102 protein-coding genes and 1 tRNA gene (1 of these 103 only partly in view) are annotated in these 115,343 nt (G+C 39.6%); 38 read left to right on the top strand and 65 right to left on the bottom strand.

Annotation, left to right across the window (positions count from 1 at the left end; translation table 11 throughout):
- Window positions 1-30: 30 nt before the first annotated feature.
- The 7 genes from ME5_RS00905 to ME5_RS00935 all read right to left on the bottom strand — a co-directional run bounded on the left by ME5_RS00905 (window position 31) and on the right by ME5_RS00935 (window position 8,470).
- Window positions 31-438: a F0F1 ATP synthase subunit epsilon gene (locus tag ME5_RS00905; RefSeq protein ID WP_008037536.1), complete on the bottom strand. Its 408-nt coding sequence runs from the start codon at window positions 436-438 to the stop codon at window positions 31-33.
- Between the two features lie 154 nt (window positions 439-592).
- Complete coding sequence (gene atpD, locus ME5_RS00910; RefSeq protein WP_008037537.1) at window positions 593-2,224, bottom strand: F0F1 ATP synthase subunit beta; 1,632 nt, start codon at window positions 2,222-2,224, stop codon at window positions 593-595.
- 18 nt (window positions 2,225-2,242) lie between these two features.
- The gene (locus tag ME5_RS00915) at window positions 2,243-3,157 is read right to left on the bottom strand and encodes a F0F1 ATP synthase subunit gamma (protein WP_008037539.1); all 915 of its coding nucleotides are present in this window, start codon (window positions 3,155-3,157) and stop codon (window positions 2,243-2,245) included.
- Between the two features lie 20 nt (window positions 3,158-3,177).
- A complete protein-coding gene (atpA, locus tag ME5_RS00920; protein ID WP_008037549.1) occupies window positions 3,178-4,707 on the bottom strand; it encodes a F0F1 ATP synthase subunit alpha in 1,530 nt (509 codons plus the stop codon).
- Window positions 4,707-5,282, bottom strand: a complete 576-nt coding sequence (locus tag ME5_RS00925) for a F0F1 ATP synthase subunit delta (RefSeq protein ID WP_008037550.1) — start codon at window positions 5,280-5,282, stop codon at window positions 4,707-4,709. Before ME5_RS00925 ends, atpA begins: the two co-directional genes overlap by 1 nt.
- Before the next feature lie 197 nt (window positions 5,283-5,479).
- Window positions 5,480-5,869 (bottom strand): DUF4345 family protein, encoded by a 390-nt coding sequence (locus ME5_RS00930; protein ID WP_008037551.1) that lies wholly within the window; start codon window positions 5,867-5,869, stop codon window positions 5,480-5,482.
- A gap of 399 nt (window positions 5,870-6,268) precedes the next feature.
- Entirely contained in the window at window positions 6,269-8,470 is a 2,202-nt protein-coding gene (locus tag ME5_RS00935; protein ID WP_008041077.1) for a primosomal protein N', read from the bottom strand.
- 100 nt (window positions 8,471-8,570) lie between these two features.
- Here ME5_RS00935 and fsa point away from each other — a divergent pair, with 100 nt between their 5' ends.
- Window positions 8,571-9,224 carry a fructose-6-phosphate aldolase gene (fsa, locus tag ME5_RS00940; RefSeq protein WP_008037553.1) on the top strand — a complete coding sequence of 218 codons (654 nt, stop codon included), beginning with the start codon at window positions 8,571-8,573 and terminating at the stop codon, window positions 9,222-9,224.
- 725 nt (window positions 9,225-9,949) lie between these two features.
- Here the strand turns inward: fsa and lptE are convergent.
- Together lptE and leuS are read right to left on the bottom strand one after the other, a co-directional pair.
- Window positions 9,950-10,522 carry an LPS assembly lipoprotein LptE gene (gene lptE, locus ME5_RS00945; protein ID WP_425338836.1) on the bottom strand — a complete coding sequence of 191 codons (573 nt, stop codon included), beginning with the start codon at window positions 10,520-10,522 and terminating at the stop codon, window positions 9,950-9,952.
- Window positions 10,512-13,124, bottom strand: coding sequence for a leucine--tRNA ligase (gene leuS / locus ME5_RS00950; protein WP_008037555.1), 2,613 nt, complete (start codon window positions 13,122-13,124; stop codon window positions 10,512-10,514). The genes lptE and leuS overlap by 11 nt, the downstream gene beginning before the upstream one ends.
- 123 nt (window positions 13,125-13,247) lie before the next feature.
- On the opposite strand from leuS, the gene ME5_RS00955 reads away from it, so the two are divergent.
- The gene (locus tag ME5_RS00955) at window positions 13,248-13,925 is read left to right on the top strand and encodes a YggS family pyridoxal phosphate-dependent enzyme (RefSeq protein WP_008037557.1); all 678 of its coding nucleotides are present in this window, start codon (window positions 13,248-13,250) and stop codon (window positions 13,923-13,925) included.
- 883 nt (window positions 13,926-14,808) lie between these two features.
- On the opposite strand, the gene ME5_RS00960 is transcribed toward ME5_RS00955, so the two are convergent.
- On the bottom strand, window positions 14,809-15,834 hold the full coding sequence (locus ME5_RS00960; protein ID WP_008037558.1) for an SDR family oxidoreductase: 1,026 nt from the start codon (window positions 15,832-15,834) through the stop codon (window positions 14,809-14,811).
- Between the two features lie 448 nt (window positions 15,835-16,282).
- Between ME5_RS00960 and acs the strand changes: the two genes are divergently transcribed.
- The 3 genes from acs (at window position 16,283) to ME5_RS00980 (ending at window position 21,389) form a co-directional block, all read left to right on the top strand.
- Window positions 16,283-18,238, top strand: coding sequence for an acetate--CoA ligase (gene acs / locus ME5_RS00965; protein ID WP_008037559.1), 1,956 nt, complete (start codon window positions 16,283-16,285; stop codon window positions 18,236-18,238).
- 257 nt (window positions 18,239-18,495) lie between these two features.
- The gene (locus tag ME5_RS00970) at window positions 18,496-19,914 is read left to right on the top strand and encodes a sensor histidine kinase (protein WP_008037561.1); all 1,419 of its coding nucleotides are present in this window, start codon (window positions 18,496-18,498) and stop codon (window positions 19,912-19,914) included.
- 842 nt (window positions 19,915-20,756) lie between these two features.
- Window positions 20,757-21,389 carry a TetR/AcrR family transcriptional regulator gene (locus ME5_RS00980; protein ID WP_008037563.1) on the top strand — a complete coding sequence of 211 codons (633 nt, stop codon included), beginning with the start codon at window positions 20,757-20,759 and terminating at the stop codon, window positions 21,387-21,389.
- A gap of 1,649 nt (window positions 21,390-23,038) precedes the next feature.
- Here the strand turns inward: ME5_RS00980 and hpt are convergent.
- The gene (gene hpt / locus ME5_RS00990) at window positions 23,039-23,578 is read right to left on the bottom strand and encodes a hypoxanthine phosphoribosyltransferase (RefSeq protein WP_008037565.1); all 540 of its coding nucleotides are present in this window, start codon (window positions 23,576-23,578) and stop codon (window positions 23,039-23,041) included.
- Between the two features lie 235 nt (window positions 23,579-23,813).
- Here hpt and ftsE point away from each other — a divergent pair, with 235 nt between their 5' ends.
- Genes ftsE through ME5_RS01005 form a run of 3 tightly spaced genes read left to right on the top strand, consistent with a single transcriptional unit; the run spans window position 23,814 to window position 26,129 of the window.
- Window positions 23,814-24,473, top strand: coding sequence for a cell division ATP-binding protein FtsE (gene ftsE / locus ME5_RS00995; RefSeq protein ID WP_008037566.1), 660 nt, complete (start codon window positions 23,814-23,816; stop codon window positions 24,471-24,473).
- A complete protein-coding gene (locus ME5_RS01000) occupies window positions 24,466-25,440 on the top strand; it encodes a cell division protein FtsX (RefSeq protein ID WP_008037568.1) in 975 nt (324 codons plus the stop codon). Before ftsE ends, ME5_RS01000 begins: the two co-directional genes overlap by 8 nt.
- A gap of 2 nt (window positions 25,441-25,442) precedes the next feature.
- Window positions 25,443-26,129, top strand: coding sequence for a YdcF family protein (locus ME5_RS01005; RefSeq protein WP_008037570.1), 687 nt, complete (start codon window positions 25,443-25,445; stop codon window positions 26,127-26,129).
- A gap of 211 nt (window positions 26,130-26,340) precedes the next feature.
- Here the strand turns inward: ME5_RS01005 and ME5_RS01010 are convergent, their stop codons facing one another.
- The 9 genes from ME5_RS01010 to ME5_RS10830 form a co-directional block, all read right to left on the bottom strand.
- Entirely contained in the window at window positions 26,341-28,323 is a 1,983-nt protein-coding gene (locus ME5_RS01010) for a MacB family efflux pump subunit (protein ID WP_008037576.1), read from the bottom strand.
- 4 nt (window positions 28,324-28,327) lie between these two features.
- Window positions 28,328-29,530: an efflux RND transporter periplasmic adaptor subunit gene (locus ME5_RS01015; protein ID WP_008037581.1), complete on the bottom strand. Its 1,203-nt coding sequence runs from the start codon at window positions 29,528-29,530 to the stop codon at window positions 28,328-28,330.
- A complete protein-coding gene (locus tag ME5_RS01020) occupies window positions 29,527-31,011 on the bottom strand; it encodes an efflux transporter outer membrane subunit (RefSeq protein WP_008037582.1) in 1,485 nt (494 codons plus the stop codon). Before ME5_RS01020 ends, ME5_RS01015 begins: the two co-directional genes overlap by 4 nt.
- A gap of 722 nt (window positions 31,012-31,733) precedes the next feature.
- Complete coding sequence (gene xth / locus ME5_RS01025) at window positions 31,734-32,540, bottom strand: exodeoxyribonuclease III (protein ID WP_035000354.1); 807 nt, start codon at window positions 32,538-32,540, stop codon at window positions 31,734-31,736.
- Between the two features lie 594 nt (window positions 32,541-33,134).
- On the bottom strand, window positions 33,135-33,779 hold the full coding sequence (locus ME5_RS01030) for an outer-membrane lipoprotein carrier protein LolA (protein ID WP_008037584.1): 645 nt from the start codon (window positions 33,777-33,779) through the stop codon (window positions 33,135-33,137).
- 101 nt (window positions 33,780-33,880) lie between these two features.
- Window positions 33,881-36,358 (bottom strand): DNA translocase FtsK, encoded by a 2,478-nt coding sequence (locus tag ME5_RS01035; RefSeq protein WP_008037585.1) that lies wholly within the window; start codon window positions 36,356-36,358, stop codon window positions 33,881-33,883.
- 191 nt (window positions 36,359-36,549) lie between these two features.
- Window positions 36,550-36,690 (bottom strand): hypothetical protein, encoded by a 141-nt coding sequence (locus ME5_RS10945; protein WP_081485942.1) that lies wholly within the window; start codon window positions 36,688-36,690, stop codon window positions 36,550-36,552.
- A 255-nt stretch (window positions 36,691-36,945) separates the two neighbouring features.
- Window positions 36,946-37,089, bottom strand: coding sequence for a hypothetical protein (locus tag ME5_RS10595; protein ID WP_155816064.1), 144 nt, complete (start codon window positions 37,087-37,089; stop codon window positions 36,946-36,948).
- 166 nt (window positions 37,090-37,255) lie between these two features.
- Entirely contained in the window at window positions 37,256-37,387 is a 132-nt protein-coding gene (locus tag ME5_RS10830) for a hypothetical protein (protein WP_280641507.1), read from the bottom strand.
- Window positions 37,388-37,579: 192 nt separating this feature from the next.
- Between ME5_RS10830 and ME5_RS01040 the strand changes: the two genes are divergently transcribed.
- Window positions 37,580-38,821: a ubiquinone biosynthesis hydroxylase gene (locus ME5_RS01040; protein WP_008037586.1), complete on the top strand. Its 1,242-nt coding sequence runs from the start codon at window positions 37,580-37,582 to the stop codon at window positions 38,819-38,821.
- A gap of 263 nt (window positions 38,822-39,084) precedes the next feature.
- Here the strand turns inward: ME5_RS01040 and ME5_RS01045 are convergent, their stop codons facing one another.
- The 8 genes from ME5_RS01045 to rimM form a co-directional block, all read right to left on the bottom strand.
- A complete protein-coding gene (locus ME5_RS01045; protein ID WP_008037587.1) occupies window positions 39,085-39,864 on the bottom strand; it encodes a succinate dehydrogenase iron-sulfur subunit in 780 nt (259 codons plus the stop codon).
- A 14-nt stretch (window positions 39,865-39,878) separates the two neighbouring features.
- The gene (gene sdhA / locus ME5_RS01050; RefSeq protein WP_008037588.1) at window positions 39,879-41,723 is read right to left on the bottom strand and encodes a succinate dehydrogenase flavoprotein subunit; all 1,845 of its coding nucleotides are present in this window, start codon (window positions 41,721-41,723) and stop codon (window positions 39,879-39,881) included.
- A 5-nt stretch (window positions 41,724-41,728) separates the two neighbouring features.
- Window positions 41,729-42,115, bottom strand: a complete 387-nt coding sequence (gene sdhD, locus ME5_RS01055) for a succinate dehydrogenase, hydrophobic membrane anchor protein (protein WP_008037589.1) — start codon at window positions 42,113-42,115, stop codon at window positions 41,729-41,731.
- A 16-nt stretch (window positions 42,116-42,131) separates the two neighbouring features.
- Window positions 42,132-42,533, bottom strand: a complete 402-nt coding sequence (gene sdhC, locus ME5_RS01060) for a succinate dehydrogenase, cytochrome b556 subunit (RefSeq protein ID WP_008037590.1) — start codon at window positions 42,531-42,533, stop codon at window positions 42,132-42,134.
- A gap of 1,074 nt (window positions 42,534-43,607) precedes the next feature.
- On the bottom strand, window positions 43,608-45,017 hold the full coding sequence (leuC, locus tag ME5_RS01065) for a 3-isopropylmalate dehydratase large subunit (RefSeq protein WP_008037591.1): 1,410 nt from the start codon (window positions 45,015-45,017) through the stop codon (window positions 43,608-43,610).
- A gap of 220 nt (window positions 45,018-45,237) precedes the next feature.
- Window positions 45,238-45,696, bottom strand: a complete 459-nt coding sequence (gene rplS, locus ME5_RS01070; protein ID WP_008037592.1) for a 50S ribosomal protein L19 — start codon at window positions 45,694-45,696, stop codon at window positions 45,238-45,240.
- 192 nt (window positions 45,697-45,888) lie between these two features.
- Window positions 45,889-46,587 (bottom strand): tRNA (guanosine(37)-N1)-methyltransferase TrmD, encoded by a 699-nt coding sequence (gene trmD, locus ME5_RS01075; RefSeq protein ID WP_008037593.1) that lies wholly within the window; start codon window positions 46,585-46,587, stop codon window positions 45,889-45,891.
- Window positions 46,584-47,156 (bottom strand): ribosome maturation factor RimM, encoded by a 573-nt coding sequence (gene rimM, locus ME5_RS01080; RefSeq protein ID WP_008037594.1) that lies wholly within the window; start codon window positions 47,154-47,156, stop codon window positions 46,584-46,586. Before rimM ends, trmD begins: the two co-directional genes overlap by 4 nt.
- Before the next feature lie 193 nt (window positions 47,157-47,349).
- Between rimM and ME5_RS01085 the strand changes: the two genes are divergently transcribed.
- Together ME5_RS01085 and ME5_RS01090 are read left to right on the top strand one after the other, a co-directional pair.
- Window positions 47,350-48,156 (top strand): SapC family protein, encoded by an 807-nt coding sequence (locus ME5_RS01085; protein WP_008037595.1) that lies wholly within the window; start codon window positions 47,350-47,352, stop codon window positions 48,154-48,156.
- 83 nt (window positions 48,157-48,239) lie between these two features.
- Window positions 48,240-49,196, top strand: a complete 957-nt coding sequence (locus ME5_RS01090) for a tyrosine recombinase XerC (protein ID WP_008037596.1) — start codon at window positions 48,240-48,242, stop codon at window positions 49,194-49,196.
- A 509-nt stretch (window positions 49,197-49,705) separates the two neighbouring features.
- Here the strand turns inward: ME5_RS01090 and ME5_RS01095 are convergent.
- The gene (locus tag ME5_RS01095; RefSeq protein WP_008037597.1) at window positions 49,706-49,987 is read right to left on the bottom strand and encodes a BolA family protein; all 282 of its coding nucleotides are present in this window, start codon (window positions 49,985-49,987) and stop codon (window positions 49,706-49,708) included.
- Between the two features lie 134 nt (window positions 49,988-50,121).
- Here ME5_RS01095 and ME5_RS01100 point away from each other — a divergent pair, with 134 nt between their 5' ends.
- The 3 genes from ME5_RS01100 (at window position 50,122) to cobT (ending at window position 53,801) form a co-directional block, all read left to right on the top strand.
- Window positions 50,122-50,736 (top strand): J domain-containing protein, encoded by a 615-nt coding sequence (locus tag ME5_RS01100; RefSeq protein WP_008037598.1) that lies wholly within the window; start codon window positions 50,122-50,124, stop codon window positions 50,734-50,736.
- Window positions 50,737-50,902: 166 nt separating this feature from the next.
- Window positions 50,903-51,904 (top strand): cobaltochelatase subunit CobS, encoded by a 1,002-nt coding sequence (gene cobS / locus ME5_RS01105; protein WP_008037599.1) that lies wholly within the window; start codon window positions 50,903-50,905, stop codon window positions 51,902-51,904.
- Between the two features lie 19 nt (window positions 51,905-51,923).
- Window positions 51,924-53,801 (top strand): cobaltochelatase subunit CobT, encoded by a 1,878-nt coding sequence (gene cobT / locus ME5_RS01110; protein WP_008037600.1) that lies wholly within the window; start codon window positions 51,924-51,926, stop codon window positions 53,799-53,801.
- A 203-nt stretch (window positions 53,802-54,004) separates the two neighbouring features.
- Here the strand turns inward: cobT and ME5_RS01115 are convergent, their stop codons facing one another.
- A complete protein-coding gene (locus tag ME5_RS01115; protein WP_008037602.1) occupies window positions 54,005-54,631 on the bottom strand; it encodes a queuosine precursor transporter in 627 nt (208 codons plus the stop codon).
- A 112-nt stretch (window positions 54,632-54,743) separates the two neighbouring features.
- Entirely contained in the window at window positions 54,744-55,037 is a 294-nt protein-coding gene (gene rpmB, locus ME5_RS01120; protein WP_008037603.1) for a 50S ribosomal protein L28, read from the bottom strand.
- Between the two features lie 229 nt (window positions 55,038-55,266).
- On the opposite strand from rpmB, the gene ME5_RS01125 reads away from it, so the two are divergent.
- A complete protein-coding gene (locus tag ME5_RS01125) occupies window positions 55,267-56,040 on the top strand; it encodes an SURF1 family protein (protein WP_008037604.1) in 774 nt (257 codons plus the stop codon).
- Window positions 56,033-56,914 carry an aromatic amino acid exporter YddG gene (yddG, locus tag ME5_RS01130; RefSeq protein ID WP_008037605.1) on the top strand — a complete coding sequence of 294 codons (882 nt, stop codon included), beginning with the start codon at window positions 56,033-56,035 and terminating at the stop codon, window positions 56,912-56,914. Before ME5_RS01125 ends, yddG begins: the two co-directional genes overlap by 8 nt.
- Window positions 56,915-57,352: 438 nt before the next feature.
- On the opposite strand, the gene ME5_RS10260 is transcribed toward yddG, so the two are convergent.
- The 4 genes from ME5_RS10260 to htpX form a co-directional block, all read right to left on the bottom strand.
- Complete coding sequence (locus ME5_RS10260; protein ID WP_008037606.1) at window positions 57,353-57,496, bottom strand: DUF1127 domain-containing protein; 144 nt, start codon at window positions 57,494-57,496, stop codon at window positions 57,353-57,355.
- 1,700 nt (window positions 57,497-59,196) lie between these two features.
- Complete coding sequence (gene purH / locus ME5_RS01135; protein WP_008037608.1) at window positions 59,197-60,813, bottom strand: bifunctional phosphoribosylaminoimidazolecarboxamide formyltransferase/IMP cyclohydrolase; 1,617 nt, start codon at window positions 60,811-60,813, stop codon at window positions 59,197-59,199.
- Window positions 60,814-60,927: 114 nt separating this feature from the next.
- The gene (locus tag ME5_RS01140; RefSeq protein WP_008037609.1) at window positions 60,928-62,628 is read right to left on the bottom strand and encodes a heparinase II/III family protein; all 1,701 of its coding nucleotides are present in this window, start codon (window positions 62,626-62,628) and stop codon (window positions 60,928-60,930) included.
- A gap of 414 nt (window positions 62,629-63,042) precedes the next feature.
- Window positions 63,043-63,999, bottom strand: coding sequence for a zinc metalloprotease HtpX (htpX, locus tag ME5_RS01145; RefSeq protein ID WP_008037610.1), 957 nt, complete (start codon window positions 63,997-63,999; stop codon window positions 63,043-63,045).
- Window positions 64,000-64,105: 106 nt separating this feature from the next.
- Here htpX and ME5_RS01150 point away from each other — a divergent pair, with 106 nt between their 5' ends.
- Complete coding sequence (locus ME5_RS01150; protein WP_008037611.1) at window positions 64,106-64,345, top strand: DUF1674 domain-containing protein; 240 nt, start codon at window positions 64,106-64,108, stop codon at window positions 64,343-64,345.
- A gap of 349 nt (window positions 64,346-64,694) precedes the next feature.
- On the opposite strand, the gene rpsP is transcribed toward ME5_RS01150, so the two are convergent.
- From rpsP to ffh, 3 genes are all read right to left on the bottom strand, one after another.
- On the bottom strand, window positions 64,695-65,120 hold the full coding sequence (gene rpsP, locus ME5_RS01155) for a 30S ribosomal protein S16 (protein ID WP_008037618.1): 426 nt from the start codon (window positions 65,118-65,120) through the stop codon (window positions 64,695-64,697).
- A 65-nt stretch (window positions 65,121-65,185) separates the two neighbouring features.
- Complete coding sequence (locus tag ME5_RS01160) at window positions 65,186-65,518, bottom strand: chorismate mutase (protein WP_008037620.1); 333 nt, start codon at window positions 65,516-65,518, stop codon at window positions 65,186-65,188.
- Window positions 65,515-67,056: a signal recognition particle protein gene (gene ffh / locus ME5_RS01165; RefSeq protein WP_008037622.1), complete on the bottom strand. Its 1,542-nt coding sequence runs from the start codon at window positions 67,054-67,056 to the stop codon at window positions 65,515-65,517. The genes ME5_RS01160 and ffh overlap by 4 nt, the downstream gene beginning before the upstream one ends.
- Window positions 67,057-67,394: 338 nt before the next feature.
- Between ffh and ME5_RS01170 the strand changes: the two genes are divergently transcribed.
- The gene (locus ME5_RS01170; protein WP_425338832.1) at window positions 67,395-68,198 is read left to right on the top strand and encodes a lytic murein transglycosylase; all 804 of its coding nucleotides are present in this window, start codon (window positions 67,395-67,397) and stop codon (window positions 68,196-68,198) included.
- A 153-nt stretch (window positions 68,199-68,351) separates the two neighbouring features.
- Here the strand turns inward: ME5_RS01170 and ME5_RS01175 are convergent, their stop codons facing one another.
- Genes ME5_RS01175 through ME5_RS01185 form a run of 3 tightly spaced genes read right to left on the bottom strand, consistent with a single transcriptional unit; the run spans window position 68,352 to window position 69,881 of the window.
- Entirely contained in the window at window positions 68,352-69,023 is a 672-nt protein-coding gene (locus tag ME5_RS01175; protein WP_035000353.1) for a carbonic anhydrase, read from the bottom strand.
- Window positions 69,010-69,348, bottom strand: a complete 339-nt coding sequence (locus ME5_RS01180; protein ID WP_008037627.1) for a carbohydrate kinase family protein — start codon at window positions 69,346-69,348, stop codon at window positions 69,010-69,012. The genes ME5_RS01175 and ME5_RS01180 overlap by 14 nt, the downstream gene beginning before the upstream one ends.
- A complete protein-coding gene (locus tag ME5_RS01185) occupies window positions 69,345-69,881 on the bottom strand; it encodes a bifunctional hydroxymethylpyrimidine kinase/phosphomethylpyrimidine kinase (protein ID WP_008037629.1) in 537 nt (178 codons plus the stop codon). The genes ME5_RS01180 and ME5_RS01185 overlap by 4 nt, the downstream gene beginning before the upstream one ends.
- Window positions 69,882-70,208: 327 nt before the next feature.
- On the opposite strand from ME5_RS01185, the gene ME5_RS01190 reads away from it, so the two are divergent.
- The gene (locus ME5_RS01190; RefSeq protein ID WP_008037631.1) at window positions 70,209-75,002 is read left to right on the top strand and encodes an NAD-glutamate dehydrogenase; all 4,794 of its coding nucleotides are present in this window, start codon (window positions 70,209-70,211) and stop codon (window positions 75,000-75,002) included.
- A gap of 110 nt (window positions 75,003-75,112) precedes the next feature.
- On the opposite strand, the gene ME5_RS01195 is transcribed toward ME5_RS01190, so the two are convergent.
- Window positions 75,113-76,147, bottom strand: coding sequence for a DUF2125 domain-containing protein (locus ME5_RS01195; RefSeq protein ID WP_008037632.1), 1,035 nt, complete (start codon window positions 76,145-76,147; stop codon window positions 75,113-75,115).
- A 600-nt stretch (window positions 76,148-76,747) separates the two neighbouring features.
- On the opposite strand from ME5_RS01195, the gene ME5_RS01200 reads away from it, so the two are divergent.
- Window positions 76,748-77,284, top strand: coding sequence for a gamma-glutamylcyclotransferase (locus ME5_RS01200; RefSeq protein ID WP_008037635.1), 537 nt, complete (start codon window positions 76,748-76,750; stop codon window positions 77,282-77,284).
- 68 nt (window positions 77,285-77,352) lie between these two features.
- Here the strand turns inward: ME5_RS01200 and ME5_RS01205 are convergent, their stop codons facing one another.
- The 5 genes from ME5_RS01205 to ME5_RS01225 all read right to left on the bottom strand — a co-directional run bounded on the left by ME5_RS01205 (window position 77,353) and on the right by ME5_RS01225 (window position 82,545).
- Window positions 77,353-78,105: a glutamine amidotransferase gene (locus tag ME5_RS01205; RefSeq protein ID WP_008037637.1), complete on the bottom strand. Its 753-nt coding sequence runs from the start codon at window positions 78,103-78,105 to the stop codon at window positions 77,353-77,355.
- Window positions 78,106-78,114: 9 nt separating this feature from the next.
- A complete protein-coding gene (locus tag ME5_RS01210; RefSeq protein ID WP_008037638.1) occupies window positions 78,115-78,585 on the bottom strand; it encodes a tellurite resistance TerB family protein in 471 nt (156 codons plus the stop codon).
- Window positions 78,586-78,752: 167 nt separating this feature from the next.
- Complete coding sequence (locus ME5_RS01215) at window positions 78,753-80,318, bottom strand: heme biosynthesis protein HemY (protein ID WP_008037640.1); 1,566 nt, start codon at window positions 80,316-80,318, stop codon at window positions 78,753-78,755.
- Between the two features lie 21 nt (window positions 80,319-80,339).
- Complete coding sequence (locus tag ME5_RS01220) at window positions 80,340-81,698, bottom strand: hypothetical protein (protein WP_008037644.1); 1,359 nt, start codon at window positions 81,696-81,698, stop codon at window positions 80,340-80,342.
- A 106-nt stretch (window positions 81,699-81,804) separates the two neighbouring features.
- Window positions 81,805-82,545 (bottom strand): uroporphyrinogen-III synthase, encoded by a 741-nt coding sequence (locus tag ME5_RS01225; protein WP_245256469.1) that lies wholly within the window; start codon window positions 82,543-82,545, stop codon window positions 81,805-81,807.
- Between the two features lie 149 nt (window positions 82,546-82,694).
- Here ME5_RS01225 and tsaD point away from each other — a divergent pair, with 149 nt between their 5' ends.
- The 6 genes from tsaD (at window position 82,695) to ME5_RS01255 (ending at window position 87,587) form a co-directional block, all read left to right on the top strand.
- Complete coding sequence (gene tsaD, locus ME5_RS01230; protein ID WP_035000399.1) at window positions 82,695-83,771, top strand: tRNA (adenosine(37)-N6)-threonylcarbamoyltransferase complex transferase subunit TsaD; 1,077 nt, start codon at window positions 82,695-82,697, stop codon at window positions 83,769-83,771.
- The gene (locus ME5_RS01235; protein WP_008037649.1) at window positions 83,768-84,760 is read left to right on the top strand and encodes an NAD(P)H-dependent glycerol-3-phosphate dehydrogenase; all 993 of its coding nucleotides are present in this window, start codon (window positions 83,768-83,770) and stop codon (window positions 84,758-84,760) included. The genes tsaD and ME5_RS01235 overlap by 4 nt, the downstream gene beginning before the upstream one ends.
- 4 nt (window positions 84,761-84,764) lie before the next feature.
- Window positions 84,765-85,058, top strand: a complete 294-nt coding sequence (locus tag ME5_RS01240; protein ID WP_008037651.1) for a YciI family protein — start codon at window positions 84,765-84,767, stop codon at window positions 85,056-85,058.
- Window positions 85,059-85,487 (top strand): EVE domain-containing protein, encoded by a 429-nt coding sequence (locus ME5_RS01245; RefSeq protein ID WP_008037652.1) that lies wholly within the window; start codon window positions 85,059-85,061, stop codon window positions 85,485-85,487. It begins immediately after the preceding gene.
- A complete protein-coding gene (locus ME5_RS01250) occupies window positions 85,484-86,146 on the top strand; it encodes a class I SAM-dependent methyltransferase (RefSeq protein ID WP_008037653.1) in 663 nt (220 codons plus the stop codon). The genes ME5_RS01245 and ME5_RS01250 overlap by 4 nt, the downstream gene beginning before the upstream one ends.
- A gap of 262 nt (window positions 86,147-86,408) precedes the next feature.
- Window positions 86,409-87,587 carry a L,D-transpeptidase family protein gene (locus tag ME5_RS01255; protein ID WP_008037654.1) on the top strand — a complete coding sequence of 393 codons (1,179 nt, stop codon included), beginning with the start codon at window positions 86,409-86,411 and terminating at the stop codon, window positions 87,585-87,587.
- Window positions 87,588-87,957: 370 nt separating this feature from the next.
- Here ME5_RS01255 and ME5_RS01260 read toward each other — a convergent pair whose 3' ends face one another.
- Complete coding sequence (locus ME5_RS01260; protein ID WP_008037655.1) at window positions 87,958-89,049, bottom strand: CobW family GTP-binding protein; 1,092 nt, start codon at window positions 89,047-89,049, stop codon at window positions 87,958-87,960.
- Entirely contained in the window at window positions 89,046-90,131 is a 1,086-nt protein-coding gene (locus ME5_RS01265; RefSeq protein ID WP_008037676.1) for a D-alanyl-D-alanine carboxypeptidase family protein, read from the bottom strand. Before ME5_RS01265 ends, ME5_RS01260 begins: the two co-directional genes overlap by 4 nt.
- 366 nt (window positions 90,132-90,497) lie before the next feature.
- Between ME5_RS01265 and ME5_RS01270 the strand changes: the two genes are divergently transcribed.
- A complete protein-coding gene (locus tag ME5_RS01270) occupies window positions 90,498-90,947 on the top strand; it encodes a universal stress protein (RefSeq protein WP_008037678.1) in 450 nt (149 codons plus the stop codon).
- A 117-nt stretch (window positions 90,948-91,064) separates the two neighbouring features.
- Here ME5_RS01270 and ME5_RS01275 read toward each other — a convergent pair whose 3' ends face one another.
- The 7 genes from ME5_RS01275 to ME5_RS01305 form a co-directional block, all read right to left on the bottom strand.
- Window positions 91,065-91,625: a biotin transporter BioY gene (locus ME5_RS01275; RefSeq protein ID WP_008037680.1), complete on the bottom strand. Its 561-nt coding sequence runs from the start codon at window positions 91,623-91,625 to the stop codon at window positions 91,065-91,067.
- A gap of 21 nt (window positions 91,626-91,646) precedes the next feature.
- Window positions 91,647-92,240: an energy-coupling factor transporter transmembrane component T family protein gene (locus ME5_RS01280; RefSeq protein ID WP_008037683.1), complete on the bottom strand. Its 594-nt coding sequence runs from the start codon at window positions 92,238-92,240 to the stop codon at window positions 91,647-91,649.
- Window positions 92,240-92,914 (bottom strand): energy-coupling factor ABC transporter ATP-binding protein, encoded by a 675-nt coding sequence (locus tag ME5_RS01285; protein WP_008037684.1) that lies wholly within the window; start codon window positions 92,912-92,914, stop codon window positions 92,240-92,242. Before ME5_RS01285 ends, ME5_RS01280 begins: the two co-directional genes overlap by 1 nt.
- An 85-nt stretch (window positions 92,915-92,999) precedes the next feature.
- On the bottom strand, window positions 93,000-93,809 hold the full coding sequence (locus ME5_RS01290) for a lysophospholipid acyltransferase family protein (RefSeq protein WP_008037686.1): 810 nt from the start codon (window positions 93,807-93,809) through the stop codon (window positions 93,000-93,002).
- A 121-nt stretch (window positions 93,810-93,930) separates the two neighbouring features.
- Complete coding sequence (locus ME5_RS01295) at window positions 93,931-95,235, bottom strand: c-type cytochrome (protein WP_008037687.1); 1,305 nt, start codon at window positions 95,233-95,235, stop codon at window positions 93,931-93,933.
- A 12-nt stretch (window positions 95,236-95,247) separates the two neighbouring features.
- Entirely contained in the window at window positions 95,248-97,017 is a 1,770-nt protein-coding gene (locus tag ME5_RS01300) for a GMC family oxidoreductase (protein WP_008037689.1), read from the bottom strand.
- 3 nt (window positions 97,018-97,020) lie between these two features.
- Window positions 97,021-97,737 carry a gluconate 2-dehydrogenase subunit 3 family protein gene (locus tag ME5_RS01305; RefSeq protein ID WP_008037690.1) on the bottom strand — a complete coding sequence of 239 codons (717 nt, stop codon included), beginning with the start codon at window positions 97,735-97,737 and terminating at the stop codon, window positions 97,021-97,023.
- A gap of 164 nt (window positions 97,738-97,901) precedes the next feature.
- On the opposite strand from ME5_RS01305, the gene ME5_RS01310 reads away from it, so the two are divergent.
- Both ME5_RS01310 and thiD read left to right on the top strand, forming a co-directional pair.
- Window positions 97,902-98,354, top strand: coding sequence for a hypothetical protein (locus tag ME5_RS01310; protein ID WP_008037691.1), 453 nt, complete (start codon window positions 97,902-97,904; stop codon window positions 98,352-98,354).
- The gene (gene thiD / locus ME5_RS01315) at window positions 98,338-99,219 is read left to right on the top strand and encodes a bifunctional hydroxymethylpyrimidine kinase/phosphomethylpyrimidine kinase (protein WP_008037692.1); all 882 of its coding nucleotides are present in this window, start codon (window positions 98,338-98,340) and stop codon (window positions 99,217-99,219) included. Before ME5_RS01310 ends, thiD begins: the two co-directional genes overlap by 17 nt.
- Before the next feature lie 300 nt (window positions 99,220-99,519).
- On the opposite strand, the gene ME5_RS01320 is transcribed toward thiD, so the two are convergent.
- Together ME5_RS01320 and ME5_RS01325 are read right to left on the bottom strand one after the other, a co-directional pair.
- A complete protein-coding gene (locus ME5_RS01320; protein WP_245256470.1) occupies window positions 99,520-100,215 on the bottom strand; it encodes a GlxA family transcriptional regulator in 696 nt (231 codons plus the stop codon).
- A 14-nt stretch (window positions 100,216-100,229) separates the two neighbouring features.
- Window positions 100,230-100,475 carry a type 1 glutamine amidotransferase family protein gene (locus ME5_RS01325; protein ID WP_008037694.1) on the bottom strand — a complete coding sequence of 82 codons (246 nt, stop codon included), beginning with the start codon at window positions 100,473-100,475 and terminating at the stop codon, window positions 100,230-100,232.
- 106 nt (window positions 100,476-100,581) lie between these two features.
- Here ME5_RS01325 and ME5_RS01330 point away from each other — a divergent pair, with 106 nt between their 5' ends.
- Window positions 100,582-101,241: a DJ-1/PfpI family protein gene (locus ME5_RS01330; protein ID WP_280641517.1), complete on the top strand. Its 660-nt coding sequence runs from the start codon at window positions 100,582-100,584 to the stop codon at window positions 101,239-101,241.
- Window positions 101,242-101,330: 89 nt separating this feature from the next.
- Here the strand turns inward: ME5_RS01330 and ME5_RS01335 are convergent, their stop codons facing one another.
- The 4 genes from ME5_RS01335 to ME5_RS01350 form a co-directional block, all read right to left on the bottom strand.
- A complete protein-coding gene (locus ME5_RS01335; RefSeq protein ID WP_008037705.1) occupies window positions 101,331-102,413 on the bottom strand; it encodes a glycerol dehydrogenase in 1,083 nt (360 codons plus the stop codon).
- A gap of 87 nt (window positions 102,414-102,500) precedes the next feature.
- Window positions 102,501-104,003: a DASS family sodium-coupled anion symporter gene (locus tag ME5_RS01340; protein WP_008037711.1), complete on the bottom strand. Its 1,503-nt coding sequence runs from the start codon at window positions 104,001-104,003 to the stop codon at window positions 102,501-102,503.
- Window positions 104,004-104,211: 208 nt separating this feature from the next.
- Window positions 104,212-104,742, bottom strand: coding sequence for a YagU family protein (locus ME5_RS01345; protein ID WP_008037713.1), 531 nt, complete (start codon window positions 104,740-104,742; stop codon window positions 104,212-104,214).
- Between the two features lie 441 nt (window positions 104,743-105,183).
- Window positions 105,184-105,258 (bottom strand) — tRNA-Gly (locus tag ME5_RS01350).
- A 205-nt stretch (window positions 105,259-105,463) separates the two neighbouring features.
- On the opposite strand from ME5_RS01350, the gene ME5_RS01355 reads away from it, so the two are divergent.
- The 4 genes from ME5_RS01355 (at window position 105,464) to holA (ending at window position 109,273) form a co-directional block, all read left to right on the top strand.
- Entirely contained in the window at window positions 105,464-106,408 is a 945-nt protein-coding gene (locus tag ME5_RS01355) for an ABC transporter substrate-binding protein (RefSeq protein ID WP_425338831.1), read from the top strand.
- Between the two features lie 59 nt (window positions 106,409-106,467).
- Window positions 106,468-107,364 (top strand): ABC transporter permease, encoded by an 897-nt coding sequence (locus ME5_RS01360; protein WP_008037716.1) that lies wholly within the window; start codon window positions 106,468-106,470, stop codon window positions 107,362-107,364.
- Window positions 107,357-108,151 (top strand): ABC transporter ATP-binding protein, encoded by a 795-nt coding sequence (locus tag ME5_RS01365; protein ID WP_008037717.1) that lies wholly within the window; start codon window positions 107,357-107,359, stop codon window positions 108,149-108,151. Before ME5_RS01360 ends, ME5_RS01365 begins: the two co-directional genes overlap by 8 nt.
- Before the next feature lie 84 nt (window positions 108,152-108,235).
- Window positions 108,236-109,273 (top strand): DNA polymerase III subunit delta, encoded by a 1,038-nt coding sequence (gene holA, locus ME5_RS01370; protein WP_008037726.1) that lies wholly within the window; start codon window positions 108,236-108,238, stop codon window positions 109,271-109,273.
- A 12-nt stretch (window positions 109,274-109,285) separates the two neighbouring features.
- Here the strand turns inward: holA and ME5_RS01375 are convergent, their stop codons facing one another.
- Complete coding sequence (locus ME5_RS01375) at window positions 109,286-110,134, bottom strand: aminotransferase class IV (RefSeq protein WP_008037728.1); 849 nt, start codon at window positions 110,132-110,134, stop codon at window positions 109,286-109,288.
- Window positions 110,135-110,454: 320 nt separating this feature from the next.
- On the opposite strand from ME5_RS01375, the gene ME5_RS01380 reads away from it, so the two are divergent.
- Genes ME5_RS01380 through modC form a run of 4 tightly spaced genes read left to right on the top strand, consistent with a single transcriptional unit; the run spans window position 110,455 to window position 113,803 of the window.
- Window positions 110,455-111,267 (top strand): LysR family transcriptional regulator, encoded by an 813-nt coding sequence (locus tag ME5_RS01380; RefSeq protein ID WP_008037731.1) that lies wholly within the window; start codon window positions 110,455-110,457, stop codon window positions 111,265-111,267.
- Window positions 111,268-111,280: 13 nt separating this feature from the next.
- A complete protein-coding gene (gene modA, locus ME5_RS01385; RefSeq protein WP_008037733.1) occupies window positions 111,281-112,054 on the top strand; it encodes a molybdate ABC transporter substrate-binding protein in 774 nt (257 codons plus the stop codon).
- A gap of 2 nt (window positions 112,055-112,056) precedes the next feature.
- Window positions 112,057-112,746 carry a molybdate ABC transporter permease subunit gene (gene modB / locus ME5_RS01390; RefSeq protein WP_008037734.1) on the top strand — a complete coding sequence of 230 codons (690 nt, stop codon included), beginning with the start codon at window positions 112,057-112,059 and terminating at the stop codon, window positions 112,744-112,746.
- The gene (gene modC / locus ME5_RS01395; RefSeq protein WP_245256471.1) at window positions 112,739-113,803 is read left to right on the top strand and encodes a molybdenum ABC transporter ATP-binding protein; all 1,065 of its coding nucleotides are present in this window, start codon (window positions 112,739-112,741) and stop codon (window positions 113,801-113,803) included. The genes modB and modC overlap by 8 nt, the downstream gene beginning before the upstream one ends.
- Before the next feature lie 4 nt (window positions 113,804-113,807).
- Here the strand turns inward: modC and ME5_RS01400 are convergent, their stop codons facing one another.
- Both ME5_RS01400 and metW read right to left on the bottom strand, forming a co-directional pair.
- On the bottom strand, window positions 113,808-114,764 hold the full coding sequence (locus ME5_RS01400; RefSeq protein ID WP_008037737.1) for a phosphotransferase enzyme family protein: 957 nt from the start codon (window positions 114,762-114,764) through the stop codon (window positions 113,808-113,810).
- Window positions 114,765-114,774: 10 nt separating this feature from the next.
- Window positions 114,775-115,343, bottom strand: the 3' portion of a protein-coding gene (gene metW / locus ME5_RS01405; RefSeq protein WP_008037738.1) for a methionine biosynthesis protein MetW. It continues 64 nt past the right edge of the window; only the last 569 of its 633 coding nucleotides appear in the window; the start codon falls outside the window, past its right edge; it ends in the stop codon at window positions 114,775-114,777.

Below are 115,343 nucleotides of genomic sequence, written 5' to 3' on the forward strand. Positions count from 1 at the left end.
AAGCCATCAAGCCATCAAGCCATCAAGCCATCAAGCCATCGTTAAAACACCACGAACTGTTGTCAACTGGTGTAAAAAATCTTCCGCTTTATTGCGTGCTTCATCACCATTGGCATTTTCAAGGCTATGGCGGGCGCGTTCGATTCGATCTTCCAAATCCGCATGATCAAATTGCTCAACTGAAATGGCCGATTCTGCCAATAAGGAACATCCTGTCGGTGTAATATCTGCAAAACCGCCAAAAACAACAAAAGATTTTTCATCACCATCGGTTGGTTTTACTTTAATGATACCGGGAACAATTGATGTCATTGTCGGTGCGTGATTGACCATTACCGTTAAATAGCCTTCACTTGCTGGAAGCACTACTTCTGTCACCTGTTCGGTTAACAAAAGTTCTTCAGGAGAGACCAATTCGAATAAAAAAGTGTCAGCCATCTCGTTCATCACCCTAACTTTAAATTCATATTTGAATCACATTGATCCGAAAAGTCACTCTATCAGCTTACCATAAGATGTCCTGTGTGTTTTCAGTGACACAGAACATCATTCAATTAAAATACGTTGTGTGAACAACGCAATAAAATACACTTTAAGCCGCTTCTGCTGCCAAACGTTGTGCTTTTTCAACCGCTTCCTCAATTGAACCCACTAAATAGAAGGCCACTTCTGGAAGATGATCATATTTGCCATCGCATAAATCTTTAAAGCCTTTAATTGTGTCTTCTAAAGACACAAGCTTACCCGGAGATCCTGTGAAGATTTCAGCAACGTGGAAAGGTTGAGAGAGAAAACGTTCAATTTTACGGGCACGCGCAACCGTTAATTTATCTTCTTCTGACAATTCATCCATACCAAGAATGGCAATAATATCTTGAAGCGATTTATAACGCTGAAGAATTGTTTGCACTTGACGTGCGACCGCATAATGCTCTTCACCAACAATAAGAGGGTCAAGCATACGTGAGGATGAATCAAGCGGGTCAACAGCTGGATAAATCCCTTTTTCTGCGATTGAACGTGAAAGAACGGTTGTTGCATCCAAATGGGCAAATGATGTTGCAGGAGCAGGGTCAGTCAAATCGTCAGCAGGAACATAAATGGCTTGCACAGATGTAATCGACCCTTTTGTTGTCGTTGTAATACGCTCTTGCAAAGCACCCATATCTGTCGCCAAAGTAGGTTGATATCCAACAGCAGATGGAATACGGCCAAGAAGAGCCGAAACTTCAGAACCCGCTTGGGTAAAGCGGAAAATATTATCGACGAAAAATAACACATCTTGCCCATCATCACGAAAACTTTCTGCCACTGTCAATCCAGACAAGGCAACGCGCGCGCGCGCACCGGGCGGTTCATTCATCTGACCATAAACAAGCGCACATTTTGATCCTTCAGCCGAACCGCCATTTTCTTTAGGATCAACATTTACATGACTTTCAATCATCTCATAATAAAGATCATTGCCTTCACGTGTACGTTCACCAACACCGGCAAACACAGAATATCCGCCATGGGCTTTGGCAATATTATTGATTAATTCCATAATCAACACGGTTTTTCCAACACCTGCACCGCCAAAAAGACCAATTTTACCGCCTTTTGCATAAGGTGCAAGAAGATCAACAACCTTAATACCGGTTACAAGAATTTCAGATTCTGTTGATTGTTCAATATACTCTGGTGCTTCCTGATGAATTGCGCGTGCTTTTTTGCTTTTAATTGGTCCAATTTCATCAACGGGCTCACCAATAACATTCATAATGCGTCCCAATGTGGCTTCACCAACAGGAACAACTATGGGTGAGCCTGTATCAACAACAGCTTGACCGCGCACAAGACCTTCGGTCGAATCCATTGCAATGGTGCGGACTGTATTTTCACCCAAGTGTTGGGCAACTTCCAACACAAGCCGATTGCCTAAATTTTCAATTTCTAAAGCATTTAAGATTTTTGGTAATTCACCATCAAATTGAACGTCAACAACCGCACCAATAATCTGCTTAACGCGACCCAATTGACCTTTTTTTGTATCCAATTTAAAATTGGCTGTCTCTTTTGCCACTTTTGTTGTTTTCCCAACAGCAGGTTTAAGTGTATTGGTTTTTGCTGATGCTTTCGTTGCAGCACTTTTTGTATCGGCTGTTTTTGCATCGCTTTTTGCAGGTGTTTTCTTGTCACCTACTTTTGTTGCTGTTTTACTTGGGCTCGCTGCTTTTGCCATCGATCCTTACCTTCCAGATTAAAGCGCTTCCGCGCCCGCAATAATTTCGATCAATTCAGTTGTGATCTGTGCCTGACGCTGACGATTATAAGTGATTGATAATTTATTGATCATATCACCTGCATTTCGCGTGGCATTGTCCATCGCACTCATTTTTGCTCCCATTTCACCAGCGGCATTTTCAAGCAAAGCCCGAAAAATCTGCACACGTAAATTTTGTGGCACCAGTGTTTCAAGAATAGAAGCGGCATCTGGTTCATAATCATAAACCGCCAAATGCTTATCTTTTGCAATATTATTAGAGATGCTTTTTGCATCATTTTCTGTCTCATCTTCATCCTCTGCTTTTGCAGGGATAAGTTGTAAAGCAGTCGGCTGTTGATTAATCACAGACACAAATTCAGAATAAAATAATGTACAAACATCAAAACCACCATCATCAAACATGGAAATGATTTTTTGTCCAATTAAATCCGCATGAGAAAAAGCAATATTTTTTGCTTCACGCAAATCCACGTGGTCGATCATTAAATTTTTAAAATCTCGGCGCAAAATATCTGCACCTTTTTTACCGACCGTGATAATTTTGACTGTCTTACCCAAAGACAGCAAACGACGAATATGATCGCGCGCATGACGGGCAATTTGCGCATTAAAACCACCGCACAACCCACGCTCGGCTGAGCATACAACAAGAAGATGAACATCATCCTTACCCGTGCCAGCCATAAGCCTTGGTGCATCTTGCGCATCCACATTGTCACAAATATTGGACATAACCGCTGCCATGCGCTGTGAATAAGGGCGCGCAGCCTCTGCCGCTTCTTGCGCACGACGCAATTTCGCCGCGGCAACCATTTGCATTGCCTTGGTGATTTTTTGCGTCGCCTTAACCGAGGCGATACGGTCTCTAAGATCCTTTAGCGAAGCCATTAAACCGTCCTGTTAATGAATCAAGAAAAATTCTTAGCGTAAGTTTGCAACACGCTTGTTAATTTTGTTTTGATCTCATCTGTTATTTGTTTTTGATCACGAATACCTTCAAGAATATCTTTGTGATCGGTACGCAAGAGTGTCAAAAGTCCTTGTTCAAATTGCCCCACTTGATGAACGGCCAAGGGATCAAGATAGCCGTTTACACCAGCAAAAATAACCGCGACTTGCTCTTCTGTTTTTAACGGCGAAAATTGTGGTTGTTTGAGCAATTCTGTCAAACGAGCACCACGATTAAGCAAACGTTGTGTCGATGCATCAAGATCAGATCCAAATTGCGCAAAAGCAGCCATTTCACGATATTGCGCAAGTTCACCCTTAATAGACCCTGCCACTTGCTTCATGGCTTTAATTTGTGCCGAAGATCCAACACGCGAAACCGACAAACCAACATTAACCGCAGGACGAATACCTTGATAAAACAAATTGGTTTCAAGGAAGATTTGTCCATCAGTAATGGAAATCACATTGGTGGGAATATAAGCAGAAACATCATTGGCCTGTGTTTCAATAACGGGCAAGGCGGTCAATGACCCTGCGCCATTTTCATCATTTAATTTTGCCGCACGCTCCAACAAACGAGAATGCAGATAAAACACATCACCGGGATAAGCCTCACGACCCGGAGGACGACGAAGCAAAAGCGACATTTGACGATAAGCAACCGCTTGTTTTGACAAGTCATCATACCCAATCAAAGCATGCATGCCATTGTCACGGAAATATTCACCCATTGCACAACCTGCAAAAGGAGCAATATATTGCATGGGCGCAGGATCAGAAGCTGTCGCTGCAATCACAATCGAATAATCAAGAGCGCCACGTTCTTCAAGAACCTTCACAAATTGCGCCACTGTTGAGCGTTTTTGACCAACAGCAACATAGACACAATAAAGCTTATCCTTATCAGGTCCATGATCATGAATCGGCTTTTGATTAAGAAATGTATCCAAAATAATGGCTGTTTTACCCGTTTGACGGTCACCAATCACCAATTCACGTTGCCCACGACCAACAGGAATAAGCGCATCAACCGCTTTCAAACCCGTTGACATAGGCTCATGAACCGATTTACGCGGAATGATACCGGGCGCCTTCACATCAACACGACGACGCTCTTTGGCTTTAATCGGCCCTTTACCATCAATTGGATTGCCAAGACCATCAACAACACGGCCGAGCAATTCAGGACCAACAGGCACATCAACAATGGACTTGGTCCGTTTAACAGGATCACCCTCGCCAATATCACGGTCAGATCCAAAAATCACAACACCAACATTGTCTGCCTCAAGATTAAGCGCCATACCGCGCACACCGCCGGGAAATTCAACCAATTCACCAGCTTGAACATTGTCCAAACCATAAACGCGGGCAATCCCATCACCCACTGATAAAACCTGACCGACCTCTGAAACTTCGGCTTCTTGACCGAAATTTTTGATCTGATCTTTAAGTATTTTAGAAATTTCCGACGGTTTAATATCCATTAGCCGACCTCTTTCAGTGCAAGCTTAAGCGAAGACAATTTGGTAGCAAGCGACGTATCAATTTGACGAGAACCAAGACGAATAATCAATCCGCCTAAAATTTTAGAATCCACGATCATATTAAGACGGACATCTTTGCCCGCCACATTTTTCAAGGTCGCTTTCAGTTCTTTTTCTTGCGCGGCTGTTAGCGCGCGTGCTGAAGTGACTTCAGCAGAGATTTCACCACGCGAAAGCGCGGCAAGTTGATAAAAAGCATCAAAGATGCCGGGTAAATCGAAAAGACGGCGATTGGCCGCAACAACTTTTAAAAAATTTCTAACAAGAGCAGCAGCACCCTTGCCTTTTAAACCAAATTTTTCACAAAGAGCAGACACAGCGTTTACTTGCTCCTTGGTAGAAAAGACAGGGCTGAATATGAAACGTTTTAAATCACTGTTTGATTCGATTAAAGACAAACAAGAAGAGAGCTCTTTTTCCACATCATCAACACATTTGGCTTCATGCGCCAAATCAAAAAGTGCTCCAGCATAACGCTTAGCAACGACTGATATATGTGAAGACGTGTTTGACACTCGATGCCGTCTCTTTCTGTTGAGTGCGGATAGGCTTAATGGCCATATCCTTTATATATATAAGGTTTTAATCTGATTTTAATATGCAAGGAAAACCCTTGAACACTAAAAGGTGATAGGCATCTAGCATACACAAACACGGCTGGCAACACCGCAATGAGGCGGTTTTGAAGACTCTGTGCGTTTTTTTTAAAAGATTAATTAATATAACCGAACACATAAAGAAAACTGACCAATGTAAAAACAAGCTCGACACATAATGCCAACATATTAAAACCTGAAAAACTTTTATCGACAAAAAACGATATCAAGCGCGCAAGTGCGACAAATAAAGCACTTAAAAAAAGCGCATAAGCCAAAAATGGCTGTGTAAAAAGAATATAACTGATCCCCAAACCTAAAGGCACGCCGCCCATATTTGCGCGCACAGCCGCATAAAGTGATGTTGATTCTTGTTGCGGATAGGTCCAAAAAAGACGCAAAGCTGTTTTTGGCCAGATCATATAAAAAAGACCAACAGCAATAAAACCCCACGCCACAAGCCATATAAGCCATTGACCATATGTATCGGGAAAAATATGAAACATCGCTGGAACCTCTCAAAAGTAAACTATGATTGTATTAAAGTGTCATTAGCGCCCTATATGATCGGATGATGTTAAACGAACAAGCTTTATTCTCATCCACAAGCACCTTCATGGTCAAAATCCACCTTTAGAGCTTTTTATGATGAACTTTTGGTCTTCATACACTGTTTTTGTTTTCAAAAACACAAACATTTCCTACCAACCGTCATTCTTGTACGAGGATGATAAAATCTTATCAAAATGAGGTCTGATTCTTTTTAAAAGCGATCGTTTTAAAAACACAATCAAAAATGCAAAACAAATGGCGTGCGATACCACTTCTTATAGCTCAAAACATTTCATGTGGTTCTATAACATTTCATGGAAGGGCATGTTTGGCCAATATAGTGCGTTAAAAGTTTATAAAAAACTTTGAGGATCAATATCAATTTGCACACGCACTTTGCCACGCGGTCTTGGAGTGCGTTTTATCATTGCTTTTATAAAGGCCTGAATATTAACACGCTGCGTCCCATGAATGAGCAAACGAAAGCGGTAACGTCCGCGCACCAAAGCTAAAGGCGCTTCTGCCGGGCCAAGTACAGAAATATCAGTTGCGTAGGGAGCATTTTGCCGTAAAAAGCGCGCATGAGCTTGTGCTTCATCTCTTGTTTCAGCAGAAATGATAATGGCGGCCAAACGTCCATAAGGGGGTAGATTATGGCGCAAACGTTCATCTATTTCACGCGCATAAAAAGCTGTGCGATTGCCAGATACAATGGCTTGCATCACCGCGTGATCGGGTTGATAGGTTTGTATCAATCCCTGACTTTCAAGCCCTGTGCGCCCAGCACGTCCCGTCACTTGTGATAAAAGCTGAAAAGTGCGTTCTGCTGCACGTGGATCACCATTGGCGAGACCTAAATCGGCATCCACCACACCGACCAATGAAATTTTAGGAAAATGATGGCCTTTAGCAACCAATTGCGTTCCAATGATTATATCCACATCCCCTTTGGCAATGGCTTCAAGTTCAAGACGCAATTGTTTCACCCCACCAATCAAATCAGTGGATAAAACCAAAATGCGCGCATCTTCAAACAGATGAACCGTTTCTTCTGCAATACGCTCAACACCGGGACCGCAAGCAACCAGATGATCCAAAGTTCCACATTCAGGACATGCTTCTGGCACCGCTTCATGGTACCCACAATGGTGACACATAAGTTGATTGCGAAAACGATGTTCTACCAGCCAGCTTGAACAATTGGGACATTGAAAGCGGTGGCCACAAACTCGGCATAAAGTAAGCGGGGCATAGCCCCGACGGTTAAGAAAGAGAAGAGATTGCTCACCGCGCTGCAAAGTTTGGCGTATAGCTGCTTCTAACAGTGGTGACAAAAAACGATTTTTTAAAGGGGGATTTTTGCGCATATCAATGGCACACAAATGCGGAAGAGCCGCATTATGATAGCGCGAGGGAAGATGAAGACGTTGATAACGTCCCAAATTCGCATTCACCTGACTTTCTACCGAAGGTGTTGCAGATGATAAAATAACAGGAAAACCACCAAATGAACCACGTGCCACAGCCATATCGCGCGCATTATAAAAAACACGATCTTCCTGTTTAAAGGCGCTATCATGTTCTTCATCGACAATGATGAGCCCAAGATTTTCAAAGGGAAGAAATAAGGCTGAGCGTGCACCAGCGACCACACGCAATCGCCCATCGGCCACCTGACGCCAGACATGTTCGCGTTGACGCGGTGTAATATCTGAGTGCCATTCGGCAGGTGGCGCACCAAAACGGCGGTGAAAACGATCAAGAAATTGTTGTGTTAATGCAATCTCTGGCAAAAGAATCAAAACCTGTTTGCCTCTTTCAAGCGTTTGCGCCACAGCTTCAAAATACACTTCTGTTTTTCCAGATCCTGTCACTCCATCTAACAAAAAAGTTTGAAAATCGTCCACTTTACAGGCTTTTTTTAAAACTTCACTGGCATCAATTTGCGCGCCTTCCAGCAAAGCAGGCGCATAAGTGGGATCAGGAGCTGCAACAAGAGGGCGCAACGCCATTTCCACCTCTTTAAAAAGACCTTGTTTTTTTAAGCCTTCAACCACAGTACTGGATGTGCCTGCTGCATGGGCAAGTCCTGATTTTGTCCACGCCATTTTATTTTCAGCAAGCGCAATCACTCTTTGACGTGCAGGCGTTAACCGTTCAACCACCCCGCCACAATAACAAAGCCCGATTTCGCGTGGTTCAAGGTCAAAAGCGGTTGGTACGCGCAATGCCATACGCGCTACAAGTCCGGGAGGTGACAAGGTATAATCCGCCATAAATTGTAAAAAACGCACCATATCATAAGGCAAAGGAGGACACTCAAAAACATGACGGATCGCACGATATTTTTTGACATCTATTGGGTTGTTTTCACGCTCATCAGAGGCAATATCAATGACAAGCCCCGCCACTTCACGCGGTCCTAAAGGCACACGAACAATAGAGCCAATTTCAACATGCATCGTATCTGGAACAAGATAGCTATAAGCGTTCTCAGCAGGCATTGGCACTAAGACGGAAACAATGTTTAAAGACTGCGGATCTGATTTCATCATGATTCTTGCTATTGTGGGCTTGCTTTTGGATAAAACAATGTCACATAACAAGCAAATCATTGTTCATCATCATTTTTACAACCATTATGGGAGCCTATATATGAAATTTTTTGTCGATACTGCTGATAGTGATGAAATTGGTGAATTAAACGCGCTTGGTCTTATTGACGGTGTTACTACAAACCCAACACTTATCCTAAAATGTGGACGCAATATCATTGAAGTGCTTCAAGATATTTGTGCGCATGTTACAGGCCCTGTTTCAGCTGAAGTTGCGGCCACCGACTTTGATCACATCATGAAAGAGGCCAATATTTTGGCTAAAATTGCAGACAATATTTGCATAAAATTGCCGCTCACATTTGATGGGTTAAAAGCCTGCAAAGCGCTGACCTCACAAGGGCTTAAAACAAATCTCACCTTATGTTTTTCAGCCAATCAAGCGTTACTTGCTGCCAAAGCTGGTGCCACTTATATTTCTCCTTTTATTGGCCGTCTTGATGATATGGGCTTAAATGGTATGGATTTAATCGGCGAAATCAGAACGATTTATGATAATTATAATTTTAATACCGAAATTTTGGCCGCTTCGATTCGCAGTGTCAATCACGTCAAAGAAGCAGCACTGATTGGTGCTGATGTTGCAACCATTCCACCATCCACCTTAAAAGCTTTGGTCAAACATCCCATGACCGACAAAGGACTTGATGCTTTTTTAGCCGATTGGTCCAAATCAGGTCAAACCATCGGATAAATTCTCACACATAATGACTAAAAAAGTGTTTCTATCATGCTTGTGAGCGCTTTCAAATATGATGGTTCAAAACCATCATATTTGAATATTTGTTTAAGGTCATAAACCATCATAGATCCTGTTAAGACGGAGTTTTTTCTGTCTTCTCGCCATTGTTGATCTGTTAAGCAGCTGTTTCATCACCTGATCATGTGTTTTTGTGAAGATATTTTATGAAGTGATTTTCATTTTTAGTTTTTTTGGCTTTTTGATTGAATTGGTTTTTTAAACCAATCCTCGTTTATACGTTTTTTGCCTTATAAAGGCATAAAGATGAAAAAACTTGATTGCCATCACCAATATAATAGGCATTTAATGCTTAAAACATGGGATTAAAAGTATCACATCAAAGTGCAGTTCCCAAGCATCTTTAGTATGAAAATTTTATGGCACTGCAAAACAGTGCGCTTCATGTTTTCAAGCACTGCCGATCACATTTTATGAGGCCTTTTTAATCGTTGTCATCACATATGACAAACATATTATTGATGACTACGCTGCAAAAACTCATGGCTCAAAACCATAAATTTTTGCACAACATGACTTTAGATAAAATAATCAAAGCTCAGGACTTTGAGATAAAAGAAAAGACGCATTGCGTTTATCGATTTTAAACGTTTATCGCCTTTAAAATCGCCATAAACGCCTGCCCTTTTCCTTCTCAATGGCTTTTTGCTCAAATCCCTTTATGGGAGTTTTGACACATCCTGTGCCAATGACAAAAAGATTTGTTCTGCAAGCTCTTCAGCCGCACGCTTTTGCCCGTCTTGTTCTGCCTGCAAATTGGCATATTCTTGCCGTGGACGATCAAAAGACGCACTGACAGAACGCCTCCCTCTTGCCACTGGCTTATTGTCCATATCGCGTAAAACATAAGTTGAATTGCCAACCACGGTTCCTGCTGAAGCGCGCCCTGTGCGATCTGTCGTGTCACCAATATCCAACTGTACGGCAGAACGAATAGAATATGAAGTTCCCAATGTTAATTGATATTTTGGCATCTGCGCTTCACCTGCACCCTGATTTAACAAGAAAATTAAACGATTGCGCACCAATTGATTAAAGCGATTTGTTGGCTCATCAATAATAATTGCGGATAATTTTTCCCGCATAGAAGGTGCAACATTAAATTGTGAAGCCCCTTCTTTGCTGCCCTGATAAAGAGGCTGAACGCTACAAGCAGACAAAGCGGCGCCCAAACAGATCACCATAAGACAAACATATGGTTTGAATTTTTGAAATAGAGAATCAAGCGACAACATTGACAATCCTTTGTGGCACGATAATAATTTTTTTAGGCGTTTTGCCCTCTAAATGTGATTGCACAAAATCAAGCGATAATACAGCTTTTTCAATTGTCACTTGATCTGCATTACGATCAATTGTCAAATCACCGCGTTTTTTACCGTTAATTTGCACAGGCATGACAACATCATTGTCAATTTGAAGCTGTGGATCATCATGGGGCCAAGCACGCTCACTCACAAGCCCTTCCCCGCCTAAAGCGGCATGACATTCTTCTGCCAGATGCGGCATAATTGGCGCAATCATTGAAATGAGAAAGTCTAACGCCTGACGCACAGCTTGCTTCATTTCACTTTCAGCACTTGCAATGGTTTGCGATGCTGTCGTTAATGTGTTGACCAACTCATATAAACGCGCAACAGCACGATTAAAAGCCAGTTTTTCAAAATCATCCGTAACAGCTGCCAATGTTCGATGCGCTGCTTTTGAAATTTCAAGGGCTTTTGACTCTTTACCAGCCAAAGAAGACACATTTTGAAGCGTTGGCGCACATAAAGAAACAAGACGCCATACACGTTGTACAAAACGATGCGCACCTTCAGCACCCGCTTCTGTCCAAATGACATCGCGTTCTGGCGGCGAATCAGACAACATAAACCAACGCGCGGTATCGGCACCATAAGAGGCGATAATGTCATCAGGATCGACAACATTTTTCTTAGACTTTGACATTTTTTCAATGGCACCAATGTCAACCTTGCTGCCATCCGAAAGCAGGGTTGCCACCCGTTTTCCATCTTTTTCTTCAATGGCAATATCAGCAGGTGAAACCCAGCCATTGGCATCGCGATAGGTTTCATGAACAACCATACCTTGTGTGAACAAACCTTTAAAAGGTTCTTCAATATCCAAGTGATTGGTAATCTTCATCGCACGGGTGAAAAAACGCGAATAAAGAAGATGCAAAATCGCATGTTCAATTCCACCAATATATTGGTCAACAGGCAACCAAGCATCGACGGCTTTTTTATCTGTAGGTTCATTTTCCCAAGGTGCCGTAAAGCGCGAATAATACCAAGAAGAATCAACAAATGTATCCATTGTATCCGTTTCACGGCGAGCCTTATTTTTGCACTTTGGACACAAAACATGTTGCCAAGTTTTATGATGGTCAAGAGGATTTCCCGGTTTATCAAAAGAAACATCATCGGGTAATTTTACTGGAAGATCCGCCTTTGGCACAGGCACCACACCGCACGTCTCACAATGGATCATGGGGATGGGACATCCCCAATAGCGCTGACGTGAAATGCCCCAATCGCGCAAGCGAAATTGAACTTTTCGTTCAATCTGCGGATGCCCGTTATGCGATTTTTTTTCCAAATGTTTTATGACTTCTTCAAACGCTTCTGTTGGTTTTAACCCATTTAAAAAACGTGAATTGATCATCACGCCATCTTCTGTATGTGCCGTTTCCGTAACGATGAAACTTGCAGGATCAAAACCTTCTGGCAAAACAACAGGACGAACAGGCAAATGATATTTATTGGCAAAATCAAGATCGCGCTGGTCATGGGCAGGACAGCCGAAAACCGCACCTGTACCATAATCCATCAAAACAAAATTTGCGACATAAACAGGAATTTCCCATTCATTATCAAAGGGGTGCAAAACTTTCAGTCCTGTATCAAATCCCTTTTTTTCTGCTGTTTCAAGTTCTGCGGTTGAGGTGCCCAAACGATGGCATTCATCAATAAAAGCATGCAAATGCGTTTTTTCTTTCGCCATTTCACGCGCAATGGGATGGTCGGGTGCAATGGCGATAAAAGATGCCCCAAACAAAGTATCAGGACGGGTTGAATACACATCAATCGCATGGAAATTTTTTACGGGCGTATGATGTGAAATCTCCCAACGAATAAGCGCACCTTCGGATTTTCCAATCCAATTTTTTTGCATAATGCGCACTTTTTCAGGCCATTTCTCGAGCGTTTCTAAGCCATTTAAAAGATCTTGACTAAAATCAGTAATTTTAAAAAACCATTGCGTCAATTCGCGCTGTTCAACCAACGCACCAGAACGCCACCCTCGCCCATCAACCACTTGTTCATTGGCAAGGACTGTCTGGTCAATAGGATCCCAATTGACTTTAGAAGTTTTGCGATCAACAAGCCCTTTTTCAAACATATCAAGAAAAAGCATTTGCTGGCGGTGATAATAATTGACATCGCAGGTAGCAAATTCACGCGACCAATCCAAGGATAATCCCATTGATTTTAATTGTTTGCGCATGACCGCAATATTTTGATACGTCCATTCTTTCGGATGGACGTTATTTTGCATGGCGGCGTTTTCAGCAGGCATGCCAAAAGCATCCCACCCCATTGGGTGAAGCACATTATAGCCACGCGCACGCTTAAAGCGTGCAACAACATCACCCATGGCATAATTGCGCACATGCCCCATATGAATGCGCCCTGAAGGATAGGGAAACATTTCAAGAACATAATATTTTTCACGCGGATCCTCATTATGGGTTTTAAAAATTTCTTTTTCATCCCAAATGGATTGCCATTTTTTTTCTGTTGCTCTTGGATTATAACGTTCTAATGTCATCACCATTATACTCTTGCAGAATGCGTTAAAAAACTCAATAAATGCTTGACCACGTATTCAGTCTAGCGTCAACCATTTCTATGCGATTTTTATAATTGCACAAGTGGAAGAAGGAAAGTCATTATGAGCGCCGTTACTCAAGAATGGAAAAAAATCAAACACTCCATAGAATTGAGCTGTAAAAAAGCCAAGCGTGATGTCAAAGATGTACATCTTATTGCGGTTTCCAAAACTTTTGGCAAAGACGATATTGTTCCGATTCTTGAAGTGGGGCAACGCGCTTTTGGAGAAAATCGCGTTCAAGAAGCCAAAGAGAAATGGCCGCAATTGCGGGCTGAATATCATGATATTCAATTGCATTGCATTGGTCCTTTACAATCCAATAAAGCCCCAGAGGCGGTTGCTCTTTTTGATGTGATCCAAACAATTGATCGCGAAAAAATTGCCAAAGTTTTAAGTGAAGAAATGCAGCGTCAAAAACGCTTTTTGCCTTGTTATGTGCAAGTCAATACGGGTTTAGAACCACAAAAAGCTGGCATTGATCCCAGAGAAACAAAAAAATTTGTTGAAACATGTCGTACGACATATAGACTTACGATTATCGGGCTTATGTGTATCCCCCCTCTTGATGACAATCCCGGCCCCCATTTTGCCCTTTTGCAAAAGCTTGCCAAAGAAAATGATCTGACAGAATTATCCATGGGCATGTCTGCTGATTTTGAAACCGCCATTGCCTTTGGCGCCACACAAGTGCGGGTTGGATCGGCGATTTTTGGGGGGCGTGCTGTGTCCCACATATAACCAGTACTTTTACCAAGCGCGACACAATCAAATAACTAAAGCGCTATAATTCACTAACAAAGGCGCTTCAGTTTGAAAGGGTTTTACCAAAACTGCGTTGGTTTCTTACTGTGTTATGAGACCACGATAAGCCATAAAAACTCACCGTAACATGAAAACTCAACGTTTTATGGCACTCTCTTGCCATACAAACACCATAACCTCATTGAAAAACCACACTGTCATACCTCATCATAGATGTTTGTTCCTTTATCATCCTTTTTTGACCTGCTGTCACACGACACTCTAAGCTGTCTTATAAGCAGGCTAAGACTTAATCGTTATACTTAGACTATGATCGGGCATCACACATAGACTATAGCCCATCGTCATACATAATAAAGTGATTCTCTTGATGGTTTTGACGAGAGGTCTGTTTGGGATCGATGACATTCTAATTATGCTGCTTCAAAGACGCTTGTTCAAAAGACTTTGAAAACACGAGAAATAGAAAACACTCAAACAATACCGTGACCACAATGATTCACCTCAAACATGTCTTTCACAGAGATTGTTTTGCTTGATCATCAATATCTTTATCAAAGCGCTCATCCTAATCTCACCATGAAATGATGTCTTTATAAAAGCGCTATCATTGTTATCAACATCATTATAAAAGCGATAGTTTTGCAAAATTATAATACCGCAAAGCCATCTCACGACGAAAGTATGGACGTCGTATCTGATTGTCTCATCAGCCTTTTAAACACACTCTCAAAAAGCATTTAAAAGAGCGCGTTAAAGAAGCGTTTGTCAAAAAGCTTATTTTAAGAGAGTGATTTTTTCAATGCTTATGCCCATCATTTGGCATATTCATGATGTCATGGTCGCTATGAAACAGAGATTAACTATCCATACCCATGCCCCCACCAGCGCCAAATACCTGACCTGAGCAATAGCTTGTTTCAGCACTTGCCAATAAAACATAAAGCGGTGCAATTTCAACAGGTTGACCCGCACGCCCAATAGGTGTTTCCCCACCAAATTGAGGAATGGCGTCCATTGGCTGTCCGCCAGAAGGTTGTAATGGTGTCCAAAAAGGTCCGGGTGCGACGGCATTGACCCGAATTCCTTTTGGCCCCAGTTGTTTTGCCAAAGATTTTGCAAAGGCCACATTCGCGGCTTTTGTTTGTGCATAATCAAAAAGATTGGCAGAGGGATCAAAGGCTTGCACAGATGATGTGATGATAATCGAACCGCCAGCAGGAATATGCGATAAAGCGGCTTTTGTTAACCAAAAAGGGGCGTAAACATTCACTTTCATGGTTGCATCAAAGGCATCATCTTCTAAATCTGAAAGCGATTCGACGGCTTGTTGATGCCCAGCATTATTGACAAGAATATCTAAACCACCAAGCTGTTTTGCTGCGTCTTCAACCAGCTTATAACAAAATTTTTTGTCTGATAAATCACCTGCAATCGCCACTGCTTTGCGTCCTGCCTGTTTGATGAGTTGCACGACTTCTTTTGCATCTGTTTCTTCTTGAGGAAGATAATTGATTGTGACATCGGCACCTTCACGTGCAAAGGCAATGGCGGCGGCTCTTCCAATGCCACTATCCCCACCAGTAATAAGTGCTTTGCGGCCCATTAATTTTCCTGATCCTTTATATGTTTTTTCGCCATGGTCTGGCAAAGGATTCATTTTTGAGGCCAACCCAGGTGGATCTTGGCGTGGTGTATCATAGGGAGGCTTAGGATAAGCATTGACGGGGTTTGTTCTGACAGTCAAAGGCGCCATTGCTGCGTTTTTGTGTGATGCGCCTTGCGCAAATGAGTGTCCAACCCCTGAAAAAGTTGCAGCGGCAAGTGTTCCTGCACTTCCTAACATGATTGTGCGACGTGATGCCTTTATTTTTTCATCCGACATAGTACCCTCCTATAATAAATTGAGTATTCATGGGACGTTCACGCAATAAATGACAAAGCCTGAACATCCCATATTTAAATGTGTTCATCTTAACCATAAAGGCATCACTATTGACCACAATTGATCACCATTGATTCTATTGTTTGAAACCAAGTCCATAAGCTTATCTTTAAATAAAACACACGCCTTTATGACTTTTCATTCAATGGTTTGAGATCAGATTTGGTTCCTTTTGCCATCAAAACCACAGTCAAAAATTTTACCGTGCAAATCCTTTCAAATTGGACTAATCTTGAAATAAAGAGCTTTTTTGTAAAGCATCTTTTGGAGGAATTTTGCTTAATGAATTTTATGCATCAAGGAAAACTTTGTAAAAAAACCTTTTAGGGATGCTTTAAAAAGGCGCTTTATAAAGCATACTTTTTTAAAGAAAGCTTTGGAGGAAAGCATGTTCGATAAGATATATCCTGTCGCCAATAGCATTAAAAAACACGCGTTCATCGACCATGAGACATATCAAAGCTGGTATCAAGAAAGTCTTGAAGAGCCTGAATTTTTTTGGGCCAAACATGGGCGGCGTATTGACTGGTTTAAACCCTTTACAAAGGTTAAAAATACCTGTTTTGACGGTCGCGTTTCAATTAAATGGTATGAAGATGGTGTCACCAATGTCACTTATAATTGTATTGATCGGCATTTAAAAAGTCGCGGCAATGATGTCGCCATCATATGGGAGGGTGACAATCCTTATATTGATAAAAAAATTACGTATAATGAGCTTTATGACACGGTTTGCCGTTTTGCCAATGTTTTAAAAAACCGTGGTGTAAAAAAAGGCGATCGGGTGACAATTTATTTGCCTATGATACCAGAAGCTGCTTATGCCATGTTGGCATGTGCACGTATTGGCGCCATTCATTCTGTTGTTTTTGCAGGCTTTTCGCCTAAAGCTTTGGCAGGGCGGCTGGTTGATTGCAAATCCACCTTTATCATCACCGCCGATCAAGGGATACGCGGCGGCAAGCCTATTGCTTTGAAAGAAAATATGGACCACGCGATTGATATTGCAGCACGCCACTATGTTTTTGTCAATCAAGTCATGGTGGTTCGTCGAACAGGGGAAAACATTGATTGGGCGCCGGGGCGTGATTTTTGGTATCATGAAGACATGAGCGAGGCCAAAGCAAAATGCCCCCCCGTAAAAATGAAAGCGGAAGATCCGCTTTTTATCCTTTATACCTCGGGTTCAACAGGAAAGCCCAAAGGGGTTTTACATACAACAGCAGGCTATCTCGTTTATGCCTCGATGACACATGAATATGTTTTTGATTATCACCCGGGTGATATTTATTGGTGTACGGCTGATATTGGCTGGGTGACAGGCCATTCTTATCTGGTTTATGGCCCTTTATGCAATGGCGCAACAACGGTGATGTTTGAAGGGGTTCCAAATTTTCCCGATCAAGCGCGTTTTTGGGAAATTGTTGATAAACATAATGTCAACATTCTTTATACTGCGCCAACGGCCATTCGCGCTTTAATGGGGGCGGGCAATATGTTTTTACAACGTTCCAAACGCTCATCTTTACGCCTTTTAGGAACCGTTGGTGAACCCATAAATCCTGAAGCATGGCACTGGTTTTATAAGGAAGTGGGTCATGCACAATGCCCCATTATGGATACTTGGTGGCAAACAGAAACAGGCGGTCATATGATCACCCCCTTGCCGGGCGCAACACAGTTAAAAGCTGGCTCGGCGAGCTTTCCCTTTTTTGGTGTGAAACCGCAATTGGTTGATGCGGAAGGCAACGTGCTTGAAGGGGAAAATGATGGCTATCTTTGCATAAGTGATTCATGGCCTGGACAAATGCGCACCATTTATGGCGATCATAAACGCTTTGTCGAAACTTATTTTTCAACCTATAAAGGCAAATATTTTACAGGCGATGGGTGCCGACGCGATCAAGATGGATATTATTGGATAACGGGGCGGGTAGACGATGTTTTAAATGTTTCAGGGCATCGTTTAGGAACGGCAGAAGTCGAATCGGCTCTGGTTTGTGATCATGGGGTCTCTGAAGCGGCTGTGGTTGGTTATCCGCATGCCATAAAAGGACAAGGCATCTATTGTTTTGTAACATTGATGGAAGGCATGCAACCCACTGAAGAACGCCGTCAACAGTTGATTAAACATGTGCGCAATGAAATTGGACCGATTGCCACACCAGACCGTATACAATTTGCATCCGCTCTACCCAAAACACGATCAGGCAAAATCATGCGGCGTATTTTGCGCAAAATTGCCGAAAATTCCTTTGACAATTTGGGAGATATTTCGACCCTTGCAGAACCGCAAGTTGTCGAAGATCTCATTCACAATCGCCAAAACAAAGCATCAGCGTAATAAAAGTGTTTTCATCATCGAGGAGTGCTGTCTCAAATTTTAAAAATCTTAAAAATTTAAGCAATGGTTTTAAACAGTCTTCTTTCAAGACATTTCATAATTCATTCATCATTATAGTCAATCCTATGATGATGAGAGACACTCAAACACCTCTCCACTTATATCTATAATACATTTTGAAACGATGTTTTGACTTAAGAGCCAAAGAAAGTGACCCATAGGGTTGAACCAACAGTGTGACAAAGACTTTACAAAATATGACACTTTTAAAAAATGATAATAATTTTATCCAATCGATCTTAGATAATGCCTTAGATTATGCCATTTTGACAACAACAATGGATGGCACAATTGTCAGCTGGAATAAGGGGGCTGAAAAACTATTTGGTTGGAAAGATCATGAAATCATCGGTCAATCCCTTGAACTTTTATTCACCCTTGAAGATCGCGCCAATAATCTTGCTGCAACGCGCCGACAAATGGCGCGCCATCACCGTATTGACCCTGTGGAACGCTTCCATATCCGCAAAGATGGTCGCCAGTTTTGGGCATCGGGTGATTTGCAGCTTCTTTATGGCAAAGATGGCACGCCTGAAGGCTTTTTAAAAATTGTCCGTGATCGTACTGAAGCACAACAACAAGCAGAAGCTTTAAGAATAAGTGAAGAGCGTTTGCGCCTTGCCCAAACAGCAGCAAGCATCGGAGCTTTTGAAATTGATCCGAAACACACTTTATTTAAAACAACCCCGCAATTTTTAAAATTGCTCGGGCTTGAAGAAAATACCGCCTTATCATTTCATGACTTTCTGGCGTTTATCACACAAGGTCAGGACCAGATTTTGGACTATTTTAAAAATGATTTGGCAATGGATCGCCTTTTCCAACATAAAGATTCTGCCCATCATACCAATAAGGTCTTTCATACAGATATTGAAATCAAACGCGCCAATGATAGTCAGTTGCGCTGGCTTGCCTATTGGGCTGAAACCATTGAGGACACGGTCAATAAAAACGTCCCTCCACGTATTATTGGTGTTTTACAAGATATTACTGAACAACGGCTTTACCAAGAAAAACAGACAATGGTATCAAATGAACTTGCGCATCGAGTGAAAAACATTTTGACCATAGTTCAAAGCATTGCCAACCAAACATTTATGCATGCTACATCAACAAAAGACGCGCTCAATGTTTTTTCAAAAAGAATTGCCGCTTTAGCCAAAGCACAAGATCTTCTAACAAAAGGTACAGACAAAGGCGCAGATTTGCGTGTCCTTATTTCTCAAAGTTTAGACATATACGATGAAATGCAAAGCCGTTTTTTCATTGATGGTCCTTCTTTAAAACTTTCTTCACAAGCCGTTTTAACAATGGTGCTTGCATTGCATGAATTATGCACCAATGCCGTAAAATATGGCGCGCTTTCCAATGATAAAGGCATCATCATCATCAAATGGCAGCTTCAAGACAAAGAATTTTTTTTTTATTGGCAAGAAAAAGATGGTCCGAAAATTAAAAACCCACATCATAAAGGCTTTGGTTCAACCTTGATTGAACGTTTGCTTCCAGCAAATTTAAAGGCCATAACTCATCTGACTTATGCAACCGATGGTCTCTTATTTGAGCTTCGCGCACCTTTTGATAAAGACAGTTTTCCTGATCTTAAAGACATATAGTAAACGCCCATTTCTTATATTTTAGACAGCAGTAATTTTTTTATAAAATTTATGTTTTTGGCAGTGCCATCATGGTGTTTAGCAGTGTTGCTATAAAAAATGCTGGAAGAAATTTAAAAAAAACTAAGTGACTGTTTCAAGATAAAACGATAAAAATTTTATTTTATGTAATGTCTTTCGTGACTATCCTATGCTTTTTTTATATGATGTGTCTTGTGGTCAGGTTCTGCACCATTCATGACGTTTAACAAAGATGAAAAAAGAAAGTCACAGCAACTCGCCTTGTGTGAATGTTTCAAACACGATCATCATTGCACCACGTTTTGATAAGGTGCGTTTATGGCGCATTCTTTTGACGTCTTCTGGCTTTTTACTTTTAAAATTTGGCAATGAAGACAAAAATCCAGCCTTTTCAAAGATCCAATCACAGGCTATTTTAAAAACAAAAACAGCTTTTTCATATGTAAAAATTTTATTTTATATGCTGGTCTTATTTTTGAGTGCTGGTTTTGTTTTCAATCGGCATATTCTCTGTTTCTAGCCTGAAAACAAGGTGGCTCAGCAACTCTCAAATGTATCAAAAGAGCATCATAAACAGCAATAATTTTCAAGAAAGCAAGTCGATAAAGGGTTGCGTTGTGCGTTTTCAAAAAGCAGATCAAAGCTTTTTATCCCTTCGAATAGGAAAGGTTTTGTGCTTTACCCTATCCACCATCATGAAAATAATCTCATCTCCTTTCGTTTTCGTTCTTGTCCCTTTTTTTCTCCCATTTTGATAAAATGAATAAGACATCTTCGAAGACTCTGGTCAAAAAACAACACTTATGTTATGAACATTGTTCATGGAAGAACACACCCTCACCAAAAGAGCTTTAAAGCGCGATCAAAAAAAACAAGCCTTGATTGAGGCGGCTGAAACGATGATTGCAAAAAGTGGTCTTGCATCTGTTAAGGTGCGTGATCTGGCCGATCATATTGGTGTTGCGCTCGGCAGTGTATATAATATTATTACTGATCTTGATGCGCTCATTCTTCTTATCAATTCGCGCACCTTAAACCGATTAAACACGGCACTCGATAGCGCCTTAAATGAGGTGAATGAAAATCAGCCACTTGATAAGCTAATTGTTGCGGCGCATACTTATCATCATTTTGCCGTTGACAATTATCATCTTTGGCACGCTTTATTTGATCATAGAATTTCAGAAGAAAAACAAGTTCCAAAATGGGTTTCAGCTGAACGCAAGCAACCCTTTTTACATGTAATAAAACCCTTATCACACCTCATGGCACAAACATCTGAGGCTAAAATTTTCACTTTTTCGCAAACATTATTTTCGGCCATTCATGGCATGGTGCTGATAGGCTTGGAAACACAAGATATTGGTGTGCGTTCGGAAAATCTTGATGATGAAATAACGCAGTTTTTGCACCTTATTGCCAATGGTCTTAGCAGCAAATATGGACAACAATAAAATCTCTTGCTCATTATCTTTGCATAAGATTGTTAAAAGACTTTCAAAAGATGACAAAGGGCATTCGTGGCTTATTAAAAAAAAGTTTAAAAAACGCAACGATCATACAAACGCAGATTCATGACATTTTTTGATCCGTTTTCGTCTTAATTAACATGCACGATAATGCTTAAACGAGTGTGGTAAATCCTCATTCAATTGTGTCAAAGAAATCTTTTTATGCCGCATCATGGTTCGTCTTCTTCTTTAAGATATCCAGCAAGATCCTTCTATTTTATTGCCAATCTTTCTGTTTTTCGTATTTTCATGCCTTTATATGGTTTTTCTGAACCCTTTTTATGCTTGTTGTGCGTAACTTTTTTCCTGTCTTTTAATTTTATAATTTTTGACTTTTGATCGTTTTTTTTAGTTGATTACACACACTTAATCGGCGTTCCTCGGCAAGGGTGAATAAGAATTGATATGGACTGACTAAGATTAACTAAATTTGGTAAGAATTGCTGAGGAATTATGGACATATTTTTTAAATTTTTTTAAAAAAAATTAAAGTGTTTGTTTCATGCTAACACTCTAAAATTCTATTTCGTGTGAAGTCTTTCGTGACTATCCTATGTTTTTAATATGATTTGTCTTGTACCAAGTTTTGCAACGCTGATGACTTTTAACGATTGCGCTTGTTTTTAACTTTTATGATTTTTCTTTTACCATTTTCTTCCTTCTTTTTAATAAGAAGGAAGGATAATCTTTTTCCTTATTGACATGCTTTAAGGGGAAAAAAGCCAAAGATACCCCCTACCCCATAGGAATAATCAAATTCCCATGAGGTAGAGGTATCCACGGCATTGGTTTTTATCAACCGATTGGTCCCAAATAAAAGAAAGAGACAAAGCCAGAGTGCCTCTCGGCGAACCCGTCCTCTGTTTCTGACAGCACCGGAGGACTTTCGATACCCGCGCTTGCAGTTGATGTCAGCAGGGAATTGCACCCTGTCACTGCATTTTTGGCTTTAACGCAATTTACGTATTTTGTCAAGATTTATACGTATTATGCGTAAAAGGCGCATATTTACGTATGATAAGCGGTAGACGCACAAAATTGCACCGTCAATGCAAGACAATTGCGTCAACAAAGGCGACACAACCCGCTCATTATGCACATAATGCACGCAAGAGAAGCACTCTTTGCATTCTATTAAAATATTTTCTAACACGAGACGCTATGATAAAAACAGAGGCTTTCATGTCCATTATCAAAAAAAAGCAAGAAAACGCCAAACACAATCAAAAACATGCCCCCCCCTGGTTATTGCTGACATGTTTTATAAAATTAAACTGTGTGTGACACAATTGGCAACGCATGTCAGCAAAGGCGCTCACGATGAAATTATGAAGAATGGACCAATGGGTCTCTCATTCTCTGACCAGTAGGTCAGTGGCCATTGAGCTCTTAGGCCTATAGTGTGAATCAATATCAGCAAAGTGTCATCTAAACACCTGTGAAGATACAAACCAATCAATCAATACGAAAATAAAAAATTTTAGTCTCAGCGCTTCATTTTTTAAAAAGCAGATCATCGCACAAAACATAATTGAAGATGTTGATGACACAATGACACAAAATGCATCATAAAGTTGATAAAGATCCAAGCATTAAGACATATGTTTGACACCAACAAACGGCAATTGGCGATAAGCATGGGCGTCATCCATACCATAGCCAACCACAAATTGATTTGGGCATGAAAAGCCAACAAAATCAGCTTGGATATTTGCTTTACGGCACATTGTTTTATCAAGCAAGACAGCCGTCATCACACGTTTTGCACCGCGTTGATAAAGCAGATCATGGACAAATTTTAATGTATTTCCCGATTCCAAAATATCATCGACAAGCAGCACATCACGCTCCTTAAAATCAAGATCACTGTCTTGAAGAAGGTGAATAGCACCACTTACTTGGCCTGAGCCATAGCTCGAAATGGTTAAAAATTCGACATCTAAAAGGACAGAATTTTTATAAAGCTCACGAATAAGATCGGCCGCAAAAACAAATGATCCTTTCAAAATAGGCAAAACAAGCAAATTTTTTGTCTTTATTTGCGCAATATCTTTTGCTATTTCAGCATTTCTAAGGGCAATTTCATCTTCAGAAAAAAGTATATCAATCATTTCGTCATGAATAACGGGCATTATAATTTCTCTCATTAAGTCGCAGGACATAAATCATTATAGTCCTTAAAAAAAGAAACTGTCGATAGATCAAAAATTTTAACCGCTGTTTAATCATATTCTTTAAGAATTAAGCGGTGAAAAAGAAGCAATAAGGTATTTTATCGTCTTTAAACAAAAAAACCAATCTAAATGAACAATGATGAACATAAATCAAACGCTTAACAAAGCGCAATAAAGGGAGAGGTGGCAGCCAGTGATTCGTTTTGAAAATGTTGGATTGCGTTATGGCATGGGAGCTGAGGTTCTTCGTGACGTGAGTTTTCATATTCCTCATAACTCTTTTCAGTTTTTAACGGGTCCTTCAGGTGCAGGCAAAACATCTCTTTTGCGCCTGATGTTTCTTGCTATGCAACCCACACGTGGGCTGATTACACTTTTTGGGCAAGACACTGCTTTGTTAAAAAAGCGAAAAATGCCAGCTTTGCGCCAGCGCATTGGTATTGTTTTTCAAGATTTTCGCCTGCTTGATCATATGACAACTTATGAAAATGTCTCTTTGCCATTACGAGTGATAGGACGTGAAGAAGCCACATATCGAGCAGAAGTTGAAGAGCTTTTACAATGGGTAGGACTTGGGGAACGCATGAACGTTTTGCCCCCTGTCTTATCAGGTGGAGAAAAACAACGCGCCGCCATTGCCCGTGCGCTTATTGACCAACCAGAAATCTTGCTGGCGGATGAGCCAACAGGCAATGTTGATCCATCACTGGCGCGCCGTCTCTTGCGCTTATTCATTGAATTAAACCGATCAGGAACCGCTGTCGTTATTGCCACTCATGATATCACTCTTATGGAGCAAATTGATGCCCGCCGCATGATTTTGCAAGATGGAAGGTTGAATGTTTATGACTGAAAGGTTGCATTACGAAAAAAAAAGAAATTTTTTGCGCCATAAGAGTGAGCCAAAGCCAACCTCAATTGTGCCTGAAGGCGACGTCACAGGACAAGCTTTGGTGGTGGTGATCGCCATTATGACATTTTTGGCATCTCTTGCTTTAAGTGGTGTGGATCTTATTGCCCAATCGGCCCGCAATTGGGAAACACAGGTTTCGCAAGAGGCCACCATTCAAGTGCGGCCAAGTGATGGTTTGGATATTGAAAAAACATTAAAATATGCTGTCGAAATTGCGCAAGGTTTTGAAGGGGTCAAAAGTGCAAAAATAGTTGATCGCGCCGCAACACAACGCTTGCTTGAACCTTGGCTTGGTACAGGATTAGAGCTTGATGAATTGCCCATACCGCGTCTTATCGTTGTGACATTTACCAATCCCGAGGCAGTTGATTTTGGTATGATGTCCGATGCTATTTCCACGCAAATACCAGGCGCAAGTTTTGATGATCATCGCAATGCCATAAACCGTCTTGTTTCTATGGCGCATACCACAGTTTTCATTGGTATGGTTGTATTGGTTCTTGTTTTAGCAGCGCTTGTTCTCACTGTTATTTTTGCCACACGCAGTGCCCTTTCTGCCAATAGCCATGTGGTGGAAGTACTCCATTTTATTGGTGCTGAATCCCGCTTTGTCGCCAGACAGTTTGATTTTCATTTTTTAAAAACAGGATTAAAAGGATCACTTTATGGGGGATGTGCAGCTATTCTTATTATTCTTGGTTTTTCCTTTTGGTCGCATCAAAATATGGGCACACCTGAGGCAGATCAAGCCATTGCTCTTTTTGGAAATTTTACCATAAGATGGATAAGTTATAGCCAAATCATCATCCTGATTGGTTTGGTGGCCTTTTTAACAATGATGACAAGCCGATTGACCATTTTAAATCAATTGCATCATATTGATCGACGCGAAAGCGACTTATTTTAAACATGGATGACAAAGATAAAACCGCACAATCTTTACACAATCATGGCGTTCGTTTCGCAAAAACGAGAAAAAAAATCTGTCATTGGCTAAAACGGTTTTTTAAACATTTGCCCCCCATTTATCTCTTTTTGATTTTTTGCATCGTCATGTTTATTGGCGGATTTTTATATTTTAGTGAAAAGATTTCAGCGCTTCAAGCGCCTGATCCGCTTGTTGTTGCCGATAGTATTATTGTTTTAACAGGTGGTGAAAAACGTTTAGACGCAGGTCTTAATTTGCTTGCTGAAGGATTTGGAAAACGCTTATTAATAAGTGGTGTTAATCCTGCGACCAACCGACCAACACTCATCAGAGTAACCCATGCCGACCCTAAATTGTTTGAATGCTGTGTCGATTTGGGGCACGAAGCACTGGATACAATAGGCAATGCGCAAGAAAGTGCAAAATGGCTCAAACGTTATCATTATAAAAGTGCCTATATTGTCACCAATGATTATCACATGCCAAGAGCCTTGGTTGAGCTGAAACGTTTCACACCAGATATTGCGCTTTTTCCTTTTCCTGTCAACGACGTGCAAGAACAAGACAGTATCATTCGCCAATTTACACAATTGCGCTTAACCTCGAGCGAATATATTAAATATATAAGAGTAACTTTGCGGCACTTTCTCACCATGTTCAGTTTTTAACACAGTAATTTTTTGATGAATACTCCTATAGTGAAACGCATATACTATGCTGTCCATCATGCAAAGAAAATGCTCAAGAGCGTTTTGTTTTAAAAGTTTAATAAAGCTGATGCACTTGGACTTTTGCTTTGATTGTCGCATACGCGCATTGATTACTTGCCACAAATTTTGGTCAAAAAGCGCGTGATTGTGAGTTTAATAAATTGCAAACTTAATCGCGCGCCAAAGCCACAACAGGATCAAGCTTTGAAGCGTTACGGGCGGGTAAAAACCCAAAACCCACACCGATCAAACTTGAAAAGACAAAGGCCAATATAATAGAGTTTGTCGAATAGATCAGCTGAAAGGGCGCTTGCAGCAAAGTAAAAATTGCCCCAACGGATAAACCGAAGACAATACCTAAAATACCCCCTATCAGGCATACTAAAATGGCCTCAATCAAAAATTGCTGCAAAATGTCGCTTTGACGTGCACCAACAGCCATACGCACACCAATTTCATTGATCCGTTCTGAAACACTGACCAACATAATATTCATCACACCAATACCGCCAACGATCAAAGAAATCATCGCAATTGAACCAACAAGTAATGTTAAAATATTAGTACTTGCCGTGACTTGACGACGAAACTCTTCAGAATTACGAATAAAAAAATCTTCGGTGCCATGACGAGCAATTAAAAATCTTTTTACCGCTTGTTCAGCCAAATAAGAATCCGCATCATCGGCAATTTTAAGCGTGATTGACTGGACGGTATTATCGCCTAAAAAACGTGTTTGCACAGTTGTATAAGGCAAATAGAATTGTAATGTATCTGATGCTGGTCCCATTTGCGGCACCTCAACCACACCCACAATACGGGCGGGTACAGAACCCATCAATACAACACGACCAAGGGCGCTTTTGTCTGTTTCATTTGGAAAAAGCGTTTTAATTGTTTGTTTTTCAACCACAAGTTCTAAAGAGCGCGTTAGGACACTTTGTGCATCAAACAAACGCCCTTCAATCAGTTTAATATTTTGTGCATCAAAATACTGATCACCAACACCAGAAAGAGACGCATTTGATTCAATATTGCCATATCGGGCGGTTGTATTTGTTGAGACATTAGGAGTAACAGCCGCGGCATAAGGCTGTTTTGAAAGTTCGGTTGCATCTGAATCAACCAGCGTTGTAATTTTGCCAGAGCGCATATCGGCAAAACTTTTTCCAGCAAAAATATTTAAAGTATTGGTACCAAGATTGTTAAAATTTTCTAATATTTTTTGTTGCGTACCATTTCCAAGCGCGACCATGGAAACGACTGCTGAAATCCCAATAATCACACCAAGCATGGTCAAAAAGGTGCGCATACGATGTGCATTCATAGAAAGAAGCGCCATAAGAAACGCTTCAACAAAGCGATCCAAAAGCATATTGAAAAAACCGATTTTTTGATGCCGTGACATTTCAAAGTCAACCTTCGGATTTTTAACACTTAAGTTTTGTGATGATATATTGGGTTGGTCAGAAAAAATTTCACCATCACTAATTTCAATAATGCGTTCGGCTTTTTTGGCAACGTCCATATCATGCGTGACAATAATGATCGTACGCCCTTCTTGATGCAGTTCTTCTAAAATGCGCAAAACCTCTTCACCACTATGGCGGTCAAGAGCCCCTGTAGGCTCATCGGCAAGAATAACTTCAGCATTATTCATCAAAGCCCGCGCAATAGACACGCGTTGTTGTTGCCCCCCAGAGAGTTGTCCTGGACGATGGTGAACACGTTCCCCCATACCCAATCGTTCTAATAAGGCGGTTGCACGTTTTTTGCGCGCTTGTGGTGATGAGCCTGCATAAATGGCAGGAATTTCTACATTGCCAAGGGCAGTTAACTCACTCAAAAGATTGTAACGCTGAAAGATAAATCCAAAATGATCGCGCCTGAGTGCGGACAATTGATCTGGCTCAAGCTGTGCGGTTTCATGTCCTGAGACATGATAGCTGCCACGTGTTGGTCGGTCCAAACAGCCTAAAATATTCATCAAGGTAGATTTACCAGACCCTGAAGCCCCAACTATGGCAACCATTTCCCCACGTTTAATGGTTAAATTAATCCCTTTTAAAACGCGCACATTGGTTTCACCAGCGGGAAATTCGCGCTCAACATTTTTTAAAACAATCACATTATCATCTGGTTTTTTTTTCATGACTTTAAAAAGGTCCTGCACGGCGGCGCCCAGTTGTGAGGCTCATTGTGCCATCGCTTGATCCTGTGATGACAGTTTCCCCCTCTTTTAAACCAGAAAGCACCTCAACCATAACTTTGTCATTCAGTCCAATTTCAATCATGCGCTCTTCTACATCACCAGATGAATTGAGAACAGAAATACGGGCGTTTTTGCCTTGTACAAAATTTAAAGCATCCGATGGAATAAGCAAAGCATTATGTGCCCGTCCCAAGATGATATGCACTTCTGCTGTCATATAGGTGCGCAAAACACCATCATCATTGGGCACATCAAATGTTCCATTGTAGTAAATGGCAGAAGAAGAGGCTGATCCTGAAGCAACGCCAGTTGATGAATTAAAACTAATATCATTGCGGATAGATTCTGGAGCAGGCTCAATTTTTTCCAAGCGACTTTCATAGCGTCGATTTGGATTGCCAACAACACTAAAATAGAGATCTTGTTGCGGTTTGACATTGATAATGTCCGCTTCTGAAATTTCTGCTCTAATTGTCATGACAGAAAGATCCCCAAGAATGACAATTGTTGGCGCAGACTGCACGGCATTGACGTTTTGCCCCTCTTGCACAACAGCAGCAAGCACTGTGCCATCAGAGGGAGCGGTGACACGGGTATAGCCAAGATTGACTTCAGCCGTTTCCACATCCACTTGCGCTTGGACAATTTGCGCTTTCAATTGTTCAATTTGGGCATGTCGCACTTTTACCTGTGCTTGAGCATCGTCAAAATCTGCACGTGAAACAGCATGAGAGGCAATCATCGTTTCCTGACGTTTTAAATTTTGTTGTGCCAAAACCAATTGTGCTTCTTGTTCGGCCAATCGCGCTTGATAATTTGCTAATGATGCTTTAGCGCTTTTCAAATCATTTTCTTGCGTTGTTGGATCAATTTCAGCCAGTAAATCACCTTCTTTTACAACGCTTCCTGGTTGCACCTTCATGGAAATAATACGCCCTGTCGCACGCGCACCTACAGCCACCAAACGATGAGGCTTCACCGTGCCTGTTGCCAAAACGCTAACTTCAATATCTCCCCGCTTGACTTTTGCGGTCATATAATTTGGCATTGCGGAGGAAAAAAACGTCGCCTTTATCCAGAAAAAAAGAAAGATAATAAGAATGATTGCTACGATCCATATGAGCTTTTTCTTTCGTTTCATTGTCATTGACCACCTTTGTACGCGGTTTTTAAATGAGGTCCTGTATACCCATCAACAATTTCTGGTTTTGATGTCTCCACCACACCATCCCAACCACCGCCTAAAGCTTTCATTAAGGCAATATATTGTGTTGTGATGGAAACCCGACTTTCAATCAATGATTGCTGTGAGGAATAGTGGGAACGTTCCGCATTGAGCAATTCTAAAAAGCTTGTATTGCCGCCTTCATAAAGGCTGCGTGACAGATCAAGAGCCTTAGCGTAAGCACTTGATGATTGGGCAAGCTTAACAGAGCGTTGGCGTTGTTTTTGCATCGAAACAATCGCGTTTTCAACCTCTTCTAAGGCGAGCAAAATTGACTTTCTATAAGCAATAAAAGATTGATCTCGTTGAGCTCGAGCAATGTCCACAGCCGCCGCCAATTGGCCACCATTAAAAATAGGCACACTTAAACCTGGACCAAACGACCAGCTAATGGTTGAGTTTTTGCCCAATTGCCCAATTTGTGTGCCCGATGTTGCAATATTGCCTGTTAGAGTAAGCGCAGGATATCGCTCCGCCTCTCTTTGTCCAAGACGCGCTGTTGATTGTGCATAGCGGCGTTCAGCCAAGCCAACATCTGGACGTGTTAATAAAATATCGGCTGGAATTCCAGCAGGAATGGGCCATTTTGGCTGCGGAATTTTGCCTGTTTTTTTCATCAAATCAAAAAGCGCTGTTGGATTTTGACCCGTTAAAACAGATAAACGGTGGATGGTAACGGCTAAGTTGGCTTCCATTTGCGGTATACCCGCTTCTGTACTTGCTGATTGTCCTTGGGCGTTTGAAACATCCAATTGGGAGACTGCGCCTGCGCTAAATTTATCTTTTGTCAATTGCGCGGTGCGTTTTTGAGCTTGGGCGGTATTTTTTGCTAAAGCAATTTGATGTTGCAAACCGCGCGCTTCAACATAATTGGTTGCCACATCGCCAATTAATGTCACCATTGTTGCTCGCATTTCTTCATATGCCCCATCAAGACCATATTTTGCCGCTTCAATAGCTCGACGATTCGCGCCAAAAAGATCAATTTCCCAGCGTGAATCCAATCCACCACGAAATTGACTATTTTCTGATCCACCTGCCGCTTTATTGCGATTGGCGGATGCTGTCCCATCTAAAGTAGGAAAAAGAGTGCCACTTGTTTGCCAAAGACTGGCACGTGCCTCACGCACTTTTGCCTTGGCGCTTGCGACATCATTATTGCCGTAAATGGCTGCTTGAACCAATTGATCCAATAACGGATCATGAAGCGTGTGCCACCACCCGCCAAGGGATACAGATTGGCTCGTGACTTCTTGCCCATTGCTTTTCCATGTATTGGGCATGAAAAACAAAGGTTTTTGATAGTCTGGACCCACCAAACAGCCTGAAAGACATAAAAGCCCAACCAGCGCAAAAAAACGCATTGGCAACAAGCCTGCGCGCATAGACCAAAATTTTTCCATTTTTGCTCCCAAAAGGGCTGATCGGCTCTTCATTGAAATAACACAAAGACTTTTATCTTTGCGCTTTATATTTCACAATTCATAAAAAAAATCTTGTGAAATTTTCGTCATGTTTGATTCCTTTTATGTGTAAGCTTCATTCAATGTGTTAAAAAGCATGTTAAACAGCAAAATATGCAAGAAAAAAGCAATTTTAGGAGAACCGATCTGGTTATGCTTTTTAATACAACAAAGTGAAACTTTTTTGTTCTTTAAAAAAGTCGCGCACGATCTTTTATCTAACATTTTTGATAATCATTCTTTTTTGTGATCTTTTCGCTTCAGCTGTCTGATAGTATTTTGATAAAATAAATGAGGCTTGAGCCACACGCTTATAGGCAGAAAAGGGGGTATTTCATCGGTTCACTTGGTACATATTTTTTCACAAAGTTTTTTATCTATTCAAAAATTCTTCATCTTTGATGATTGAGAAAAAACAGCCTTAAGTGATAGTCAAACGCCATTCACAGTGTTTTCAGAAGAAAGATAAAATCTTTTTAAAAGACTATTCATAGAGCTTTTAAGCGAACAAAATACCATTTTCTAAAAGTATTTTTGTGTTAAATTCGCTTTAAAAGATGGTTTTAAAGTTTTTTAGACGAAAAAGATATCTTTCTTCTGAAAATTATTTAAGACACGATACCCTCTCATAGCCTTTTTAATTTTACTCAAAATTTAATTTTTTAATCAAGATCAAACTGCATTATAACAGGCACGTGGTCAGATGGCTTTTGCCAACCTCTTGCCTTAGTCATAATATCCATTTTTTGCACAAAGTGGCTGAGATCGGCTGATGCCCATATATGATCCAACCGACGCCCACGATTGGAGACCGACCAATCTTTGGCACGATAGCTCCACCACGTGAAAAGTTTTTCAGGTTCAGGCACTTGTTGACGCATTAAATCCACCCAACCGCCTTGGTGTAACAAAGCCTTTAAGGTGTCTGTCTCTATGGGTGTATGACTAACAATTTTTAATAATTGTTTATGCGACCAAACATCATGTTCTAAAGGTGCAATATTTAAATCCCCCACCAAAATTGAGGAAAAACCATCGCCCATATCCGCAACAATAGCTTTCATTTCTTCTAAAAAATTAAGCTTATGGCGAAATTTGATATTCATCTCAGGATCAGGCTCATCCCCCCCTGCAGGAACATAAAAATTATGGATGCGAATGGTTTTTTTGCCCGCTTGCACACAAACACAAATATGGCGGCAATCGCCTTTATCGCAAAAATCTTTCATTTCAATCTGCGTCAAAGGGCGTTTGGATAATGTTGCAACGCCGTGATAGCCCTTTTGTCCATTAATGGCACTATAGTGATAACCTGCTGCGTGAAGTGCTTTGAGTGGAAATTGATCATTGGGGCATTTGGTTTCTTGCAAACAAAGAATATCAGGTTTCACATCTTCCAAAAATTCCAACAAAAGGGGTAAGCGCAAACGAACGGAATTAATATTCCATGTAGCCACTGAAAAACTCATTTAAAAAACTTTCGTTGAAACGCGCTAAAAGGTTCTAAAACAAAAGGTGATCTTTATCGGCAAAAAACAAAAAAATCCAGAGATTCTGACGTTTTTTAAGAAAACTTTTTATAAAACATGCGATAAATCATTAAAAGTGACCATGATATTATTTTTTATCATCAACACACTGGCCGCTCGTAAGCGCATGATTGATCGATAAAATGAACAGTGATAAAAATGGTTAAAAACACTTCAAGTAAGACGTCTCCTTTATGATGTTCTTTGAACGGCATTGGCTACACGCTCTTTGAAAATCAGTGACAATGCGTTTTTTAAGCAATATTAACAGTGCATTTTTTGAACATAAAAGATAAAAAAAATGCCAGCCTTCTCAAACCATAAGACAAGAATTATCGCTTATTTTATCAGACCAAAATAGAGCGGCATAGAAAGAGGACGTTTATAGCGATCAAAAACACTTTCTCTTTTTTTAAATTGTATTGTTTAAATAAAATTGAGTATTAAAAAAAGCCTGATCATTTTTTAAATGATCAAGCCGCGACATTTTCATCATCAAATTTTAGATAGAGATTACCAAATTTTAAATAGGCATTAACGGTGATTGCGTTTCATAGCTATGCGTTGATAAGGAATATCAAACATGCCATTGGCAAAACGAACACCTGTGCGTACATTGGTGATCTGTATCGTTGTTTCTAAATTTTGCTGATCAACAATTGTCCATTGACGCAATTCGTAGGTTTTAGAATCAAAAATCATCCGAATCTGCCCCTTACCCAATGTTTTGTCAGCCAAAATCATAGTGGTTGCACCGGGGTCTTGATTAACCGCCAATAATTTTCCACCTGATAAATCAATACGATTATCCAACAGCATTTTCATGGGTGTTTGTGACAATTGATAAAGATCCCACGTATCAAGTTTGCGATTGTTGATAGCAACAGATTGACCGTCAGTAATCACACGCACAGGCGAATTTTTATATTGGAAGCGAATTTTGCCAGGACGTTCAAGATAAAATGTGCCTTCTGTCATTTCCCCTTTGGGGCTAAATTGAATAAAATCGCCTGTCATTGTTTTGATGGCAGAAAAATGATTGGCAATTGTTTGTGCTTGTGCGCTGGCCGTTTGGGCGTAAGAGCCTTGCGTGGTCGAAAGCGCCACACCACCGCTTAGCATGGCAACTATGGCAGCCATATATAAGGTTTTTAACCTTGATAATCGATTCATTTTCATCATACTTCTCCTGCCCTTTATATTTTATAAAGCTATGGCATTACTATGGCATATTTGGCATAAAATTGGTGCATTATGAAGAAAAAACAAGACACTTTGTTTTAAAACGGTGCCTCTTGTTCAGGAACAAGAATCTCACGCTTACCTGCATGATTGGCTTCACTAATTAAACCTTCTTCTTCCATACGTTCGATGATTGTCGCAGCACGATTATAGCCAATACCCAAACGCCGCTGAATATAAGATGTCGAAACTTTACGATCACGCAAAACAACCGCAACAGCCTGATCATATGGGTCTTCGGACATAGGCTTAGCACCATTTTGATCAGAGTCACTTTCCATCGTGTCTTCACCATCATCTTCTGTAATGGCATCAAGATAATGGGGCACACCTTGTGCTTTAAGGTGATGAACAATTTTTTCCACCTCATCATCCCCCACAAATGGACCATGAACACGCTGAATACGTCCACCGCCCATCATAAAAAGCATATCGCCTTGACCAAGCAATTGTTCTGCTCCTTGTTCGCCCAAAATCGTACGACTATCAATTTTTGATGTTACAGAAAAAGAAATGCGCGTTGGAAAATTGGCTTTAATGGTGCCTGTAATTACATCAACGGACGGACGCTGTGTTGCCATAATGACATGAATGCCTGCAGCACGCGCCATTTGTGCAAGTCTTTGCACCGCCCCTTCAATATCTTTACCAGCAACCATCATCAAATCAGCCATTTCATCAATAATCACCACAATAAACGGCATAGATGTAAGATGAAGCACCTCTGTTTCATAAATCGGCTTACCTGTTTCACGGTCAAATCCCGTTTGCACAGTCCGTGAAAGGCTTTCGCCTTTTTCTTCAGCCTCTTTAATGCGCGCATTAAAGCCTTCAATATTACGAACACCGACTTTGGCCATTTGGCGATAGCGTTCTTCCATTTCACGCACCGCCCATTTTAACGCCACCACAGCTTTTTTAGGATCGGTCACCACAGGCGTGAGCAAATGGGGAATCCCATCATAAACCGAAAGCTCCAACATTTTTGGATCCACCATGATTAAACGACATTGCTCAGGACTCATGCGATAAAGCAGCGATAAAATCATTGTATTTATAGCAACCGATTTTCCCGATCCTGTGGTTCCTGCCACCAACAAATGTGGCATTTTGGTTAAATCAGCAATAACAGCATCGCCATCAATCGTCTTACCAAGCGCCAGACCAAGTTTTGCTTTATTTTCATAAAATTCCTGTGTCTGCATAATTTCACGCAGATAAACAGTTTCACGCATTGGATTGGGCAGTTCAATACCAATAACATTACGTCCCGATACAACCGCCACGCGCGCAGATATCGCACTCATGGAACGCGCAATATCATCTGCCAAGCCAATAATACGCGATGATTTAATGCCCGGTGCAGGCTCAAATTCGTATAGCGTCACAACAGGTCCTGGGCGCACATGAATAATCTGTCCTTTAATCCCAAAATCATCAAGAACATTTTCCAATTGCGCCGCAGTGTCTTTTAATTTTTCTGGTGACAAAGCAGGACTTTTTTGGACCATTTGCGGCTCTGCCAAATAGTCAAGAAGAGGCAATTCAAATCCAGAATGTGATCCGAAATTTGACCCATTTGGGGTCAAAGAATAGCTTGACTCAAATGATTGTTGATCGCGGCGATTATTGTGTATGTTTTCATAATTATTGTCATAACTTTTGGCGTCATTTTGCACCGCTTGCAGCGATTCAAAACCAGGTTCAAGCTTTTCTCTTTGCTGATGATAAGATGTCTTTTTATGCCCCGCATTATAACGTTGAGAAAAAAACACATTTCTAAAAAGCGTTTTTATCCAATAAAGAAGATGAATACTCCCCCCAAAAAGCGTAACAAAAAAACCACCACGATTGTCTTGTGACACCTGATTGTCATCAAAATCTTCTTGTTGGTTGCGACGACTTTTTACTTTTGTAAGTTTTTTGGGTTTTGCTCGACCAATGACACCCCCTGCAACCGCCATTGTAAAAAACGCCAAAGGTGCAAAAATAAGAGCGCTGCAAAAAGTCACAACAAAACCATTGATTGAAGGAATGAAAGCGCTCAGCAAAGCCAAGATTTTATCACCAAAAACACCACCCAATCCAATCGGCATCGGCCAATGGGCAAATGGCGGAATTAAAGCCATAAGAGCGGCAAAGCACAACAAAGAAAAAAACCAAAAAAACATACGACGAAAAGGTCGATCAATATGTTTTTGAGCAATTAAAAGTACTGCCCAAAAAAATGGAGGCAAAAGAGCAGCAACACTTGCCAAACCAAAAAACTGCATCGCAATGTCAGAAAAAACCGCGCCCGGATAGCCCAAAATATTACTAACAGGACGATCATGAGCATAACTTAAAGATGGATCCGCAACATTCCACGTCGCTAACGCCGCGCCAGCAAGACCAATCAACAAAAAAAGTCCAATACCGATAAATGCACCAATCTGTCTTGAAAACACTACAAAAAGACGCGGGCTTTGATACGCTGTGTCTGTGGTGTAATCGTATGAAGATGAACCCTGACGCATAAACTAACCCAAATCATGTAAAAGAATCGACTAAAAAAAATTCTAAACGAAGAGAGTTAATAGCCTATTAACCAAATTCACGATGATGACATCTTATCAAGAAGAATCAAAAATATACTTATCAACGATTATACCCGATAGCGTATTAAGCTTTCTTGGCTGGCTGTACACATTAAATTCCCATCTCCACTCTATATAGAGCGATGGCTTAATCCACGATCCTTTAATAAGTTGGAAGTTTTCATATCGTAAAAAAGCCAATCATCAAGATCAATCTTTCGATGAAACCACAAAGAATGATAAAGGCTCGCCGGTTGAATAAATGGTGAAATAAGTCAAAGATGATAGGGATAAAGCGTTTTATCAAGCAAAGGCAGATCCGAAAAATAGGCGATGATTGCCGCGCTGTACTGTGGTGTAAAAATCGTTTTTAAATCGTCTAATCTCCGATTAGGATCGATCTTAAACCAGCACTGTTGAACATTGACACTTATTTTACGATCACGATAATTTATTGGATCTATCGACCGTATGTGAAAAGAAGAAACAATCTGTGAAGATGTGTGGCCGTTTTTCCTATCATCCGTTTAGTTTGTCACATGTCGTATCACTTCTTTGCCATGCAAATTTTCACGATCAGTTAAACTTTCAGGATCAGGTAAATTTTTTGACATTTCAGTCTGAAAATCACGTCCATTTTCATCAATTTGAAATGATGCTGTTAAAGTCAAATGGCTTTATTATTTTGTTTGACTACCACTTGGTGTAGAAAAAAATTTTGCCACCACTCAAACAAAAAACTCATATTAAAGAGGAAATTTAAGATTGCCCAGTCTTAAAAAATAGGCATGAAGCGAATGCATCAAGCTCTCTTTTGAAAGAGTTTTTGCGCGGCTACTAATGCTTGCGCAATGCTATGGTCGCCAAAACACGCTGCCAATGCGAATTTCCACTTTGACCACAAAACATATTCTGGTCAATTGTTACCAAATCCAGTATATTGCGTAAATGTTGAAATGGATGTGTCATGGGAGAGATTCTTTATGAAAATTACCCTAAAAAAAAATAAAGAAGCATTGTTCTTTTCAAGACACAACACTCTTATCAAAAAACGTTCTCTTTGCCACTATTTCAAAAGAACACTAAAAAATCAATGTCATGTCCGTATGTAAAATTTTATCATAAATCCAATTTTATGGTTTCACAAATAAAGGAAAATCGATGTCAAAGAGCAAACAAACAGCCCCACTTATCTATGATGTGGTTATTACAGGTGGTGCTCATGTTGGCCTTACATTAGCTGTTGCAATAAAACAGGCAGCGCCTTTTTTAAATATTGCAGTCATTGATGCTAATCCTCATAATAGCTGGAAGAATGATCTTCGCGCCTCTGCCATTGCCGCTGCTGCTATTCGAATGCTGAATACATTAAACTGTTGGCAAGAGGTTGAACCTTTATCACAACCCATCACTGAAATGATTATTACAGATTCAGAAAAAAGTGATCCAGTTCGCCCTGTTTTTTTAACCTTTGATGGCGATCTCAGCGCAGGTGAGCCTTTCGCTTATATGGTGGAAAATAAATATTTAAACCAAGCTCTTCACAAACGGGCAGAAGAGTTAAATCTTTCCATTATGGCAGCGTTACGGGTTGAAAATTTTCAAAATGAACATGAAAAAGTCATCATTCATTTAAGCAATGGACAAAACATAATAACACGTCTTCTTGTTGCTGCTGATGGTGTGCGCTCTCAATTGCGCGACATTGCAGGAATTAAAACCGTGCATTGGCCTTATCATCAAAAAGGCATTGTCTGTACGGTTGAGCATGAAAGAGACCATCATGGGCGCGCAGAAGAGCATTTTCTTGCCGCAGGACCCTTTGCCATTTTGCCTTTAAAAGGCAAGCGCTCTTCACTGGTTTGGAATGAGCGCAATGAAGAGGCAGACCGCCTGATTAGCGCTGATAAAATGGTGTTTGAAGCAGAACTTGAAACGCGTTTTGGTCATCATTTAGGCGCTTTAAAACTTGTGAGTGAACGGCGTGCTTTTCCTTTTGGCCTCACCCTTGCGCGTGAATTTGTTAAGCCGCGTTTTGCCCTTGCAGGCGATGCCGCGCATGGTATTCATCCCATTTCAGGCCAAGGGCTCAATCTGGGCTTTCGTGATGCCGCGGCTCTTTCAGAAATTATTGTCGATACCGCAAGGCTTGGGCTAGATATTGGGTCTCTTGCATCATTGGAGCGTTATCAAACATGGCGGCGTTTTGAAACCGTGCGCATGGGAATGACAACAGACATATTAAACCGCATGTTTTCCAATGATATTGCGCCCTTGCGCGCGTTTCGTGATATTGGACTTGGTTTGGTTGATCGTATGCCCAAATTAAAAAATTATTTTATTTCTGAAGCGGCAGGTTTAACCAATGGCTCACCCAAACTATTAATGGGTGAAAATCTTTAATCTTGAGAGACACAATATAGGGTACCAAGTTTAAAGTCGCTTTTGAATTGTCTCGAATTTTTGTTTTAAAACGCTTTGACTCTATCAGTGCCATCGCGCCAATTTTTAAATAATGAACATTTTTAATAAAAAGCAAAAACAGCGCACAAAATCCGATGTTTATAGCTTATTTAAAAACATTACATTGCACATGCAACATGCTTATTCAATGTCTTTATGGGCGCTTCTTAAGTGCGCTTTTTCTATTGGTAAGAACCCCACGTTTAAACGCGGCGTTCAACCATTAATTTTTTAATATCCGCGATTGCTTTTGCAGGGTTTAAACCTTTTGGACACGTTTGCGCACAATTCATAATGGTGTGGCAACGATAAAGACGAAACGGATCTTCAAGATTATCTAAGCGTTCCCCTTTGGCTTCATCGCGAGAATCTGCAATCCAGCGATAGGCTTGTAAAAGAACAGCTGGCCCCAAATAACGATCCCCATTCCACCAATAACTTGGGCAAGATGTCTGACAGCATGCGCATAAAATACATTCATACAAACCATCAAGTTTCAAACGATCGTCATGGCTTTGCAGCCATTCTTTTTGTGGCTCAGGCGAAACTGTTTGCAACCACGGCTCAATAGAGCGATGTTGCGCATAAAACCGATTAAGATCTGGAACAAGATCTTTTACAACAGGCATAGAAGGCAATGGATAAATTTTAATGGGATGTTTCACCTCATCCATACCTTTAATACAGGCAAGCGTATTTGAGCCATCAATATTCATGGCACATGAGCCACAAATTCCTTCTCGACATGACCGACGAAAGGTTAAGGTGGGATCAATATGGTTTTTAATATAAAGCATGCCATCAAGAATCATCGGTCCACAGGCATTACGATCAACATAATATGTATCAAGGCGTGGATTTTGATCATCATCGGGTGACCAACGATAAATATGAAATTCCGTCAGTTTGGACGTATCGGCAGGCTTTGGCCAAACCTTACCTTTTTTAACTGTTGAATTTTTAGGAAGCGTCATTTGTACCATGATTTTATCACCCCTTAGTAAACACGCTTCTTAGGCGCTATTTTCTTCAGTGCAATGCCCCCATCTTTTTCACTGGTGAGCGGTTGAACATGCACATCACGATAAGAAAGCGTGACCTTGCCCTCTGGTGAAAGCCGCGACAATGTGTGTTTTCGCCATTTCTTATCATCGCGTTCAGGATAATCTTCACGCGCATGCGCACCACGACTTTCTTGGCGGGCTTCGGCCGAATAAACCGTGGTGATCGCATTGGCCATTAAATTTTCCAATTCCAAAGTTTCCATTAAATCAGAGTTCCATATGAGTGACCGATCCGTCACTTTAATTTCAGGCAACTCATTCCAAATTTCAGAAATACGTTTGCAGCCTTGTTGCAAAGAGTCTTCCGTACGGAAAACAGCGGCATCTTCTTGCATGGCACGCTGCATTTTTTCACGCAAGTCTGCCGTGGCTATGGAACCATTCGCATAACGGATACGATCAAATCGTTCCATGATCTTTTCAACGGCAGCTTCATTGATTGGTGGAATTTCTGATTTTCTGTCAATCACTTCACCCGCACGAAGAGCGGCTGCACGACCAAAAACAACAAGATCAATCAAAGAATTTGAACCCAAACGGTTCGCACCATGGACCGATGCACAGCCTGCTTCCCCAACGGCCATAAGACCTGGTTGAACACGATCAGGTTGTTTTTCTGTTGGATTTAACACTTCACCATAATAATTGGTGGGAATACCACCCATATTGTAATGCACTGTTGGTAAGACAGGAATAGGGTCTTTTGTCACATCAACACCGGCAAAAATACGGGCAGATTCTGAAATACCTGGCAAACGTTCATGCAAAATTGCTGGATCAATATGGCTTAAGACCAAATAGATATGATCTTTTTTCGGACCAACACCACGGCCTTCGCGAATCTCAATTGTCATGCAGCGTGAGACCACATCACGTGATGCCAAATCTTTAAATGAAGGGGCATAACGTTCCATAAAACGCTCCCCTTCGGAATTAATTAAATAGCCGCCTTCACCCCGCGCACCTTCCGTGATCAAACAGCCAGAGCCATAAATGCCCGTTGGGTGAAACTGCACAAATTCCATATCTTGAAGCGGTAAACCAGCCCTTGCGACCATGCCGCCACCATCACCTGTACAAGTATGAGCGGACGTGGCAGAAAAATATGAACGGCCATATCCCCCCGTTGCAAGCACAACCATTTTTGCAGAAAAACGATGAATGGTGCCATCGTCCAAATTCCATGCAACAACGCCTGTGCAAACACCATCTGTCATAATAAGATCAAGCGCAAAATATTCGATAAAAAATTGCGCATTATGCTTTAAACTTTGCCCATAAAGTGTATGTAAAATTGCATGACCAGTACGATCAGCAGCAGCGCATGTACGCTGCACAGGCGGACCTTCACCAAATTCTGTTGTATGACCACCAAAGGGACGTTGATAAATTTTTCCCTCTTCTGTTCTTGAAAAAGGCACCCCATAATGCTCAAGTTCGTAAACAGCCGCTGGCGCATTGCGCACCAAATATTCTTGCGCATCCATATCCCCCAACCAATCAGAACCTTTGATTGTGTCATACATATGCCATTGCCAATTATCAGGCCCCATATTCGACAATGAAGCGGCAATGCCGCCTTGGGCAGCAACTGTGTGGGAACGGGTAGGAAAGACTTTTGTAATACAAGCTGTTTTTAAACCTTGCTCAGCCATACCAAGTGTTGCCCGCAAACCAGAACCGCCTGCGCCAATAACAACAACATCAAATTTATGATCGACATAACGATAAGCACTTTCCATTTGACGATTCTGGCTCTTTGAATTTTCAGTGGCCATGGCGATCAACCTCCCAATGTAATTTTAAGAAGAGCAAGCAATAATGCGCCGCCCATGACATAACAAAAGAAAATATTGAGCGTGAGCACAAAAATGCGCAAACCTTCATGATGTATATAATCTTCAATAATCACCTGCATGCCAAGTTTCATATGATAAATACCAGACAAAACCATCAAACCCATAATGGCAGCAATGACAGGATTGGACAAAGTTGCATAGACTGTTGCATAATCCTTGCCAACGAGTGAAACAACAAGAATAATAAAGAAAATAAATAAAGGCACATTGGCAAAAGCTGTCAAACGTTGCATCCAAAAATGATGAGTGCCTTCATGTGCGGAACCCAAACCGCGAACCTTTCCAAGTTCGGTTCTAAAATCTTTTTTCATCAAACCTCTCCCACCCTTATCGAACAACATACCCAATGACCCAAATTAATAAGGTCACAATGATGGAAATAAAGACTGTAGCCCAAGCCGTTTTGGTTGCTATATGTTTTTCAAGAAGATGTGTTTTTGTATCCCAAAAAAGATGGCGAATGCCGCCGACAAGGTGATGAACAAGTGCCAATGTGTAAAGAAAAAGAATACAGCGCCCGATAAAGGAATTAAACAATCCGTTGACTGTAGAAAACGCCTCAGAACCACAAGCTGCCGCAATTAACCAAGCGGCTAGAAATAACGTTCCAAAATAAAGCGCACCACCTGAAACACGATGCGCAATTGACATGGCCATCGTAATGGGCCAGCGATAAATGCTGACATGGGGTGAAAGGGGACGGTCTTTCCTCGTTATCATATCTGTCATTGGCTTTCCTGACATTAGTTTGAATGGTGAGCCGCCTGCATTGAGACTTCCCGATTTATTGTTACTAATTCCATGTTTTTAGAAACTTTTCATGGATTTCTCTCCAATAAAAAAGATCCTTTTTTAAACATGACCGACCTGGCTTCAATGACAATTTACGATAGTATCACATCATAAATTTCATTTTTTCTAACCTTTCAAAAGATTAGAAAATGAAGAAAAAAACATGTCACTTTTAATCATATGTGACGATCATCATTTTTCCTACAGTCAAGCCAGCTATTTGAGTTAACGGATTCAAGGTCTCGTACAAAAACAACCAAAAGCAAACAGTCGTCAACTGCATTGCGTGCATTTGTTCTAATGCGGAAATGCCTCCACGTCAAAGCCGTAAGTTAAAATTTCACCATCAAATCATTGAGATCACGCGACTTTTATCAGTGAGCCTATAAATTCAAGTATTTATAAAATATGAGTAATTAAATCAAGATTTTATCAAATGCGCAAGTGATTCGCTTTTTGCGCTAAAACTGACAAAATGAAAAAGCAAAACCGATCATAAAGTGATTCTCTTTCGCACAGCGAAAACGGTTTCGTACTTCACTTAAATAAAGTTGATATTACACACTAAAAAGGCATTTTCTGAAAAATCTGGATTGAAGCCCACCTATAGACATTTCAAATCTATCAGCGTTTGAGGTTCAAGAGCTCAGCAATCTTGACACACAGTTTAAAAATAACATTTTCATAAACTTTAATAGAAACTGTCAATCTTACAATAAAGTGGTGGGGCAATGGTGCTGAAAAGTCCTCATTTTTTTATTTTTGATTTTAGGATCACCGATAAAAGCCGTTTTTCTTTTGTATATAAACACTTAGACTTTTTTTACATCATCCGCATAATTTTTTAAACATATGCTTATACCTTTTAAAGCATATGCTTTTATTCAGCACACAAAATGAAGCGCATTCAACTTTCATAAGAGTAAAAATTAATTGATAAACACCGGTCACGTCTCACTCCGTGTTAAAAACAGCGCTTTAAACAAGCCGCAAAATTGCTTGATATAAGTGTTATTTCCAATCTCTTATATCAACAAAATGCCCAGCAATAGCGGCGGCGGCTGCCATTGCAGGTGAAACCAAATGTGTCCGTCCTTTATAACCTTGCCGACTTTCAAAATTACGATTTGAGGTTGAGGCACATCTTTCTCCTGGTTGCAACCGGTCATCATTCATCGCAAGACACATAGAACATCCCGGTTCACGCCAATCAAACCCTGCATCAATAAAAATTTTATCCAAACCTTCTGCTTCTGCCTGTTCCTTCACGAGCCCAGAACCCGGAACCACCATAGCCGAAACATGAGAAGCTATTTTTTTTCCAATAACCATAGCCGCGGCAGCGCGCATATCTTCAATACGCCCATTGGTGCAAGACCCAATAAACACACGATCAATCTTTATATCCGTGATCTTCATTCCTGCTTTTAAACCCATATAATCCAAAGCACGCTGTTTTGAAGCACGTTTTGTTTCGTCGATAATCTCATTGGGATCAGGGACAAAACCTGTCACAGGAACCACATCTTCTGGCGATGACCCCCATGTCACTGTTGGCGCAAGCTGAGTTGCATCAATGGTAATGATTTTATCAAAATGTGCGCCTTCATCACTTTTCAAGGTTTTCCAATACGCCATTGCTTTTTCAAAAATTTCCGCTTTTGGCGCGCGAGGACGGCTACGAATATAGTCGAATGTCACCTCGTCTGGTGCGATTACACCCGCGCGTGCACCACCTTCAATTGACATATTACAAACAGTCATCCGTCCTTCCATCGACAAATTGCGAATAGCCTCACCGCTAAATTCAATCACATGACCCGTGCCACCAGCCGTTCCAATATTACCAATAATTGACAAAACAAGATCTTTAGCCGTAACGCCTTCAGGCAAACATCCATCAATATGGACAAGCATATTTTTTGACTTTGTTTGGATGAGGGTTTGTGTTGCCAAAACATGCTCTACCTCTGAGGTTCCAATACCATGAGCTAAAGCACCAAAAGCCCCGTGAGTTGATGTGTGGCTATCACCACAGACAATTGTCATACCGGGCAAAGTAAATCCTTGTTCCGGTCCTATAATATGCACAATACCTTGTCGTTTATCATTTTGGTCAAAATATTCTACACCAAATTCAGCAGTATTTTTTGCCAAGGTTTCAACCTGATGACGGCTATCTTCATTTTTAATCAGTGTTGAACGATCTGGCGTTGTTGGAATATTATGATCCACCACAGCCAATGTTTTTTCAGGATGTCTTACTTTACGATGGGCAATACGCAAGCCTTCAAAAGCCTGAGGACTTGTCACTTCATGCACCAAATGACGATCAATATAAAGAAGACATGTGCCATCTTCTTGACGATCGACAATGTGGTCTTCAAAAATTTTGTCATAAAGTGTACGCGGTGTACTCATAATATTTTTTGAACCTTTTTCTCACTGTAATGAAAAGATAACATTTCTTATTATCATGGTTTTTGAATGGTCAATTATGCCCATTATATAAGAATTGTTCAAAAAAAGAACAAAATAATTATAATAATTACTTATTCTCTTAAACGATTAAGGCTTAAATCTATGAAAAAGGCGGCATAAAGCCGCCTTTAAAAAAGAATAAGCATCCGCTAATTTTCGATTAATCAGCGGTTTGCTCAGCCACCGGAGCTGGTGCAACAGTTTCAGCGGTGACTGATTCTGCTTTACCTGTTGAAGGGACATTAATATTTTTCTTACGGTTATCTTTTCTTTCCGCAATACGTGCAGCTTTACCTGTCAATCCACGCAAATAATAAAGCTTTGCACGACGCACTTTACCACGGCGCACAACCTCAACCCCTTCAACAAGAGGTGAATAAATAGGGAAAACACGCTCAACACCTTCACCATAAGAAATTTTACGAACAGTGAATGTTTCATTGATGCCGCCACCAGCGCGCGCAATGCACACACCTTCATAGGCTTGAACACGGGTACGTGTTCCTTCAGTCACACGCACTGATACACGTAATGTATCACCTGCCTGAAAATCAGGAAGTTTGCGCTTTTCTTCGATTTTTGCACATTGTTCAGCATTAAGCTGCGCAATAATATTCATTGTACCAATCCTTCATATTCATTATGCACAGCCAGAGCGCTCATCTCTTACCAAAAAATCTTGTTTGTTTGGCTATGCTTTAAAGCAATGGAATGCTTGTGAGCAGGAGCGGTACACTATCGCTTATTTTTTCGGATGTGGAAGGGAACCTTCCCAAACGTAGCTAGCCCATACACTATCCATAAAAGTGAATCAAGCTTTGTCGTTATTTTTCTGATAAGCTGCGTAAAGATCGGGGCGCCGTTCACGGGTAATATCTTCTGCCTGTTTTTGCCGCCATTTTGCGATTTCTGCATGATTGCCAGAATTTAATATGTCTGGAATAGGTTCTTCTTCAAAATGTTGCGGTTTTGTATAGTGAGGATATTCTAAAAGCGCATTTTCAAAGCTTTCATGTGTGCCTGAGAGACTATTGCCCATCACACCCGGCAATAAACGAATAATGGCATCAAGCATGACCAAAGCTGCTGTTTCGCCCCCAGATAAAATATAATCACCAATCGATATTTCTTCCAAATGGCGTCCATCAATGACGCGTTGATCAACCCCTTCAAACCGCCCACATATAAGAGTTATTCCAGTACCTTCAGCCAATTGGCGCGCCATTTTTTGATCAAAGGGGCGACCACGTGGGCTCAATAAAAAGCGTGGAAATGAAGGATCAACACTATCGATCGCACGCGCCAAGACATCAGGTTTCATAACCATGCCAGCTCCCCCACCTGCAGGGCGATCATCTACACTATGATGACGATCAAAAGCAAAATCACGTATTTGAACTGTTTTAAGCCCCCAAATATTTTTTAAAAGTGCACGTCCAGCAAGTGAATATTCCAAAAAACCGGGAAACATTTCTGGATAAAGTGTCAGCACATGTGCTTTAAAACTCATGATTTTTCTTCTTTATCACTATCATCATCTTCTTCATTGTTTATAAGACCTGCAGCTAAGGGATCAATGATAATCATGCCCTCATCCATAATAATTTCAGGAACAGCAGCTTTCGTAAAAGGAATAAAATGTGTTTTTTGCAGTGTGAGCTTAGGCGCGTTTACATCTAATTCAAGCAGGTCTCCTGCCCCAAAATCAAACACGGCGTTTACCTTGCCAATGACAGTGCCATCAAGATCTTTAACGCCAAGCCCCACAAGATCAGTGTGATAAAACTCATCAGAGTCCAAATTATCTAAAAATTGGTGACGCTTCACATAAAGCGCTTTACCCTTGAGTAATTCCGCTTCATCACGACTGACAATATTATGAAAACGTACAATAAGGATGTTTTTTTGTATCCGCACTGTATCTATCGTATAAATAAGACCCTTATCATCAAAAAAATGTTCATACAGTGTTAAATCCATAGGATCGTTGGTAAAGGATTTCACCCTGACTTCACCTTTTATGCCATGCGCTGCACCAATTCTTGCAATCTGCACAGGATAATCTTTTGTTTTAGGCATTCTATTGAACCATTCTTAATAAAAATAATCGTTTAAAAAGTAAAAAATTGATAAAAATAAGATTGAGATGCTTTATTTGCCACAATCAATAGGATAATAAAAGCACCGAAAGTGAAAAAGAATTGAAATTCATCAACCTGAAAATAAAAACAAGTGAAGTATAAAAAGAAAAAAGATCGAAAGGGTCAAAATTATGTCGACGGTCATGCTTTTTTATAAAAATATTGTTCCATTATCTCGTGAAGAGCATAAAGAGCTTAAATTTTCTCAATCAAAAGACTCAAGTTTTGCTCAACACACACATTGGGTTCCCCTTTCTGGTGAAGAGTTTTATCGTGCAGCATTGTCTTATCCGATTGTCTTTATCGGTTCAGAAAATAAAGACGGTAAGATGAGCTATACTTCGGTCGCGCTTCTTGGCCTGTCCAATAATAAAAATGATTTTATTCGTGAAGATAAAAGCTGGGAGGCAGATCAGTATATTCCTGCTTTTGTTCGTCGTTATCCTTTTGTCCTTGCAGGTGATGCGGATCAAGAAGTGCTTTCAGTATGTATTGATAAAGATTCTGGCATGTTTAATACAGTCAGCGGTATAAACTTATTTAATGAGGATGGCACATCATCAGCATTTTTGGACCAACGGATCACATTTTTAAATCAATTTAAAAGTAGCATGGAGCAAACAAGCAAATTTATTGATCTTTTGACAAAAATGGATCTTTTAACCAAAGAATCCGTCAATATTCAAAATACAACAGGCCAAAATGCGATTTTAAACGATTTTTGGATAGTTGATGAAGAAAAATTTCGTAAGCTTAAAGGCTATGATTTAGAAAAACTTCATAAAAAGGGTGCTCTTGGTTGGATTTTCTCACATTTAATGTCCATCAATAATCTTCCACTTTTATTAAACAGACTTGTAAAAAACCAGCGCAATGACAATTCGGAAAACGCTGATACTAAAGTAGAGAAAAAAAGCTCGTCAAAAAAGACCTCTTAAACTTTACCTACTTAAAGTGAGACGGTTTCGTTCATTTTATCATTTTAAAACACTCTTTTAAGTTTATTATAGTAAAAGAAATCATGAACGAAAAAACCTTTGAAAAAATGTCTTTACTTCCAGCAAGTAAAGACATTTTAAGTGCAAGAAAACACTGGCTTGAAGACCTGTTACACATACGCCGTATGGCGCAGTTAACAGTCGATGCCTATGAACGCGATACGAGACAATTTTTAATATTTTTATGCCAACATCTGGGCAAAGAACCTAATTTTGATGATCTCAACGCATTGCGCGTGTCTGATTTTCGTGCCTATCTTGCCTTTAGGCGCAATGAAAATGTCAGTGCGCGATCCCTTGGTCGTGGATTGGCCGGTATACGCTCTTTCATTGCCTATTTAACACGTCAAGGTTTTGTCAATATTGCTGCAGCACGTGTTGTGAGAACACCCAAACAAGCCAAATTACTACCAAAACCTTTAAGCATTGATAATGCACGCATACTTGTTGAACGCGAAACGCAACCCGATGAAAACCCTTGGATTGGCGCACGAAATGCAGCCGTTTTAACCCTTCTTTACGGATGTGGTTTGCGCATTTCAGAAGCTCTTGCGCTCACCCCAAATGATCTCTGCGATCCATCAGCAAAAAGCCTTTATATAAAGGGTAAAGGTGGTAAGACACGTCTTGTACCGCTTCTTCCAGTTATACATGAAGCCATTGAGGACTATAGAAAACTTTGCCCTTTTATTTTACTGCCCAATCAACCCTTTTTTCGCGGAGCAAGAGGGGGGAGGCTTCATGCAGCCATTGTGCAACGAGCTGTACAACAATTGCGCTCGAGTTTAGGATTGCCTGATACTGTTACCCCTCATGCTTTACGGCATTCATTTGCAACGCATCTCTTATCGCGCGGTGCTGATTTGCGTAGCATTCAAGAATTATTAGGCCATGCAAGTCTTTCAACCACACAAATTTATACTGACGTTGACACCGATCATCTCTTGGATGTTTATGCAAAAGCCCATCCGCGCGCCTAAGCTCATTGTAATTTCATCACCATTGTGCCACATTAAGCGCTATTCTCATATTATGATAGTGTGTCACAGAGCGATATTACGCCCTGCTTATCTACCTTTATTATATCTTCTCTTAATTTTATCCTTCTATGTTAAAAGAATGCATCATTTTAAGGACAAAAAGCTCATCAAATTAAGCAAATTGATTTTTGCACAAAAAATCAGATTTCGATAATATCATACTATAAATTTTCTCACAGCAATCGTGTTATGGTGGCATTGAGATATTGGAACATGAGACCGATATTGGCGCCTTAGACTGATATATCATATTGGTGGCAGGTGTTGGCTTATGAAACGGCTACGTGATGCTGACTTGAAATTTATTGTCAAACGCAACCATGCCATTGCTCAATCATCTATTGATCATCGGTGCCAAGAAAACAATGCATGTGCTTTTTTATCTTAGTCCATAAAGTTAAATTTAAAATTTAAAAAAAATGACAATATAGAGAAATTTTTAAAAGGCGCTATTGTGCTTTTGCTTCGATTGCAAGAGCGTGGACATGATTGGCCAATTCTTCTTTTAAAACATCATGAATAGAACGATGCATCGCCAAACGGTTCATACCAGAAAACTGTTTTGAGATTATTTTTATGCGAAAATGTGTTTCGCCAGTTCCATCAAAAGAAGAGCCATCATCATGATGGTGACCTGCATGTAAAGAGCTTTCATTCAACACTTCAAGCGCTGTAGGTAAGAAATGGTCTTGAAGTTTTTTTTCAATTGCCTGTTTAACTGTGCTGGACATTTGTCGCTTTTCACCCCATATGAGTGTAATAAATATATTTTAAATTTTTTTGATTTTGAATATATGTTAAATGGGAACAAAATTTCTCAAAATCAATTCTTGTCAAACTTTAATGTTTTTCTAAAGTCGGAGCCATGGCGACCACATCAAAATTATTTGACTCTATTCGTATTAGTGCGAACAAAAAAAAGCAAGCTGAACCTCAAGCACAACAGTGCCAATGGGAAGGCTGTGAAAAACCGGGCATTCATCGTGCACCTGCAGGCAGAAACCGTGAAGGGCAATATTTGCATTTTTGCATCAATCATGTGCGTGAATATAATAAAAATTTTAATTATTTTTCTGGTCTTAAAGACGATGATATTGCAAAATTTCAAAAAGATGCCTTAACAGGACATCGCCCGACATGGTCAGCAGGAGTGAACGCGGCTGCGAAAAAAACATCTGCAGATTTTTCCAAAATCCGCTCAGGCTCTGCTGCTTACCAAAACAGAGTGCGCGATCCTTTTAACGTCTTCACACAACGCCGTGCCAATGCAGCACCGAGAAAACTTAAAACACTTGAAGCAAAAGCATTTGTGACCCTTGGCTTGGAAGCAGGGGCAACAAGTGATGATATTAAAGCCAAATATAAAGTTTTGGTCAAACTCCATCATCCTGATGCCAATGGTGGTGATCGCTCTTCAGAAGAACGTTTCCGTGAAGTTTTACAAGCCTATAATCTTCTTAAAACTGCTGGCTTTTGTTGACATATCAGCAAGAGGATTGTGATTTCTTTATAAGAAGGCATTGAATTTTTCCTCAAACAGTTTGATAAATAGAGTCAACTGGTATGAAGACGGACATAAAAGCGCACCTATAAAATGCTTTTAAATATGACGTTTAGATAACGGATTAAATCTGTTTGGAGGATCAATGACGAAAGAAAGTTTAGAAAAAAGTGATTTAAGAATTGCAACCACACCTGATATCATCGTTTCAGCGCGCGATGTTTTTGGGATTGATGTGGATATGCAAGTTCCCGCATTTTCCAAAACAGATCCTTATGTTCCAGAGCTTGATCCCGATTATCTGTTTGACCATCAAACCACATTGGCCATTCTTGCCGGCTTTGCTTTTAATCGTCGTGTTATGGTATCAGGCTATCATGGTACGGGAAAATCAACCCATATTGAACAAGTGGCAGCACGTCTTAATTGGCCGTGTGTGCGCGTGAATCTCGATAGCCATGTCAGCCGAATTGATCTTGTTGGTAAAGATGCAATTGTTGTCAAAGACGGGATGCAAATCACCGAATTTAAAGACGGTATATTGCCTTGGGCCTATCAAAACAATGTTGCATTGGTTTTCGATGAATATGATGCCGGTCGTCCTGATGTTATGTTTGTTATTCAACGTGTTTTGGAAACATCTGGTCGCTTAACATTGCTAGACCAGAGCCGTGTTATTGCTCCACATCCAGCTTTTCGCCTTTTTGCCACTGCAAATACTGTGGGATTAGGCGATACGACAGGTCTTTATCATGGCACCCAACAGATTAACCAAGCGCAAATGGATCGTTGGTCGATTGTCACAACCTTGAATTATTTGCCTCATGATAATGAGGTTAATATTGTTCTTGCCAAATCAAAACAGTATCAAACTCAAGAGGGTCGTGAAATAGTCTCACATATGGTGCGCGTAGCTGATATGACACGCCAAGCATTTATTAATGGCGACCTTTCAACAGTCATGAGCCCTCGCACAGTCATCACATGGGCAGAAAACAGCAACATCTTTAAAGATATTGGTTTTGCTTTTCGCGTCACATTTTTAAACAAATGTGACGAATTGGAACGTCCAATTGTTGCTGAGTTTTTTCAACGCGCTTTTGGTCAAGAACTTCCTGAATCTGTCGTCAATACAGTTTTTGCTTAAGTTAAAGAAAGCTTTCTGAATGAGCAATAAAACGGGAGATAATAAGCGCGAGAGCCCTCATAAAGCTGTGGATAGTGAGCCGTTTAAACGGGCGCTAACGGCGTGTATGCGCGCAATCTCTGGTGCACCAGAATTAGAGGTGGTCTTTAGTAATGACCGCCCTTCAATGGTCGGTGATCATGCCCGCCTGCCTGATCTGCCACGCCGTCCAATCCCTCATGATATTTCTATCACACGCGGTTTAAGTGATTCTATGGCTTTGCGACGTGCATGGCATGACACACAAATCCATGCCCATTTAGCACCGAAAGAGCCAGATGCACGAGCAATTTTTGACGCGGTTGAGCAAGCACGTGTTGAAGCAATTGGCACTTTAGCCATGGATGGCATGGCTGAAAATCTCGATGTCATGTTGGCAGATAAATATAACCGTGCCAATTATCCTTCAATCAGAAGTCAGGATGAAGCGCCATTACAAGAGGCACTGGCACTTATCGTTCGTGAAAAAATAACTGGTCGCAAACCTCCAGTAGAAGCTGGTGCCGTTTTGGATCTATGGCGTGATTGGATTGAAGATAAAATTGGGCGCGAACTGGATGAACTTTCCCATAACCTCAATGATCAAAATCAATTTGCGCGGCTTATACGTTCTATGCTTGTTGCCATGGACATGAGTGAAGAAGCGCCTAACAATCACATTGAAGATAATGGAGAGGATCAAAATCAAGAAAACGACTTTCAAGATGAAGGCGAAAATGAAGCTGAAAATCCTGTTTCCGATGGATCTGACACAACGGATAATGAACCTTCAGATGATACAGGTGATGATGTTGATGAGGGTGAAAGGGAGGCGGCTGAAAGCAGCCAAGAAGATGGTGAGGCATCAGAAGATCTTGATACAGAGCAAACACCCGGTGAGATGAACCAAACACCCCCTCCTTTTTCTGATCTTGAGCATTTATCCAACTATAAAGTTTATACTCATGCTTATGATGAAGAGGTTGAGGCGACAGATCTTTGTGATGAGCAAGAATTGGATCGATTGCGTGCCTTTCTCGATAAACAATTTGTCAATTTACAAGGTGTTGTTGGTAGACTGGCAAATCGGCTGCAACGCCGCCTTATGGCGCAACAAAATCGCTCATGGAACTTTGATCTTGAAGAAGGCTATCTAGATTCAGCTCGTTTAGCGCGTGTGGTCATTGATCCAACGCAAGCTTTGTCCTTTAAAATAGAAGTCGATACTGATTTTCGAGATACAGTTGTCACGCTTGTTGTTGATAATTCGGGTTCCATGCGTGGGCGTCCCATAACGGTTGCAGCAACATGCGGCGATATTTTAGCGCGAACCTTAGAACGTTGTGGTGTCAAGGTTGAAATTTTAGGCTTTACAACAAAAGCTTGGAAAGGAGGAAAATCCCGTGAGGCATGGTTAGAAAACGGAAAACCTGTCAATCCCGGTCGCCTCAATGATTTGCGTCATATAATATATAAAAGTGCTGACATGCCGTGGCGACGGGCGCGCCGTAACCTTGGTTTGATGATGCGCGAAGGACTATTAAAAGAAAATATTGATGGGGAAGCCTTAATCTGGGCGCATAAACGCTTATTGGCGCGCAGAGAAAATCGGCGCATTTTAATGATGATTTCTGATGGCGCCCCTGTTGATGATTCGACACTTTCAGTAAACCCAGGAAATTATTTAGAAAAGCATCTTCGCGCGGTTATTGAAGAAATTGAAACACGCTCACCAGTTGAGCTGATTGCTATTGGCATTGGTCACGATGTCACACGGTTTTATCGTCGTGCTGTGACAATTGTTGATGCGGAGGAATTGGCGGGGGCGATGACAGAACAATTGGCCAAATTATTTGACCAAAAAAAAGAGCGCATATAATCTTTTGACACAGCATGAAAATAGGTTTTAAAATGCTATAAAGCCTCTTATCTTCTCATATGTCTTTTACAAAAAATGTTTTATAAATTGACATGTTTGCGTTAAAAAAAACCAATAACGTACCATTATATTTTATAAAAATAGACCGACCGTAACTTATCATCATCGATAAAGACACCGTCTAAATTTCATGATGAGCTTTATTATTTTTTTTCCTCATAAATTGCTGGCATAAAATAAGCAAGAATGACACCATATGGCAAAAGCATGAAAAGTGCCATAACCAGTTTCACACCAAAATCGCCCAATGCAAGACTTAACCAGACTGGAATCGTAATGCCAAAACTCATCACACTGTCGAAAATTGAACTTTCTTCCATACCTGTTAAATGATCAACAAAGCCAAAATAAGGTGAGAATGCAATCGCAAAAAACAACAGCGTATCGAGAATAGAACCGCATATTGCTGCCGCAAGTGGCGCTTTCCACCATGTTTTTTTGCGCAAAGGTGTAAAAACCGCAATATCTAATAATTGCGCAAAGAGAAATGCCCAACCCGACGCAATCGCCAATCGAGGACTTGCAACAATCCAAGAAACCATCAATGCAGCTATAAATCCAACATAGACAACACGACGCGCAGCTGAAGGTCCATAACGGCGGTTGGTTAGATCATTGATTAAAAAAGCAAAAGGATATGTAAAGGCACCATAAGTGAGCAAATGCTCTAAACCGAAATAAGGAAAGGGATACTGCACCAAAATATTTGACGCAGTGACAGCAATGCACATTGCAATGCTTGCAAAAAAAAGATGAAGCGACTGTGACATTTTTTTACTCTGGGTGATGGAACCAGAAAAATGGTCGGACAAGCCGACCATGTTATCTATAAAAATAAATTTTTATTATTAAATGCATAAGACACAAATAATAAAACGATAATTAGCTAACTTTGTCAGCAATCTTTTTAGCAATTTGACGCTTTAAAAGACGTGCACGCTGTGACAATTCTTTGTCATTAGCTTTTGCAAGAAAAGCATCAAGACCGCCACGATGTTCTACTGAGCGCAACGCATGAGCAGAAATACGCAAACGATAGCTTTGTTCAAGCGTTTCTGAAATAAGCGTCACATTGCAAAGATTGGGCAAAAAACGGCGACGCGTTTTATTATTCGCATGGCTAACATTATTGCCGTACTGCACCGATTTACCGGTCAATTCACAGGCGCGGGTCATAGGTTTCACCTTTAAACTCTAATACAAACCGTTAACAAATCTGGATATTTTTATTTTAAACACACAGCTCATTAACTGGCCAAAAATGGAAAGTTGTGTTTCTATAGGGTGCCAAGGCATAAAGGTCAAGAGTTTTCCTTAAAATGATACTCTTAAATGGCACTGAAATCGCTTTTTTTTTCTACATCATTGTAATAAAAGTAAATCACACTTGTGATAAAAGTACAATATGATGAAAAAAACAAATATGGCTATTCAATCCAAAAGCACACGTTCATTCTTTTTTTTTATTCTATTTGCCGCCTTGTGTGTTGTTTTTCTTTGTACTTTTTTTGCACTGGGCATCTGGCAAGTGCAACGCCTTGGATGGAAAGAAGATCTTATCAAACATGCCAATGAACGCGTGCAACTTTCTCCTGTTGCAGCGCCACCACAAAAGCAATGGGCGGATGTTCATTTTGATACCGATGAATATCGCCCTATCTTCATAACAGGAACATATCTTAATGAGAAAGAAATTCATGTTTCAACTATTTTTCAAGAAAGTTCTGGTTATTGGGTTTTAACGCCTCTTAAAGCTGATGATGGAACCATCACCTTTATCAATCGCGGCTTTGTTCCTATGGATAAAGAAAATATAAAAACTCGTGAAGACGGAAACATTCATGGTGAAACGACAGTGTCTGGTCTGTTAAGAATGAGTGAAGGAAATGGCATATTTCCTCGCAACAATAATCCTGACGCCAATATTTGGTATTCACGACAATTGCCTGAAATGGCCAAAAAACTTGGTCTTACAAATGTCGCCCCTTATTTTATTGATGCCGACAAAACCCCTAATAAAGGTGGATATCCTATTGGTGGATTAACCACTGTGACATTTCGAAACAATCATTTAAGTTATGCCATTACATGGTTTATTTTGACCGCGGGTGTGCTGGCAGCTTTAATTTTTCTGATCATGACTGAGATAAAACACCGTAAAGGAATCACCGATGTATAAAGCGACAGCAATAGGATTTCTCGCAGTTTTAATGTGGGCACTTTTAGCTACTTTAACCACATTTGCTGGAAATGTTCCCTCACTTTTATTAACGGCAATAACTTTATTTATTGGTGCCCTTCCCGGTATTGTCATTTGGATAAAAAACCCGAAAACGCTTAAAGATTTAAAACAACCTTATTATGTCTGGTTGATTGGAATCGGGGGATTATTCGGATATCATTTTTTTTATTTTACCGCCATGCATGCCGCCCCCCCTATTGAAGTCGCCTTGATCAATTATCTATGGCCGCTATTTATTGTTCTTGGTTCAGCGCTCATGCCAGGAGAAAAATTGCGATGGTTTCATCTTACTGGTGCAGCCCTTGGATTTGCAGGAATGATTTTTATCATCACAGGCAAAGGAGGTTTTGCTCTTGATACAAAAAATACTTTTGGCTATTTGAGTGCATTAGCAAGCGCGGTCATATGGGCGAGTTATTCGCTACTTTCACGACGCGTTTCAAAAGTGCCAACAACCGTGGTCACAGCGTTTTGTCTTGGCACATCTCTTCTTGCATTTGCAGCACACGTAATTTTCAAAGAATCTTTCATTCTCCCCTCAACCCACCAACAATGGTTTGCTGTGATTTTAATAGGCTTATTTCCCGCTGGTATGGCATTTTATTGTTGGGATTATGGGGTAAAACATGGCAATATTCAGTTACTTGGAGTTGCCAGTTATAGCGCACCTCTTATTTCAACCCTTATTATGATTTTAACAGGTCTTACAGAAGCGACATGGCGCATATGGGCAGCCTGCATCTTAATCACTTTTGGTGCTGTTCTTGCTTCAAAAAATATTATTCTGAAACCAAAACACAAAAAATTATAGGCTTAAAAAACGCATAAAAATAGCTTATTTTAAAGAATGTAAATTTGAATTTTATGCAATAAGCGATTTTTGAGTCTAAAGACATAAAACACGTGATTCATGACCAATCATTGTGACTTGTCACTATAAATTACTCCTCAGCATGGATGGCAAAATAATCATAAATTTAAGTGTTTTTAAAAAATAACGTTTTCGTTTCCACTTATGATCGTTCGTGTCATTCTGACTCATTGCAACGACTGTGCTTCAAAGTGTGTGCTTTAAAACGCAGATGCAATGAAAACGACAAAACTTTCTTTCTATAAGAAATGAAACACTCTAAGAAAAGAGCAATAAAAATGCCTGTTGCATATTATGCAACAGGCATTATAAACAGGAAAACAAAAGGGAGGATAATCTTCCTGAACTCAGAGAATTTAAAAAATATCTGTTACAAATTTAACGAATTGTACGACGCGCAATTGCGGGAATTTCAGAGCGATTGATTCCAAGATCATTCAACTCATGCGCAGACAAACGGTTAAGCTCATTAACAGTTGTCCGATAACGACGCCAATTATTAAAAGAACGAAGAATATTCACGACACACACCTAAACCATAAAGTTGAATTATGCGCCATATATACTCTTCCACTACAACTTTGAGGAGTCACAAGATTGCATAGCTGATGTGCATGTTTTAACGAATTTGTCCTATTTAAAGTCAATAAAAGGTTAATCTATAACACCAAAATTGACAATAAAACACTAACTAAATAGTACGAGGAGGCGTCATAGCTCATGACGCAGGCTAGGATAAAATTGGTCAACAATGATCAAATATTGTTCACTGATGACGCAACTTATATGCGTTTTAAGACAAATTACGTCAAAATCACTTACCACACAAAACCAAACGATAGATATTGGTTTTAAACTGGTAATGAAGCTCATGTAATATGGGCGATGTTTAATAGAAAATCTCCTAAGCCGCACAATGAATACATATATGAACATCAAGATCTGATAATAATAATACTCTTATTATCAAAAAAGTCGAATATTTTTATGGATTACAGGCGCAGAAACAGTCCAAACGGACTTAAAAGACCTTTCTCATGAAATCGATAAAGATTCGCCAAATTAATCAAACAGAAACGAATAATACATTAATACTAAATGATCGCGTTGTTTAATATGATGCACGAGATGGCATGCGTTATCATGTATTTAGTACAACAGTTATCATGAGCAACGATAATCAATCAGATATTGCCAAACCAAAAATCACAGACAATTACGCTATTTGATTAAAATTGGTGATCTACAATTTTCCCATAATGATATATTTTCTTCAATTCAACCAAGTTTTTCAAATATTAAAACAGGTTTTCTAGAAAAAAAATTTAACTGTATAAATAAGAGCTAATAATGCAATTGAAGATATTTATGTCAAAAAATAAAATGAAAAATTTGCTAATAAATGTATAAAAAAGTATTTATATAAAAAATCATAAAAATTAAATTGAAGAATTATCTAATAAATAAAATATTTTAATATAGTTCATCACATTGACAATAATAATCACAATTTATAAACATTTATAAATTAAAAAAAAGTTTCTGTTCTTTTATTTGAGCTTAAATGCGCTCATAAAAAAAGTGATTTATTGAATAAGTTGATACTACATGTGAACAACTGATCGGCAATTTAAAAACTGATTGTGATGCTTTGCTTCAATATTTAAAGCAAAGAATTTTTGTTTCTAGCGTAAAGCAAGCTCAATAAAAATTATAGCCAATTTAACGATAACCCAATCTAATCATTTTCGTTAAATTTATTTGAGCATCAGTATATCCTTAGTTTGCAGCCAAACGAAACCACTTTATTGGCTTAAGATCACTTTGCTCAACACCTTAGCCTATATTATACATATTACCAAGATCATTATTGAACTAAAGCAAATCCCATATCTTCTTTGAAACGTACTCTTTTATTGTTAGAATAATAAAAATAAATAAAATACATTATAGAATGATTTTACTTTTCATCTCGTGAGTATGAAAAGCATCTTAAGACTTCATTCCAGCTCTAATTCTTCTATGAAAACAGTAAAGCGTATAAATTTTGCGAAACATTATTAAAATAGGTTTAAAATAACAATAGTCATATCCACCTTATGATAACAATAAACGAAGAGAACAATAAAATGACTTTTCACCATTTTAATACTGGTCAAGTATCTCTTGCTCTCTTTTCATGTCAAATTACACTCATTTCGATTATATCCTATCATATGTGTTTAATGACGAAAATGGCGCATTCCTGTAAAGACCATCGCAATATTATGATCATCTGCGGCTTGGATCACTTCTTGATCTCTCATAGAGCCACCAGGTTGAATAACAGCCGTGGCACCCGCTTCAACAGCGGATAAAAGCCCATCTGCAAAAGGGAAAAAGGCATCCGATGCTACAACTGAACCAAGTGTTAGAGGTGTCTCTTGGCCTGCTGCTTTTGCTGCATCCATGGCTTTGCGCGCGGCAATACGGGCTGAGTCGACACGGCTCATTTGTCCTGCCCCCACACCCACTGTTGCAAGATCTTTGACATAAACAATTGCATTTGATTTAACATGTTTTGCAACACGGAAGGCAAATTTTAAATCTTCCATTTCACGCAGACTTGGTTGACGCTTTGTGACAATTTTCAGATCCAAATCATCAATAATGCCATTATCGCGTGATTGAATAAGAAGTCCCCCTGCAACCGTTTTTGCCATAAGACCTGCCGCATGTGGGTCGGGCAAACCACCTGTAACCAATAAACGCAGATTTTTCTTCGCCGCTAGAATTTTTTTTGCCCCCTCACTTGCTTCAGGAGCAATAATCACTTCCGTAAAGATTTTAACCATTTCTTCCGCGCTTTCTTCATCAAGGGGTTGATTAAGCGCAATAATGCCTCCAAAAGCCGAAACAGGATCACATGCAAGAGCTTTTAAATAAGCCTCTCTTATGGTTGCAGCTTCAGCAACACCACAAGGATTTGCATGTTTAATAATAGCAACAGCTGCACTTTTTTGCGGATTAAATTCTCCCACAAGCTCAAAGGCCGCATCTGTGTCATTAATATTATTATAAGACAGTTGTTTTCCTTGCAAAAGTTGCGCCGTTGAGACGCCAAACCGCTTTTCCCCCGTAACATAAAAACCAGCATTTTGATGAGGATTTTCGCCATAGCGCATCACTGTTGCAAGCTTACCTGCCAATGCACGCCATTTTGGTGTTTCAATCGCTAAGTCTTGCTGAAACCAACTTGATATGGCTGCATCATACGCTGCTGTGCGTGCAAATGCCTGAGCAGCAAGTATCTGGCGAAAACGGAAAGGAAGACTGCCATCATATTTATCAAGCTCTGCTAAAACGTGATCATACTCTTCAGGGTCTGTAACAATGGCCGTATAAGCATGATTTTTAGCAGCAGCACGGATCATTGCCGGACCGCCAATATCAATATTTTCAACAATCGTATCCGAATCTGCACCCGATGCGCGCGTTTCTTCAAATGGATAGAGATTCACCACCACCAGATCAATACCAACAATATGATGCGTTTTCATTGCATTTTCATGTTCAGGATCATTACGCACTGCTAATAAAGCACCATGGACACTAGGATGAAGTGTTTTTACACGTCCATCCATAATTTCAGGAAAACCTGTGATTTCCGAAACATCTTTCACAACCATGCCTGCATTTTGTAAAGCTTTGGCTGTGCCACCTGTCGATATAAGCTCTACACCATAGCGATGAAGACTTTTTGCAAAGTCCACAAGACCCGTTTTATCAGAAACAGAAAGAAGTGCGCGACGCACCCGGTGAAGATCGGGAGCGGGTATATGTTTGGAAGTCACAGCCATAAGAAGATTCCTGAATAATCAATCGTGAGGATATTTACGCCAATATCACACACTTATTAAAAATCATACCGTCTTCATGGTATAAACTTGTGCTTATACGAAACAATATAAACTTTATTCTCCAGCAGCGCTTATGCGTGTAAAACGCCAGCGAATTTTTTCTGTCATTGTAGGACGAAAATTCAAAACAATTTGCCGGGTGCGTTTGGGTCCATCAAGAGCAGCAAATTCAATAGAATCTTCAAGCTGAATATCAGCATCAGGCGAGATAAAGCTCCATGCATCCCCACCTAAAACTTCAAGTCGTAAACAATGGCCATCATGGCTCACTTCAACATCAGGATGAAGATGAAAGCGCACCGCAACATGATCGCGTCCATCACGTTTAACGGAATTTTGGGTGGCTGGAAAAAAACGATCAAACCCGTCAATAATCGTTCCATCACTCGATAATGCCAAACCACGTTCATGAATAAGATTAGAAGAACGCGCATAACCATCATGGCTTGCCACAAATCCTAGCCTATGAGGCGTGGATACTTTTTCAACCTTAACATGATAAGGACCATAAAGGAGTGCGGTTTTATGCGATCCTTTTTTTTGTGAAAATTTGGCCGAAGACCGATCATTCAGCGTTGCTGTTGAATGGGCAGCACTTGTACGCCCCATACGTTGATAGTCTTCACGTCCATAGGGATCGATACCGCTATTAATGATAAATCGATGCGTACCCGAGGACATTTCAAAAGACAAACACCCCGCAGCTGCGCGAAAAGAGACCGCTTTTGGCGGTATTTTTCCTGTATCTGCAATCAGTGTTGTTTGATTGGCGTGCAGCCTTTGAAAACCAGAATAAGGAGCATTTGAAAATGGATGTCCTGCTGTTTCATCCAATTGCAAGACCACATCTAATCGTTCAGGCAAAATGGGGCCAACACCATTAAAATGCGCCAATGTGTGATCTTGATGCACAAAAAATCTTAACGCTGGCAGCATACGCTCAATTGAATCGATCAAAAGTCTTGGCGCTCTTTCTTTGCTATGAGCATATAAATGACGCAATGCCAATAAATCACTCAAAAGACTTAATAAAACAGCAGGATTACGTGAAATATGACCGCCATCGGGTAATATTTGCTTGGCTAAAGAGCGCACCAATTGTTGTTGTGCAGATTGCCGCATAGCCGGTGACATTGGCAAACACAAACTTGCAAGAGTTAAAGCAATACTGGCATGAAGACGATGTTCATTCTCTTCCATGGTGAGTATCGTGCTGCGAAGAAAACGAAAATGAAAGCCGAGAGTGCGTAAAAACTTCTTTTCAAATGATGCACTGGCGCCATCCAAAACACTTGCAGCATGACACAGCATTGAAACAAGACGGCGTGCCGCAATATCGGTTTGCCATGCACGACTTTTAATGCGTCTTCCAGATTGCGCATACCAATCATTCATCAAGATCCTGGCATGCGCATTGGCAAGCGGTGTTTTTGCTGCATCCATATGGCGCAACCAGCTAAAATCGTGCAAGGCTGCTTCCCATTCCAGTGATGGAGGCTCAATTGCAAAAGGTGATAATGAGCCTGTATCTACAACCCGACCGCCTAGCGCAAAACGATTATGGTAAAATTCTCGCGCCATTGCAGGATCAGCCAAATGAAGATCGACAGGTTCAGCCAAAAGACGCTGCGGTCTAAATCGAGAGAAACGCCAATGAAAAAGCGGCCCAACACGCAAATGACACAATATCTTATTCAGCGCATGATTTACTGTAGATTTGACAACTTGCTGTTTGCTCAAAAGTGCGATAGCCACGAGCGATCTCCATCAATGAAACTTCGTGTCTATTTTCTTCGATTATTATGAATGATTGGTTAATAGGCCTCATCATTAGCAAATGATCAACACCAAAAGTGATGTTTCTCTTGTTCTTAAAAAACTCTTTTCTCAAAAAATATGCGATCTCTTATTTTATGAAATATTTTTTTAAAAAAAAGTCATCTTATCTTTTTTGAAAAATCTACAAGGCTAAAAACTATTATAAGCTTATACGTTTAAAATCTCAACCGATCAACATAATGAGACAACTCAAAATTTTTCCGATTATAGATGTGATAAAATCAAAACATATAGTGTTTCAAATGCAACCTTTATGACACTTCATGTTTTGTTTTAAGCATGAAAAGGGCAATTATAATAAAATTGCCCAATGTCGAGGTTTTTATACGATTATCCCCACGGGCCCATTTTATTTTTATCCCGCATCCAACTTGGACGTTTTGTTGTTCTTTTCATTGTTTCTCTTCCACTGCCACTTGTCATAGTGACATTCATCGAATTAGCTTGTGCCCGCAATGCAGCTATCCGATTTTCTGTAGCAGGATGAGTAGAAAATAAACTATCAGCACCTCGACCATGAAGCGGATTAATAATGAACATATGCGCAGTTGCTGGGTTATGTTCGGCCTCTTCATGAGGAATCGCACTAGCCCCACGCGCAATCTTATTCAAAGCAGAAGCCAACCAAAGCGGATTGCCACAAATTTCGGCACCACGTTTATCAGCCGCATATTCGCGGGTGCGGCTTATCGCCATTTGAACCAGCATGGCGGCAAAGGGAGCAACAAACATCGCAATGACAACACCAATCATACCAAGGGGATTGGAATTTCCGTTTGAATCCCGATTTCCATGACCAAAAAAAAGCGCAAAATTACCAAGCATCGAAATTGCACCCGCAATTGTCGCTGTGATGGTCATGGTTAAAGTATCGCGATTTTGCACATGTGCAAGCTCATGCGCCATAACGCCAGCAATTTCTTCTGGTGTTAAACTTTTTAATAAGCCAGTGGTGGCGGCAACCGCAGCATTGGCAGGATTGCGCCCTGTTGCAAAAGCATTAGGTTGAGCATTATCCATAATAAAAATCTTGGGCTGAGGAAGCCCTGCGTTTCGCGCCAAGTCACTGACAATGTTATAATATTCTGGTGCAGATTGGGCATCAACTTGTCGCGCCCCATACATACGCAACACCATTTTATCAGAATTCCAATAGGAAAAGAGATTCATGGCTGCGGCAATTATAAAAGCAATTATAAGACCGTTTGTCCCACCAATGAGAAAACCTACTCCCATAAACAAAGCCGTCATAAATGCCAAAAGCATGGCTGTTCTCAGATTATTCATTGTCAAAAACTCCAATTTACTCATAAATATAATATAAGCTTTATGAGGTTTATTTGTGTATAGGATGGTGTACACTCACTGTTTATTCAATGGAAAATAGCGTAAAATGGTTGATAAAAATATTCTTACAGACAAAAAAACCGCTGATAAAGCGCAAACATTAGATCATGCCGCAAAAAAGCTCACCGATCTACCACCACCTGCTCAACGCGCTTTGGCTGAAGCTGAAGAACGGCGCAAGCATAATGAACACAAAAATATGGCTAAAGAAATTGGAGGACGCGGCGGTACAGATCCCGCCCGTTATGGCGATTGGGAAATAAAAGGACGTGCCATTGATTTTTAATCGCATCTTTATACGCATGTTAAACATATGCGCGCTAAATAATAAGACAATTTTTCTCTTAAAGCGCCCTTCACTTCATTATCGTAAGAAATTTTAAGAGCTATTTACAATGCGCTTTTAAAGTCTGAAGATCATCCATTTTTTAAAAGTTACGCCATAGTATCGATTCTTTAAGACATAAAATTATCACAAAAGTCTTATTTACATTTTGGTTTATGACTTTGTCATCACGATGTTTGACCTAAACGTTATCAGTAAAGAAAACAATTTTCATAAAAGTTCACTGAAATATACGCCGCCTTATAAAAAACGGGCACATGAGTGCCCGTTTGATAAAAATAATTTTACATTAAGCTTGATTGTCTTCAGCTGCAGGTGCTTCTTCAGCAGACGCTGCAGCAGCAGCTTCTTCTGCCGCAGCAGCAGCGGCTGCTTGAGCATCTTCTTCTGCTTGTTTTGCCGCAGCAAGACGTTCTTGAGCTTTTTTACCGGGTTCTGCTTTTGTAGGATTGTTGCGTTGTGAACGTTTTGCAAGACCTGCTTCATCAAGGAAGCGTAAAACACGATCTGTTGGCTGCGCACCATGACTAAGCCAATATTGAATACGCTCACCGTCAAGCTTCACACGGTCTCCATCTTTAGGCAACATCGGGTTCCATGCACCAACACGCTCAATAAAGCGACCATCACGAGGACTGCGAACATCCGCAATAACGATATGATAGTATGGGCGCTTTTTAGAACCCGCACGAGCCAGACGAATTTTCAACGACATATTTTATCTCCTAGTTGTCGGTTTAATTTTTTTTAATACTCTTAATTAAGGCAGTTATCTTTTCATCATGAATCAACAGTTTCCACTTGATCATTTGAGGCATTTGCCGCAATTTTTTCATGATTACGAATAACTTCTTTCACAATGAAATTAAGATATTTTTCTGCAAAATCTGGGTCCAGATGACTTTCTTGCGCAAGCTGACGCAACCGCGTTATTTGTTGTTTTTCACGCTCACGATCTGCAGGGGGCAAATCAAACTTTGCTTTTATAATGCCCACTGCATTTGTACAACGAAAACGCTCAGCAAGAATATGAATTAGAGCGGCATCGAAATTATCAATCGATTGACGCAGATGCAAAAGCTCTTCAGGGATTTTTGTCTCACTCATTTTCATGATCTTTTCTTGGGCAAACCAGGCAAACTGGGGGATTTTTGGGTTGTCGGTAAACCAGGCAAACCACGACCAAGCCCCGGCAATTGTGTATTTAGGCCTGCGTTTTCTGCCTGTTTTTGTATAGCTTCTAATTGTTTGGGATCCATTGAGGAAAGATCAGGCATTCCCCCCCCCATGCCACCAAAGCCCATTTTCGCGCCAAGGCCGCCCATCATTTTTTTCATCATGCCACCTTTGCCTTTACCGCCCATGGCCTTCATCATATCAGCCATTTGGCGGTGCATTTTCAGCAATTTATTGATATCTGCGGCATTGGTTCCTGAACCTTTCGCAATACGCTGTTTGCGACTATGTTTTAAAATATCGGGATTGCGACGTTCACTTTTTGTCATTGAAGAAATAATGGCCAATTGCCGATCAAACAAACGATCATCAAGACCTGCCGCAGCAATTTGATCTTTAACCTTCCCCATGCCCGGCATCATACCCATAATGCCGCCCATTCCGCCAAGTTTTTTCATTTGTTTTAATTGTTCTGACAAGTCATCAAGATCAAATTTTCCCGCCTGCATTTTTTTAGATAAAGCGGCGGCTTTTTCTTGATCGATTGTTTCTGCAGCTTTTTCAACAAGAGAAACAATGTCTCCCATACCCAAAATACGATCAGCAATCCGTTTTGGATGAAACTCTGCAAGCGCATCCATTTTTTCGCCCGTGGCAATCGCTTTAATGGGTTTGCCGGTAATCGCACGCATTGAAAGTGCCGCACCACCGCGTCCATCACCATCCATACGGGTTAAAATAATACCTGTAATACCAACTCGTTCATCAAAAGACCGCGCCAGATTAACAGCATCTTGACCCGTTAAACTATCAGCAATAAGCAGAATTTCATGGGGTATAGATTTGGCTTTAATGTCTGCCATTTCAAGCATTAATGGTTCATCAATGTGCGTCCGACCCGCCGTATCAAGAATCACCACATCATGACCACCCAATTTTGCAGCTTGTACTGCACGTGCGGCAATATCAACTGGTGTTTGCCCTGCCACAATGGGCAATGTTGCAATATTTGTTTGTTCACCAAGTTGACGCAATTGTTCTTGAGCGGCAGGACGACGTGTATCCAATGACGCCATCAAAACTTTTTTATTCTGTTTATCGCTCAAACGTTTGGCAATTTTTGCCGATGTTGTTGTTTTACCTGAACCTTGCAAACCAACCATCATAATGACAACTGGTGCCGGGGCATTCAAATCAATCGAAATGCCTTCATTCCCCAACATTTCAACCAATTCATCATGAACAATCTTTACCACCATTTGGCCTGGTTTGATAGATTTCAAAACATCAGCACCAACGGCTTTTTCACGCACACGATCAGTAAAAGAGCGCACAACATCAAGCGCCACATCTGCTTCAATTAATGCACGGCGCACCTCGCGCAGTGCGGCTGCAACATCCTGTTCCGACAAAGCACCACGCCCTGTCAGAGTATTCAGAATGGAACCAAGACGTTCCTGCAGTGATTCAAACATGTCTTACCTCATCAAACCGGCATAAATTTATTTACAAAGCAAACAACACCCGAGGGCGCATCGCGCTGTCGGGTGGTGACCTCTGGGATCATCTTCACCTTAATGGGTCCCAGTCAGTGGCTTTCAATCATAAACTTACCGTAGATTTATAAAGTGTTCAAACAGCAAAAATAATCATTTGTCAAGTTTATTGCTTTATCTTGCGTTTATAAAGCATCTTGAAGCTTGACTTCTTTTGCAAGCTCATATGAGGCGTATAGCAAATTATGTGAAGCGTTTTAGGGAAAGACACGTGAACACGGCAATAAAAAGGGATACTATCAATGTTTTATAAGGCCATGATAAAGACGGCAATAGCTTTACTCACACTAACAACCATGTCAGGTTTTGCACTTGCCGCACCAAAATGCGGAAATAGCGCATCAGGGTTTGCCACTTGGCTCAGCCAAACCAAGCAGGAAGCCGCCGCAAATGGTATAGGCAAACGCGCTATTAACGCCTTAAATAATGTGCGCTATGCGCAAGCGACCATCAATGCTGATCGCAATCAACGAAGCTTTAAGCTAAATTTACAAGAATTTATGCAAAAACGTGGCTCAACAGCAATCGTTAATCGTGGCAAAACAATGAAAAAGCAAAATGCTGCCCTTTTTGCTCGTCTTGAGCGCCAATATGGCGTGCCGGCAGGTCCTCTTATTGCCATTTGGGGCATGGAAACAAATTTTGGATCTTATATGGGTAAGCAACACACATTATCAGCCGTTGCGACACTTGCCTATGATTGCCGCCGATCTGCTTTTTTCACAGAACAACTCTACGCCGCACTCAAACTTATTGATAATGATGATTTCGATCCCAATTCAATTGGGGCAATGCACGGGGAAATTGGTCAAACACAATTTTTACCTAAAAATGTCCTTCTTTACGGTGTGGACGGTGATGGTAATGGACATATTGACATGATCCGTTCGCGCGCTGATGCCTTGGCTTCAACTGCTAATTTCTTACGTGGACATGGTTGGAAAAAAGGCCAAGGCTATCAAATGGGTGAACCAAATTTTGCAGCAATTGCAGGTTGGAATGCTGCAAGTGTTTATCAACAAGCCATTGCCATCATGGGCAAACAAATTGACGCAGACTAAAGCACATAAAATTTTGCGACTGTTTTGATTAAAAATCACTACAATCAAAAGTTTTTATACAAATCAAATTAAAAAGGATGCACAAAGAGCATCCTTTTAAAAGAATCCAAAAAAGGGATAGTGGCCAAAGCATTTTGCATTTCTTTATAATTATTAAAGCACTTTTTCGGCCCGTAAAAAATCACCTGTTGTTCGATCCATAAGCCATAATTCACCAGTTGAAATATCAAACCATGCCCCATATAGCTCAATGTGACCAGAATTTTCACGCTCTTTAATCCATGGAAATGTTCGCAAATTTTCAATGGAATAACGAATGGAAATCCGCTCCAATGCTGTGTGACGCTCAGTTGATGTCATCATTGTATTGGCTGACACCTTTTTTGCAGCAGGTGCTAATAAGCCCATCCACTGTCCAATAAAATCATCTGAAGATAATGGTTGTGCTTTATGATTAAGGGCGCTTTTTATACCTCCACATCGACCATGACCAAGAACAACAATATGTTTTACTTTTAAGGATTGTACAGCAAATTCTAATGCCGCTGATGTGCCATGATATTCACCATCGGGATGAAAGGGAGGTACTTGATTGGCAACATTGCGCATCACAAACATTTCACCCGGTGTTGCATTAAAAATAGTTTCAGGTGCCGCACGCGAATCACAACAGGCAATGACCATCGTTTCTGGTTTTTGTCCTTCATCTGCCAATTGCTGATAGCGAATACGTTCTTCTGAAAACTGATTGGTCATAAAAACCGCATAACCATTTAAAAGTTTTTCAGGTAAATTGGACTGAGCTATTTTTTCATTTTTTTGCATAGTAATCGTTTCTTTTATATTCATGAAGCGTAATATCAGAAAAAACTGTCTTTTGAAAATGAAGGCTGTTTTCCAATTTTAATTCATAAGAATCAGTTTGCCTTGTTTGATATAAAAGCTCATAAACTTTCGTGCTTGTTAAGCGCAAGGCTTGTTGTGGTTTTTCATCGGCCATAAGATAACCAAGAAACAGAGCGGCAGTCATATCTCCCAATCCGTTAACAGGATTTTTTATCAAAGGATGTTGTGCTAAAATAACATCATCATTAAAAATTAAAAGATTGCCAATTTCATTGTGCTCTTTTGGCCAAGCCGATGTTATCAATGCATTTTTCCACCCCAATTGTTCAACCGTTTTTGTATTGCTTGATTATCTTTTAATTTTTTTCCACCAATCCACTCAAGCTCTGAACGATTGGGTTTAACCATAGTGCTCAAAGGCAAAAGATGATCAACAATGTTTTTTGCGATGTCTTCATGGACATAAAGCCCTCTTTCATCAGCCATAACGGGATCACATAAATAAAACAGGTCTGATTGCTCTGATAAAAGTGTTTTAATCATATTTGCAGCAATAACAACTTGATCCTTATGGGCAAAATAACCACTCAGCACGGCTTTTATTTCATGTCTCCATGGTGAGCGCAAAATATCTTCTGCCCATGCCTGAAAATCATATGAGGAAACAATAAGACGATGTGATGCGCCGTGATAGGGTTGCCACGGCATTGAAACCGTCAACATTTCCCAACAAGGATAACCCATTTCTTCCAAAAAATGCGCACTGTTGCGTGCGCCAACCGCCCCTCGGATCACATGGCTAGAAATAATCAATACGGATTTATTGTGATTTTTCATAAATCATATCCTTTTACCGACAATACAAAACCATCTCTATTCAATGCACTATGATGAAGTATGATCGCCAAATGTGAATTTTTCCAATAAATTTTTACTGAGTTTAAAAAATCCATAAAGCTGGCACTAAAGAAGGCAATTAATGGCTTTTTCTTGAAAGAATAGGAAGCAAACTTTAAGCAGGTTTTTATTGAAAAATATCAATGCATAAATTCAGTTAAACCGTTCCAAAAAATGTGATAAGAGTTTATAAAATAATTGGGGCTTTTTTTCTTCAATCGCACTAATATTAAAAAATACATGGACCACAATATAGGGAGAGCAGTGGTGTCAGCAAAATCAGGAAACAATCAGAAAATAAAAAACGAAATTGAACTGTCATCAAAGACGATACATCAACCTATATTGAGCACTTTGCTTTTTGCCCATGCAGCCAATGAAGATGTCGCTACATATCAAAAAGAAGACTTACAAAAAGCAGCAGAATTAGCAGCCATAACATTGCTGAAACACAAAGCTGGAAAAAGCGAAATCTCCATTGATCAAAATTCGGTAATGCGGGATGAAAAACCTGTTACTGTCATTACACTTGTTAACGATAATAAGCCCTTTTTGCTTGATTCAATCATGGCGATAATCAATGATTTAAATACGCCTATCTATCTTGTCGCGCATCCTGTTTTTGATGTGATTGATCACAAAAACACTCTGACAATATTGACAAAACGGCCAACACCTTCACAAGCAAAAAAAACACGCCGCATGAGCTTAATGCAAATTCATCTTCAATCTATGACAAAACAGCAGGCAAAAAAACTGCATGATGATTGCGCGTGGGTTTTAGAAAAGGTCAGTGCAGCAGTGCGTGATTGGAAGCCTATGCTGCAAGAAGTCGAAAAACTTATCCAATCTTATAAAAAGAATTTACCTAAAAAACGTGCTCAAGATGGCGCAAAAGTGGTCGAGTTTCTTCAATGGCTCATGAATAATCATTTTACATTTCTTGGCATGCGCGCTTATGATTTTCGCAAAGGCAAACCACCCAAAGAAGCCTTTAAACTTCATGGTGTTGAATTAGGAATCATGTCCGATTCTTCCATTCGTGTTATTGGGGATGCGCGCGTGGAGGAAGCCCCTCGAGAAAGCCTTTCTTTTATGGAAAGTGATGATTTGCTCATCGTCTCAAAAGCCAATAGTCGCTCCATGGTTCATCGCGCAGTGTGGCTTGATTATATCGGCGTCAAATTATTCAATAAAGAAGGCAAATTAAAAGGCGAATTGCGTATTGTTGGTTTGTTTACTTCCGCCTCTTACACACGTTCGCTCGCTGAAGTCCCTTTATTACGAGACAAATCACAAGCGGTTATTGAAAAGCTCGGTTATGACGTGCATGACCATTCTGGAAAAGCACTCATCAATGTGCTTGAAAATTATCCACGCGATGAGATGTTCCGCGCCGATATTAAAACATTAACACAAAATGCGCAGCTCATTTTAGAATTAGGCGATCGTCCACGTTTGCGCGTTCTTGCCCATGCTGATCCTTTTGGACGTTTTGTTTCAGTGCTTGTCTTTATCGGACGCGAACGCGATAATACCAATATTCGTATAAAAATTGGTAATTACCTTCTTAAAACCTATCAAGGTGATTTTTTTGAATATTATCAAGTCTTTATGGAAGGAACACTGATATCACTTTATTATGTTGTGCATCGAAAAAGCAGTGCAGCTGCACCATTTATTGAGCGTCATATTTTAGAAGAGCATGTTGCACATATTACGCGCAATTGGCACGATAGTATTGAATTTTTAGGGATAGAAAAAAAGGCAAGCCGTGAGGAAATGACTTTAGCAAAAGCCTTTCCTGAGTCTTACCGAGATATTTTTCATGCCGATACCGCTCTTGATGATGCCCGTCATATTTTGGCATTAAGGAAAGATCAGCCTTTAAACGTTATTTTTTATCGTCATGAAACTGACGGAGACTATTCCGCTTCACTTAAATTATTTCATTTAGGTGGTGCTCTCGAATTGTCGCAACGCGTTCCTTTATTAGAAAATATGGGATTTCGGGTTATTGCCGAACAAACATTAGAAATCAAAGATGCTGATGGTCGAGATGTTTATTTGCATGACATGCAACTGACCAATCGTTTTCATAAAAAAGTAGAAATTGAAAAAGACGGATATCTTTTGGCTCAAGCGTTTGAAGCCATTTGGTCACAAAATGCCGATAATGATGCTTTCAATGCTCTCACCCAAAGCGCACAATTAGACTGGCGTGAGATTGTTATTTTGCGACATTATGGACGCTATTTACAACAAGCTGGCATACCCTATTCGCAAGATCGGTTGGCACAAACATTAAATAATTATCCAAACATTGCAAAAGATCTTTACTCATTGTTTCGTTTAAAATTTAATTTTAAAGACAAATCCAAAGACAATGACAATCAAACAAAACAACTCATAGAACGTATTGAAAATGAATTGTCAGACGTCCCTAATCTTGAAGATGATACCATTATCCGACGCTATCTTAATCTTATAGATGCAAGTTTACGGAGCAATGCCTTTGCGCCAGAAAAAGATGGTAGCCCTCGACGAATTTTAGCAACAAAACTTGATCCACGTAAAATAGATTGTCTTCCTGAACCACGTCCTTATCGTGAAATATTTGTCTATGGTCCTGAAGTTGAAGGAGTTCATTTACGTTTTGGTCCTGTTGCTCGTGGAGGCATTCGTTGGTCCGATCGTGCGCTTGATTACCGTACGGAAGTTTTGGGGCTAGTGAAAGCCCAACAAGTTAAAAACGCAGTAATTGTTCCAGTTGGATCAAAAGGCGGCTTTTATCCTCATCATTTACCCCAAAGTAATGATCGCGCAATCATCAATGAGGCTGTCCGCCAAGCTTATATAAACTATATTTCTGCCATGCTTTCTATTACAGATAATATTATTGACGGCAAAGCTGTTCATCCTCAAAATATTATCTGCCATGATAGTGATGATCCTTATTTTGTCGTCGCCGCCGACAAAGGTACAGCCACATTTTCTGATACCGCTAATGCGATAAGCCAATCTTATGATTTTTGGTTAGATGATGCTTTTGCTTCAGGTGGTTCAGATGGATATGACCATAAGGCCATGGGAATTACAGCAAAAGGCGCATGGGAGGCTGTCAAAAGACACTTTCGAGAAGTGTTCAATCGGGACATACAAACAGAAAGTTTTACATGCGTAGGCGTTGGGGATATGTCAGGAGATGTCTTTGGCAATGGCATGTTATTATCTCAAAAAACAAAACTCATTGCCGCATTTGATCATCGTGATATTTTCATTGATCCTCATCCTGACATGGCAAAAGCTTTTGAAGAACGTCAACGCCTTTTCAAACTTGAACGCTCCAGTTGGCAAGAGTATAATCATACCAAAATATCAAAAGGCGGCGGTGTTTTTTCACGTTCTGAAAAAACGATTCATCTTTCACCAGAAGCCGCCAAAGCTATCGGTTTTGATAAAAAATCTGGCACACCCTTTGAAATCATCACCGCTATTTTAAAAGCAGATATAGATCTTTTATGGTTTGGGGGCATTGGTACATATATTCGTGCAAGTCATGAAAGTGATGCGCAAGTAGGCGACAGAGCTAATGATGCCATCCGCATTACGGGGCAAGACGTTAAAGCAAAAATTATTGGCGAAGGTGCCAATCTTGGCATGACACAACGTGGGCGCATTGAATATGCCATGAAGGGTGGCCGATGTGATACGGATGCTATTGATAATTCAGCTGGTGTCAATTGTTCAGATATTGAGGTCAACATTAAAATTGCTTTCGCTTCAGCCATGAGCAACGATAGACTCAACCGCAAAACGCGCAATAAGCTTCTTAAAGACATGACCTCAGATGTCTCTAAACTTGTATTGCGTACCAATTATCTCCAACCTTTAACATTATCGCTTGCGCAAATGCGCAATATTATTGATCTGCCTTATCAGATGCGATTTATGCATGATCTTGAACGCCAAGGTATTCTTGACAGAAAAGTAGAACTTTTGCCCGATGATCCGACATTGCAAGAACGCATTGCGCAAGGCAAGGGCTTAACTCGTCCTGAACTTTCTATAATTATGGCTTATGCTAAATTAACTTTGCAGGAAGAGATAACCAATAATTCTCTTTCAAATGATCCTTATTTTAAAAAAATCTTGTTTGATTATTTCCCAAAACAAATGCATAAAAAATTTGCATCTGATATAGAAAGTCATCAATTACGGCGTGACATTATCGCGACCATTTTAGCCAATGATATTGTCAATCGTGGGGGACCAACTTTTGTCAATCATTTACAAGATAAAACAGGGCAGACAGTTGAAAATGTTGTTCGCAGTTATATTGCTGTCAAAGATGGTTTTGATATTGATGCGGTTTATGACGATATTGATAAGCTTGATAATAAGATCAACGGATCAGTTCAAAATCGCTTTTATGCGCTCATTAATGACATGATTTTTACAACAACAAGCTGGATATTACGCAATATTAATTTAGCATCTTCTCTTACTGAATTGGTAAAAAATATTGGTGATGCACGCAAAGTCATTGAAAACCAAATTGACCAGCTCATGCCCGATTACATGCGACAACGCATTGAGAATATTGCCTTTAAATACCAAGAAGAAGGGGCATCAAAAACACTATCTCAAAAATTGGCTCTGCTTGAAGCTACTACGATTATTCCTGATATCGCCCTTGTGGCTCGTCAGGCAAAATCTGATCTTGTTAAAACAGCTCAACTTTATTTTAAAATTGCTGACATCTTTCGCATAAGCCGTATTGAAGAAGCAAGCCATACTATTCCCGTCATAGATTATTATGATGGTATGGTTCTTGCACAAGCAAATGATAAAATTGCAGAAAGCTTGCGAGGTATTGTCAAATTGGTTTTAAAAAATTATGGCAACACAAATGATCCTGTCGCATCATGGTTGACAGACGAGAGTGAAAAAATCAAAGAAATTTCAAAACGTATGAGCACTTTGATTGATGGTGATTTAACAATTTCACGCTTTACCTTTGCCGCTAGTATGATGAGCAATCTTGCAACACACACCTAAATGCTAAAACAAAAAGGCAAAAGTCACAATGCTTTTGCCTTTTTAACCTATGATAAAAAGAATATTTTAAGTTGTTTTGAGAAAATTTTCGACCATAAAATTCATCATAATTAAATCGGAGGGATCTGACCAAGAGTGATAAAACCAAGACGTATTTGTCCATGTTTTATTGATACTATTAAAACAGGATTTCCTTCATTGTTTTTCGGCATAGAATTAACAACAAACATAATGGTTTTTAAATTGTCAGCTTGTGAGGGAAATAACAAACGCAAAGTATTTGAAAGTTCCATTTGAGAGCTGACCGCTATTTCAAACTTTGCCGACAAATAGCCCTTTTTATCAAAAGAAAAGGGCCCTTTAACAGAAAAACTTCCACCACTCATAAACGTAAATTTTGCTTCGCTAATTTTGCCACTATTGCCACGCAATTTTTCTGGCCAGTTCACATCATATTTTTCATTAAAAAGCTGATAAACGTTTTCAAGCGTCCATTTAACATCACCGCTCACTTTAGGCAGTTGCGTCTTTTCACCTTTAATTTCAAAAGGAAAAGACAATTCATCAAAGCTTATTTTTGCTAATAAATCACTCTTTAAACCCTTGACATCAAAATGGATAAATTTTGCCTCAATACTTTCTTTCGCAAGCCCCGTATCGTCATCAAAATTGATAATAATATTATCACCACGAAGGTTTAAACGATCAGGGAAACGCTGACCAATATCGGTTTCAAGAGTAAAATCACTCCATTGAACATTAAGGGGTAACACGTTAAATGTCTGAAGTGAAACAGGTGAGGCAATGCTCACATCAAGCCATTTCGGCGCATAAATAGGTGCAGTCGCTTTAATCATCCCGCTCGAAAAAGAAATTTCGTTCATGCGATCAAAAAAATCAATACGCTCACATGTCACACCAATACGCAAAGGATATCCCGTTTTGCGCATATTATCACAAGAAACATTAAAACCGTGTTCTGAATAAAGTCTTATTTGATCAGAAACCTTTTCTTCCACTTTGCTCGCAAGAAAAAACCAAATCAATGTATATGTTACGATAACAATAAAAAGAATGAGACTGGTTATGACTTGATAATGAGAAAAAGATTTTTTCTCTTTTTTGATGCTAAGATTTTTAGACATAACCCCTCTTTCTTTAAGAGATTTTTACGGGACAATCAAAGAATAAATAACAAATTTCGCTTATCATAAAAAGATCAACTTTAAAAAATTAGGTCAGCAAATAAATTTTTTTAATCCCATTTTATCATTTATTTCTGCAATCAGACCAAATTCATTGTCGTGCTTAGGCTTATAACCTACTCATTTTGTAGCATGGTATGTAAACTTTTTTATCAACGAAGAGAGGAGCTACAAAACATACGTTTTTTGCGTCAGTTCAATAAAGATATCGATAAGCTGTCCCGTATCCAAAAGATTTAAAAACCGTTTCAAGCACCTTTTTTGCGTAAAGCCAAGAAGAAGATATATCATCCGCATATCACTTTTTTTATCGTCTTTTTTGATGTTGATGGTGCTATTTTATGAAAATAAACTGATCCTGAGCTTAAAACCAATAGATACTGATTAGGCCTTCTGTATTCTTATTCCTTAAAAAATTTTATCAAAGTAGCGAAAAAACGTTTTTATTTATAAAGCTAATAATTTTTAAAACGATTCTATTGAATACGCCATTATTACCCGATAAAGTTTAATATATCTTGACATATAGGACAGCCATTAATGATGAATGATTTTTGGGTATTTGGCTATGGATCACTGATGTGGAATCCCGGTTTTATTTTTGACAAACAAGTGCCAGCACGTCTTTATGGCTATCATCGTTCCTTATGTATTTATTCACACTTCTATCGTGGCACACCAGATAAACCCGGTCTGGTTTTTGGACTTGCAAAAGGTGGGTGCTGTAATGGATTGGCTTTTCATATCCCCAAAAAGACAGCAAAAGCTACCTATGAGTATCTTCTTGAAAGAGAACAAATCAATAATGTTTACAACGAAAAACAATGTGCGCTTTATACAAAATTACATAAACCAATTGAGGCTTTAGTGTTTGTTGCCAATCCTCATCATGCGCAATATGCAGGAGGGTTATCGCTTCATGATAAGCTTACAATTATTGATAAGAGCAACGGTGAAAAGGGTTCCACGCGTGATTATGTTCTCAACACACTGAAACTTTTAAAACAAAATGGCATCAAAGATAAAGCTTTAACGACCTTGGAACACGCACTTGTAAACGATAAAATATTAAATTAAACACGAACAAATTTTTTTTCTCAAATTTTTTTTAAATTTAAAATTTGAACAAAAAATAACGAAATCCATTAATTTTTTGTATCAATCTTTACGGTTCCAAAAATCTTAATAAGAATTGTTTCCAACCATTTTAAAAGTTTTGGATCGTAAATAAAGCGTTTATCCAATTGTTTTTGCGCCGCTTGCGCACCCTTTGCCTTTAAATGTTCAGCACCATGTACAACCCATCTTTGCAGCATAGCGCGCGTTAATTCGGCATGAAATTGCACGCCCCAAGCTTTTTGTCCATAACGAAACGCTTGAGTAGGAAAAACATTTCCTTGAGCTAGGATTTCGGCATCTTTTGGAAGATTATAAATGCCTTCTCTATGAAAATGATATACCATATCTGGCCAATCTAAAAGAGCACGACCTTGTGCCGTCGCTTCTATAGGATACCAACCGATTTCGACCTCGCCATCCTTTTTGCCATGTACTGTTCCACCAATATGGCGCGCCAACATTTGTGCGCCCAAACAAATACCAAAAAAAGGTTTGTTTTCTTTAAGTGGGATAGAAATCCAATCCGTTTCATCAAGGATAAAAGTACTTTTATCATTCGCACTCATTGGACCGCCAAAGATAACAACACCAGCATGATTTTCAAGCGTTTCAGGCAATTTGTCTCCTAAAACTGGACGATAAATATCAAGATGGAATCCCATCTTTTGTAAAATTTGCCCTACACGCCCAGCACTGGAGGTGGCTTGATGCAAAACAATCGCTATTTTGGACTTTTTGTGTTGTGGAGTTTGATAGCGAAACTCCTGAACCACAGACATTCTAAAAACCTATATTTCTTCATGTTCAATCTGATTGATTTGCGCAATATGCTTTTTTAATGCCAATCTTTCATTTCGATCAACATCCATAAGCTCTGCAATGCGCCACACCAAATTATCTTCCAATTCATAAACATAACCATCAGCATAAGCAATTTCCCACAAAAGTCCAATGAAAGAAACACATTGTTCTTTATCAAGATGACGCTTTAAGATTGATGTAAACACAAACAAGTCAATTGAATCATGCTGTGCTTGTCGTCCTGCTTCAATAAGCGTTTTCAAATCATCCCCTGCAACTGAGTATTCACGAGCAACGATGTCTTTAAGAACTTTTTTTTCTGAATTTTTTTCTTCACCATCCGCTTCTATAATATAAAATAAAAGAGCAACAGCCGCGACTTTAGGATCATCTTCACCAAAGTCGTGTTTATTCTTACCAATGGAGTGAAAAAATTTTATTAAACGTTGAAAAATCACACGTTTGTCCTCTTCATCTTTGTTACAATCTTTCAACTTTGAGCGAACCAATGAACAATCTTTAATGAAGGTTATAAAATTTATCTACCATTTAAATTTTACAATAAATAAAAAACGATCAAATTTTGATTATAACGAATCCAATACACCCTATAAAATAATCAAAATTATTTTTTTGTCTCGACACCAGGATCATCAACATTTAATCGCGTTTGATCACCAAGAACATCTTTTTTTGCAGGATCAATAGCATCAACAATCCTGACAATTGAAGCATCAATCGGTTGTTTTTTTTGTTGATCCTTTTTTTGAGGGACTTCTTTTGTCTGATCCATGTTTTCAATAGCCGCATTATCAGAAATTTTTGTTTCCTCATCCGTCGCCTTTAGAGATATATGCTCTAAAGACGGCAAGATTTCATCAGAATCAATGGCCGTTCCCAATTGTCTTGCAGGCACTTTCCACTCAAATGCATCCAAACGTCCACTTAACGGAGAAACAGGCGCCCACTCATCAAAAGTCACACCATCGGCAATCCAAACAGGGTCTCGTTCAGCCTTCACCGCCAGCTGTAAATATTGGCGTATCCGTCCTTGATCATCGCTTTGTGCCTCTTCAATATCAGCAAGCAATAAATAGGCACTTTCACGTTGATGATGTTGAGCGGCTTTTTCGGCTTCTTTACGTGCTAAAGAATGTTCACCACTGTCATAAGCGGCACGTGCAACCACAATCATAGATTCGTAATCATCTGGTTTAAAGGAAGCAAGTCTTTTGGCACGTTTTAAACGGTCTACAGCTTTTTCCTGTTGGCCGAGATAAAGTGTCACCAGATCAGGATGAGGCTTTTTTTTCCATAATCCCTCAATTAATTTATCGGCTTTTCGCTGTTCATGAAGATGATAAAGTATATCTGTTGCAACAACTGTTGCTGGTACAAATAACGGGTCTAATTTTTGTGCTTTAAGAGCAAACTTGCGAGCCTCTTCTGGATAATTTTCAAAAATATCCATTGCTTTTCCTGTCAACAAAACGGCATGTTCATGACGAAGTGTTTCACTGCCTCTTTGATCTTTTGGCAAAGCTTTTTCTGCTCGTTCAAACAATGTTATTGCCTTATCCCAAGCCCCATCAGCACTTAAGCGATTCAGCATGGCATGATTGGCCCATTGAAGAGAAGGAGAATATAAGGTGGCCTGTTCAGCATATTGACCTGCCGCCTCATAAGCATTCGATTTAATGGCCTCTTGATACAATCCGTATAAGCCAACCAAGCGTGTTTTTGGGTCTTTGCTCATTTGTTCATATAAACGAATGGCTTGCGGTATGTCATTTTCAAGCAAGTGCGTTTTAGCTTCAAGAAGTTTAACCAGCGGTTCTTTTTGATCACCCAAATATTTTAACGCACGTTTATTCATACGACGTGCTGTATCCACATCACCCGATAAGACAGCCAAAAGCCCATTGGAAAGTGTTTCTTGACCTTTTTTTTGGCGTTGTTGATCAAAATGACGCGCAATATTTTTTGGTGTTGCAAAGAGTAAACGTAAAATGCGTGTCAGCAACCATAAAACAACAAGAACAATGGCAAATATCGTGACAGCAGTCAGCAATGAAAAGGTGATGCGATGATCACCAAATGTCATGACCAAATCACTCGGATTGCTGGCTATCCAAGCAAAGCCTGCGCCAATACATGCAACAAGAATAACATAAAGAAGAACGCGTATCATAATTGTATTCCACCTTTATCGTTAATCTTGCACGGCTTCAGATTGGGCAGTGTCAGATTGCGCAGGATCAGATTGCAAAGACAGTGCAATAATATGTGTCAAAAGCGCGTCAATATCGCGTTTTGCTTGAAGCGTTTGCATAAATTCAGCCGAAATATCTTTGGCATTTTGAGGAAGATTTTCCCATTCCGCAAAAGCTTTTTGATAATCGCCTTTTTGAATAGCAACTTCCATACGTGCCGCTATCGCACCAGCATCAGTGCCAAGTGTGTCCCCCACAGGACGCAACGAGACAAGACCTTTTACACTGGCCCATAATTTTTCACCAAAGCCAGCATTGAGTGGCACTTGATTTTGTGTTGCAGCAATCGCATCCGCTACATGAGAAAACATATTTGCAAGCGTTACCTGAGAAGCAATGCCGGTTTGAGCTTTTTTTTCTAAGGCATCATAAACAATAAGCTGAGGGGCTAAATTTTGTAAAGTTTGCAATTCATGGTGATAAGATCCGCCGCGATCAACCGCATTTTTTAAAGCATTGACGGCCATCATAACAGCAATGTCTTTTCCTTGCATGCCATGTGTAATCTGCGATTCCAAATTATCAATTTTTTTATGAATCACTTGGATTGTTTCACTATTATGATTGCTTAAAGATAATGCTTCTGTCGTTTTTTTCGACAGATCATCAATTTTTAAGGAAAGCGTCTTCATCGCCTCTATTTGGCTTTGATCGTTATTTCCTGACGACATCGAGGTTTTAAAGGTTTCAACATTTGCTGTGATCGCAGCCAATTGGCGTTCCATCTCATCTGTTTGTTCACGAATAGCACTTGCCGCTGCAAATGCATCATCCAAAGCCTGACGATCACTTACCGATAATTGTTGAACAGACATTGGTAAATGATCAGCCAATTGACGTTTTAAATCACCCAATTCATCAGAAACATTGGTGAGGCGTGTTTGCCATGTTAGATCGTTAGAAAAAGAAGGGATAATTCCAGCCCATTGCAGACCAGCGCCAAGTGCTAAAGCAACCACACCGCCTAAAAATCCTAATGCCCATAAACTTGTTGATCGTCCTGATTTTTTCTCTTTTTGACGATCCATAGTCTTGGGCATATCTTTCTTATAAGCATTTGATGCAGTAAATGGCTTGGTCTCTTCCTGAGCATGTGTTTGATTTAAATCGTTGCGAGGCGTTTTCTCGTTTTGTTCATCTGACATCAATTTTTCCTGTGGTTTTCCCGGTTGTTTATCCATAGCAATTGGTTCAGCCTCAGGTGTGATATCTGTTTTTTCAACATGATCTATACGTTTTGGCTTACGCGTTTTACCAGCATATGAAGACTTTGCTGGTGGTTTTGCAGATTTTGCCATGGCGCCTCACTTTTTCATTTCTTGCATTTTAACATAATGAAGTGAAAAAAAGGTTTATACCCTCATCACTCATTCTTTTTATGTTAAAAGCTTAATCTTAAGTGTTTTAGTCGAATGCTTTATCCCTCAAAAAAGTTGCCAGCCCTTTAAGCATTGCCTCCTCATTTGGTTCATACGCGATAATTGTTGGATTGCATAGTCTTACAGGGATCGCATTGGCAATACGCTGTGATAAACACAAAAGCGCGGTTGAAGGATTAAGAAAAGAGCTTATTTGCTCAAGACTTTTTGCTGCCAGAGCAGAATATAGCATTATAATTTTTATTTTTTGAGTAAATTTTTGCTTCTCTTGTAACGTTAATTGGAGGGGAAACGTATCATAAATTTCTATAACAGTCAGGTTTTTATGCGTCATTAACAATTCATTTTCAAGATCAGGTCCCCTTACTCTGCCTGCAAGATATAAAAAATGTATCTCTTGTGAACAATCGATTGATGCAACCAATTTTTCAGCTGTTGATGCAATGATTTTAATTGTATCAAATCCAAATTTTTCAGCAATCTGTGCAGTACGTGGTCCAACGCAATAAAGATCTTTATGTTTTAAACTTTGAAGCAGGCGTGGTTCCATATGCTCAAAAACCGCTTCGCTCGTTATAATAAGGGCCTCACCTTTAAGTGCAGCTTCATTAACAGGCAAACCGACAGTTTTACTCAAAGGCAAAACAAGAGGCGTTAACCCCATTTCTTGTACACGTTTTGCCGTACGCATTGCACCTAATTTTGGACGTGTTACAAGAACACTCATTGAAAAAGCTCCACCACTATATTCCTGCATAACAACCATAATTTCTTCAAACTATTGCTCTTTCCTATATTAAGGATCATAGAATTGGTTTCAATCTTAAGACGTCCATGATAGCAAAAACAAAAGAAAAACCAAACGCCAATGAAATATTTGATAATTTGGTTTTTGAATTAAAGGATCAAAAAGACATGCGCATTTTGGGAATTGAAACAAGTTGTGATGAAACAGCCGCTGCAATTGTCGAAGATAATGGTCAAGGCGAGGTACGCATTTTGTCTAATATTGTATGGAGCCAAATTCATGATCACGCCCCCTTTGGTGGTGTTGTTCCAGAAATCGCAGCACGTGCCCATGTTGAAAAACTTGATACACTCATTGAGGATGCTCTTAAAACAGCAAAAATGGAACTCAAGGATGTTGATGCTATTGCTGCAACCAGTGGCCCAGGTTTAGTGGGGGGGCTTCTTGTTGGAATCATGACAGCAAAGACACTCGCCCTTGCCGCAAACAAACCTTTTATCGCCATTAATCATCTTGAGGGCCATGCTCTGAGCGCACAGCTTAGTCATAAAATAGACTTTCCTTATCTTTTATTGCTTGTCTCAGGTGGACATACACAGACACTGCTTGTCAAAGGGCTTGGTAATTATGTACGATTGGGAACAACTATTGATGATGCGCTTGGCGAAGCTTTTGATAAAACAGCAAAACTTCTTGGTTTGCCCTATCCCGGAGGTCCAGAAATTGAAAAACAAGCGCAATTGGGTGATGCAACACGAATCATTTTACCGCGTCCTTTAAAAGGTGAAACACGATTAGACTTTTCTTTTTCCGGTCTGAAAACGGCGGTCAGGCAGGTTGCAACACAAATGGCACCATTGAGTGATCAAGATGTCGCCGATATTGCTGCGGCTTTTCAATTGGCTGTAACAGATACACTTAATGATCGGGTTGAACGTTCCCTTTTGCATTTTATCAAGGAATGTCCTAATAAAAAGCCTGTCTTTGTTGTAGCGGGCGGTGTTGCGGCCAATAGAGCAATAGCGCAAAACCTTCAAAATTTATGTGATAATCACGGCTTTTTATGTCTTGTTCCACCTCTGGAATTTTGTACAGATAATGCTGCTATGATTGCCTATGCAGGTGCAAAACATTTTGCTAAAGGCCATATATCAGCACTTGATACTGCTCCACGCTCACGCTGGCCATTAGATGAAAAATCTTCGCCCTTAATTGGCGCAGGCCGTAGAGGAGCAAAAGCATGACCAAGAAACAAACAAAAAACATCGCTATTATGGGCTGTGGTGCTTGGGGGACAGCACTCGCGGCAATGGCTTGTCGTCTTGGTCATCGTGTTAAGCTTTATGGACGTGATAAAAAAGTTGTAGATTCGATCAATCACTATCACCACAATCCATATTATCTGCCAGACATTTCCATTCCTGAAAACATCATCGCTACGGATAATATTGAACAGGCTTTAGAAAAGCCTGATTATATATTATTGGTCATCCCTGCACAAAATATAAGAGCAGCCTTAACTCAATTTATCGCTATGATTCCCCAAAATACCCCTATTATTTTATGCGCTAAAGGCATTGAACAAAAAACTGGAAAATTTATGTCTGAAATTGGGGAAGATATTCTTCCAAACCATCAGATTGCTGCCCTTTCAGGTCCAAGTTTTGCTGAAGATGTCGCGAAAGGATTACCGACTGCCGTTACCATTGCAGCAAAAAATATTGAGCTGGCACATAATATTGCACACACCCTTTCTGGCCCTGTTTTTCGCTGCTATTCAAGCAGTGATCTGATTGGAGTAGAAGTGGGTGGTGCCTTAAAAAATGTTTTGGCTCTTGCCGCAGGAGCCGCCAGTGGGAGGGGTTTAGGCGCAAGCGCACAAGCAGCCTTAATTACTCGCGGATTTGCTGAACTGCGCCGTATTGCTCAAGCTATGGGCGCAAAATCCGAAACAATAACCGGATTATCTGTTTTGGGCGATCTCATCTTAACCTGTTCTTCCAATCAATCACGTAATTTTTCTTATGGATTTGCGTTGGGTGCTGGCCAATCAACCAACGGGCTTAGACTTGCTGAAGGCGTTTCCACTGCACCTGTTGCAGCCCAACTTTGCGCCGATAAAAATATTGATGCGCCGATCATTCATGTTGTGTCGCGTTTACTTGATAGACGAATAAGTCTTGTTGATGCTATTCATAGCTTGCTGACAAGACCGCTAAAATCTGAGGATTAATCATATGTATTATGCTGTTACATGTATTGATAAAAAAGACCATCTCAACCTTCGTTTAACAACACGACCTGAGCATTTAACCTATTTGAAAAACTTAGACGATGTCCTTAAAATTGCTGGACCATTCATGGATGAAAATGGTCAACCAAATGGGACATTAATGGTGATTGAAGCATCATCACTCAAAGAAGCACAAAGCATTGCTGAAAATGACCCTTATGCACGAGCAGGCTTATTTGATAAAACAGATATTCGCACATGGAACTGGACAATCAATAATCCAAAAGTGGAGGCATAAATGGCATATTGGCTGTTTAAATCTGAGCCATTAAAGTGGTCTTGGCAAATGCAAAAAGCCAAAGGAAAAGAAGGCGAACAATGGGACGGTGTACGAAATTATCAAGCCCGCAATAATATGCGCGCGATGAAATTGAACGATAAAGGTTTTTTTTATCATTCTAATGAAGGACTTGAAATTGTTGGTATTGTTGAAGTTTGTGCGCTTGCTCATCCTGATTCAACAAGTGAAGATCCCCGATGGGAGTGCGTCGACATCCGCGCGCTTTATGATATGCCAAAACCGGTAACGCTTAAAGCCGTGAAAGCCAATCCAAAATTGCAAAAAATGTCTCTTGTAACGTCTATGCGCCTATCAGTACAACCCGTTACTAAAGAAGAATGGATTGAAGTGTGTCATATGGGCAATCTGGATCCAGCACCTGAATGAAGTTTGACCAATTTATTCGAACACATACTGAGCCAAAAGCTTGTATAAATGTTGAAAATATAGTGCTTTACCATGGTTTTGATATTGATCAATTATGGCATGCGGCACAAAAATTTTTAGCGTTAAAAGATTATCCACCACCATTTTGGGCATTTCCGTGGGCAGGTGGTGAAGCACTTGCTCGTTATATCCTTGAAAATCCCAGTTATGTCGATAATAAACACGTCTTTGATTTTGCTTCAGGTTCTGGTTTGGTCGCTATTGCTGCAAAAAAGGCGGGTGCCAAACATGTTGTTGCCTATGACATTGATCCTTTTTCGGCCCACGTCATCGGTTTAAATGCAAAGTTGAATAAAATAGATATTGAAATTTCAACGGCTCAACTTTTAAATACTCATAATATTTTAGAAGATCATACACCTTGGGATATTATCCTAGCAGGTGATATATTTTACGATAAAATCATGACACACACCATTATACAATGGCTTCAAAAGTTAAAAAATAAAGGAAAAACAGTATTGATTGGTTGTCCTGAAAGACGTCACACACCAACAGAAATTTTGTCCCTGAAAGCCGAATATACGATGAAAACGGACCCTTTGATTGAAGGCACGCCTATTAAAAAAGCTCAAATCTGGCAAATGAAATACATTTGAAAATTTGATTTGTTTCATACAAACAAGCTTATATTTCTTATCATAAAAATGATAAAATTCATATTTATAAAAAGCACATGATCGTTGATCGTTTTGCCTGTCAATTCATCAAATTTAAAAAAACAAAAAGAGTTTATTAAAAATTTTATTTTAAGAAAAGTTTAATCTTTTTAACTTTATGCTATAATGAAATAATTCGATGACTTAAGGTGACAATTTGCACCTCATTTTTTACCACACACACTGACTTGGAGCTTTGTGTATGAAATTAAGAACTGCCATTCTTGCCTCATTTTTGATTTCAGCAACCGCTCTTGTTGGTTGCCAAGATTCTGGAAAATTACCACAAATTGGTAAAGCAACACAAGAATTGCCTAAAAAGGTCTTGAATAAAATGTCGGCGAAAAATATGGAAAAATATTCGCCAATACTTGTTCGTGTCTTTAAGGAAGAAGATGTTGTCGAGGTTTGGAAACAAACCCGAACGGGCAAATATGATCTTATTTCAACATTTGATATTTGCAAATGGTCGGGTAAATTAGGGCCAAAATTTATGGAAGGTGACCGTCAAGCACCTGAAGGTTTTTACACAATCCGCCCCAACCAAATGAATCCCAATTCACGTTATTATCTTGCTTTTAACATTGGTTTTCCAAATGCTTATGACCAAGTAAATGGAAGAACAGGACAGCATTTAATGGTTCATGGTGCTTGTTCTTCGGCTGGTTGCTATTCAATGACGGATGAAAATATTGCCCAAATTTATGCTTTTGGGCGCGATTCTTTTAAAGGCGGACAACGCGAGTTTCAATTGCAGGCATTTCCGTTTCGTATGACTGCTGAAAACATGGCACGCTATCGTCATGATCCAAATTATCAATTTTGGAAAATGCTAAAAGAAGGTTACGATATATTTGAACTCACAAAAAAACCACCCAAAGTGGATGTATGTGAAAAACGTTACGTTTTTAATCGTGTACCAGATGGTCAATCACTTTTACCAACTTCGGTATGCCCATCATCAGCCTATGACCCATCTCTGCAAACAGCCTATTCTTCTTACCAAAAAAAATATGAAAATGCTTTTTCATCGGCATTAAATAAAAAGAAAACAAAACCAGTATCGCCTACGATCCAAAGCCTAGATGAAGCGCGGCTGGTTGCAGATTGGAGTAAAAAGCGCGCGGCTGGTATAAGAGTATCAAGGGAACCCCCATCTTTAACGCCCGCATCAAGTGAAACACCGAATGCACCTGATATTGATGCATTTGCGCCTTCAACTCAAGAAGCACCCACTGCAACTCAAGCGCAGATTAATACGATTGTGCCGATGAGCAAACCTATCAGCGAGCACTATGCCCAAAATGACACACAAGCATTTAATGCAGCAGATGCAGATTCCAAAAAGAAACTTTTTTGGAAAATCTTTGACGGCAAATAAAGCTTTAATAAATGACGCTATAAGTTTAATGGAAATTTTCCACAATCAAAATTTATGTTCAAGACTTTCAATTTTCATATTGGAAGTTTTGAAAGAATAAATTTATATTTTCATAAAATGTATAGTATTTAAACAAATCATATTTTTTAAATTACTATAAATTGAAGAACAACATTATAATGACAAAAGTAATATCCTTTTCACGGGTAAGAAAATGACCTAAATGTGAATAATCGAATGTTTCACGTGGAAACAAATAGTTTTATAGCTGCATGACACACACACTGCCATCTTATTATTGAGAAGAAGATTTTGTAAATTTCGACTGATTATAATGCTCTATAAACAACCATGATTGCAATAAACTGTTTTAAAATTTCAAGCCTGGTATTGCCAAAGGATTTTCCATCATAGCTTGACGATCGGCGGTATCAATAGAAGGCTTACTTAAAAAAGCATCAAACATGTCTCTAATAGCTTTTTCATCAATTGAGTCTGTAATGAGAACCAAACGGGTTTGTCTGTTTTCATCTGGCCATTTTTCAAGCATGATTGGTGGATGAAACACAGTTTGCACACCATGAATAATGACAGGTTTTGAAGGATCCTCACTTAACGCAACAATTCCTTTCATACGCAAAATTTGCGCGCCCATTGTTGCACGTAAAATATCAATAAACGCTTCTAATGCACGATAGGAAATGGTTCCATCATGCAATAAGGAAAAGGCACGTATTGTATCATCATGGCGATTAACATCATGATGATGGTGATGACCTTCCTCATGCTCTAACATATCAAAGCTCGACATCATGGATAATTTAGCTTCTAACGCAAAATCATCAATCCCAATCATATCTTGTGGTTTTAAATGCTTTTCATCATTGATATAAAGTTTGGCTGTGGAATTAAGCTTTTTAATTTTATCAATCAAAGTTTTAGACAACGCATGATTGTCCAATAAATCCGTTTTGGTAATAAGAAGACGATCCGCAAATGCAATTTGACGCAAAGCCTCTTCATGCTTATCCAATGTTGCTGCTGCATTCACAGCATCAACCAATGTGATAACACCATCAATTTCAAAAAAGGACTGCATGATTGGATGACCAATCACAGCTTGCAGTATAGGTGCTGGGTCAGCAAGACCTGTTGTTTCAATAATAACACGCTCCAACTGCTTTAAGCGCCCTGTTTGCAGCCGATCAATCAAGTGTGCCAAAGTGTCCAATAAATCACCGCGCATGGTGCAACAAAGACATCCGTCAGATAATTCAATAATGCCTTCTGCGGCAGTTTCAACCAAAAGATGATCAATGCCAACCTCACCAAATTCATTCACAATGACAGCTGTATCTTTTAACGATACATCTTTGAGCAAATGATTAAGAAAAGTCGTTTTACCTGCGCCTAAAAAACCCGTGAGAACTGTGACAGGAATACGTTTTGAAGAAGGTATCATGGCGCATACTCATAGGCTGGCCGCTGGGCTGGAATTGGCGCTTTCCAAATAGGTACTTCTCCCGGTTTTGCAGGCTGTGGTTCTGCTATAAGACGCACTTGCATCGGCTGACTATGCAGAGCAAGAGCCGCAATGAAAGGAGAATCAAAAATCGTTTTTCCTTTTTCATCACGATATTGCATACGTATCTCCCAAGCTTCCTGATTGCAAATATCCTGTCTTCTATCACTTGCTTGCGATAATTTTGTACCATAAGGCTGCAATGTAGCTAGTGTCACTTGCGAAGTGCCTTGATTTGAAAAACCCTCATTGAGAAGTTTTGCAGCAAGTCCTTCACGTTGATCAATACGTTGCGCGCCCAATACGATCGCAATGAGAGTACGACCATTGCGCGTTGCAGATGCTGCCAGATTAAAACCAGATGAACAGATAAATCCTGTTTTCATACCATCTGCTCCGTTAAAACGTCCAATAAGATTATTGGTATTTTGTTCAACCTTTCTGCCATCACCATAATCAATCGCAGGGATTGAAAAATAATGCACATATTGTGGAAATTCTCGACGAATTTGTGCCGCCAAAACAGCCAAATCACGCGCTGTTGAATAATTATCAGGATCAGGCAGACCATGCGGATTAGAAAAATGTGTACCAAACATACCCAAACGCTGCGCTTCTGCATTCATCTTTTCAACAAAAGCTGCTTGAGAACCGCTCACTGTTTCTGCAATTGCGGCAGCAAGATCATTGGTGGATTTAACCATCATGATAGAAAGAGCCGTATCAAGATCAAGCACCGATCCAGCTTTATAACCTGAACGGCTTGGTGGCTCTTTTGCAGCACGCGCACTTACAACCACATGAGAGCTTGGGGACAATTGTCCTGAATGCATAGCGCGAAAAGTAATATAAGCCGTCATCATTTTTGTTAATGAGGCAGGATACCAACGATCAAAAGCTTCCTTGTGCGCCAACACACGCCCCGTTGAGGCATCAACAACTATATAGGGATTGGCTTTTGCAACACTGGTCATACATACCAAAATGATGAAAAGTAAAAAACGGCGACCAAATTTAATCATATTACTGCCTGAAATCTAAAATGCTAAAAACGATAAAGTTTCTTTTAGCCTAATCTTATTTTCAAAACAAAACACAACCACGTTTAATTGCTAAAATAATTACGACCTTACCATAATTTATATTTACACTATTTTCCAGTTAAGCGAATATGGATTTGTTTTAAAAACATACATTATAAAAGCTTAAACATCTATAAACCAAGGACGATACACTCATAAACAGAAATTTATCATAGATTATAGACACAAGCCTTTTAATAAATTCTATGAATAAATTTCAAATCGTACCAATTTATGGCATTGCCCTAGTGAAAGTTCCTTCTAATTATGATAGTATAGGAACAGATGTGGAGGAAAGGAAACCAAATGTTTGAACGTATCCTTGTTACAACCGATGGTTCAGAACTTGCTGAACGAGGTATTGATGCAGCTATTGAACTTGCAAAAAAAACAGGTGGTGAACTTTTCATTGTTACCGTCACAAGCATAATGCCTACCTATGGCAGTGTTGTTGGAACTGAATGGGCAACAAATCCCGGTGCTTTTGATGAAGTACGTGAAGAAATTGATGATGATGCGCGAAAAATTCTTGAAAGCGCTCTTCATAAAGCGGAACAATTAGGAGTGAAAGCAAAGGGTATTCATGCCGAAAATCAATTGGCTGCTGCTGGTATTGTTGATGCATCTAATGAACATGAGGTGGATTTGATTGTGATTGCTTCGCATGGAAGGCGCGGTGTCAATCGATTAATTCTGGGTAGTCAAGCCTCAGAAGTTTTATCAATGAGCGAACGTCCCGTTTTAATCATAAAATAGCTCTATAATTGCAAATCATGCACTATTGATGAAAATTATAATCCTATAATCAATGATTATAGGATTTTTTAATGACGACACTTCATTCATTTGAATAATGATGATCGTATTATGATTTTATGCACGAGGAAAGTGGTGAGAAAATAAATCAGGAAGGGCTTTACGAAGAGTACTTACAATAAAATAAGCAAGTGCAACTTTAAGACCATCTCCCGGAATAAAAAGAAAATCTCCAAGCAGTGCTTTGCCATAACTTATATTGAGCATATGCGCCATCCAAATGGTGCCAATGGCATGTTCAACCAATATACCACCAATAATAAGAGCGATCCATTCCTTTAAAGGTGTTAAATGATTGCGAAAAAGAGCATAAAAAGCACCAATAACCCATGCTGAAAAAGGAAAACCAATAAGATATCCTGTTGCTGGTGAAAAAAACGAAGAAATACCTCCCCGCCCACCAGATAATAAAGGCAACCCAGCTGCAACTAAAATAAGAAACACAATACAGGCAAAAAAACCACGTTTTGCGCCTAAAATTGCCCCTGCTAACATAACACCTAAAGTTTGGGCGGTAATGGGAACAGGAATCAAAGGAAGAGGAATGGCAGGCACAAAACCTAAAGACGCAATAAGAGCTGCAAAAAGCGCTACGGATACAACATCTTTAACCCTCACATCAAAATCCTTCTTTACTTTTTACTCTCTATCATAACAGCGTGCTTCAATAGCTGCTGCCACATCTTCTTGCATTTTAAAACTTCGAATAAGAACGGGCATAATAAGAGCAATTGGCTTATTGTCCAAACCACGTGCTTTTTGTGCTTCCTGAACTTCTTTTGTCAACTCAGAAAACAATGGGATAAAACGTAACGTCATAGACAATGCGAGAGATAATTTTGCTGGATTAACCCCAAAATATCGCATAAACGAAAAGAACTTTTCTAAAAACAACAATAATTTAGCAAATGGTGTTGTCAAAGTCACAAGGGCGGCAAGAAGAAAAAGCGCGGCTAATCGTGTAATAACAAGAAAAGCATTTTCCAAATCTGTACTAAAATAGTGAATGATAAAAAGCGCAATAAAAATCCACCATAAAGCGCGTATTTGCGTCAATGGTTTTTTGAATGAAAAACCGGCCATGATGTAGAGAAAATAAACGATAAAAAGCATGACAGTGCTTAGCCATAAACGAGGATAGAAAAATAAAACAATACTGATCAAAAAAATCACAGCCAATTTAAAACCGATTGGCAAGCTGTGTAGGAGCGATTTTTGATAGGTTGGGTCCATCACGCCATCATATCCAAATAATAAGGAATTGCTTTATCTGGAACATCATCACAAACAATTTTTCCTTCATCAAAGACAAGAATGCGATCAAAATCAGTTAACATTTCAAGATCATGAGACACAACAATAATTTGTTGTGACAGAGATAAAATCGTTTGCGTTATTTTGCGCTTATTACGCAAATCTAATTGTGTTGTGGGTTCATCAAAAACAATAATTTCAGGCTCCATTGTTAGCACACCACAAAGACTTAAAAGTTGTTTTTGACCACCGCTTAAAGTTTGAACGGGTTGCAAGCGAATATGCGAAAGATTATACTGCTCAAGAACGCTATCGATCCGTTTTATAATTTCGTCCTTATGCAGTCCAATATTTTTCATGCCAAATGCAAGGTCTTCTTCCACAACAGGCATGATAAGCTGATTATCAGGGTTTTGAAAAATAAAACCAACTTTACGACGAATATCTTTACCGTTTTTTTTGCTGTCCAAATTATCAATATAAACTGTTCCAGAATTTGGAATTTTTAAACCATTTAACAGCCGTGCAAACGTGCTTTTTCCAGAGCCATTCGCCCCTATCACCGCAATACGCTTTTCTTTAAGTCTCAGTGTGAGATCTTTTAAAATTGTATATCCGTTTGCGACCACTGTGACATTTTTTAGCTTAATCATAAATCTTTCAGACATCTTAAAAATGAAACGGGTGAATAAAAACAAAGCATGAGTTTCAACCTTAAAAGATAATGATTGGAATATATCATGATTTACGCGTTTTTCCTGCCCATTCAACACCAAGCTCTTTTAATCTTTTGACAGCATCAGGTGGCATTGGTGGTGGATTGTCAGAACATGCTGCTTTTACAAGCAATTCATCACAAGCTTTTTCAGTATTTTCTATCAATCGAGATAAAAATTCTCGTTTTTTTAAACCAGCTTCTATTGGCGGTAATATACGCACTAAAATTTTGCCGCGATAGCGGCGGAAATTACCGCGTGGCCAATAAAGACCAGCATTATGCGCAATCGGAACAACGGGCACATTAAGCTCATTGTAAATCGCTAAAATTCCGGGTTTATAATCAGGCTCAGCACCAGGTTGACGACGAGTGCCTTCTGGGAAAATAAGAACTTGTCTTTGCTGTTTTATCTTTTCTTTCGCACCCTTTAAAACTGTTTTCATCGCCTTTAAAGGAGATCCACGATCAATTGGAATAATTTGTGTTTTTGTCATATACCAGCCAAAAAGTGGTATCCATGTCAATTCACGCTTCATAATTAAAGATGGATCATCCAGAAAAGGAACAAGACCGAAAGTTTCCCAAGCAGATTGATGCTTGGGCGCAATAATATACGCCCCTTGAGGTAAATTGTCTAAGCCTTGTATGTCAAAATCCGTACCAGCAATATATTTTTGAAGAAACAGCGTCACACGTGCCCAAGTCTTTGGTACAATCCATGCTTTTTTACGGGGCATTAAAAAATAAACAGGCGCATAGACAATCATCTGTATCAATGTCGTCATATAAAATGCGATGGTAAATAAAATAGAACGAAGTGCAAGCACCATATTGTTTCTCACCAAATAAATTCAAATGATTTTCTTTATAAAATAAATTTGAATAAGAAAACACTTTAATCAAAAAACGGCCCGAAGGCCGTCTTAAAATTTTCATCAAAAAAAGTGAAATTCAGTCCGCTGATTTTGCCCTGATTGTTGCCACATCCTTTGCCGTGACACTTGAAGCATCATTGCTCCAGCTTGAACGTAAAAAAGTTGCAAGTTCAGCTACATCTTCGTCGCTTAAACGCCAATCAAATGGCGGCATAGCCAAATCAGAAGGGCGCTTCACTGTTGAAGGCATACGTGCACCATTTAAAATAACATCTATAAGCCCTGAGGGATCTTTGGCATTAATCAACGCTGCGCCATCAAGTTCTGGAAATACACCTGCTGCGCCTTTTCCATTGACAAAATGGCAAGCATTACAATTATCGATATAAAGACGCGCCCCAATGGCCATATCGGGATCAGCCTTTGTTAACATATCAGTTGTTATTTGCGCATTTTTTACAGGTTTTTCAGCTTGGCCTTGCAAAGTAATATGCTTTAAATAAGCGACAATTGAATCCATGTCACGTTCGCTCGCAAATTGCATAGAACGGCTTACAACAAGCTGCATTGGACCAACCACAGCACTATGTGCATTGCGTCCTGTTTGCAAATAGGCTTTTATTTCTGCATCATCCCACCGAGCAAGGGAGGAATTTGCATGACGCAAATTGGGTGCATACCAACCATCGATTGTTTCCCCAGTTAGAAATTTATCGCCCGTATCATCAAGTGCAGATTGATTATAAAGCACTGTGCGTGGCGTATGACAGGCGCCACAATGGCCAAGACTTTCAACCAAATAAGCACCACGATCGAGTTTTTCATCATCAAAACGCGGCTGATAACCAGCCTCATTGGAAAGGGCATACCAATTCCATAAACGAATACCCCAACGCTGATTAAAAGGAAAAGATAAATTCGTTTTATGCACTTTTTGCGAGACTGGCTTAACCTCATTCATAAAATAATCATAAAGTGCGACAATATCAGGCTCACTGATTTTGCGATAATTTTCATAGGGCATTGCAGGATAAAGCAATTGACCATCTTTCCCAATTCCATCGCGCAAAGCAGAGCGAAACTGATCGAGTGTCATATTTTTAATGCCATTTTCATCAGGCGTTATATTGGCGGAATAAATCACACCAAAAGGACTTGCTACTTGATATCCACCACCAAATGGCTCATCGTCATTGCTGGTATGACAAGAAGTACAATCTGCCATTTTTGCTAAATATTCGCCACGTCCCTTTTCAGGCTTAAAATCAGGCGCAAGTGCTTGTGTCGGTCCGCTGCGTTGTATAGGCACAAACATGATTGCCAAAATGCAAAGAACTACCAAAATAACCAGTCCAAGAATGATTTTGAGAAAACGTTTCATGATGGTTCTCTCCTATACCAATGAACGCGGATTCTTAAGATAATCGGATTTGATCTTATCAACCATCCAATATGTCAATGCGCCAATTGTACCCGTAGGATTATGCTGAATATTTTGCGGAAATGCGTTGGCGCCGGGAATAAATAAGTTATGATAATCCCAATGTTGCAAATATCGATTTAATGCTGATTTTTTACGATCTTGCCCCATAATTGCACCGCCCACTGTATGAGTCGATTGATAAACGCGGACATCATATTGTTCGTCATCTTTCATCGCAGCTTGGTGTTGATAGTGATCACAGCCAATCGTATCAGCAATTTTATCAATCTTTTTTGTAATATATTGAGAAAGACGAATTTCATTTTCATGCCAGTTAAAGGTCATGCGCATTAAAGGTCGTCCATATTTGTCTTTATAGATCGGATCAAGATCAAGATAAGCATCACGATAAGACATTACCGATCCATGTTGTGTGATCGCCATGGAATGGCCATACCACTCGCCAATGGCCTTTTTCCAACCACCACCCCAATTGGGTGTTCCATCTGGCAAAGGCATGGAATGGATCGGCTGGCCATTTGTCTGATTGGTTGAAACACGGCTACCACCGATAAATCCTTCTTTGGCAAAATCAATTTGGTTAAATCCGTAATCATCAATAAAAGAACCATTACAACCCGTTCCAACAAAAGGATTAAACGTTTTGTCTTTATAATAAAGCGTGCCACCGCCAATCATCGTTTGATAGGCATAATTACGTCCAATCACCCCTTCACCGCTGTAAGGATCATAAGGTTGTCCAAGTTCAGACAAAAGCAATAAATGCACATTGTTGATCATAAAACCACCCAAGATAACAAGATCGGCAGGTTGGAATATTTCTTCATTAGCCTCATTAATATAAGTCACTCCCGTGACAGTCTTACCATCTGATGATTTTTCAATCCGTAAAACTTCTGACTTTACCCGATATTCAAAATTTTTATATTGTTTCAAAGCCGCTAAAATACTTACCTGTGGCGACCCTTTAGAATAATTGAGACAGCCATATCGCTCACAAAAGCCACAATAATTGCATGGTCCCATCTGCATACCGTAAGGATTTGTATAGGCCTCAGACGCAATGGCAGAAGGACATGGAAAGGGATGAAGGCCCATTTTTTTTACAGCGTCATTAAAGATACGTCCATTATAGGTCATTGGCAATGCAGGCATCGGATAGGGATTGGAGCGTGGTCCTTCAAATGGATCACCACCTTCTTGAATCACACCACGCAAATTTCCAGCTGTCCCTGAAGTGCCTGCAACTTTTTCAAACATATCAAAATGGGGCTCCAACTCATCATAGCTTACACCCCAATCTTCAACTGTCATATTTTCAGGAATAATATCGCCAAAAGTTTCTTCAATATAAGAACGCGTCCGCAATTCTTCAGGTTGAGCACGATAAGTCATACCATTCCAATGAATACCCGCACCCCCAACACCTATACCAGGCAAAAAGGAACCTAGCTGACGATAAGGCAGTGCCTTTTCCTGTAGGCTGCGACGAATTGTTAATGTATGATCATGCGGGCGCACAGCCGTACCAAGACGCACACCATAGCGTAGCTCATCGGCAGGTTTTGGATAGGCAAAATCAGGAACGGTATCACGATCTTTACCCCGTTCAAGTGCTAAAATGTCCAAGCCTTCCTTAGCGAGTTCTATTCCAACAATAGCACCTGTCCAACCAAGCCCAATAATGACAACATCTTTTTTCTTCACGGTTACAGTCATAATTTAAGCCCTTTCACCAGTAAGAGAAACAGGTCCTAAGCGATAAGGCACATTATCTTTTTCAACCCATTCAAGAAAACTTCCTCGCGCACCGGGAAAACCAATATAAACCCATGCCGCCATATCATGATTGCCGCCATAAATTGGATCTGCCAAATAACCTTCTTTAGTATTTTGAAGAAGAAAAGCGAAAAAATCACCTGATCGCAATTCTTTAATCGGCACATCATCCTTTTCAACACGCATTAAAACGTCATCTTGTTTATCAGGTGATAAATCGGCAAAAATCGCACCATAATTATTCACACACCAATCATTGATAACAGGTATGGCAATGCGATAAGCTTGTGCTGGTGACGGTGCTGCCTGATAGCCTGTATAGCGTGGCGCATTACGGTCAAAAGGGGCTTCCATATACCAATGTTCACCCTGTCCCCAATGTGTTACCATCTGTTTATCAATAAAAACAGGAACACGCGCTTCAAGTGCGCCAGGGCCTTTACCCTCAGAAGGAATAAGACGAGCTGTTGCGGCAAGAATAAAAGCCCATTCTTGAGCATTGAAATAAGAGCGTTGATAGGTTTTTAAATCAACTGGTCCCGACGGCTGTGCCATGACATGTCGAGCTGATAAAGCAATGGCTGCACATGTCGCTGCACCCACAAGAAGACCACGCCGCGTAATGGAAAAATTTCTATTTATTGCCGTTTTTTGTGTCATACTATCCTCCACGAACACGTGTGGGTTTAAGTGTGACACAAAATAAAACCAAGGATAATTGATAAAATGACAAAAAACGTTAAAGTGATAAAGCTTCCGATATTTGTCATATTTTGAAAGCTTTTTATTAGAATGTAAAGCATGATCAAGGAAAGTTCAAAACCATGCTGATAAATCTGCTCAAGCACTATAGAAAAACAGTGTGTTGTTTCATTCTTATTAGCGTTTTGCTTATCAGACCTATTTTATCACTGGCACAAATGACCAGCGATGGACCATCAGGGCGTTATTGTGGTTTTGTCTTTCATGCAGGTACCAATGTCAGTGTTGAATTAACACTTCAACATAATGAAAAAGGACGTCTTATTGGCCATATGATTTATCGCGATGATGAAACAAACACGCAAGGCACTGTAGAAGAGTGGATAAACCAAGACACTACATATAGAATGAACAGCACACAACACATGCTACATTGGCAAGATAAATATGGTTCTGGTCTTGCTTTATTGACTTTCGATCAGAATTTTAATCAATTTCAAGGCCTTTGGGGCGCAAATCTTCAAAAACCACATTATCCATGGACAGGAAAACGTTGCAATGACTATACAAGTTGAATCATTGACAAAAACAGACATACGCAAAAATGACAATGATCAAACCAGAACCGTCATTCCTAATATTTTAACAATTGCAGGGACGGATCCCTCTGGTGGTGCAGGTATGCAAGCCGATATTAAAACTTTTTCTGCAATGAAAACCTATGCTATGAGTGTGGTAACAGCAGTCGTTGCACAAAATACAACGGGTGTGCGTGCATTTGAGGCGTTAGATGCCTCTTTTGTAAGTGATCAAATTGATGCCGTCTTTGAAGATGTTGCCGTGGATGCTGTAAAAATTGGCATGATTGCTAATATTAAAATTGCCCAAAAAATTGCCGAACGCCTTATATACCATCAAGCAAAAAATATTGTTCTTGATCCAGTTATGGTCGCTAAAAGTGGTGATCTTCTCCTTGAAGAGGATGCCATAGTATTCATTCGTGAAATTTTAGTTCCTATGGCCGCTATTATCACACCTAATCTTCCAGAAGCTTCTGTTTTGCTGAATATAAAACCGCAATGGTCATTTGATGAAATGCGCCAGCAAGTGCCCAAATTGCTCGAACTTCAATGTCGTTCTGTTCTTTTAAAAGGTGGACATCTTAAAACAAGAACCAGTCCTGATATTTTTGGTGACAAACATGGTCTGATTGAATTAGAAGCCGAGCGTGTTATCACTCAAAATGATCACGGAACAGGGTGTACCTTATCTGCAGCTATTGCAGCACTTTTACCAACAACGCCATTAGTCGATAGTGTACGTCTTGCTAAAAATTATATAACGGATGCTCTTAAAGCTTCTCATGAGTTACATGTTGGACATGGGCATGGTCCCGTTCATCATTTTTATCACTTATGGAAAAATGGCCAAATTTTTTGATACGCTTGGAATTAAAAAGCATTTGCTGTGATTTAAACCCAATAAATTTTATCAAAGCTCAAGAAAAAATTGATGAGAGAAAAAGAAAAGAGGCAGCAAAATATCACTATTTTTAAGGATTATCGCCAAATTTAGTCGTCAGAATTTTCCATATTCAAAAGACATAAAAATAGCTTCAATCTGCATGTCAAAAAATTCAATCGAATGATTGATCCACTTATCGCTTTCTTTCTTGCTTATTTTTACTGTTTATTCCATTTTAACAAAATCAGGAGGGCTATAGCTTAAAAAATCGATCTTTTAAGCGCTTGGAGAAATTCCCAAATGCTTATGAAAAACACGACGAAAAGTTTCTTCACTGCCAAAACTACAAAGCACGACAATCTGTTTCATTGTCTTTTTACTTTCAAGATAGTGACGCGCGTCTTCAACACGTATAAGTGCAATCGCTTTGGCAGGACTATAGCCCGTAATTCTGCTATAATGACGATAAAAACTGCGTTCACTCATGTTCATTTTTTGCGCAAGAATCGAGAGCGTTAAAGGTTTGGACAGATTTTCCTTAATCCATTCGTTCAGTCTATTAAATCGTTCATCTTCACTTGATAAATCGAGCAGTGTGCTGAATTGGCTTTGCCCTCCCGGGCGACGTAAATAAACAACCAATTGGCGGGCAATCGCTTTTGCCATAGCAAAACCAAGATCTTCCTCTATCATTGCAAGCGCCATATCAATACCAGAAGTAATGCCAGCCGATGTCCATATTTTGTCTGAGCGCACAAAAATTGCATCGTCTTTCCAGTCTACTTTTGGATATTTTTCCTTAAATTCTTTTAACCGATGCCAATGGGATGTCGCTTGTTTCCCATCAAGCAATTTTGCGCTTGCTAATAAGCTTGCACCGCTACACACTGAGGCGGTTCTTCTGGTTGAAAAATGAATGTGTGTTAACCAGTCTAAAATTTGACAATCACAACAAACTGTATCTATTCCCATCCCGCCACTAATGATCACTGTATCAATTTTTTAGGGGCGTTTTCTATCTTAAGACAATTTAAAACCAAACCACTCGTTGTTTTAATTGAAGTGCTTCGCGCGAGTATATGAAGTGTATAGGCAGGATTATTTGGATGGCAAAAATCATTCGCCGTCGCAAAAACCTGTAAAGGTCCTGTAATATCCAAAATTTGACTATCATCAAACGCAAATATCGCAATAACGCGGCTTTTTCCTGATGGAAGACAGAAAAATGGCATAAATTGCGGGATCTTTGGCATCAACAACACACTATAAAGACTATAATTGCAACATATAATAAAACATTAAAAGGAGAAAACTTATGTCATTACAAGTTGGAATTTTATCTTTCCGCAAATGCAATTGCTAGATTTTGCTGGACCTTACGATGTCTTTACCACCTCAAATCACATCACTGTTCATCTTATTGGTGAAACATTAGAGCCGATTAAAACAACCAACCATATTCGTCTTAATCCGCAATTTGATTGCAACACCGTTCCCAAACTTGATATTTTATGTATCCCCGGTGGAAAAGGTGTGAACGCATTACTTGAAAATGAAACTGTTCTCAAATTTATTCAATCACAAGCGCAAACCACACATTATATTTCATCTATTTGCACAGGCTCATTGGTGCTTGGTGCTGCTGGTGTTTTAAAGGGGTATAAAGCCACATCGCATTGGTCGGCAGTTGAATATCTACCCTATTTTAGTGCAATACCAAAAAATGATCGCGTTGTTATCGATAAAAATATCATCACAGCAGGCGGTATAACAGCAGGTATTGATTTTGGTTTGTTCATTATTCAACATTTAATAAGTCTTGAAGAAGCTCAAAAAGTTCAACTCATATTACAATATGACCCGCATCCCCCATTAGATTGTGGAACGCCCGAAAAGGCACCACAAAATATTGTCAAAGATTTAAAAACACCTAACTTTATTAATGATCAAAGCAAACGCATTGCTGAATTATTTAAGAAAAATCATGAAACGCTTTAAAGCGAAAAAAATAAAAGCGCATTTTCTTATTTTGTTAAAAGTGCAGGGATGGGTTCAATAACAATCCTGCACTTTTAACACATGTGTCTTTAACTTTTTCGAGCCTTGCCAAGAGCATCCGCCGCCCGTAATGCGTTAAAGACATCCTCAGCTGTTATGTTACCACTTTCATTATGAATGGTTTCGCCCTCAACCGTTGCAGCTTTTGCAGCACTCATCAACGCCTCATCACTCACATCACCAAGGCCAATACCAGCCAATGTGGTTGGTAAATGGATCGCTTCACAAAAATCATAAATGGTCGCGATCATATCAGCATCTTTATCTGTTAATATCAAAGAAGCTAAAACACCAATTGTTACCTTTTCACCATGCCAATAATGGTGCGTTTCAGGCAATGTGGTTAAACCATTATGAATAGCGTGACAGGCGGCCAAACCACCGCTTTCAAAACCAACACCTGAAAGAAGCGTATTGGCCTCAATAATTTTTTCTAATGCAGGTGTAAGAATACCTGCAGCGCAAGATTGATATGCAAGCTCGCCGTAATCCAACAAAGTATCAAAACACATTCGTGCCAGACCGTAGGCTGCATTTGATCCTAAACGACCTGTCATATTGCTTGCATGAGAAACACGACATGCTTCAGCTTCAAACCACGTTGCTAATGCATCGCCCATACCAGAAGCTAAAAAACGAACAGGCGCTTTTGCTATCACTTGAGTGTCAACAAGCACAAGATCTGGATTTTTTGGCAAGAAAAGATACCGATCAAATTCACCCTTACAAGTATAAATAACCGATAAAGCACTACAAGGTGCATCACTTGATGCGAGTGTTGGAGCAATCACAACTGGCACTTTCAAAGTATAAGCCACAGCTTTGGCTGTATCTAATGTTTTACCGCCGCCAATACCTGCAACAACATTTATTCCTTCATTCTTTGCCAGTCGGTTAATCTCCTCATCACTGCATTCCCCCTTAAAGTTTTCGATGATCGCTTCAACTTTATCACCTAAACCATTTTGAACATTTGTACAGTATTGTTGCGTTACAAATGGATCTTGCAATAACAGCACTTTTTTACCAAATCGTGCCAATTCTTCACCAAGCAAAGACCATGCATGAGGACCTTGAATATAACGTGAGGGAAATATCGTTGTTGTGATCATAACGTTGCCCTTTTTTAAATCTTATTAAAGATGTTTTATTCAACAACGCATTGATGATCATTATATTCTTAATTTAAGGTCTTTTTCTCACCAATAGCCGAGAACCTTCCACCATATGCCACCTATTATAGCAAAAATAAGAATATTAACAACACTCATGATAAAGCCTACACCCCACCATCGACCTAAACTCACAAAACCAGAGTTAAAAATTATAGGCGATGTTCCTGTTCCATAATGCGTAAGACACATCATAATGGCTGATGATGCCGCCATAAGAAACATATATAGATTGATATAAGAGGCTGGAATAAGATGCACACCAACATTAAGAAATGCCAGCATCATAGCGCTAATATGTGCCGTAGTGCTCGCAAATGCGTAATGAGCATAAAGAAATGTTAAAATCAGAACAGCCATAACAAATGGCCAGCTCATACCACTATGTTCAATAGCCACCATCAAACCATCAGAAAACCATGAAACGATACCTAACTTATTTAATTCGTTCGCCAGCATAACCAACGCACCAAACCAAATCAGTGTATCCCATGCGCTTTTTTCTTTAATGACATCATCCCATGTTAATGTACCGCATACTAATAAAATAACCAAACCGATAAAGGCGACAGCAGTTGGATTAAAAACAAAACGCTGCCCAAACAGCGCTGCTGGCACACCCGCCCATAATAAAAGCATGATAAGAAATGTCATAAGCATGACAATTTCCTTACCTTGAATGGGGCCAAGATTTTCAATTTCCTTTTTTGCATATTTAATTGCATTTGGTGTTGTTTTAAGTTGCGGAGGTGACATCCAATAAATCACAAGCGGCATAACCAACATGGCAACAACACCAGGAATCAACATAGACAAAGCCCAAGCACTCCAAGAAAGAGAGAGATTTTGATTTGTCGCTTGGGCGATATAATTGACAACAAGCGGGTTCGGTGCCGTTGCCGTTATAAACATTGCGGAACTGATAGGGTTGGCATGATAATTGACAAGAGCCAAATATGTACCAACCTTACCTTGTGTACCTTTTTCAGGATCGGATTGGAAAGCATGGGCAATTGAGCGCATAATAGGATGCATAATCGCGCCTCCTCTGGCGGTATTGCTGGGCGTAAAAGGTGCAATAAACATTTCGCACAAAGCCAATCCATAACCAATTCCAAGAGTTTTTTTGCCTAACGCTGCGATAAAATAAAACCCTATACGCATGCCTAATCCAGTTTTAATCAAACCACGGGAGACAAAAATAGAAATAACGATCAACCATATTAATGTACTGTTCATAGCCCCAAGCGCATCAGCAACAGCTTCACTGGAAGTTGATGAAGTTACTTTGGAAACCATGACAACAGTAATGGCGATGATCGACATTGCGCCAATCGGCATCACTTTTAGGATAATGCCAAGAATTGTTGCAATAAAAATTGCAACGAAATGCCATGCTTCAGGTGTTAAGCCATCAGGTTTCGGAAAAAGATAAAACGCGCAAAAGACGATAACACATAAAATCCCAGGAACGATACGAAAGGGAAAAAAAGCCGAGATTTTTTGATAATATGTTTTGACTTTTTGCATAATGTATATCCCTTCATGATCAAAATTTAAGACGAGTCAAAGCGATCAAGTCTAAAAGATGATAAAAGTTTCATCTTTTGACAAAATGTATCATTCGGGGCGCCAAACCATTATATTTGGTTTTATTGGCTTAACATCCACGTTTTAAAAGATATCAATATGGTGTTAAGGGATACATTTTTTCTTTGCACCCCTTCATTATATAATTTTACGAAAATTCCGGATCAGGTAATTTCGTCATACGATTGCGAAGATCACGACGGAAAATTTCAATTGTCCAAGCCCAGATAAGGTGGCCAAAACTTTCAGAAAATAATTCATCTTTTGGAAGATCCCAGATAGGTGGTGCCCATCCGCCCCCTGGCAAAACGATACCATGAAAAGCGATTGTCACAATAACACCAAAAGCCAGACCTTGCCATAATTTTACACGGGGAAAAATTTCTGCCGCCAAGCAATAAACAATAGCAAAAACAATTGAAAATAAATAATGAACGCCCGAAACACCCCAATTTATAATATGATCAGAATAGTGATAAATCATATTGGTGGTATCAATACCAAAACTCTTTAAAACTTCCGCAGGAGGAATTGCTCTGTCAGGAAGTCTAGGGGGAAAGACACCTTCTGTCCCTGATTTTACGAAACCCGAAACAATACCGCCGCCAATTCCTGCAATAAAAGCAGCAAAATACCTTCTGTTCATAGCATTTGTTCGTTCAAATAATTGTTTTAACACAATGTTTCCTATCTTTTTACATTGTTTCCTATCTTTTTACATTCTGTAATTGATTACCATGCGTAAACTGACAGCTCAAAACAATTTTTTTTTATCGAAAGAACCTAAACAAAAATATCTTAAATTGCCCAATAAATTTTGTAGTGAGTAAACTAAAATTTTTTCCTACCAATATAAATTTTTTTCATTAAAGAAATTTGAGCAGGTCATGTCATGAACAAGAAGTTTTTTTAAAAATAACATATGCGTTGAAATTTTATATCTTTTTTAAAAAGATTTTAAATATAATGGGATTTATAAAATACATTTTATTTCAAAGGAAATTTTTATAATGCACTTGCAAAGTATAAGATTTTTTAAACAAAATCTTGCAAAACTTTTTTTGATAATAAGACTGCCTGTTAACAGCCCTATCTTATTGAAGAGATTTGAAAAAATTAATGGAGCGGGCGAAGGGATTCGAACCCTCGACCCCAACCTTGGCAAGGTTGTGCTCTACCCCTGAGCTACACCCGCTCACACATGTGAAACATTCAACAGTGTTTCAATCGGTGCCTATATGACCTAACATCGCACCGATTGCAACATAAAAAATAAAATTATTAAAAATTTCTATTTTTAAGATAGGAAAAAGCCGAGAAATATTGATTTCCATCACGCGCTTCAATAAAGCTGATAAGGTTTTTATTATGGGAGATTGAAAATGCGTCGATTGATTTTAATGATATTGACAGTTTTAACATGCACAGGACTTTCTTTTGCCGCTGAAAAAGAAACCGTAAAAGTGGCGATAACTCAGATTGTGGCGCATCCTGCTTTGGATGCGGTACGTAAGGGTGTAGAAGATATTTTAGAAAAAGAGGGGTATAAAAATGGTGATAATCTGATTCTCACTTTTCAATCTGCCCAAGGCAATATTACCACAGCAACACAAATTGCACGCCAATTTGTCGGCAATCAACCAGATGTTATTGTAGCGATTGCTACGCCTTCTGCCCAAACAATGCTGGCGGCTACAAAACAAATACCTATCGTTTTTTCAGCCGTTTCAGACCCCGTAGAAGCCAAATTGGTGAAACAAAATGTAAAACCGGGTGGCAATGTTACCGGAGTCTCTGATAGATCACCGGTGGAAGAGCATTTAAAACTTTTAAGAGAAATAAAACCTGACCTAAAAAAACTTGGATATCTTTATAATTCTGCTGAAGCCAATTCAGTCTCAACATTAAAAGTTTTACAAGATCTTGCTCAAAAAGAAAATATTGAAATTATTCCTTCGGCTGCTCCCAAATCTTCAGATGTACAAGCTGCCACACGCGCACTTGTTGGCAAAGTTGATATGATTTATGTACCAACAGACAATACAATTATTGCTGTTCTTGAGGGAGCAACAAAGGTCGCATCTGAAACACAAACACCTCTTTTTACAGCTGATGCAAGCTCAATAGGACGGGGGCCTTTTGCTGCGCAAGGGATCAATTATTACGATGCTGGCATTGAAACAGGTCATTTGGTTGTTAAAATTCTTAAAGGCGAAAAACCCGGTAATCTTGATGTGGTTACACCAAAAGCGCGTAATATTTCAATTGATATGGATGCTGCAAAAAAAATGGCCCTAACTATTCCGCAATACATTCTTAATCGTGCAACTAAAATCAATGAATAAATAAAAGGAACCGGCATCATCATGACGGCAAAAGATACAATAAAAAACGGGTTCACGCGATGACTATGTTTGCTTTTACTGGTGCTGTAGAGCTTGGATTGGTTTATGCTTTTGTTGCTATTGGCGTTTATCTGTCATTTCGTATTCTTGATTTTCCTGATCTTACGGTTGATGGCTCATTTCTTCTTGGCTCAACAGTATGCGGCGTTATGATATTATCTGGTTTCAATCCATGGCTTGCCATGTTTTTTGCACTTTGTGCGGGTATGGTTGCAGGTTTGGTTACAGCTATGCTTAATCTTCAATTTGGTATTTTAAATCTGCTCGCCTCCATTTTAACCATGTCTGCTCTTTACACGGTAAACTTGCGCATTATGGGAATTATGGGTGTTTCTAATGTCAATTTGGGTCTTGCTGATACGGCCTTAACACCTTTTTACGGGCTTTTTGGTCTATCGGATATGTTTATCAGACCAATTTTTGTCGGCGGTGTTGTTTTGATTGTTGCCTTTTTATTATGGCGTTTTCTTGAAAGTGAAATGGGACTTGCTATGCGTGCTACGGGTAAAAATCCACGTATGGCAAAAGCACAAGGAGTTAAAACTGCATTGCTTGTTTATTTTGGTATGGGATTATCAAATGCTCTTGTTGCACTCGGTGGTTCCCTTTATATTCAAACAGCTATTGCTACAGATATTACAGGCGGTGCAGGCACCATTGTTTTTGGTCTTGCTGCGGTTATTATTGGGGAAACATTATTTCGAACGCGCAATCTATTCTTCATCATCATCAGCTGTATTGCTGGGTCCGTGCTTTATCGCATTGCCGTGCAATTTGCTTTTGAAGGAAGCAGTCTTGGGATCAATACATCAACAGATCTACAACTCATTACCGCATTGCTTGTGGTTTTAACGCTTGTTTTGCCACGCTATTTAGGGTCAAAAAAACATGATTGAACTGAACCATATTGGTGTAACTTTTAAACGTGGAACACCTCTTGAAAAGCAAGCGTTGATCAATCTCAATATGACCATCAAACAAGGGAGCTTTGTTACAGTCATTGGATCTAATGGCGCAGGAAAATCCACTATGCTTGGTGTGTTGGCGGGTGACATTTTACCAAGTGAAGGCAAAATCATTATCAATAATCAAGATGTCACACGCTCATCAACAGCTGAGCGAGCGGGAATGATTGCACGCGTTTTTCAAGATCCACTAGCCGGCAGTTGTGGCACGTTAACCATTGAAGAAAATTTGGCACTGGCTGAGCAACGCGGACAAAGACGAGGCTTTCGTTCTGCATTAAATCGCAAAAAACGGGAAACATTTCGTGATCATATTGCTCAGTTGGGACTTGGTCTTGAAAACCGTATTCATAATCGAATGGACAGTCTATCAGGAGGACAAAGACAGGCGGTATCATTAGTCATGGCAACATTAGCAAAAGCTGACATCTTATTGTTAGATGAACACACCGCAGCACTCGATCCCGCCATGGCAGATTTTGTCATGTCATTAACGCAAAAAATTGTACAAGATAACGCGTTAACAACATTAATGGTGACCCATTCCATGCGTCAAGCGCTTGATTATGGCGAAAGAACGCTCATGCTGCATGAAGGTGCAATTGTTTTAGACGTGCATGATAATGAGCGTAAGGACTTAGAAGTGGGTGATCTTATTGATATGTTTCAAAAGGTAAAAGGTCAAAGCTTGGATAATGATGAATTACTTATGAGTTAAGTGTCATCAAACTAAGTTTACATCTTTCAAGCCAAGACAATTTTGTATACTATTCTTTATTTCACAGCGTGATGGACGTAATCTTTGGCACAAAAAAAAGCACACGAAGTTGATCGCTTTCTTAGCAGATTGGAAAAAAACTTTCCCATCGTGTTAATCTATGGTCCAGATAAAGGTTTGGTAAGTGAACGCGCAAATATTTATGCAGCCTTAACAGAGATTGCCTTAGATGACCCCTTTTCCAATATTCGTCTTGAAGCAATAGATATAGAAAAAGACACTGCCCGTTTAGAAGATGAAGCCTACACAATGTCGCTTTTTGGAGGCAATCGTTTAATATGGATTCGCAATGCGACCAATCAAAAAGGCTTAATAGAAGCAATGAAGACATTGCTAAAAACGCCTCCACCACAAACATATGTACTTATTGAAGCAGGTGATCTTAAAAAAGGTACAGGCATACGTAACCTTATTGAAACTGCCTCTACGGCAATGGCATTGCCTTGTTTTCAGGACGATGCCCGTGCTCTTGATGGATTAATAGATCAAGTTCTTGAAGAGAACACACTGACACTATCGCTTGAAGCACGCAAATGGCTGCGTGAAAGTCTCGGCAGTGACAGGCTGATTTCAAGAGGTGAATTGGAAAAGCTCTGTCTTTACGCAAAAGGCAAAAATGAAATACAACTTGATGATGTCAAAGAGGTGGTAAGCGATGTTAGCGCATTATCACAAGATGAAATTATTGATGCGATGTTGATTGGTGATCTTAAAAATTTCAACGATCAATTTGATCGATATATTGCGACTGGAAGCCCGTTATTTCTTATTCTTAACGCGGCCTTACGCCAATTTCAACAATTACAATTATTGCGTCAAAGTATTGAATTTGAAGGGAAAACACCATTTTCAGTAGTAGCCGCTGCACGCCCACCAATATTTTTTCGCCGACAAAAACTCGTTGAGCGTGCGCTTGCTCATTGGTCATCAAAGACGATTGCTCAGGCCATGATACGTTTACAAAAAACCGTTTTTGAAAGTCGTGAAAATACACACTTAAGCGAAGCAATTACTCGACAAGCACTTTTAGCGTTAACATTGAACGCTAAGCATCATTCTTAATAAAATGAAAGTTTAAGAAACGCTTCTTTCTACATGATCAAGATATAATTTACGCAACCATTTGGTTGTCTCACCCGCTTTGCCATTTCCAATCATCTTACCATCGATATGAGTAACGGCTGTTGCAAAAGTTGAAGCTGAAGAAATAAAGGCTTCTTTTGCTTCAAAAACATCCTTTAACGAAAACAAACGTTCTTCAACATTACAGTGATTCTTTTTTGCCAAATTGATCAAAGTTGCACGAGTAATACCCGGTAAAATAGATCCATCTAGCGGACGGGTCACAAAGGTACCTTCTTTATCAATAATATGAAAATTGGATGACGTTGCTTCTGTGATAAATCCGTCTTCAACGTAAACTGCATCATCAACACCTTTTTGATGTGCCTTGGTCTTAGCAAGTGATGAATAAAGAAGCTGAGTGGTTTTAATATCGCGACGTTCCCACCGTCCTTCTTTGTAAGACATCATTTTTAAGCAAGGTGTAAGGAGCAAATCGTGATCTAACCCCTTTTGTGTAAACATAAATAAAGTTGGTTTAAACGAGGTATCATAAAGAAAATTGCGTATGCCATGCCCTCGAGAAATTTGTATATAAACCGTTCCATTTACGAAAGCATTATGAGTGATTAATTTTTGCAACTGATTTAAAAAAACAGTTTCATCAACCAAAAAATTTATTTCAAGCGCCTTGAGCGAATTTTGTAGACGCTTCATATGCGCATGAAAGTCCAAAAACTCTTTATTCAAAACACTTATCACTTCATAAACCGCATCAGAAAATAAAATTGAGCGATCCATAATTGAAATTTTGGCGTCTTTTGCATCAAGAATTTGGCCATTTAAAAAAACTTTATCCATGATCACTACTCATCCATTTGCATTTTGTAAAATTCTCTAATGTACAAAATGAAAAACACATATTCTTTCACTATCAACATAGTATTAAATAAAATTGAACTTTGCCCTATTCTACAGACGAGGCTTAACATTAAGTCCTCAATTTATATAAAAATTCCAGAACATATTAAAATACAGCGCAGTTTGTTCTTTTTATTTTGATATTTATTTTTTTCGTTATATAAAATTTTATATAACGTTTATGGCATGGTTTTTTGATGGAAGCGCATATCACTTTTTTCAAACATATTAACAATGATAAAGACGCTAAAAGCAGCGACATGAAAAACAGTTTACTAAAAGAAGAAACAATTGGTCATGAACGCATACAACTGCTAGAGGCTGTGGCGCGTGAAGGTTCAATTTCAGCAGCAGCACGGGCAAGAGGAATAAGCTATAAAACAGCATGGGATAGTCTGAATGTCATGCAAAATTTGATCAAATATCCATTATTAGAAAAAAATACTGGAGGAAGGAAAGGCGGCGGCACAACTCTTACACAACAGGGAGTTCAATTGATTGAAACCTTTCATAAACTAGAAGCAGGACTTGCAACCTTGTTTCATAATGTTTCAGATGAGCTCAACACAATTGGTGTATCTTCAAAAGGACTTTTACATGGTTTTATGATGCGCAGTTCAGCGCGCAATGTTTTTTCTGGCCGTATTGATAGTTTTAAACAAACAAAAAATGAGGCAAACACTTTTGATAAAACCAATTACAAAAGTGCTATAAATACCCTACTTCATATACGCATTGCACATAATATTATGATGCAATCCATTATTACGCTTAAGAGCGTCAAAAATTTAGGTTTGGTGAAAGGGCGCGACGTAAGCCTACTTATCAAATCCACTTTCATAGATGTCAAACCAGCTCCAATCTTAAATGAAATTCAAAAAGACAATCACTTTCAAGGTATCATACGTGATAATTTTAAAGGCAGGGATATGAATGAACTCACAATTGATATTGGTGAACAAAAAACGATGATTGCAACACTCTCAAAAACGCATCCATGTGCTGATTATGCACCCAATAAAGCAGTTATTGTTTCTTTTAAACCGCAGCATAGTCTTATAGCGACATACTAAAAAGGTTTTTAAAATGCGTCTTCAATGGATCACTTTCACATTTTTCTTTTTTCAAAGTATCATCCTCTTTCAACCTATTGATGCTTTGGCCCATAAGAGTGATGCAGTCATTGCTGTTGCTTCGAATTTTACAGAACCAGCAAAAGAAATTGCCAAAAAATTTGAGGAAAGTACTGGATATAAAACCATTTTATCTTTTGGCGCAACGGGCAGTATTTATCAGCAAATCAAAAATGGTGCGCCTTACGATGTTTTTTTAGCCGCAGATAATCATCGTCCAAGCTTACTCATTGCTGAAGGCTTTGCTGTCAAAGAAAGCCAATTGACTTATGCCATTGGCACATTGGTTTTATGGAGTGCTTCAAAAGACCTTATAAAAGGTGAACAAAGCCTCAGTGCTGAAAATATAAATCACATTGCGTTTTGTAATCCTGATGCTGCTCCTTATGGACAAGCAGCCTTAGAAACCATGAAGGCTCTCAACCTTTATACCAAAGTGCAAACAAAACTTGTTGAAGGGCATAATATTTCTCAGGCCTTTCAATTTGTTAAAACAGGCAATGCTGAAATCGGTTTTGTGGCATTGTCACAAATTATCCATGAAAAAAAAGGCTCTTTTTGGATTGTTCCGCAAAAATATTATCACCCGATTGAACAAGATGGCGTTCTGCTTCAGCATGGTAAGGATAATAAAGCGGCAAAAGCATTTATGATTTTTTTAAATGGATCGGAAGCATCACAAATTCTCGCCGATTATGGATATCGTAAAAAGAAGAAAGATTTATAGAAATGCTTTGGCTTTCCGATCAAACATGGACGGCGATTATCCTTACTATTAAACTGGCAAGTATCACTACTGTTTTTTTATTACTGATTGGCATACCAATAGCATTATGGCTCGCTCGCTCAAAATCCTATTTGTCTGAAATAGTCGCCACCATCATTGCAATACCATTAGTTTTACCACCTACTGTGTTGGGATTTTATCTCCTAGTTCTGATGGCGCCAAATGGTTTTTTGAGCTTTATCGCACCAATATTCAGTTTAGAAAAATTTGCCTTTACATTTCAAGGTCTAGTCATAGGATCAATTGTTTATTCTTTGCCTTTCGTTGTACAGCCCATTCGTAATTCGTTTGAAACAATGGGCGTACGCCCTTTAGAAGTTGCCGCAACTTTGCGTATCTCTCCTTTTCATGCATTTTGGCGCGTAACTTTACCAATCACCAGCCCCGGCATTGTCACAGCGGCAATATTAGGTTTTGCACATACCGTAGGAGAATATGGTGTGGTTCAAATGATAGGTGGCAATTTACCTGGCCAAACGGCTGTTATCTCAACCACAATTATGTCCTATGTCGAAGCTGACAAAATGCTTGAAGCCAATATTTTATCAGTAATGATGATTGTCTTTTCTTTTATCATTATTTTAGCCGTTAGGCTTTTGCAAAAATTCTATAATGGCGTTTCATATGATTGATGTTCATTTACACGCGCACTTTAGCCATGTGGCACTGAATTTTGCATTTTGCGTTCCCTCACAGGGAGTCAGCGTTCTTTATGGTCCATCAGGCAGCGGCAAAACAAGTCTTTTACGCGCAATAGCAGGCCTTAATCATTTCCATGGTCATGTAAAAATTGGTGAGCATATATGGCAAAATGAAAATTACTTTACGCCTGTGCATAAACGCGCAATTGGTTATGTTTTTCAAGAACCAAGCCTCTTTCCACATTTATCCGTTAAAAAAAATCTCACATTTGGGCAGAGAAATGAAAGGACTTCATCTTTAAATTTTATGAAAGTCATAGATTTATTAAATATTGGCTCTCTTCTTCATCGTTCTTCCCATCATCTTTCTGGCGGTGAGCGCCAACGGGTTGCGATTGCACGGGCTGTTTTATCAAATCCTAAAATTTTACTGATGGATGAACCTTTAAGTGCACTTGATACAGAAGCGCGTCATGATATTTTGCATTTACTTATTCAATTACGGGATCATTTATCCTTGCCAATCCTTTATATCACCCATAATATGTATGAAGTTGATCATCTTGCCAATCAACTCATTCTCATAAATGAAGGCAAAGTGCTTGCCACAGGACCTTTAAATGTCTTGCAAACAGATTTTAACTTGCCGCTATGCCATCAAGAAGATTGCGCCGTCAGTGTTGATGGCATAGTCGAAAGTTATCAAGAAAAGACAGGCCTATTGAGTGTTAAAATTCAAGACACACTTCTTTATCTGCCTTCAGCTTATAAAGCTTCAGGGCAAAAAATACGCCTACGAATTGGTGCTCATAATGTCGCTCTTTCACTGGATAATCTTTCGAAAACGACTTTTCTTAATACACTTTCTGCTCATATCAAGACCATATATGCACTTAATGATTTTGAAATGCTTCTTTTGCTTGAAACTGGGCAAGAGCGTAAAAGCTTTAATTTTTTATCACGCATTACGCGTCATTCCTTCCAGCATCTTAATTTACGTGAAGGAATGACTATTTACGCCCATATTAAAGGAGCCACACTTAAATGATTTTTTATGAAAAATATGTCTTTATATAAGCCTCAGCAAGCTGAACCGTTTTATCTGTAAATTCTTTAGCATCAAAAAAATGACTGGACGCTTTACCTTGATTGGCCAACCATGCTGTTAATTGAAGGCGCCGCATCATGATAAGGTGCGGAACAATATTGCGCATTATTTGTGTTATCGGTCTAATCCGCTCATAACCTTTAAACCATGCATCAATAAGGTTAGGAACAGATGAGTGATGTTCAATAAAACTTAAACCATTGGCTAAATCAAGACCGAACCATGAAAAACCGCAATCATCAAAATCAATAACCGATAGGCGATCCTCTAAAACCAAAAGATTGGCCAAACGCAAATCTGCGTGAATAAGACCATAATCACTATCATGACGCGGTACATTTTCCATAGTGTTTTTTAAAATGTCATCGCAACGGTGCAAAATATCATAGTGCCTGTTTGATAAGCACGAATTTTTACGCCAATCCCCCCAATAGGCTTTTGGACCAATCATCGTTTGATACGTCCAATGTTTACGCCGAAATCTTTTTGGGCGTTGCCATGCCAAAGAATGGTCATGAAGTTTTGCGGATATTTCTCCCAATTGAACAAAGCGCGTTGGCAAATTTTCATCAACTCGGGGTTCATAACCGTCAATAAAGCTAAAACAAGCAAGGCGATAATCTTCACAATGAACAAAAAAACTATCTGTTATTGTTTTTATGATCTGTGGTACCTTAATAACATGATTTTTTGAAATCTCCTCCAACCAGCTAAGTTCAGAAAAAATTTCTGCATCAGTTTGATAATCTTTACGATAAATGCGTAAAATATAACGCCGTGAATAATGCTCTATAACAAAAGTTGTGTTTTCTGAAATCGCTAAAAGATCAATACGGGCATTACAATCCAATCGCCATAAAGAAAGCTGAGATCGGATTAAAGTTTTAAAATGTTCAATCATATTATATTCATTATCGATGCAACAAAAAAACAGCCTGCTGCCCAAAAATATTCCATGCGGCCCATGGCAATGTCCAAAGAACACGTTTGCCTTGTCGATTAAGAGCCACACTGTCTTCCACTTTTGCGCCAACATCTTTAACCAAATCAACAAAATCTTCAATTGTGCAAAAGTGAATATTGGGTGTGTCATGCCAACTATATGGCAGTTCCTTTGTAACCGGCATACGTCCGCGAAAAAGCAAATGAAAACGAGCACGCCAATAGCCAAAATTAGGTATCGACACAATTGCTCGCTCACCAATTCGCAAAAGCTGTTCAAGCACGACTTTTGGATGACGTGTTGCCTGTAAAGTTTGTGACAAAATCACATAATCAAAGCCAGAATCAGGATAATAAATAAGATCGCTATCCGCATCACCTTGAATAACCGAAAGTCCTTTGATTAAGCATTGATCAACACCTTTTTGTGACAATTCAACACCACGACCTTCAACCTGACGCTCAGTTTGTAAAAGATGGAGTAGCTCTCCATTACCACACCCCACGTCCAAAACACGACTTCCTGGTTTAATAAATT

The sequence above is a fragment of the Bartonella tamiae Th239 genome (genome assembly GCF_000278275.1).
Lineage (GTDB): Bacteria > Pseudomonadota > Alphaproteobacteria > Rhizobiales > Rhizobiaceae > Bartonella > Bartonella tamiae.

Bases quoted from the DNA above. Each gene is read 5' to 3' on its own strand.
- ME5_RS01355 (WP_425338831.1), top strand. From the start codon at position 105,464: ATGATATTGACAGTTTTAACATGCACAGGACTTTCTTTTGCCGCTGAA.
- ME5_RS01265 (WP_008037676.1), bottom strand. From the start codon at position 90,131: ATGATTAAATTTGGTCGCCGTTTTTTACTTTTCATCATTTTGGTATGT.
- ME5_RS01040 (WP_008037586.1), top strand. From the start codon at position 37,580: ATGTCAAAGAGCAAACAAACAGCCCCACTTATCTATGATGTGGTTATT.
- ME5_RS01340 (WP_008037711.1), bottom strand. From the start codon at position 104,003: ATGCAAAAAGTCAAAACATATTATCAAAAAATCTCGGCTTTTTTTCCC.
- ME5_RS01380 (WP_008037731.1), top strand. From the start codon at position 110,455: ATGAAAAACAGTTTACTAAAAGAAGAAACAATTGGTCATGAACGCATA.
- ME5_RS01095 (WP_008037597.1), bottom strand. From the start codon at position 49,987: ATGTCCAGCACAGTTAAACAGGCAATTGAAAAAAAACTTCAAGACCAT.
- ME5_RS01200 (WP_008037635.1), top strand. From the start codon at position 76,748: ATGATGAATGATTTTTGGGTATTTGGCTATGGATCACTGATGTGGAAT.
- ME5_RS01365 (WP_008037717.1), top strand. From the start codon at position 107,357: ATGATTGAACTGAACCATATTGGTGTAACTTTTAAACGTGGAACACCT.
- acs (WP_008037559.1), top strand. From the start codon at position 16,283: ATGTTCGATAAGATATATCCTGTCGCCAATAGCATTAAAAAACACGCG.
- cobS (WP_008037599.1), top strand. From the start codon at position 50,903: ATGACGAAAGAAAGTTTAGAAAAAAGTGATTTAAGAATTGCAACCACA.
- ME5_RS00915 (WP_008037539.1), bottom strand. From the start codon at position 3,157: ATGGCTTCGCTAAAGGATCTTAGAGACCGTATCGCCTCGGTTAAGGCG.
- ME5_RS01000 (WP_008037568.1), top strand. From the start codon at position 24,466: ATGACTGAAAGGTTGCATTACGAAAAAAAAAGAAATTTTTTGCGCCAT.
- ME5_RS01260 (WP_008037655.1), bottom strand. From the start codon at position 89,049: ATGATACCTTCTTCAAAACGTATTCCTGTCACAGTTCTCACGGGTTTT.
- modB (WP_008037734.1), top strand. From the start codon at position 112,057: ATGCTTTGGCTTTCCGATCAAACATGGACGGCGATTATCCTTACTATT.
- ME5_RS01325 (WP_008037694.1), bottom strand. From the start codon at position 100,475: ATGCCATTTTTCTGTCTTCCATCAGGAAAAAGCCGCGTTATTGCGATA.
- ME5_RS01360 (WP_008037716.1), top strand. From the start codon at position 106,468: ATGACTATGTTTGCTTTTACTGGTGCTGTAGAGCTTGGATTGGTTTAT.
- ME5_RS01185 (WP_008037629.1), bottom strand. From the start codon at position 69,881: ATGAAAAATCACAATAAATCCGTATTGATTATTTCTAGCCATGTGATC.
- ME5_RS01220 (WP_008037644.1), bottom strand. From the start codon at position 81,698: ATGGCAAAATCTGCAAAACCACCAGCAAAGTCTTCATATGCTGGTAAA.
- modA (WP_008037733.1), top strand. From the start codon at position 111,281: ATGCGTCTTCAATGGATCACTTTCACATTTTTCTTTTTTCAAAGTATC.
- ME5_RS01170 (WP_425338832.1), top strand. From the start codon at position 67,395: ATGATAAAGACGGCAATAGCTTTACTCACACTAACAACCATGTCAGGT.
- cobT (WP_008037600.1), top strand. From the start codon at position 51,924: ATGAGCAATAAAACGGGAGATAATAAGCGCGAGAGCCCTCATAAAGCT.
- ME5_RS01090 (WP_008037596.1), top strand. From the start codon at position 48,240: ATGAACGAAAAAACCTTTGAAAAAATGTCTTTACTTCCAGCAAGTAAA.
- ME5_RS00970 (WP_008037561.1), top strand. From the start codon at position 18,496: ATGACACTTTTAAAAAATGATAATAATTTTATCCAATCGATCTTAGAT.
- ME5_RS01290 (WP_008037686.1), bottom strand. From the start codon at position 93,809: ATGGTGCTTGCACTTCGTTCTATTTTATTTACCATCGCATTTTATATG.
- ME5_RS01280 (WP_008037683.1), bottom strand. From the start codon at position 92,240: ATGGACCCAACCTATCAAAAATCGCTCCTACACAGCTTGCCAATCGGT.
- rpmB (WP_008037603.1), bottom strand. From the start codon at position 55,037: ATGACCCGCGCCTGTGAATTGACCGGTAAATCGGTGCAGTACGGCAAT.
- ME5_RS00960 (WP_008037558.1), bottom strand. From the start codon at position 15,834: ATGTCGGATGAAAAAATAAAGGCATCACGTCGCACAATCATGTTAGGA.
- rimM (WP_008037594.1), bottom strand. From the start codon at position 47,156: ATGCCTAAAACAAAAGATTATCCTGTGCAGATTGCAAGAATTGGTGCA.
- ME5_RS01195 (WP_008037632.1), bottom strand. From the start codon at position 76,147: ATGTCTAAAAATCTTAGCATCAAAAAAGAGAAAAAATCTTTTTCTCAT.
- ME5_RS01240 (WP_008037651.1), top strand. From the start codon at position 84,765: ATGTATTATGCTGTTACATGTATTGATAAAAAAGACCATCTCAACCTT.
- tsaD (WP_035000399.1), top strand. From the start codon at position 82,695: ATGCGCATTTTGGGAATTGAAACAAGTTGTGATGAAACAGCCGCTGCA.
- trmD (WP_008037593.1), bottom strand. From the start codon at position 46,587: ATGAGTTTTAAAGCACATGTGCTGACACTTTATCCAGAAATGTTTCCC.
- sdhC (WP_008037590.1), bottom strand. From the start codon at position 42,533: ATGACAGATATGATAACGAGGAAAGACCGTCCCCTTTCACCCCATGTC.
- ME5_RS01175 (WP_035000353.1), bottom strand. From the start codon at position 69,023: ATGCAAAAAAATGAAAAAATAGCTCAGTCCAATTTACCTGAAAAACTT.
- htpX (WP_008037610.1), bottom strand. From the start codon at position 63,999: ATGAATAATCTGAGAACAGCCATGCTTTTGGCATTTATGACGGCTTTG.
- xth (WP_035000354.1), bottom strand. From the start codon at position 32,540: ATGAGTTTTTCAGTGGCTACATGGAATATTAATTCCGTTCGTTTGCGC.
- ME5_RS01245 (WP_008037652.1), top strand. From the start codon at position 85,059: ATGGCATATTGGCTGTTTAAATCTGAGCCATTAAAGTGGTCTTGGCAA.
- ME5_RS01045 (WP_008037587.1), bottom strand. From the start codon at position 39,864: ATGGTACAAATGACGCTTCCTAAAAATTCAACAGTTAAAAAAGGTAAG.
- ME5_RS00935 (WP_008041077.1), bottom strand. From the start codon at position 8,470: ATGATGAAATCAGATCCGCAGTCTTTAAACATTGTTTCCGTCTTAGTG.
- ME5_RS01235 (WP_008037649.1), top strand. From the start codon at position 83,768: ATGACCAAGAAACAAACAAAAAACATCGCTATTATGGGCTGTGGTGCT.
- ME5_RS01020 (WP_008037582.1), bottom strand. From the start codon at position 31,011: ATGGAAAAATTTTGGTCTATGCGCGCAGGCTTGTTGCCAATGCGTTTT.
- ME5_RS01160 (WP_008037620.1), bottom strand. From the start codon at position 65,518: ATGAAAATGAGTGAGACAAAAATCCCTGAAGAGCTTTTGCATCTGCGT.
- ME5_RS00930 (WP_008037551.1), bottom strand. From the start codon at position 5,869: ATGTTTCATATTTTTCCCGATACATATGGTCAATGGCTTATATGGCTT.
- modC (WP_245256471.1), top strand. From the start codon at position 112,739: ATGATTGATGTTCATTTACACGCGCACTTTAGCCATGTGGCACTGAAT.
- leuC (WP_008037591.1), bottom strand. From the start codon at position 45,017: ATGAGTACACCGCGTACACTTTATGACAAAATTTTTGAAGACCACATT.
- fsa (WP_008037553.1), top strand. From the start codon at position 8,571: ATGAAATTTTTTGTCGATACTGCTGATAGTGATGAAATTGGTGAATTA.
- ME5_RS01305 (WP_008037690.1), bottom strand. From the start codon at position 97,737: ATGACACAAAAAACGGCAATAAATAGAAATTTTTCCATTACGCGGCGT.
- atpA (WP_008037549.1), bottom strand. From the start codon at position 4,707: ATGGATATTAAACCGTCGGAAATTTCTAAAATACTTAAAGATCAGATC.
- rplS (WP_008037592.1), bottom strand. From the start codon at position 45,696: ATGAATATTATTGCGCAGCTTAATGCTGAACAATGTGCAAAAATCGAA.
- ffh (WP_008037622.1), bottom strand. From the start codon at position 67,056: ATGTTTGAATCACTGCAGGAACGTCTTGGTTCCATTCTGAATACTCTG.
- leuS (WP_008037555.1), bottom strand. From the start codon at position 13,124: ATGACATTAGAACGTTATAATCCAAGAGCAACAGAAAAAAAATGGCAA.
- ME5_RS01295 (WP_008037687.1), bottom strand. From the start codon at position 95,235: ATGAAACGTTTTCTCAAAATCATTCTTGGACTGGTTATTTTGGTAGTT.
- ME5_RS01375 (WP_008037728.1), bottom strand. From the start codon at position 110,134: ATGGATAAAGTTTTTTTAAATGGCCAAATTCTTGATGCAAAAGACGCC.
- ME5_RS01300 (WP_008037689.1), bottom strand. From the start codon at position 97,017: ATGACTGTAACCGTGAAGAAAAAAGATGTTGTCATTATTGGGCTTGGT.
- ME5_RS01125 (WP_008037604.1), top strand. From the start codon at position 55,267: ATGATGAAAAAAACAAATATGGCTATTCAATCCAAAAGCACACGTTCA.
- yddG (WP_008037605.1), top strand. From the start codon at position 56,033: ATGTATAAAGCGACAGCAATAGGATTTCTCGCAGTTTTAATGTGGGCA.
- ME5_RS01255 (WP_008037654.1), top strand. From the start codon at position 86,409: ATGAAATTAAGAACTGCCATTCTTGCCTCATTTTTGATTTCAGCAACC.
- sdhD (WP_008037589.1), bottom strand. From the start codon at position 42,115: ATGAAAAAAGATTTTAGAACCGAACTTGGAAAGGTTCGCGGTTTGGGT.
- ME5_RS01285 (WP_008037684.1), bottom strand. From the start codon at position 92,914: ATGATTAAGCTAAAAAATGTCACAGTGGTCGCAAACGGATATACAATT.
- ME5_RS01085 (WP_008037595.1), top strand. From the start codon at position 47,350: ATGTCGACGGTCATGCTTTTTTATAAAAATATTGTTCCATTATCTCGT.
- ME5_RS01030 (WP_008037584.1), bottom strand. From the start codon at position 33,779: ATGAAAATGAATCGATTATCAAGGTTAAAAACCTTATATATGGCTGCC.
- ME5_RS01205 (WP_008037637.1), bottom strand. From the start codon at position 78,105: ATGTCTGTGGTTCAGGAGTTTCGCTATCAAACTCCACAACACAAAAAG.
- ME5_RS00980 (WP_008037563.1), top strand. From the start codon at position 20,757: ATGGAAGAACACACCCTCACCAAAAGAGCTTTAAAGCGCGATCAAAAA.
- ME5_RS01335 (WP_008037705.1), bottom strand. From the start codon at position 102,413: ATGATCACAACAACGATATTTCCCTCACGTTATATTCAAGGTCCTCAT.
- purH (WP_008037608.1), bottom strand. From the start codon at position 60,813: ATGGCTGTGACTTCCAAACATATACCCGCTCCCGATCTTCACCGGGTG.
- ME5_RS01320 (WP_245256470.1), bottom strand. From the start codon at position 100,215: ATGGGAATAGATACAGTTTGTTGTGATTGTCAAATTTTAGACTGGTTA.
- ME5_RS01310 (WP_008037691.1), top strand. From the start codon at position 97,902: ATGCTGATAAATCTGCTCAAGCACTATAGAAAAACAGTGTGTTGTTTC.
- ME5_RS01005 (WP_008037570.1), top strand. From the start codon at position 25,443: ATGGATGACAAAGATAAAACCGCACAATCTTTACACAATCATGGCGTT.
- ME5_RS01250 (WP_008037653.1), top strand. From the start codon at position 85,484: ATGAAGTTTGACCAATTTATTCGAACACATACTGAGCCAAAAGCTTGT.
- ME5_RS01115 (WP_008037602.1), bottom strand. From the start codon at position 54,631: ATGTCACAGTCGCTTCATCTTTTTTTTGCAAGCATTGCAATGTGCATT.
- ME5_RS10830 (WP_280641507.1), bottom strand. From the start codon at position 37,387: ATGACACATCCATTTCAACATTTACGCAATATACTGGATTTGGTAACA.
- ME5_RS01150 (WP_008037611.1), top strand. From the start codon at position 64,106: ATGGTTGATAAAAATATTCTTACAGACAAAAAAACCGCTGATAAAGCG.
- atpD (WP_008037537.1), bottom strand. From the start codon at position 2,224: ATGGCAAAAGCAGCGAGCCCAAGTAAAACAGCAACAAAAGTAGGTGAC.
- thiD (WP_008037692.1), top strand. From the start codon at position 98,338: ATGACTATACAAGTTGAATCATTGACAAAAACAGACATACGCAAAAAT.
- ME5_RS01010 (WP_008037576.1), bottom strand. From the start codon at position 28,323: ATGAAAAAAAAACCAGATGATAATGTGATTGTTTTAAAAAATGTTGAG.
- rpsP (WP_008037618.1), bottom strand. From the start codon at position 65,120: ATGTCGTTGAAAATTCGTCTGGCTCGTGCGGGTTCTAAAAAGCGCCCA.
- ME5_RS00955 (WP_008037557.1), top strand. From the start codon at position 13,248: ATGAGCGCCGTTACTCAAGAATGGAAAAAAATCAAACACTCCATAGAA.
- ME5_RS01270 (WP_008037678.1), top strand. From the start codon at position 90,498: ATGTTTGAACGTATCCTTGTTACAACCGATGGTTCAGAACTTGCTGAA.
- hpt (WP_008037565.1), bottom strand. From the start codon at position 23,578: ATGCCCGTTATTCATGACGAAATGATTGATATACTTTTTTCTGAAGAT.
- ME5_RS01100 (WP_008037598.1), top strand. From the start codon at position 50,122: ATGGCGACCACATCAAAATTATTTGACTCTATTCGTATTAGTGCGAAC.
- ME5_RS01015 (WP_008037581.1), bottom strand. From the start codon at position 29,530: ATGACAATGAAACGAAAGAAAAAGCTCATATGGATCGTAGCAATCATT.
- ME5_RS01225 (WP_245256469.1), bottom strand. From the start codon at position 82,545: ATGGTTGTTATGCAGGAATATAGTGGTGGAGCTTTTTCAATGAGTGTT.
- ME5_RS00905 (WP_008037536.1), bottom strand. From the start codon at position 438: ATGGCTGACACTTTTTTATTCGAATTGGTCTCTCCTGAAGAACTTTTG.
- ME5_RS01400 (WP_008037737.1), bottom strand. From the start codon at position 114,764: ATGATTGAACATTTTAAAACTTTAATCCGATCTCAGCTTTCTTTATGG.
- ME5_RS01215 (WP_008037640.1), bottom strand. From the start codon at position 80,318: ATGATACGCGTTCTTCTTTATGTTATTCTTGTTGCATGTATTGGCGCA.
- sdhA (WP_008037588.1), bottom strand. From the start codon at position 41,723: ATGGCCACTGAAAATTCAAAGAGCCAGAATCGTCAAATGGAAAGTGCT.
- ME5_RS01035 (WP_008037585.1), bottom strand. From the start codon at position 36,358: ATGCGTCAGGGTTCATCTTCATACGATTACACCACAGACACAGCGTAT.